At 31.7% G+C, this 115343-nt stretch carries 103 protein-coding genes and 1 tRNA gene (2 of these 104 cut by a window edge); 40 read left to right on the forward strand and 64 right to left on the reverse strand.

From position 1 onward, the window contains the following. The 3 genes from Q0870_RS08955 to Q0870_RS08965 form a co-directional block, all read left to right on the forward strand. On the forward strand, positions 1-373 hold the end of the coding sequence (locus Q0870_RS08955) for a RagB/SusD family nutrient uptake outer membrane protein (RefSeq protein ID WP_298554743.1). 1145 nt of this gene lie to the left of the window's left edge; only the last 373 of its 1518 coding nucleotides appear in the window; its start codon lies beyond the left edge, outside the window; it ends in the stop codon at positions 371-373. A gap of 9 nt (positions 374-382) precedes the next feature. Next, positions 383-1513: an IPT/TIG domain-containing protein gene (locus Q0870_RS08960; RefSeq protein WP_298554745.1), complete on the forward strand. Its 1131-nt coding sequence runs from the start codon at positions 383-385 to the stop codon at positions 1511-1513. Between the two features lie 70 nt (positions 1514-1583). Beyond that, positions 1584-2978, forward strand: coding sequence for an endo-1,4-beta-xylanase (locus Q0870_RS08965; RefSeq protein WP_298554747.1), 1395 nt, complete (start codon positions 1584-1586; stop codon positions 2976-2978). A gap of 580 nt (positions 2979-3558) precedes the next feature. On the opposite strand, the gene Q0870_RS08970 is transcribed toward Q0870_RS08965, so the two are convergent. Further along, positions 3559-5772: a glycoside hydrolase family 3 C-terminal domain-containing protein gene (locus tag Q0870_RS08970; RefSeq protein WP_298554750.1), complete on the reverse strand. Its 2214-nt coding sequence runs from the start codon at positions 5770-5772 to the stop codon at positions 3559-3561. A 251-nt stretch (positions 5773-6023) separates the two neighbouring features. On the opposite strand from Q0870_RS08970, the gene Q0870_RS08975 reads away from it, so the two are divergent. After that, positions 6024-6443, forward strand: a complete 420-nt coding sequence (locus Q0870_RS08975) for a CBS domain-containing protein (protein WP_298554752.1) — start codon at positions 6024-6026, stop codon at positions 6441-6443. Positions 6444-6641: 198 nt separating this feature from the next. Here the strand turns inward: Q0870_RS08975 and rpe are convergent, their stop codons facing one another. From rpe to Q0870_RS08990, 3 genes are all read right to left on the reverse strand, one after another. Continuing rightward, positions 6642-7304, reverse strand: a complete 663-nt coding sequence (gene rpe / locus Q0870_RS08980; RefSeq protein ID WP_298554756.1) for a ribulose-phosphate 3-epimerase — start codon at positions 7302-7304, stop codon at positions 6642-6644. Between the two features lie 45 nt (positions 7305-7349). Continuing rightward, complete coding sequence (locus Q0870_RS08985) at positions 7350-7760, reverse strand: BLUF domain-containing protein (protein ID WP_298554758.1); 411 nt, start codon at positions 7758-7760, stop codon at positions 7350-7352. A gap of 152 nt (positions 7761-7912) precedes the next feature. Further along, the gene (locus Q0870_RS08990; protein ID WP_019387909.1) at positions 7913-8776 is read right to left on the reverse strand and encodes a sigma-70 family RNA polymerase sigma factor; all 864 of its coding nucleotides are present in this window, start codon (positions 8774-8776) and stop codon (positions 7913-7915) included. 385 nt (positions 8777-9161) lie between these two features. On the opposite strand from Q0870_RS08990, the gene Q0870_RS08995 reads away from it, so the two are divergent. After that, on the forward strand, positions 9162-10313 hold the full coding sequence (locus Q0870_RS08995) for a glycosyl hydrolase (RefSeq protein WP_298554761.1): 1152 nt from the start codon (positions 9162-9164) through the stop codon (positions 10311-10313). Positions 10314-10440: 127 nt separating this feature from the next. Here the strand turns inward: Q0870_RS08995 and Q0870_RS09000 are convergent, their stop codons facing one another. The 6 genes from Q0870_RS09000 to Q0870_RS09025 all read right to left on the reverse strand — a co-directional run bounded on the left by Q0870_RS09000 (position 10441) and on the right by Q0870_RS09025 (position 20324). Continuing rightward, positions 10441-11877: a glycosyltransferase gene (locus tag Q0870_RS09000; RefSeq protein WP_298554764.1), complete on the reverse strand. Its 1437-nt coding sequence runs from the start codon at positions 11875-11877 to the stop codon at positions 10441-10443. Between the two features lie 452 nt (positions 11878-12329). After that, positions 12330-14576, reverse strand: coding sequence for a polyribonucleotide nucleotidyltransferase (locus Q0870_RS09005; RefSeq protein ID WP_298554767.1), 2247 nt, complete (start codon positions 14574-14576; stop codon positions 12330-12332). 374 nt (positions 14577-14950) lie between these two features. After that, positions 14951-15220 carry a 30S ribosomal protein S15 gene (rpsO, locus tag Q0870_RS09010; RefSeq protein ID WP_298555223.1) on the reverse strand — a complete coding sequence of 90 codons (270 nt, stop codon included), beginning with the start codon at positions 15218-15220 and terminating at the stop codon, positions 14951-14953. Positions 15221-15348: 128 nt separating this feature from the next. Continuing rightward, positions 15349-16206, reverse strand: a complete 858-nt coding sequence (gene accD, locus Q0870_RS09015; RefSeq protein ID WP_298554771.1) for an acetyl-CoA carboxylase, carboxyltransferase subunit beta — start codon at positions 16204-16206, stop codon at positions 15349-15351. A gap of 319 nt (positions 16207-16525) precedes the next feature. Then, on the reverse strand, positions 16526-17593 hold the full coding sequence (gene fbaA / locus Q0870_RS09020) for a class II fructose-bisphosphate aldolase (RefSeq protein ID WP_298554775.1): 1068 nt from the start codon (positions 17591-17593) through the stop codon (positions 16526-16528). A 205-nt stretch (positions 17594-17798) separates the two neighbouring features. Next, positions 17799-20324 (reverse strand): BamA/TamA family outer membrane protein, encoded by a 2526-nt coding sequence (locus Q0870_RS09025; RefSeq protein ID WP_298554777.1) that lies wholly within the window; start codon positions 20322-20324, stop codon positions 17799-17801. A 173-nt stretch (positions 20325-20497) separates the two neighbouring features. On the opposite strand from Q0870_RS09025, the gene Q0870_RS09030 reads away from it, so the two are divergent. Next, positions 20498-21217, forward strand: a complete 720-nt coding sequence (locus Q0870_RS09030) for an RNA methyltransferase (protein ID WP_298554780.1) — start codon at positions 20498-20500, stop codon at positions 21215-21217. Positions 21218-21281: 64 nt separating this feature from the next. Here the strand turns inward: Q0870_RS09030 and Q0870_RS09035 are convergent, their stop codons facing one another. Continuing rightward, a complete protein-coding gene (locus tag Q0870_RS09035) occupies positions 21282-22013 on the reverse strand; it encodes a porin family protein (RefSeq protein WP_298554783.1) in 732 nt (243 codons plus the stop codon). A gap of 5 nt (positions 22014-22018) precedes the next feature. Continuing rightward, positions 22019-22744: a bifunctional demethylmenaquinone methyltransferase/2-methoxy-6-polyprenyl-1,4-benzoquinol methylase UbiE gene (gene ubiE, locus Q0870_RS09040; protein WP_298554786.1), complete on the reverse strand. Its 726-nt coding sequence runs from the start codon at positions 22742-22744 to the stop codon at positions 22019-22021. A gap of 138 nt (positions 22745-22882) precedes the next feature. On the opposite strand from ubiE, the gene trkA reads away from it, so the two are divergent. The 4 genes from trkA to Q0870_RS09060 all read left to right on the forward strand — a co-directional run bounded on the left by trkA (position 22883) and on the right by Q0870_RS09060 (position 26610). After that, a complete protein-coding gene (trkA, locus tag Q0870_RS09045; protein WP_298554789.1) occupies positions 22883-24232 on the forward strand; it encodes a Trk system potassium transporter TrkA in 1350 nt (449 codons plus the stop codon). Between the two features lie 27 nt (positions 24233-24259). Further along, a complete protein-coding gene (locus tag Q0870_RS09050; protein WP_298554792.1) occupies positions 24260-25753 on the forward strand; it encodes a potassium transporter TrkG in 1494 nt (497 codons plus the stop codon). 197 nt (positions 25754-25950) lie between these two features. After that, positions 25951-26205: a hypothetical protein gene (locus Q0870_RS09055; protein ID WP_298554795.1), complete on the forward strand. Its 255-nt coding sequence runs from the start codon at positions 25951-25953 to the stop codon at positions 26203-26205. Positions 26206-26319: 114 nt separating this feature from the next. After that, positions 26320-26610: a hypothetical protein gene (locus tag Q0870_RS09060; RefSeq protein WP_298554798.1), complete on the forward strand. Its 291-nt coding sequence runs from the start codon at positions 26320-26322 to the stop codon at positions 26608-26610. A gap of 34 nt (positions 26611-26644) precedes the next feature. On the opposite strand, the gene Q0870_RS09065 is transcribed toward Q0870_RS09060, so the two are convergent. Together Q0870_RS09065 and Q0870_RS09070 are read right to left on the reverse strand one after the other, a co-directional pair. Beyond that, positions 26645-27829, reverse strand: a complete 1185-nt coding sequence (locus Q0870_RS09065; protein WP_298554801.1) for a pyridoxal phosphate-dependent aminotransferase — start codon at positions 27827-27829, stop codon at positions 26645-26647. Between the two features lie 31 nt (positions 27830-27860). Further along, positions 27861-28958 carry an acyl-CoA desaturase gene (locus Q0870_RS09070; protein WP_298554804.1) on the reverse strand — a complete coding sequence of 366 codons (1098 nt, stop codon included), beginning with the start codon at positions 28956-28958 and terminating at the stop codon, positions 27861-27863. A 139-nt stretch (positions 28959-29097) separates the two neighbouring features. Here Q0870_RS09070 and rsmG point away from each other — a divergent pair, with 139 nt between their 5' ends. Then, positions 29098-29727: a 16S rRNA (guanine(527)-N(7))-methyltransferase RsmG gene (rsmG, locus tag Q0870_RS09075; protein ID WP_298554807.1), complete on the forward strand. Its 630-nt coding sequence runs from the start codon at positions 29098-29100 to the stop codon at positions 29725-29727. On the opposite strand, the gene Q0870_RS09080 is transcribed toward rsmG, so the two are convergent. Then, on the reverse strand, positions 29728-30687 hold the full coding sequence (locus Q0870_RS09080; RefSeq protein ID WP_298554810.1) for a tetratricopeptide repeat protein: 960 nt from the start codon (positions 30685-30687) through the stop codon (positions 29728-29730). A 312-nt stretch (positions 30688-30999) separates the two neighbouring features. Between Q0870_RS09080 and Q0870_RS09085 the strand changes: the two genes are divergently transcribed. Beyond that, a complete protein-coding gene (locus tag Q0870_RS09085) occupies positions 31000-35715 on the forward strand; it encodes a LamG-like jellyroll fold domain-containing protein (protein ID WP_298554813.1) in 4716 nt (1571 codons plus the stop codon). A gap of 40 nt (positions 35716-35755) precedes the next feature. Here Q0870_RS09085 and Q0870_RS09090 read toward each other — a convergent pair whose 3' ends face one another. From Q0870_RS09090 to pruA, 4 genes are all read right to left on the reverse strand, one after another. After that, positions 35756-37003 carry a sigma-70 family RNA polymerase sigma factor gene (locus Q0870_RS09090; RefSeq protein ID WP_298554816.1) on the reverse strand — a complete coding sequence of 416 codons (1248 nt, stop codon included), beginning with the start codon at positions 37001-37003 and terminating at the stop codon, positions 35756-35758. After that, complete coding sequence (locus Q0870_RS09095) at positions 37003-37350, reverse strand: YciI family protein (RefSeq protein ID WP_298554819.1); 348 nt, start codon at positions 37348-37350, stop codon at positions 37003-37005. The genes Q0870_RS09090 and Q0870_RS09095 overlap by 1 nt, the downstream gene beginning before the upstream one ends. Before the next feature lie 324 nt (positions 37351-37674). Then, the gene (locus tag Q0870_RS09100) at positions 37675-38313 is read right to left on the reverse strand and encodes a hypothetical protein (protein ID WP_298554823.1); all 639 of its coding nucleotides are present in this window, start codon (positions 38311-38313) and stop codon (positions 37675-37677) included. 183 nt (positions 38314-38496) lie between these two features. Further along, positions 38497-40125, reverse strand: a complete 1629-nt coding sequence (gene pruA, locus Q0870_RS09105; RefSeq protein ID WP_298554826.1) for an L-glutamate gamma-semialdehyde dehydrogenase — start codon at positions 40123-40125, stop codon at positions 38497-38499. A 151-nt stretch (positions 40126-40276) separates the two neighbouring features. Between pruA and Q0870_RS09110 the strand changes: the two genes are divergently transcribed. After that, positions 40277-40999, forward strand: a complete 723-nt coding sequence (locus tag Q0870_RS09110) for an NRDE family protein (RefSeq protein WP_298554828.1) — start codon at positions 40277-40279, stop codon at positions 40997-40999. Next, the gene (locus tag Q0870_RS09115) at positions 40992-41990 is read left to right on the forward strand and encodes a DUF6695 family protein (RefSeq protein ID WP_298554831.1); all 999 of its coding nucleotides are present in this window, start codon (positions 40992-40994) and stop codon (positions 41988-41990) included. Before Q0870_RS09110 ends, Q0870_RS09115 begins: the two co-directional genes overlap by 8 nt. A 112-nt stretch (positions 41991-42102) precedes the next feature. Here the strand turns inward: Q0870_RS09115 and apaG are convergent, their stop codons facing one another. Continuing rightward, complete coding sequence (gene apaG / locus Q0870_RS09120) at positions 42103-42489, reverse strand: Co2+/Mg2+ efflux protein ApaG (protein ID WP_298554834.1); 387 nt, start codon at positions 42487-42489, stop codon at positions 42103-42105. A gap of 169 nt (positions 42490-42658) precedes the next feature. Beyond that, complete coding sequence (locus Q0870_RS09125; protein WP_298554836.1) at positions 42659-43909, reverse strand: type IX secretion system plug protein domain-containing protein; 1251 nt, start codon at positions 43907-43909, stop codon at positions 42659-42661. 166 nt (positions 43910-44075) lie between these two features. On the opposite strand from Q0870_RS09125, the gene Q0870_RS09130 reads away from it, so the two are divergent. The 6 genes from Q0870_RS09130 (at position 44076) to nqrF (ending at position 50174) form a co-directional block, all read left to right on the forward strand. Then, the gene (locus tag Q0870_RS09130) at positions 44076-45440 is read left to right on the forward strand and encodes a Na(+)-translocating NADH-quinone reductase subunit A (protein WP_298554838.1); all 1365 of its coding nucleotides are present in this window, start codon (positions 44076-44078) and stop codon (positions 45438-45440) included. Then, positions 45440-46678 carry an NADH:ubiquinone reductase (Na(+)-transporting) subunit B gene (locus Q0870_RS09135; RefSeq protein ID WP_298554840.1) on the forward strand — a complete coding sequence of 413 codons (1239 nt, stop codon included), beginning with the start codon at positions 45440-45442 and terminating at the stop codon, positions 46676-46678. Before Q0870_RS09130 ends, Q0870_RS09135 begins: the two co-directional genes overlap by 1 nt. 2 nt (positions 46679-46680) lie before the next feature. Further along, complete coding sequence (locus Q0870_RS09140) at positions 46681-47427, forward strand: Na(+)-translocating NADH-quinone reductase subunit C (RefSeq protein ID WP_298554841.1); 747 nt, start codon at positions 46681-46683, stop codon at positions 47425-47427. Position 47428: 1 nt separating this feature from the next. After that, positions 47429-48073, forward strand: a complete 645-nt coding sequence (locus Q0870_RS09145) for an NADH:ubiquinone reductase (Na(+)-transporting) subunit D (protein ID WP_298554843.1) — start codon at positions 47429-47431, stop codon at positions 48071-48073. 66 nt (positions 48074-48139) lie between these two features. Beyond that, a complete protein-coding gene (gene nqrE / locus Q0870_RS09150) occupies positions 48140-48862 on the forward strand; it encodes an NADH:ubiquinone reductase (Na(+)-transporting) subunit E (RefSeq protein WP_298554845.1) in 723 nt (240 codons plus the stop codon). 4 nt (positions 48863-48866) lie between these two features. Further along, a complete protein-coding gene (gene nqrF / locus Q0870_RS09155; RefSeq protein WP_298555225.1) occupies positions 48867-50174 on the forward strand; it encodes an NADH:ubiquinone reductase (Na(+)-transporting) subunit F in 1308 nt (435 codons plus the stop codon). 135 nt (positions 50175-50309) lie between these two features. Here nqrF and Q0870_RS09160 read toward each other — a convergent pair whose 3' ends face one another. Next, complete coding sequence (locus Q0870_RS09160) at positions 50310-50759, reverse strand: Na(+)-translocating NADH-quinone reductase subunit F (RefSeq protein ID WP_298554847.1); 450 nt, start codon at positions 50757-50759, stop codon at positions 50310-50312. Positions 50760-50870: 111 nt separating this feature from the next. Here Q0870_RS09160 and Q0870_RS09165 point away from each other — a divergent pair, with 111 nt between their 5' ends. Together Q0870_RS09165 and Q0870_RS09170 are read left to right on the forward strand one after the other, a co-directional pair. After that, positions 50871-51740 (forward strand): DUF4846 domain-containing protein, encoded by an 870-nt coding sequence (locus Q0870_RS09165; RefSeq protein WP_298554849.1) that lies wholly within the window; start codon positions 50871-50873, stop codon positions 51738-51740. 82 nt (positions 51741-51822) lie between these two features. Beyond that, positions 51823-53775: a T9SS type A sorting domain-containing protein gene (locus tag Q0870_RS09170; protein WP_298554851.1), complete on the forward strand. Its 1953-nt coding sequence runs from the start codon at positions 51823-51825 to the stop codon at positions 53773-53775. 60 nt (positions 53776-53835) lie between these two features. Here Q0870_RS09170 and Q0870_RS09175 read toward each other — a convergent pair whose 3' ends face one another. From Q0870_RS09175 to Q0870_RS09205, 7 genes are all read right to left on the reverse strand, one after another. Then, positions 53836-57006 (reverse strand): CHAT domain-containing protein, encoded by a 3171-nt coding sequence (locus tag Q0870_RS09175; protein ID WP_298554854.1) that lies wholly within the window; start codon positions 57004-57006, stop codon positions 53836-53838. 69 nt (positions 57007-57075) lie between these two features. Continuing rightward, positions 57076-57816, reverse strand: a complete 741-nt coding sequence (locus tag Q0870_RS09180; RefSeq protein WP_298554857.1) for a tetratricopeptide repeat protein — start codon at positions 57814-57816, stop codon at positions 57076-57078. Positions 57817-57819: 3 nt separating this feature from the next. Further along, on the reverse strand, positions 57820-58398 hold the full coding sequence (locus Q0870_RS09185) for a sigma-70 family RNA polymerase sigma factor (protein WP_298554859.1): 579 nt from the start codon (positions 58396-58398) through the stop codon (positions 57820-57822). Between the two features lie 196 nt (positions 58399-58594). Beyond that, on the reverse strand, positions 58595-59323 hold the full coding sequence (locus tag Q0870_RS09190) for a hypothetical protein (protein ID WP_298554862.1): 729 nt from the start codon (positions 59321-59323) through the stop codon (positions 58595-58597). Positions 59324-59359: 36 nt separating this feature from the next. Beyond that, positions 59360-60145, reverse strand: coding sequence for a hypothetical protein (locus Q0870_RS09195; protein WP_298554865.1), 786 nt, complete (start codon positions 60143-60145; stop codon positions 59360-59362). A 56-nt stretch (positions 60146-60201) separates the two neighbouring features. Further along, the gene (locus Q0870_RS09200; RefSeq protein ID WP_298554868.1) at positions 60202-61332 is read right to left on the reverse strand and encodes a hypothetical protein; all 1131 of its coding nucleotides are present in this window, start codon (positions 61330-61332) and stop codon (positions 60202-60204) included. Between the two features lie 208 nt (positions 61333-61540). Beyond that, on the reverse strand, positions 61541-62203 hold the full coding sequence (locus Q0870_RS09205) for a porin family protein (protein WP_298554871.1): 663 nt from the start codon (positions 62201-62203) through the stop codon (positions 61541-61543). 152 nt (positions 62204-62355) lie between these two features. On the opposite strand from Q0870_RS09205, the gene Q0870_RS09210 reads away from it, so the two are divergent. Beyond that, a complete protein-coding gene (locus Q0870_RS09210; RefSeq protein ID WP_298554875.1) occupies positions 62356-62733 on the forward strand; it encodes a Na(+)-translocating NADH-quinone reductase subunit F in 378 nt (125 codons plus the stop codon). 16 nt (positions 62734-62749) lie between these two features. Then, positions 62750-63730 carry an FAD:protein FMN transferase gene (locus Q0870_RS09215; protein WP_298554877.1) on the forward strand — a complete coding sequence of 327 codons (981 nt, stop codon included), beginning with the start codon at positions 62750-62752 and terminating at the stop codon, positions 63728-63730. Here Q0870_RS09215 and Q0870_RS09220 read toward each other — a convergent pair whose 3' ends face one another. From Q0870_RS09220 to gpmI, 4 genes are read right to left on the reverse strand one after another with little or no spacing between them, the layout of a single operon-like run. After that, on the reverse strand, positions 63731-64495 hold the full coding sequence (locus Q0870_RS09220) for a class I SAM-dependent methyltransferase (RefSeq protein ID WP_298554880.1): 765 nt from the start codon (positions 64493-64495) through the stop codon (positions 63731-63733). Between the two features lie 2 nt (positions 64496-64497). Then, positions 64498-65316, reverse strand: a complete 819-nt coding sequence (map, locus tag Q0870_RS09225) for a type I methionyl aminopeptidase (protein WP_298554883.1) — start codon at positions 65314-65316, stop codon at positions 64498-64500. Positions 65317-65357: 41 nt separating this feature from the next. After that, a complete protein-coding gene (locus tag Q0870_RS09230; RefSeq protein ID WP_298554886.1) occupies positions 65358-65762 on the reverse strand; it encodes a BT0820 family HAD-type phosphatase in 405 nt (134 codons plus the stop codon). A gap of 52 nt (positions 65763-65814) precedes the next feature. Continuing rightward, positions 65815-67326, reverse strand: coding sequence for a 2,3-bisphosphoglycerate-independent phosphoglycerate mutase (gene gpmI, locus Q0870_RS09235; protein WP_298554889.1), 1512 nt, complete (start codon positions 67324-67326; stop codon positions 65815-65817). 253 nt (positions 67327-67579) lie between these two features. Here gpmI and Q0870_RS09240 point away from each other — a divergent pair, with 253 nt between their 5' ends. After that, a complete protein-coding gene (locus tag Q0870_RS09240; protein ID WP_298554892.1) occupies positions 67580-67987 on the forward strand; it encodes an ankyrin repeat domain-containing protein in 408 nt (135 codons plus the stop codon). Between the two features lie 86 nt (positions 67988-68073). Here the strand turns inward: Q0870_RS09240 and Q0870_RS09245 are convergent, their stop codons facing one another. Together Q0870_RS09245 and Q0870_RS09250 are read right to left on the reverse strand one after the other, a co-directional pair. Further along, positions 68074-68841: a M48 family metalloprotease gene (locus Q0870_RS09245; RefSeq protein WP_298554895.1), complete on the reverse strand. Its 768-nt coding sequence runs from the start codon at positions 68839-68841 to the stop codon at positions 68074-68076. A 96-nt stretch (positions 68842-68937) separates the two neighbouring features. Next, positions 68938-69438 carry a GNAT family N-acetyltransferase gene (locus Q0870_RS09250; protein ID WP_298554897.1) on the reverse strand — a complete coding sequence of 167 codons (501 nt, stop codon included), beginning with the start codon at positions 69436-69438 and terminating at the stop codon, positions 68938-68940. Between the two features lie 14 nt (positions 69439-69452). On the opposite strand from Q0870_RS09250, the gene Q0870_RS09255 reads away from it, so the two are divergent. Both Q0870_RS09255 and Q0870_RS09260 read left to right on the forward strand, forming a co-directional pair. Next, positions 69453-69878, forward strand: coding sequence for a GNAT family N-acetyltransferase (locus Q0870_RS09255; RefSeq protein ID WP_298554900.1), 426 nt, complete (start codon positions 69453-69455; stop codon positions 69876-69878). Between the two features lie 51 nt (positions 69879-69929). After that, positions 69930-70002 (forward strand) — tRNA-Gly (locus Q0870_RS09260). A gap of 177 nt (positions 70003-70179) precedes the next feature. Here the strand turns inward: Q0870_RS09260 and pepE are convergent. Beyond that, positions 70180-70887, reverse strand: a complete 708-nt coding sequence (gene pepE, locus Q0870_RS09265) for a dipeptidase PepE (RefSeq protein ID WP_298554903.1) — start codon at positions 70885-70887, stop codon at positions 70180-70182. Between the two features lie 102 nt (positions 70888-70989). On the opposite strand from pepE, the gene Q0870_RS09270 reads away from it, so the two are divergent. The 6 genes from Q0870_RS09270 to Q0870_RS09295 all read left to right on the forward strand — a co-directional run bounded on the left by Q0870_RS09270 (position 70990) and on the right by Q0870_RS09295 (position 78401). Then, a complete protein-coding gene (locus tag Q0870_RS09270; RefSeq protein WP_298554905.1) occupies positions 70990-71790 on the forward strand; it encodes a carboxypeptidase-like regulatory domain-containing protein in 801 nt (266 codons plus the stop codon). A gap of 91 nt (positions 71791-71881) precedes the next feature. Next, complete coding sequence (locus Q0870_RS09275) at positions 71882-72676, forward strand: hypothetical protein (protein ID WP_298554907.1); 795 nt, start codon at positions 71882-71884, stop codon at positions 72674-72676. Positions 72677-72737: 61 nt separating this feature from the next. Then, on the forward strand, positions 72738-73241 hold the full coding sequence (locus Q0870_RS09280; protein ID WP_298554910.1) for a DUF6702 family protein: 504 nt from the start codon (positions 72738-72740) through the stop codon (positions 73239-73241). Positions 73242-73350: 109 nt separating this feature from the next. Then, complete coding sequence (locus Q0870_RS09285) at positions 73351-75612, forward strand: M1 family metallopeptidase (protein WP_298554913.1); 2262 nt, start codon at positions 73351-73353, stop codon at positions 75610-75612. Between the two features lie 81 nt (positions 75613-75693). After that, complete coding sequence (locus Q0870_RS09290) at positions 75694-75981, forward strand: twin-arginine translocase TatA/TatE family subunit (RefSeq protein WP_298554916.1); 288 nt, start codon at positions 75694-75696, stop codon at positions 75979-75981. A 131-nt stretch (positions 75982-76112) separates the two neighbouring features. Beyond that, positions 76113-78401: a response regulator gene (locus Q0870_RS09295; protein WP_298554919.1), complete on the forward strand. Its 2289-nt coding sequence runs from the start codon at positions 76113-76115 to the stop codon at positions 78399-78401. Positions 78402-78433: 32 nt separating this feature from the next. Here the strand turns inward: Q0870_RS09295 and Q0870_RS09300 are convergent, their stop codons facing one another. After that, the gene (locus Q0870_RS09300) at positions 78434-79078 is read right to left on the reverse strand and encodes an O-methyltransferase (RefSeq protein ID WP_298554922.1); all 645 of its coding nucleotides are present in this window, start codon (positions 79076-79078) and stop codon (positions 78434-78436) included. Between the two features lie 319 nt (positions 79079-79397). Here Q0870_RS09300 and Q0870_RS09305 point away from each other — a divergent pair, with 319 nt between their 5' ends. After that, complete coding sequence (locus tag Q0870_RS09305; RefSeq protein WP_298554926.1) at positions 79398-82247, forward strand: insulinase family protein; 2850 nt, start codon at positions 79398-79400, stop codon at positions 82245-82247. Positions 82248-82324: 77 nt separating this feature from the next. Here the strand turns inward: Q0870_RS09305 and Q0870_RS09310 are convergent, their stop codons facing one another. The 5 genes from Q0870_RS09310 to kynU all read right to left on the reverse strand — a co-directional run bounded on the left by Q0870_RS09310 (position 82325) and on the right by kynU (position 87994). Further along, on the reverse strand, positions 82325-83410 hold the full coding sequence (locus Q0870_RS09310; RefSeq protein ID WP_298554929.1) for an amidohydrolase family protein: 1086 nt from the start codon (positions 83408-83410) through the stop codon (positions 82325-82327). 86 nt (positions 83411-83496) lie between these two features. Next, positions 83497-84030: a 3-hydroxyanthranilate 3,4-dioxygenase gene (locus tag Q0870_RS09315; protein WP_298554932.1), complete on the reverse strand. Its 534-nt coding sequence runs from the start codon at positions 84028-84030 to the stop codon at positions 83497-83499. A gap of 158 nt (positions 84031-84188) precedes the next feature. After that, positions 84189-84971, reverse strand: coding sequence for an SDR family oxidoreductase (locus Q0870_RS09320; protein ID WP_298554935.1), 783 nt, complete (start codon positions 84969-84971; stop codon positions 84189-84191). Between the two features lie 24 nt (positions 84972-84995). After that, a complete protein-coding gene (locus Q0870_RS09325) occupies positions 84996-86396 on the reverse strand; it encodes an NAD(P)/FAD-dependent oxidoreductase (RefSeq protein WP_298554938.1) in 1401 nt (466 codons plus the stop codon). Positions 86397-86686: 290 nt separating this feature from the next. Next, the gene (kynU, locus tag Q0870_RS09330) at positions 86687-87994 is read right to left on the reverse strand and encodes a kynureninase (protein ID WP_298554941.1); all 1308 of its coding nucleotides are present in this window, start codon (positions 87992-87994) and stop codon (positions 86687-86689) included. 117 nt (positions 87995-88111) lie between these two features. On the opposite strand from kynU, the gene Q0870_RS09335 reads away from it, so the two are divergent. Continuing rightward, positions 88112-88531 (forward strand): (4Fe-4S)-binding protein, encoded by a 420-nt coding sequence (locus Q0870_RS09335; protein WP_298554944.1) that lies wholly within the window; start codon positions 88112-88114, stop codon positions 88529-88531. 221 nt (positions 88532-88752) lie between these two features. Here the strand turns inward: Q0870_RS09335 and Q0870_RS09340 are convergent, their stop codons facing one another. Continuing rightward, entirely contained in the window at positions 88753-89394 is a 642-nt protein-coding gene (locus Q0870_RS09340) for a hypothetical protein (protein ID WP_298554947.1), read from the reverse strand. Between the two features lie 33 nt (positions 89395-89427). On the opposite strand from Q0870_RS09340, the gene Q0870_RS09345 reads away from it, so the two are divergent. After that, entirely contained in the window at positions 89428-90228 is an 801-nt protein-coding gene (locus Q0870_RS09345; RefSeq protein WP_298554949.1) for a class I SAM-dependent methyltransferase, read from the forward strand. 92 nt (positions 90229-90320) lie between these two features. Here the strand turns inward: Q0870_RS09345 and Q0870_RS09350 are convergent, their stop codons facing one another. From Q0870_RS09350 to Q0870_RS09390, 9 genes are all read right to left on the reverse strand, one after another. Further along, positions 90321-90623, reverse strand: coding sequence for a hypothetical protein (locus Q0870_RS09350; protein ID WP_298554952.1), 303 nt, complete (start codon positions 90621-90623; stop codon positions 90321-90323). A gap of 175 nt (positions 90624-90798) precedes the next feature. Then, the gene (locus Q0870_RS09355) at positions 90799-90978 is read right to left on the reverse strand and encodes an NAD(P)H-dependent oxidoreductase (protein WP_363317949.1); all 180 of its coding nucleotides are present in this window, start codon (positions 90976-90978) and stop codon (positions 90799-90801) included. 339 nt (positions 90979-91317) lie between these two features. Beyond that, positions 91318-91746 carry a DUF1330 domain-containing protein gene (locus tag Q0870_RS09360; RefSeq protein ID WP_298554955.1) on the reverse strand — a complete coding sequence of 143 codons (429 nt, stop codon included), beginning with the start codon at positions 91744-91746 and terminating at the stop codon, positions 91318-91320. A gap of 236 nt (positions 91747-91982) precedes the next feature. Beyond that, positions 91983-92540, reverse strand: a complete 558-nt coding sequence (locus tag Q0870_RS09365) for a hypothetical protein (protein WP_298554957.1) — start codon at positions 92538-92540, stop codon at positions 91983-91985. Between the two features lie 152 nt (positions 92541-92692). Continuing rightward, the gene (locus tag Q0870_RS09370; RefSeq protein WP_298554960.1) at positions 92693-93919 is read right to left on the reverse strand and encodes an RES family NAD+ phosphorylase; all 1227 of its coding nucleotides are present in this window, start codon (positions 93917-93919) and stop codon (positions 92693-92695) included. Positions 93920-93944: 25 nt separating this feature from the next. Beyond that, positions 93945-95138, reverse strand: coding sequence for a hypothetical protein (locus Q0870_RS09375; protein ID WP_298554963.1), 1194 nt, complete (start codon positions 95136-95138; stop codon positions 93945-93947). A 206-nt stretch (positions 95139-95344) separates the two neighbouring features. Next, complete coding sequence (gene msrA / locus Q0870_RS09380; protein WP_298554966.1) at positions 95345-96007, reverse strand: peptide-methionine (S)-S-oxide reductase MsrA; 663 nt, start codon at positions 96005-96007, stop codon at positions 95345-95347. Positions 96008-96566: 559 nt separating this feature from the next. Beyond that, a complete protein-coding gene (locus tag Q0870_RS09385; protein ID WP_298554969.1) occupies positions 96567-97346 on the reverse strand; it encodes a C4-type zinc ribbon domain-containing protein in 780 nt (259 codons plus the stop codon). 3 nt (positions 97347-97349) lie between these two features. After that, a complete protein-coding gene (locus Q0870_RS09390) occupies positions 97350-98444 on the reverse strand; it encodes a Nif3-like dinuclear metal center hexameric protein (RefSeq protein WP_298554972.1) in 1095 nt (364 codons plus the stop codon). Positions 98445-98490: 46 nt separating this feature from the next. Here Q0870_RS09390 and lpxK point away from each other — a divergent pair, with 46 nt between their 5' ends. Next, positions 98491-99489, forward strand: coding sequence for a tetraacyldisaccharide 4'-kinase (lpxK, locus tag Q0870_RS09395; protein WP_298554975.1), 999 nt, complete (start codon positions 98491-98493; stop codon positions 99487-99489). Here the strand turns inward: lpxK and Q0870_RS09400 are convergent. The 6 genes from Q0870_RS09400 to Q0870_RS09425 form a co-directional block, all read right to left on the reverse strand. Next, on the reverse strand, positions 99479-101716 hold the full coding sequence (locus Q0870_RS09400) for an ATP-binding protein (protein WP_298554978.1): 2238 nt from the start codon (positions 101714-101716) through the stop codon (positions 99479-99481). The genes lpxK and Q0870_RS09400 overlap by 11 nt on opposite strands. A gap of 27 nt (positions 101717-101743) precedes the next feature. Then, complete coding sequence (gene gap, locus Q0870_RS09405) at positions 101744-102760, reverse strand: type I glyceraldehyde-3-phosphate dehydrogenase (protein ID WP_298554981.1); 1017 nt, start codon at positions 102758-102760, stop codon at positions 101744-101746. 2 nt (positions 102761-102762) lie between these two features. Next, on the reverse strand, positions 102763-103641 hold the full coding sequence (gene lipA, locus Q0870_RS09410; RefSeq protein ID WP_298554984.1) for a lipoyl synthase: 879 nt from the start codon (positions 103639-103641) through the stop codon (positions 102763-102765). Positions 103642-103841: 200 nt separating this feature from the next. Further along, positions 103842-104387 (reverse strand): sigma-70 family RNA polymerase sigma factor, encoded by a 546-nt coding sequence (locus Q0870_RS09415; RefSeq protein ID WP_298554988.1) that lies wholly within the window; start codon positions 104385-104387, stop codon positions 103842-103844. After that, a complete protein-coding gene (locus Q0870_RS09420; RefSeq protein WP_298554991.1) occupies positions 104378-105490 on the reverse strand; it encodes a glycosyltransferase in 1113 nt (370 codons plus the stop codon). Before Q0870_RS09420 ends, Q0870_RS09415 begins: the two co-directional genes overlap by 10 nt. A 6-nt stretch (positions 105491-105496) precedes the next feature. Further along, positions 105497-105700 (reverse strand): membrane or secreted protein, encoded by a 204-nt coding sequence (locus Q0870_RS09425; RefSeq protein ID WP_298554993.1) that lies wholly within the window; start codon positions 105698-105700, stop codon positions 105497-105499. A 153-nt stretch (positions 105701-105853) separates the two neighbouring features. On the opposite strand from Q0870_RS09425, the gene aqpZ reads away from it, so the two are divergent. Then, the gene (aqpZ, locus tag Q0870_RS09430; protein ID WP_298554996.1) at positions 105854-106540 is read left to right on the forward strand and encodes an aquaporin Z; all 687 of its coding nucleotides are present in this window, start codon (positions 105854-105856) and stop codon (positions 106538-106540) included. 75 nt (positions 106541-106615) lie between these two features. On the opposite strand, the gene Q0870_RS09435 is transcribed toward aqpZ, so the two are convergent. The 4 genes from Q0870_RS09435 to Q0870_RS09450 all read right to left on the reverse strand — a co-directional run bounded on the left by Q0870_RS09435 (position 106616) and on the right by Q0870_RS09450 (position 110239). Further along, positions 106616-107404, reverse strand: coding sequence for an anti-sigma factor (locus Q0870_RS09435; protein WP_298554998.1), 789 nt, complete (start codon positions 107402-107404; stop codon positions 106616-106618). After that, entirely contained in the window at positions 107401-107946 is a 546-nt protein-coding gene (locus Q0870_RS09440) for an RNA polymerase sigma factor (protein WP_298555003.1), read from the reverse strand. Before Q0870_RS09440 ends, Q0870_RS09435 begins: the two co-directional genes overlap by 4 nt. Positions 107947-108035: 89 nt before the next feature. Then, complete coding sequence (murB, locus tag Q0870_RS09445) at positions 108036-109049, reverse strand: UDP-N-acetylmuramate dehydrogenase (protein WP_298555006.1); 1014 nt, start codon at positions 109047-109049, stop codon at positions 108036-108038. Next, on the reverse strand, positions 109049-110239 hold the full coding sequence (locus Q0870_RS09450) for a pyridoxal phosphate-dependent aminotransferase (protein ID WP_298555008.1): 1191 nt from the start codon (positions 110237-110239) through the stop codon (positions 109049-109051). Before Q0870_RS09450 ends, murB begins: the two co-directional genes overlap by 1 nt. 170 nt (positions 110240-110409) lie before the next feature. Between Q0870_RS09450 and Q0870_RS09455 the strand changes: the two genes are divergently transcribed. Next, positions 110410-111705, forward strand: coding sequence for an aspartyl protease family protein (locus Q0870_RS09455; protein WP_298555010.1), 1296 nt, complete (start codon positions 110410-110412; stop codon positions 111703-111705). Positions 111706-111760: 55 nt separating this feature from the next. Here the strand turns inward: Q0870_RS09455 and Q0870_RS09460 are convergent, their stop codons facing one another. Then, positions 111761-112177 carry a DUF1573 domain-containing protein gene (locus Q0870_RS09460; RefSeq protein ID WP_298555012.1) on the reverse strand — a complete coding sequence of 139 codons (417 nt, stop codon included), beginning with the start codon at positions 112175-112177 and terminating at the stop codon, positions 111761-111763. Between the two features lie 296 nt (positions 112178-112473). Between Q0870_RS09460 and Q0870_RS09465 the strand changes: the two genes are divergently transcribed. Continuing rightward, positions 112474-115107, forward strand: a complete 2634-nt coding sequence (locus Q0870_RS09465) for a valine--tRNA ligase (RefSeq protein ID WP_298555015.1) — start codon at positions 112474-112476, stop codon at positions 115105-115107. Positions 115108-115233: 126 nt separating this feature from the next. Here the strand turns inward: Q0870_RS09465 and Q0870_RS09470 are convergent, their stop codons facing one another. Continuing rightward, a protein-coding gene (locus tag Q0870_RS09470; protein ID WP_298555018.1) for a TlpA disulfide reductase family protein crosses the window boundary here: on the reverse strand, positions 115234-115343 show its end. 1033 nt of this gene lie beyond the right edge of the window; the window shows 110 of its 1143 coding nt (coding positions 1034-1143); its start codon lies beyond the right edge, outside the window — the gene reads right to left on this strand; its stop codon occupies positions 115234-115236.

Below are 115343 nucleotides of genomic sequence, written 5' to 3' on the forward strand. Positions count from 1 at the left end.
GATGGCTGAAGCTAAATTAGGTGCCAATGTGTCTACAACAGATAGCGAAGCGCTATCTGCTTTTAATAGAGTGCGTTCTCGTGCTGGGTTAGGTTCGGTTAATGAAATTACCCAAACTAGTTTGTTTAAAGAAAGACGAATTGAGTTTTTATTAGAAGGACAGTATTATTTTGATTTACAACGAAGAAATAGACCAGATGCTTTGGCTGAAATTGCTGCTCAAGAACGCGGTTTTTATGGAGATAATGCTAGAACTATACTGAATTCTATCAAAGTAAATCCAACAGATGATTACTTTTCATTACCATTGCCATCTAAAGAGATAAGTGTAAATATTAATATAACTGCTGATCCAGTTCCGTTTAATTTTTAAATTATAATTATGAAAAATATATATAAAATAAATTTAGTGGTAATGATGCTAGTTGCTGCATTGTTTTCATGTTCAGAAGAAGAGGTTGGATCTCCAACAATACAGACGTTTTCATCACAAATGGATCCTAACGCCTCTGGTACGCCTGGTACTTTGCTTAAAATTGAAGGCAGTAATTTATCTGGTTTAGAACAAATTGTTCTTGATAATAAGCTTAATATCGCTTTTAATCCTAATCTAAATTCGGATGTTGCAATATTTTTCAACATACCTAATTTTGATTTTGAGAATCCTTATAATTTCGGTATTCAGCCTATAAAATTTGTAACAGCCAATGGCGTTTTAGATTCTCAAATTAATATCATACAGCCTACACCAGTTATAGATGGTTTTAGTGTGCTTAATCCTAAGTTAGGTGATAAAGTAACCATAAAAGGAAGTTGGTTTATTGATGTTGTATCGGTTACATTTGGTGATGAACCATTAGATTATACATTGGTTTCTGATGAAGAAATGTATTTTTCGGTACCTACCGATGCCGAGGAAGGCGCTCATGTTGTTATTACAACTAGTGTGGGTAGTACGGCTATTGTTGAGCCAGGACCAGGTGTGTCAAATACTACATTTGTAGATATCAATTTTGGTTTTGTTAACTATTTATTTGAAGATTTTGATGGTAATGGTTTGTATACTAGTACTTGGGGCTCTTATGGAGATGCAGGTGCGTTATCTGTAACTGCTGCAGGACAAACAGGTAATTGTGCTCAATACGATTATAATGGAGGAACAGCATTTGGTTATAATGGGTGCCAAAATAATGAAGCAGCTGCTTTTTTACCTAGTACTGCTACAGCGGCTTCTAAAGTAACATTTAAGATGATGGTTAATGTTTCGGCTGGTACATCATTTGATGTATATCTTGATACATGGGCATATAACTTTACGATTGCTACTACTGGATGGCAAGAAGTCTCAGCTGTATTAGATCAATTTGGGTCTAATTATAATCCAGGAAATGCTGCTACAGATACTGATAAAGTAGATCCATCAGGGGTATTACAAGTAAAAGTTTCTTTACCTAATAATGGTAACGCTAATAATGTTCAATTTGATGATATTGAATTTAGAGTAGAAGAATAATAGTTATATGAAAAGTATAATAAAAAGGTTACTAGTTAAAAACTAGTAACCTTTTGTAAAAAAAAGAAATATGAAAAAAATAATAGTTGCTTTTTTTATGGCGTTTGCATTACTAAATTGTAGTAATGATGAAACAGATTCTCCTGAGCCTAATAATACTTTAGCTGTTCCGTTTGCTTCAGCAGCAAGCAGTACTACAGATACATCTTTTCAAGCTAACTGGGTTTTAGTTCCAGATGCAGAAAGTTATTTAATAGATGTTTCAATAAATAACAATTTTTCTGAAATGCTCGCAGGATATAATGCGTTATTAGTTGAAGGTAACACGGTTGCTGTTACGGGGCTTTCTCAGGCTGTAACTTATTATTACAGGGTAAGGGCAAAGCGAGGTACAGAAATTTCTAATAATTCAAATGTTATAACGGTTAAAACTACAGGGGTGCAACCTGAAGAGCCTGAAGATCCTACTTTTCTTAAAGTTAAAGTGAACGCATTAGCTAATCCTTTTTTTGTTGGAGTTGCAGTAAAATCAAACCAATTAACAGAAGGGAGTGCTTACGACACGGTACTTAAAAATGAATTTAGTAGTATTACGGCTGAATATGAAATGAAAATGAATCCAATTTCTACAGGAAGTGGAACTTACAATTGGGTTGCTACCGATAGAATAGTTAAATATGGAAATGATAACGGAATAAACGTTCATGGACATGCTTTAGTTTGGCATAATGCAGTGCCTGATTGGTTATCTAGTTTTTCGGGTACAGATGAGGAGTTTGCGTTAGAAGTAAAAAAGTATATAACAGATGTAGTTACACGTTATGCAGGAAAAATTAAGTCTTGGGATGTTGTAAATGAGGCTGTTAATGATGGTGGTAATACTAGAAATACTATTTTTCTTCAAAAAATGGGTGCCAATTACGTAAAAGATTGTTTTCAATGGGCTAGAGATGCTGCAAATGCAGCAGGAGATACAGATTTATTATTATTCTATAATGATTATGGTACGTCAACTAATATACCTAAGCAGAATGAAGTATTCGCGATTGTTGATGATTTGAAAGCAAGTAATCTTATAGATGGTGTTGGTTTTCAAATGCATAATACTTATTTAAGTCCTAGCAAAGCGCAAATAGAGACTGATATTAACAGAGCTGTAGCTAAAGATTTAAAAGTTCATGTTTCTGAGTTAGATATTCAAGTTAATCAAAATAATGATATATCATTTCTTACTGATGAAAGGAGTTTAGCGCAAAAAGCGAAATATAAAGAGATAGTAAGTATTTATAATGCACTTCCTGTCGAGAATAAGTACGCCTTAACAGTGTGGGGGTTTAAAGATAACGAATCTTGGATTCCGTTTAGTACCGATTTAAATCATCCAGGGGACGATTGGCCATTATTATATAATAATAAATTTGAATTAAAAAAGGCTCATACTGGTTTTTTAGAAGGGCTAGATTAATAACACTCGTTAAAAGTTAAAAATTTAAAAATCGTCTAAGAAGTAATTTTAGGCGATTTTTTTTGCTTAATGTTTTGTTTTTAGAAATAATAAACTAGTTATCATGCTAAATAGCCATCCCTAATTGCAATATTCTGTTTTTGCTATTTTCTTGACTACCACATGTATTCTATCAAACAGTTTATTAAATCTCTTTTTAGATAAAGTATACGCAATAAGGGCTTATGTAGCTAATAAATAATTAGTACAGCTATTTTATTGCTTTCATAAAGACAGTAAGGAGAATTCTAATGTGTCCGTAAATGTTCAAGTAGTAAAAAAACAAAAAATGTTTGTCATTCAACATTCAAAGTAAAGCTTTTATCAACTTTTTATTAAGTCTAAAATACTTGTTGTATTTAGTTTTAACTGATAAAATGCTTCTTTATTCAATCTATCAAAGTAAATTAAAACAATTGCTTATATAAAGACATAATCTAGTTAACTTATCTAGATTATTCTTAATGAATTTTAAAAAAAAAACACCTACATCGTTTTAAAACTACAAAGAAACAGATATAGGTGTTGGGGAATCAACTAATTATTTTATAATTATGGGGAGTGTTTTTGTTATGTTATTTGATGCATTACCAACATAGATAATATAGTCGCCTTTTTCAATATCCCAATCAGATTTATCTTCGCTATAATAAGCCAGTGTGCTTACAGGGATATCAATATTAATGGTTTTAGTATTGCCAGACTGAATACTAACTTTGTTAAAACCTTTCAGCTCTTTTAAAGCTCTTTTAACTTTAGATTTTTTCTTGCCAACATATACCTGAACAACTTCAGCACCGTCATAGTTACCATTGTTTTTAATTGTGCAGGAGACTTTTATAGTATCATTTGTGTTAAATTTATTAGTGTTAGTTTTAATATTAGAAATACTAAATTCACTATAAGACAAACCATAACCAAAAGCATATTGTGGCTCTATCTTTTTTGTGTCAAACCATCTGTAACCAACTAAAATATCTTCTTTATAATGTTGATTGGTGCCATCTCCTGGATATGACGTCTCACCATAAAAATGAGCACCGTTATCTTTTAATTTTTTTGCAAATGAAAATGGTAATTTCCCAGAAGGGTTTACATCACCACTAACCACATCTGCAATGGCATGACCTGCCATACTACCTAAATACCATGTTTGAATTAAACCATCTATTTTAGATAACCACGGTGTTTCAACTGCATTACCAGTAACAAGTAGCATACCTAAATTAGGGTTAACTGCTTTTAATTGACCAATAAACTCTTCTTGATTATATGGTAATTCATAAGATTGTCTATCATCGCCTTCACAATCTTGTAGATGACTTTTGTTTAGACCACCAACGTATAGAACAATATCCGCCTTTTTAGCAGTTTCAATGGCCTGTACCCTAAGTGAATCTTGATTTAGTTTTGAAGGAATAATATCATCGTACACAGAAGGTCCAGTATGGTAGCCCATAGCATGAATAATTTTTGCCTTCTTATAGCGTTGTTTCATACCTTCAAGTGGTGAAATTTCAAATTGAGGTTTTAATTCAGACGAACCTCCACCAGCAGTCATAGAGCGTGTAGCATTTTCTCCAATAACAGCAATAGTAAGTCCTTCTTTATCTTCAATAGGGAAGAAATTGTTTTCGTTTTTTAATAAAACAATACCTTCTTGGGCTACACTTCTAGCAACATCATGATGTGCTTTAGTATTTATTCTTCCAAAGCCTCTATTCTGTTTTAAAGTGGTGCGAAACATTAGTCGTAAAATACGTCTTACTTTATCATCAACAACAGATTCTTTAATGTCTCCATTTTTTAGGGCTTTTAAAAACGCTGATGCTAGATAGTAATAGTCATAATGATTTGAAGTTGTAGTACCTAAACCATCAGTTCCTGTTCCCATTTCTAGATCTAAACCGTTTATGGCAGCTTCCATAGTATCATGGGTTGAACTCCAATCGCTAATTACTACACCATCATACCCCCAATCTCCTTTTAAAATAGTTTTAGTGAGTAACTCATGGTGAGTTGTATATTGTCCTCTAAACTTGTTGTAAGCTCCCATAATTGCCCATACATCGGCATCTTGTACTGCAGCTTTAAAGGCAGGTAAATAAATTTCATGTAATGCTCTGTCACTAGCTTCAACATTAATGGTACTTCTCCAATGTTCTTGATTATTTAAGGCAAAATGTTTCACACAGGCAGCTACATTGTTTTTTTGTACACCTTTAATATAAGGTACTACCATTGTAGAAGCCAGATATGGGTCTTCTCCTAAATATTCAAAGTTTCTTCCATTAAGAGGAGTTCGGTAAATATTTACACCAGGCCCTAAAAGGACATCTTTTTCTCTGTAAAGTGCTTCTTCTCCAATACTTTTACCAAATTGAGAAGCTAAGTTTGGGTTAAAACTAGCTGCTAAACAAGTAAGCGCAGGGAAAGCTGTTATAGAATCATTGGTCCATCCAGCATAATCCCAAGAATCCCAACTAATTTCTGCTCTAACGCCATGAGGGCCGTCAGACATCCATATTTCTGGAATTCCAAGTCTTTCAACACCTTTGGTGCTAAATTTAGATTGTGCATGACACATGGCTACTTTTTCTTCAAGAGAAAGTAAAGGCAGGATACTATCAATTTTTTTTTCTATTGAGTTTGCACTAGTGTTACTAGGTAATTCGTTTTGAGAGATTATAGAACTAAATGTAAATAGTGTAAACAGTAGTGCTAAGTTGTAATGGTACTTGAAAGTAATATTCATGAATTTTTTTGATTTTTTTTTAAAATGAAGTTATTAATTGAGTCTTGAATTCTTATTAGGATTAATGTAAAAGTAGTATTTACACAATTATAAAATTAAAACTAATCAAGCATTTTTTGTAAATACAATAAGTTATTCTTTTAATATTTAATTGTTTTTTCTTAAACGATATTAATTAGCCATGACTTTTGTCATACAATTTCACTCTTTGGTTTGGTAACTTTAAAAAACTAAATTAAAACTAGAATGTCATGATAAGAAAAGCACCAATTTCAATGATAATGACTCAGGATGTCATAACATTAAAAAAAACAGATAATTTAGAAACTGCTGAACAATTATTTAAGAAGCATAAAATAAGGCATATTCCTGTTGTTAATATTAATACAATTATAGGTATGCTTAGCTATACCGATTTACTTAGATTAAGCTTTGCAGATGTTACAAATGATAATGATACCTCTGCTGATGTTATGATATATAATACTTTAACTATAGGGCAAGTAATGAAAAGAAGTGTTATTTCTGTCTCTCCATCTAACTCGATAAAAGAGGTCGCTAAAATTTTAGCAACTAAAGAGTTTCATGCGCTTCCAGTAGTTAGTAAGAACACTTTAGTTGGTATAGTAACAACTACAGATTTGATTAATTATTTAATTAAGCAGTTTTAAATTAATTTGTTAATCTATCATGCGTTACAAGTAGTTTTTAAGAAATAGTATAGTTTACTCTAATTGTATAATTTAAACTTAAGTGCAGAATTATTATTTAAGCAATATAAAATCTGGGATATCCCTGAATGTCTACAGGTGTAATAGTGGTTGCGCTAAATTTTACAGATTTATTAAACTGTTTTTTTTAAAATATATCTAAGAATTAGCAATAGCTCTTAAATTTTTAATGGTTTCTTGTTGGTTAGTACTTTTAAAAATATAACTGCCAGCAACCAAAACATCCGCACCAGCATCAACTAATTGTTTGGCATTTTTATTAGTAACGCCACCATCAATTTCAATTTGTGTTGTTGCTCCTTTACGAGTAATTAATTCTTTTAATTGCTTTACCTTATTATAAGTATTCTCAATAAAATTTTGACCTCCAAAGCCAGGGTTAACACTCATTATACATACTAAATCTATGTCATTAATAGTATCTTCCAGAAGGCTAATATTTGTGTGTGGGTTTAGGGCAACACCAGTTTTCATGCCTTCAGTTTTAATAGCTTGTAGTGTGCGATGTAAATGAGTGCAAGCTTCATAGTGCACCGTTAAAACATCACTACCTAAATTAGCAAATGTTTTTATATATCTATCTGGATCTATAATCATTAAATGTACGTCAATGGTCTTGTTTGCATGTTTAGCAATAGCTTTTAAAACAGGCATTCCAAACGAAATATTAGGTACAAAAACCCCATCCATAATGTCAATATGAAACCAATCAGCATCGCTATTATTTACCATTTCTATATCACGTTGAAGATTAGCAAAATCTGCTGCTAAAATTGATGGGGCAATGAGTTTTGAAGACATGATATTAAATTTTTGTTTTACAAAAATAAGAGTTTAATAAATGAGTTACCCCACAGTTCTTATAAAATTTTCCGCCATAATAATGAGTTTGTTTGCAATTTTATGATTAGCATTTTTTAGCCAATTTAAGTAGTCATGTAATTCTATAAATTCATTACTACTTCTTACAACTGTAAAACCAAAATTATAATCTGCAAAAATGCGCGTTTCTGTATTTATATTTATAACCTTTATAATGTTTTTATGCCTTTTGTCTTTTATTATGCGTTCATATGTCTTGTCAACATCTTCTTCATGACCTTCTAAAACCTGAAGATAATTTCCTTTGTGATAAATTAAAATACCCGAAATATTATTTTTTAAATTATTCTTTTTTGCTTGTGCATATAAATCTTTTACATTTTTGGGTGCCTCTTGCTGATTAGAGTCACTCATATAACAAATGGTTTTTAGCATTATTGATTATTAGTGGTTGGTTATAGTTCTCTAAAATAAGCAAAAAAATAAACCCGCGGTAATCAGCCGCGGGTTCTTTCATCAATCAAAAAACGAACAGTTATGTTTTGTAACTGTTGTTACCTTAATTTAGTCGTAATTTTTAATAATTACTAACCTAAATATGTTTTTAATATTTTACTTCTAGACGTATGTTTTAATCTACGTATAGCTTTTTCTTTAATTTGTCTTACACGCTCACGAGTTAAATCAAATGTTTCACCAATTTCTTCAAGTGTCATTGGGTGTTGGTTTCCTAAACCAAAGTACAAACGAATCACATCTGCTTCACGAGGTGTTAATGTTTCCAAAGCACGCTCAATTTCTGTACGTAAAGACTCATGCAATAATTCTTTATCAGGATTTGGCGACTCACCAGAATTCAATACATCATATAAGTTAGAATCTTCACCTTCAACTAAAGGGGCATCCATACTTACGTGGCGTCCAGAATTCTTCATAGATTCCTTAACATCATTAATAGTCATATCCAACTCTTTTGCTATTTCTTCAGCAGAAGGCGGGCGTTCATGACTTTGCTCTAAAAAAGCAAACGTTTTATTAATCTTATTAATAGAACCAATTTTGTTTAATGGTAAACGTACAATACGCGATTGTTCAGCTAAAGCTTGAAGAATCGATTGACGAATCCACCAAACAGCATAGGATATAAATTTAAAACCACGAGTTTCATCAAAACGTTGTGCAGCTTTAATTAACCCTAAATTACCTTCATTAATTAAATCAGGTAAAGTAAGCCCTTGGTTTTGGTATTGCTTAGCTACAGATACAACGAAACGTAAGTTAGCCTTAGTTAACTTCTCTAAAGCTATCTGATCGCCAGCCTTAATACGTTGTGCTAATTCAACTTCCTCATCAGCTGTAATCAAATCAACCTTACCAATTTCCTGTAGATATTTATCTAACGACGCAGTTTCTCTATTAGTAACCTGCTTCGTAATTTTAAGTTGTCTCATCTAATGTTTCCTGAATTTAATTGTGAATAAATAGGTCGTTCAATAGTTATACGAACAAAAGTTACATTTTGTTACAAAAAAGATTAAAATATTTTCAATCCCTTAGTAATTAGACACTAAAAACACAAAAAAGTCACATTCATTATAATTATTTTGGGCATTACCCACAAGGGGTCGGGCTTTCCGCTGCAAGTCCTCGCACCTCCTGCGTCGGGCTGTGGGCTTTCCACTACAATCCCTAATGCGCTCACTCTTACGGCTCACTCAAAATTCAAAAAAAACATTTTAAATTGCTGTTTATTAGTTAGTTGTAGTTTTAGCATTATTTTATATAAACTTAGATGTTAACATGTAAAGCAATAGAAATTTATCCGACAAAGAATCTATGAAAAAATCAATACTTATAATAACATTTGCAGTATGTATTAACATTAGTTGCGAAAAAGAAGAAGATGATTTATTCGATATAAACGCCGTAAGAACGCCACCACTTATTACCGCTCCTAATAATTTTGTAGACCCCAAGTTAAATCAACAAGCAAAAGATTTATATGGTAGATTAATAAATATAACCCAAAAGGGGATAGCTTTTGGCCAACAGCAACCCTTTGGCACAGGAACTGATTTTTCAGTACCAAACCAATTACAACCAGATTTCTTTGATGTTACAGGAGACTTTCCGGCCATAGCTGGTTTCGATTTAGAAGAAATTAGTCTCCAATCAGATTCAAATACTCCTGAATCTTTTCTAGACAAATTCATTAATAGATTTACTAAAGCAGTAATAGAAGCACACGAAAATGGAAGTATTATAACCATAAGTTGGCATCATATTAATCCGCAAGGTTTTGATGCAAACGGAATAGAAAATTTTGACGGAGTAGTAGCTAAGTTTTTAGAAGGCGGTGAATTCCGTCAAGAATATATTAAGCGTCTATCTCGAGCCGCAAGATTATTAAATAATTTAGTAGACGCTCAAGGTAATTCCATACCAGTATTGTTTAGGCCTTGGCATGAAATGAATGGAAGCTTCTTTTTTTGGGGAGATGGTTTTAGAACAACAGACGATTATATCCAACTCTGGAAAGACACTATTAAAATCTTATCTGAAGATTTTAATGTTCATAACCTTATTTACGTTTACGCACCTAACTTAATTTCTAATAGATCAGAATACTTAAGAAACTATCCAGGAGACGAATTTGTAGATATGTTGGGCATTGATGTCTACGATTTTAGAAATAGAAATTTTTTAAATAACGCCATAAGAAATTTACAAATTGTAGAAGATATAGCCACAGAGAAAAACATGCTTTTCTCACTTACGGAAACAGGCTTAAAGAATGTTGTAGATAATAATTGGTGGACACAAAGTTTATATAAAGCGATTAGAAGTAGCAGTATTAGTTATGCTATGATATGGAGAAATGATATGACCATATTTTTTCATGCACCCTTTCTTGGTCATCCATCCGAAGGTGATTTTAATGAATTTTTAGATAAAGAAATTATATTATTAAGTAGTGATATTGAGTAAAAAGACTTTCTGAAAATTTTTGAGTAAGTTGAATATGTATTAACTTATTTCAAGACTAATATTTTTTAAACAAGAAAAAGCCCATCAAATTTGATAGGCTTCTAATAGTTTGAAATTCTAACAATAATTATTTCTTCTCTGTCAAACCACGAGTTAACCAACCCCGTCTATTAGCTGTAGCTATCGCATAAGGTGTAATCCAAAAGAGGCCGAATGTATATAAAATACTGTATGAGTAAGCCCAAAAACCTTCAAATGACTTATAGCTATTAGCAAAAAATAGTACTGAAAATGTTGAAAAAATTAAAATGCTAACTAAAGTGGATCCTAAAAATAACAACGGATGTACTAAAACAAAAAACAGCATAAAAATAACCAATGGATAACTGATTAATATTTTTAAAAACTGACTAATAAATAAGGAGCGAATTCCGAATTTAGATCCAGATCTAAAATTGGTAAAAACAAATTTTGACATTTCAAGATTTTCACGAACATTACTGCGTCCCCATCTAATAAACATTTTGTATAAACCTGGATATTCTTCTGGAACATTAGTATATGCCACTGCGTTTTTTTGAAATAAAACATGTTTTCCTTGCTTTAAAATCATGTTGGTCATGGCGCGGTCTTCTCCAATATCACTTGGTTGACCCATAAAAGTCTGATTAATCCATTGTGGTAAACAGTTGTGAACAGCAGTACTTCTATATGCAGCCAAAGCTCCAGGTGTGCATAATACGGAATTCAAATTACTTTCAGCAGAGCGTACAAATTCAAAACTCAACACGAAACTTACATCTAGCATTTTTGGTAGCATCTCTTTTGTATTGTTTAAAACACGAATGTTTCCAGCTACTGCGCCACAATTTTTATCTTTTACAAAAGGACTCACTAAATGTCTAATAGTGTCGGTATTTACTATAGAATCACTATCAACAGTAATGAAAATGTCACCACTACCAACGTTAAAACCGCGGTATAGTGCATGACGTTTTCCTTTGTTTTCAGGCTGTTTAAAAATTTCTAAACGATTACTTAATTTTTTTTTAGCATCAATAATCCAATCCCAGGTATCATCTAAACTACCATCATCAATTGCAATAATCTCTAATTTATCTTTTGGATAATCACTTTTCTCTAAACTCATTATTGTATCCCAAACCTGTTTACCTTCATTATAAGCAGGTACTATAACTGTGCAGGTTGGTAATTCTTCATCTGATACAGACTTAATAGGTTTGTATTTATAGTAGTTATACGCTATATAAAGAAACATAATTGCTTTATAAACAAGCAAAATTAAGCCAACAATACCGAAAACAGCACCTAAAGTTGAATCCATACGATTTGCATTAAATTCTTCAAAATCATTATGAAAAACCGAGAAAGAATAAATGCCTAGTGCAATCAATAAAAAAGTACCTAGAAGAATAATTTTATTTTGAGGGTTCTCTGTTTTTCCATTATTATGAAAAAGTCTACTTATATAGTTCTCTATTGTATTGATTTTACTTTTTGCATTTGATTTAATTTTAGAAGGATTAATTTGGGGGGTAGACATGAATTTTTTTAGGATTTTATTTATATATGTATTTACGTTGGTAATATCTGTTTAGATTTTTTTAAATATTTATTTAAGAATAAATTTTTGATTCTGTTTCCGTGGATAATGATTTGTAGAAAGTAATAACTTTTACACTTTAAGAATGAAGCAAAAAGAATCCCTGAATAGAATTAATTCTATTCGGGGTTCTTTATTAAAATTTAGATGTTGAAAAAAATCAACAAGAATTCTCAATGTTTAAATAGTATTTTTGAAGTGGTTATTTAAGGGGGAATTTGATTATTTGAAGCATCATCAAAGATAATAATAGCAAGAAGAGTATATAGGCAAAGGAATTGTTGGTGTTTATGATACTGTAGATAATATTCAATTTAGAATCCTAAAGAACTAAAAAAAGCCTGTTTTTCAAATTTTGAAACAGGCTTTTAATATTATAATCTAAAAAAGAATTAATCTTCCTTTTTATCTCCTCTAGGTCTTCTATCGTCTCTACGATTATCTCTACCTCTGTTATCACGTCCACGGTTATCTCTACCTCGATTGTTATCTCTTGGTGGTCTTTCAACATAACCTTCTGGTTTTGGTAAAATAGCCTTACGAGATACTTTTTCCTTACGCGTACGTTTGTCTATACCAAAGTATTTTACATCAAATACATCGCCCATGTTTACAACATCGCTTACATTTTCAGTACGTTCCCAAGCTAATTCACTAACGTGTAATAATACTTCGTTTCCTGGTGCTTCAACATATTCTACAACAGCACCAAAGTCAAGCATCTTAATCACTTTAACTTCGTAAACACTACCCACTTCAGGTTTAAATAATATAGCATCAATTTTTGCCATAACAGCATCAATACCTTTACTGCCAACACCTAAAATTTCAACAATACCCTCTTCAGTAACAGGATCTTCGTTAATAACGATAGTGGTTTCAGTTTCTTTTTGCATTTCCTGAATCACTTTTCCTCCAGGACCAATTAACGCACCAATAAATTCGTTTGGTACACGTCTTGAAACCATAGTAGGAGCGTGGTCTTTAACTTCGTTATTAGGAGTTTCAATAGTTTCGGTAATTTTACCTAAAATATGTAAACGACCATCACGAGCTTGTTTTAAAGCATTTACAAGAATTTCGTATGACAATCCTTTTACTTTAATATCCATTTGGCAAGCTGTAATACCATCAGCAGTACCAGTAACCTTAAAGTCCATATCTCCTAAGTGATCTTCATCACCTAAAATGTCAGAAAGCACAGCGTATTTTCCAGAGTCAGCATCAGAGATTAATCCCATAGCAATACCAGAAACAGGTTTCTTTAATTGTACCCCTGCATCCATCATTGCCATAGTACCAGCACAAACGGTTGCCATAGAAGACGAACCATTAGATTCTAAAATTTCAGAAACTACACGAACAGTATAAGGGCAATCATCAGGAACCATACCTTTTAAAGCACGTTGTGCTAAATTACCGTGTCCAACCTCTCTACGAGACGTTCCACGAATAGGTCTAGCTTCACCCGTGGAAAAAGGAGGGAAGTTATAGTGTAAATAGAAACGCTCCTCACCTTCGTAAGATGGCATATCTATTTGATTAGCTTCTCTACTTGTACCTAAAGTAACCGTAGCCAGTGCTTGAGTTTCCCCACGCGTAAATATAGACGAACCGTGTGTAGAAGGTAAATAATCAACCTCACACCAAATTGGTCTAATCTCATCTGTTTTACGTCCATCTAAACGTAAACCTTCATTTAAAGTTAAATCTCTAACCGCAGCTTTTTCAGCCTTAGAGTAATATTTAGAAATTAACCCACCAAAATCTTCTTGTTCTTCTTCAGAAAAAGAGGCTTTAATTTCTTCTTTAATTTCACCAAATGCAGCGCTACGTTCATGCTTTGCAGAACCAGCTTGTGCTACAGCATATACTTTGTCGTATGCCATGTCGTGGATTTTCTGAGCTAAATCAGCATCTTCTCTTTCTGGCTCATACTCACGTACTTCTTTTTTGCCGAAAGCTTCAGCTAATTTTACTTGAGCAGCACATTGTACTTTAATGGCCTCGTGTGCAAACTTAATGGCTTCAGTCATTTCTTCTTCAGAAATCTCATCCATTTCACCCTCAACCATCATCACAGAATCAGCAGAAGCTCCAATCATCATATCGATGTCAGACTCTAATAATTGTGCTCTAGTTGGGTTTATTACGAATTCACCATTAATACGACCAACTCTAGCTTCAGAGATTGGGCATTCAAATGGAAAATCAGATAATTGAATAGCCGCTGAAGCAGCTAAACCTGCCATAGCATCTGGCATAACATCATCATCATGAGACATTAATTGAATCATCACCTGAGTTTCAGAATGATAATCTTTAGGGAATAACGGACGTAAAACGCGGTCTACTAAACGCATCGTTAAAACCTCTCCGTCACTCGGTCTAGCTTCTCTTTTGAAGAAACCTCCAGGGTAACGCCCTGCAGCAGCAAATTTTTCTCTGTAATCTACTGTTAACGGTAAAAAGTCAACATCTGCTTGTCTGTAATTGGAAACAACTGTACATAATAACATACATTTTCCAGATTGCACAACAACGCTTCCGTGCGCTTGTTTTGCTAATTTTCCGGTTTCAATAGAAATTTCTCTACCGTCTCCTAGGTCAATGACCTCTTTAAAAACTTTTGGAATCATAAATTTTTTCTTGTAATTCAAGCGTAAAATTGCTCAAATCATGTTAAACAATGGTCGTTGTGTTGTGTGTAGTTATTGTGTGTGTGACCAATGAAAAACTATAACTAGCTTCTTCTATGTTTGTCATTGCGAGTCACGCTTTTTTGCGTGATGTGGCAATCTGCTCCTTTTGGAAAGATTACCAAGTCGTTACTCTTCGTAATGACGTCGTAACGTATTTAAATTATTTGGGCGTTACCAATCCCGATAGCTATCGGGAGGTCGGGCTTTCCACTATATCTTTTTTGAATAAAAATCAAAAAAGGATGCCGCTTCAATCCCTAACGCAAAAAATAAAAAACCACGCAAAAAGCGTGGTCTTTTATTTTTTAAATTTATTTTCTTAAATTTAATTCTTTAACTATCGCACGATATCTTAAAATATCTTTCTTAGTTAAGTAATCAAGTAAGCTTCTTCTTTTACCTACTAATTTTACCAAAGAACGCTCTGTGTTATAATCTTTACGATTGTTTTTTAAGTGTTCAGTTAAGTGGTTAATTCTTTCTGTAAATAATGCAATTTGTCCTTCTGCAGAACCAGTATCCTTTGCGTTTTTACCGTGTTTTTTAAAAAGTTTCTCTTTTCCTTTTTGATCTAAATACATGCTAATATTATTGTAAATGATTTTTATGTACACGAAAGTCTGTCTTTCGAGCGGCAAATATAGTGATTTTTAATGATTTGCAAGAGCTATATAGTAAAAAGAAAGAGTTGTGTTGTTAAATCATTTTTTTATGCTCTTAGGGGTTGATTTAATATCAAATCAAGATACTGATTTACCTTGTTTTTTAAGTCTTTACGTAGGGTAATAAAATCTAAGAAACCGTGTTCAAGTAAAAACTCTGAAGTTTGGAAACCTTCTGGTAATTCTTTTCCTGTGGTGTCTCTTACAATGCGAGGTCCAGCAAAACCTATTAAAGCTCCTGGTTCACTTATATTTATATCGCCTAACATAGCAAATGATGCTGTTGTACCACCAGTTGTAGGATCCGTACATAACGAAATATATGGTAGTCCAGCATCTGCTAATTGCGCTAATTTTACTGATGTTTTAGCTAATTGCATTAATGATAATGCAGCCTCCATCATACGTGCACCTCCAGATTTTGATATAACCATTAATGGTAAATTATTCTTTAAAGCATAATCTGCAGCTCTAGCAATTTTTTCACCAACCACACTACCCATAGAGCCACCAATAAAAGAGAAGTCCATACATGCAACAACTAAATTTTTGCCTTTAGATTTTCCAACAGCTGTTCTTACTGCGTCCTTAAGTTTTGTTTTAGATTGAGCCGCTTTTAAGCGTTCTGGATATTTTTTAGTATCCTCAAATTTAAGAGGGTCTTTAGATTCTAAATTGGTGTCTAGTTCTTTAAATTTATTGTCATCAAAAAGGATTTCAAAATACTCTTTACTTCCAATTCTTACATGGTAACCATCCTCAGGGCTTACATAAAAATTTTGCTCTAACTCTTCTGTGTCAACAATTTTACCTGTTGGAGATTTGTACCACAAACCTTTAGGTGTGTCTTTTTTCTCTTCAGTAGTAGTTGTAATTCCTTTTGTTTTTCTTTTAAACCAAGACATAATAAATAACGTTTTTTAGTGCTTTTAAAAATTTTAAAAGCCAAGGGTTAAACCTAAATGTTTATGTATTATTGAAAATTGCGTTAAGGGTTTTCGTCGTTCAATTATCTATCGATAATCTTAACCTTTTTACTAAAGTAAAAAGATATAGCGGAAAGCCTAACCACAAAATTAAACCTTTTTTTAATTTTGTGGTAACACACTACTGATTTTATTAATTTAATAATCGTAAAAATCTGTTTTTTAGGTTTTTAAATTCAAAAAAGGTTCTGCGAATTGCAGAACCTTTTTTGCGTTTTTGTAGTAAAAATACCTTAAATTATAAAGTATTTACATTATTTAAATCTTCAAATGCCTTTTTTAAACGAGCTACAAATGTTTTTTCACCTTCGCGTAACCAAACTCTTGGGTCGTAGTATTTTTTGTTTGGAACATCATCTCCATCTGGGTTTCCAATTTGAGCTTTTAAATACTCAGATTTATTGCCCATATAATCTCTAATACCACTCATAAATGCATATTGTAAATCGGTGTCTATATTCATTTTAATTACACCGTAGCTTATACCTTCTCGAATTTCTTCAACAGTAGAACCTGATCCACCGTGGAATACAAAATCGATATGATTATGCTCTACTCCATATTTTTTTGAAATATGTTCTTGAGAATTTTTTAAGATTTTTGGAGTTAACTTTACGTTTCCTGGTTTGTAAACACCATGAACGTTTCCAAAGGCTGCGGCAATAGTGAATTGAGGACTTACTTTACTTAATTCTTCATAAGCATAAGCTACTTCTTCTGGTTGCGTGTATAATTTAGAATCGTCAACATCAGTGTTATCTACTCCATCTTCTTCACCACCTGTAATACCTAATTCAATTTCTAAAGTCATGCCCATTTTAGACATTCTTTCTAAATATTGCTTACAGATTTCAATGTTTTCTTCGATAGGCTCTTCCGAAAGGTCAATCATATGAGAACTAAATAATGATTTACCAGTTTCTTTAAAGTGAATTTCACTTGCGTCTAATAACCCATCAATCCAAGGCAATAATTTTTTAGCACAATGATCTGTATGTAAAATTACTGGAACTCCATAAGCTTCGGCTAGGGTATGTACATGTTTTGCGCCAGCAATGGCACCTGCAATGGCTGCATTTTGCCCATCGTTGCTTAGACCTTTACCTGCATTAAATTGTGCGCCTCCGTTTGAAAATTGGATAATTACTGGGGCGTTTAAATCTCTTGCAGTTTCTAAAACACCGTTTATAGTATCTGAACCGATAACATTAACTGCTGGTAAAGCATAATTATTAGCTTTTGCATGGTTGAAAATAGCTTGTACTTCCTTACCGGTAGCTACTCCTGGTTTTATATTGTGTCCCATTTTTTAAAATTAAATATGATTTCTTATTAGATAAGTACCAAAAGTAATCAATTTTTAAATAATTTGTGTTTGTTTTTTAGGTTGAAAACATTAAAATAACACTAAAACGTTATAGTGTTTTGGGTGGCACTAGATTATTTCAGTAGTAGGAAAAACGATTGTAAATGAAATCTTAATTAAGATAATTGACTGTTTTTTTTTGTTTTTAAAATGGATAGTTTATACCAATGTTGTAAACAGCATTTGAAAAATTATAGTCGTTAAACCATCTGTTTGCGTCTCTATACGAAGGGTCGTAGGTTTTAAAACCAATATCAAATCTAAATACAACAAAACTTAAATCATAGCGTAAACCAAAACCTGAGCCTACAGCAATATCTTTCAATGAGTCGAGTCCAGAAAATGTAGCTCTGTCATCTTCAACGTTGTCTAAAACATTCCAAATATTTCCAATATCGACGAAAATGGCACCGTTTAAATTACCAAAAAGATTGAAACGTTGTTCTGCACTCAATGCTAGTTTTAAGTTGGCTTCATTGAATTCATTGGTTGATTCAGAACTACCTGGACCTAAACTATATGCAGACCAAGCACGATTATCATTAGGCCCGCCTCCAAAAAAACTTTTCGAAAAAGGAATACTATTTGAATTTCCATAAGGAATGGCAATACCAAAAAACGCTCTGGTTGCGATTACATTTTTTTTACCTATATCCCAGTGTTTAATAAAATCAAATTCTGTTTTAACGTATTGTGAATATGCGACATCAAAAAGTTGGTAACGGTCATTACTGTCTTTTTTAAACCCAAGAAGATTTGAAGCACCGGCTATTAAATTACCAGCTATCTCTAATTTAAAACGAAATATTGAAAAATTATTATCAAATAAATTTTTACGATTATCTTTTGTAAAACTAAAGGCGGAAGAAAGAATAAGGTTATCTTCTGTTAGTCTTGATTTACGTTCATCTATACCATTAATTGTTACTAATTGAGTACTAGAAATATCATCTGGTTTAGGTTTGGTTAATGCATAATCTATAAATGTGTTTGCTTCAACTGGAACATCTAAATCCCTGTCAGCACTTATGTAGCCTATGTCTTGAGCTATTTCATTTAATGAGCTAAATGAGTTCGTATATACTCGAAAATAGTTATCTGTGTTTAAGTTTCTTACATATTGAATATTAAATAAATCTAATCTATTCGTAACTTTTGTGTTTGGGTACCAGTTGTAGCTAAAATTACCATTAAAACTTTGTTTGTCTAAACCAATATTAGTTTGACTCGTAATAGCTAAGCCTATATTAGTAGTTGGTGACATATGTTTTGGGATAATATTCTCTGTGTAAAAAGGAGAAAATATTCTTGGAATCGTTAGATTTAAATCAACACCGTATTCATTGATATCAAAAAATGGGTCACCATCAACTTTGGCGTCATCAGATGCTCCAATAGATGCGATACCAGATATTTCTAAGGTTTCGGCACCTCTAAAAACATTTCTAATTTGCAAACTTGGGTTTAATGAAAATCCAATAGATTGGATATTACTTTTTGATACATCTGCACTAAAATCTAAGTTAAACTTTTTTAGAGGTGTTAATCGAATAGTGCTACTTAATGTATTATCAGGGTTTTCAATATGTTCAATATTTGGGTATTTAAATGTACGAAGTTCGTTAATATATCTATATGTTCTTGTTCTATCAAGATCTCTGAAAAATTTCCCAGGAGTTATAAAAACAGCATCGGTTAAAGCTTTGGGACGAAAACGCATTTCACTATAACTATATAGTTTGTAACCACCATAGGAAATAGAGTCTTGAAATGGTTTGTCTCTATTCTCAAAAGTGTAGTCTGTTATTATTCTAACATCATTTATATGAAATATTTTGAATGGTTCTCTTCTTATTGAGTCTGGAGTTCTTACAGCTCTATCTTGAATTTTAATTGCAACGTTTACATTTTTATTAGTACCTATGGTGTCCATTTCAAAAGTGATATAATCTTTTTTGAAATGAAATATTCCGGAGTTTCTCAATTCACTAGAAATTCTTTCTTGCTCTAGTTCAAAATTACTAGTTTTATATTGCTCCCCTTTTTTAATTATTGTATTTTTTTTAATTTTTTTATATAGAGAATCAACAATGGGAGATTTTACAACTTGAGAAATAGAGTCGATTAAAAATGCTGGGCCAGTTTCAACTTTATAGGTAACTTTAGCACGTTTGTTTTCTTTTTCTTCAATATTAGACTCGGTTTCAACATTAAACCAGCCATTATTAAAGTAGTAATCTTCAAGGCGCTTAGAAGAACGTTTTGTTTTTTCTTCACTTACAATGGTAGGTGCTTCGCCTGTTTTTTTGAGCCAATTATTAAAACCAACAACCGATGCTTTTAATTTATCAATTTGTTTTTTAGAATATCTTTTTTCTAAACGTTTTCTTCGTTTAGGTTTTTTGTCTAACCAAGCTTCAAAAATTGAATCCCTATTTTTCCTTGCTGTATTGTAAAGGTGTAGCCTTAATGGCATACCAAGTATTTTTCTATTAGGACTTTGGTATAATAGGTTGTTTAAAGTTTCAGTATTGTTTTTTTTGTTATTTACTATTATAGAATTTTCAGTAAGTAAATGTTCGGTTTCAGAAACTCTCTTTACGGCATCACAAGAATAAAGATAACCCGAAAGTAATACTAAGATGAATATGTTTGAGAGTTGTTTTTTCAAAAGGGTTTTTGTTAACTTAAAATGTGTAGTGTTAAAAGATTATGTTCATTAAAATATCCTTAATTAGGAATCAAAAATACATTTTTTTACTCTTAAAAAATATTTAAATAGCCAGTCTGTTAGCTTATCTTATTAATAATTCCTTTTCTTTATAAAAAATTAATGATAGTTGCATGCTTTCTAAAAGTCAAATAAAATTAATAACGAGTTTAAAGCAAAAAAAATATAGACATCAACATGGTTTTTTTGTTGTTGAAGGTGTTAAAACAATAAAAGAGCTTTTGCAGTCTAATTTAGAACTTAACAAATTATATACTACAGAATCCTTCAATATTAATGCCAAAGACGAAGTTATTATTTCAGAAATGGATTTAAAACGTATTAGTTTTTTAACCACACCGAACAAGGCGCTGGCTGTTTTTAAAATACCTGAACCAAAACCCATTGATAATTCTGGATTGGTTATAGTACTCGATTCCATAAGAGATCCAGGGAATTTAGGTACAATTATTAGGTTATGTGATTGGTTTGGAGTAAAAGAATTAGTTTGTAGTACAGAAACGGTTGATTGTTATAACCCTAAAGTTATTCAGGCAACTATGGGGTCTATTACTCGAGTTAATATTAGTTATATTGATTTAATTTCATTTTTAAAGACAAGTAAACTACCTGTTTTTGGTGCTTTTATGGAGGGTGAAAATGTTTTTAAAAAGAAATTACCTAAAAAGGGCATTTTAGTAATGGGTAATGAAGCAAATGGTGTTTCAAAAGATGTTGAAGCAGTTATTACTGAAAAAATTTCTATTCCAAGGTTTGGGACTCTGCAAGCTACTGAAAGTTTAAATGTTGCTACTGCAACTGCTATTTTACTGAGTGAATTTAGAAGAGGTTAACCGTTTATCCTATTTGGTTAATAAATCTTTTGCCTTGACATTACGCAACTTACCAAAAATATGTCTACTGAAATGTAAAATTAATAAACACCCCACGAGTTTGCATGCCAGCAATATTACCTGTCCAAGGACTATTTGGGTCTTCATCTCTAATGAGTTCATCATTTATGCCAAAAAGGCCACGGATGGAGGGTGTAAATTTGAAGTTGTATAGATAGAAATCAATACCAAAACCTAATTCATAAAACAAAGAGTTTTTTGTTGTTCTGAATTGTCCATTATTATTATCTTCAGGATTATCCTGATTACTTGAGAGGTTAAGCGCTGTTGAAAAACCACCCACAATAAAAGGCTTGAAATTATTAATACGCTTAGTCGAAAATTTAACCAAAAGCGGTATATGTATGTATGTTGATTTTACTTCCCTAATTATATCTGACTCCTTTACATCAGGAATACCTTGAAACCATTCTTGATTGTAATACAACTCTCTTGTTGTAATTAATAAACCAGGTTCTAAACGTATATCTATAAAATTGTTAATTCTTAAATTACCTATTAACCCAACACTAAAACCCGGGCTTTTCTTTACGTAAATATCCTGTAAATCTGCTTCATAATCAAAGTTGAAATCGTAGCTGTTAATCCCTAAGAAATATCCCCAGCGTAGACGGTTATTATCTGTAGAACCCCGACCTTGATTGGCATCATAGTTTATTTTTTCTTTTTTAAAAAGCTGAGCACTAGAAGTTTCAACGATTAACAAAAATGATATTAATGCAAAAAAGTATTTCATGCGTATTACTTAGATGATTTATAAATTGTTGCCACACCTAATGTTTGTGGAAAATCTTCAACATTTATAAACCCAATATTACGTAAAATATTGTTCAGAGCTTCTCCAAACGGAAAAACAGATGCAGATTCACATAAATATTTGTAAGCGCTTCTGTCTTTAGAAAAAGCTTTACCAATAAGAGGTAAAATGTTTTTTGTGTAGAAATTGTAGCCTTGTTTATATGGTGTTTTAGTTGGCATGGAGGTTTCTAAAATTACAAAAGTACCTCCTGGCTTAAGGACTCTAAAAATTTCTTTAAGTCCGTTTTCAAGAGTTTCAAAGTTTCTAACACCAAAAGCAACCGTTATGGCATCAAATGAATTATCCTTAAAAGGCATATTTTCAGAATCACCTAAAATCATTTCTATCTTAGACTCTAAACCTTTCTTTTTAATTTTTTCCTTTCCAATGTTCAACATGCCACTACTAATATCAAAACCCACAATTTTTGTGGCATTAGTTTCTGCAAGATTAATAGCTAAATCACCCGTTCCTGTGGCAATATCTAAAATGGTGTCAGGATTAGTTTCCTTAACGATTTTAACTACTTTTTTTCGCCATTTAATATCAATTCCAAAAGAAATTACACGGTTTAAGCCATCGTAATCTTCAGAAATGGTATCAAACATTTTTGTTACCTGTTCTTTTTTACCTAAATCACTGTTTTTATATGGCTTTACTTTTGACAAATCTTAAAAATTTTGAGCAAAGATAAACTTTTAAGAAAGCATTACATAGCAGGATTATAATTAATTATATTGAATTGATTTCATGTTGAGATATCTAATTTATAGTATATTTGTACTACTTTTTATGATAATTAAACAATGAAGATAATTATTGCTGGAGCTGGTGAAGTGGGCTTTCATATAGCAAAACTACTTTCTTACGAGTCTCAAGAAATAACCCTAATAGACCCAAACAAAAAAAGTTTAGAGTATGCAAATACCCATCTAGATATTCGAGTTGTTAAGGGGGATGCTACATCAATTGCTATTTTAAAAGACGCACGTATTGATTCCTGCGAATTATTTATAGCAGTAACATCTAGTGAAACTACAAATATAACAGTGTGTGTGTTAGCAAAGCAATTGGGGGCTCAAAAAACTATTGCCAGAATTACTAATACGGAGTTTATTCATTTTAAGGATGAAGTTGGTTTTACAAAATTTGGTATTGATGAATTGATTTCGCCAGAAGCTTTAGCAGCTTCAGAAATTGAGTTGTCGCTAAAACAATCTTCTTTTAATGAGAATTATGAATTTGAAGATGGAGCACTTACTATGGCGGGATTAACACTTCCTAGGGCAGCATCTTTTGTTGGTAAAACGGTTAAAGAAGCCGCCGATATTTTTCCCGAAATACACTTTGTGCCCATAGCTATTCAGCGTTATGGAACCCAATATACTATTATTCCAAGAGGAGATACAAAGTTTAAACGTGGCGATAATGTCGTGTTTATTACATCAGAAGGTGGTGCAGATGAACTTTGTAGACTTACAGGCAAAATTAATAGAGATATTAAAAATGTGATGATTTTAGGTGGTAGTGAAATATCCTATAAAACGGCTAGGGACTTAAGTGATAAAGGATTAAATGTGAAACTATTTGAAGGAAATAGAGAAAGAGCATTTGAAATTGCAGAAGAATTAACAAAGGTGTTGGTAATTAACAGTGATGGGCGAAATGTCGATCTGCTTGATGAGGAAAATATTAGCGAAATGGATGCCTTTATTGCAGTTGGGCCCAATTCTGAAACAAATATAATGTCTTGTTTAGTTGCAAAATCCAAAAGTGTTAAAAAAACCATTGCACTGGTTGAAAACATGGATTATTTTGATTTGTCTCATTCTATTGGTATTGATACTTTAATAAATAAAAAATTATTAGCAGCAAATAATATTTTTAGATACATACGCAGAGGCGAAGTTGTAGCTATGACTAAGCTTAGTAATTTAAATGCTGAGCTGTTAGAGTTTGAGGTAAAAGGAACATCTGCCGTTTGTAATCAAGTAATTAAATCTATAGATTTTCCTAGAACTGCTATTATTGGAGGTGTTATTAGAAACGGTGTTGGAATGATTGCTCTTGGTAGTTTTAAAATTCAAGAAGGCGATAGGGTTGTAGTATGTTGTTTGTTGAAATCCATAAAGCGTGTTGAAAAATTATTTATTTAAAATAACTTCAAAGAAACAGTTTGTCAATTGAAACTCAATTATAAAATTATTTTTCATTTTTTAGGATTGTTACTATTGTTTAATGGTGGCTTTATGCTATTGTCAGCACTTATAAGTTTAATTTATAATGATGGTGTAACATTTCAAATATTTCTTGCAGGCATTATTACATTAGTTGTAGGTGTTATTAGTATGGCTTTTACTAGGCATCATAAAAAAGAAATGAATAAGCGAGAAGGTTATATAGTTGTAACCTTTGGATGGGTAATTATGTCATTAACAGGCACCTTGCCTTATATATTTACAGAAAGTATACCAAGTTTTACAAATGCATTTTTCGAAACTATATCTGGCTTTACTACAACAGGGGCATCAATTCTAAACGATATTGAAGCCGTGCCTAAAGGCGTATTGTTTTGGCGAAGTTTAACACATTGGATTGGTGGTATGGGAATTATAGTATTAGCCATTGCTATTTTGCCATTATTGGGTATTGGTGGCATGCAACTTTTTGCTGCCGAAGCACCAGGGCCAAGTGCAGATAAGTTACATCCCAGAATTACAGATACAGCAAAACGTTTGTGGCTTATTTATTTTGGCTATACTGCTGCAGAAACGCTACTTTTAAGTGTTGCAGGTATGTCTTTTTTCGATGCTATTAACCATTCTATGTGTACGCTTTCAACAGGAGGGTTTTCTACTAAAAATGCAAGTGTTGCTTATTGGAATGGGCAACCTATCATACAATATATTATTATATTGTTTATGTTTTTGGCAGGAACTAACTTCGTACTCAGTTACTTTGCTTTTAAAGGGAAAGTTCAAAAAATAATAAAAGATGAAGAGTTTAGATTGTACTTTTCATTTATTACCATATTTACTATAATAGCATCTGTAATTATTTATTTCCGAGCAGATATAAGCCAATCCTCAATTGTTCATCCTATGATTTGGGGAGAAACCGAAAGTGCTTTTAGGCACGGTATGTTTCAAGTCATATCGGTAATAACAACAACCGGATTTGTTACGGCAGATTATACATTATGGACGCCATTTTTAATGGTTTTCTTTTTTGGTCTTATGTTCTTAGGAGGCTCAGCAGGAAGTACTTCGGGTGGTGTAAAAGTGGTGCGTCATTTAATACTAATTAAAAATAGTTTTTTAGAGTTTAAACGTACGTTACATCCAAATGCTATTGTTCCTGTTAGGTATAACAAAAAAGCCATTAATAGATTTATTGTTTTCAATGTACTAGCATTTTTTATTCTATATATGTTGTCTTTTATTATTGGTTCTCTAGGCTTTTCTATGATGGCAATCGAGTTTAAATCTGCCATTGGTTTAGCTGCATCTACCCTAGGGAATGTGGGGCCTGCTTTAGGCGATTTCGGACCAGTAAATAATTACGCGGCATTGCCTGCAATAGGTAAGTGGTGGGCATCCTTTTTAATGCTCATTGGGCGTTTAGAACTTTTTACGGTACTCATTTTATTCACACCTTTTTTTTGGCGAAATAGATAATTTACATTTATTATTTAATTTTTTTTGGCGTTACCCAAAGGGTCGGGCTATCCGTTGCGAGTCCTCGTTTCTACGGGCTTTCTATTACTATTCCTAACGCAGATGTTATCTGCTAATTTGTTGATTATCATGAGTAAGGGTGTTACATTTTTTTAAGTAACTCGTCTAAATTATATAACCAATTAAAATCATCAATCATGGAATTAGTATTATCATCAAAAAATTTTAAACACTTATCTAATCAAAAAGAAGACTTAATTATTGAGCCTTCAGGGTTTTTAACTTCAGAATATAAAAATGTCGTTAAGTCAAGTTATAAAACAAAAAACTCAACTTCAATTTTTGGGATTAAGCAACGTATAAAAAGCAGAAATTTTATAACAAGTCGTGTAGCAGAAACAACTGTAAAATTATCTTTGTTTCTTACTATAATACTTTTAATTTTTAATTAATAGATTATTACAGTCTGTAACATTTTATTAAAATATGCTACATATAAATAAAGAAGTATCCTTTTTACTTTTTCGCTTAACTTCGAAATCGTTTTACTTTTAAATTTAGAAATTATGGGTGGAGAAGGCTCAATTATGGCTGCTAATAATTCTTTAAAGAATAACAGATGTCTTTTGTCAAAAAGAAGAGAAAAGGGTGCTTTAGGTGGTGGTTATGCCAATATTGAACTTAAAGAATTACCAAAGTCTACACCTGAGAAACTGTTAGAAATTAGGCAAAGACTTAAAAGAGAAAATAAAAATGCTAGAATCAAAAATATAGCATTATTTCTAGTATTAATTTTTGGTACGGTTGCTTTGGTTCTATCATTTAACACAATAAAAAAAGCCACTAAAATTATTTAGTGGCTTTTAAAAATTTAGAATTTTATAAGTTTTATTAACTCACAACCTCCTTAATACGCTTTATAGCTTCAATAATTTGTTCTTGCGAAGCTGCATAAGAAATTCTAATACAATCAGGATTTCCAAAAGCTTCACCAGTTACAGTTGCTACAAGAGCTTCTTCTAATAAATACAAAGAAAAATCAGTAGCGTTATTTATGGTTTTACCACGTAACGTTTTTCCAAAATAATGTGTTACATCTGGGAAAATATAAAAAGCACCATCAGGAGTATTTGCTTTAAACCCTTCAATATCATTTACTAAACCTAATATTAAATCACGGCGTTCTTTAAACTCGTCAATCATATATTGAACACGAGAAGGCGATTCATTCAAAGCAGTAATTACAGCACGCTGAGCAATACAGTTAGCACCACTAGTCATTTGCCCTTGCATTTTATTGCAAGCTCTAGCAATTTTTTCTGGAGCACCAATGTAGCCAATACGCCATCCAGTCATTGCAAATGCTTTTGATACACCATTAACAGTTATGGTGTTGTTGTACATATCGTCAAATTCAGCCATACTTGCATGTCCATCACCGTAGTTTATATGCTCATATATTTCATCAGAAACCACATATATATTTGGATGCTTAACTAAAACGTCAGCTAACCCTCTTAATTCAGCATTACTATAAACAGATCCACTTGGGTTACAAGGAGAACTAAGCCAAATCATTTTTGTTTTTGGCGTAATAGCAGCTTCAAGTTGACTTGGAGTCATCTTAAAATCCGTGTCAATAGAAGTTTTGATTTCTACTGGCACGCCATCATAAAGCTTTACAATATCAGAGTAGCTAACCCAGTAAGGACAAGGTAAAAGAACTTCATCGCCTGCATTAAGCATTACTCCAGCAATGTTTGCTAAAGATTGTTTAGCTCCTGTAGAAACAACAATTTGTGATGGAGTATACGTTAAGTTATTATCACGTTTAAACTTAGTGATGATAGCGTCTTTTAATTCACCATAACCATCAACAGGTGTATAAGAATTGAAATTATCATTAACAGCTTGTATAGCAGCTTCTTTAATAAAATCGGGCGTATTAAAATCAGGCTCTCCTAAACTTAAGCCAATAATATCTTTTCCTTCGCCTCTAAGTTCTCTTGCTTTTGCTGCCATTGCTAAAGTAGCAGACGTAGCCATGTTTAAAATTCTATCAGATAGTAATTGCATTTGTGATTGTATATTTATCGTATGTTAAATGTTAAGCTAAACTAGGAGGTTTCTGACCTAGCATTTTTAGTTGATTGTAGTGTTCTGAAACAGCCTGCCAAAACGTATTATACTCATTGTATGGTAAGCTAAATTCTTGAGCAGTTTCTTTTACTATTTTGGCAATTTTACTGTAATGTACATGGCTAATGTTAGCAAACAAATGGTGTTCTACTTGTCTGTTTAATCCACCAGTATAAAATTCAGCTAACCAGCTTTTTGGAGAAAAATTAGATGTTGTAAATAATTGGTGAATAGCCCAAGTATTTTTCATGTTACCGTTTTCATCTGGTAATGGCATTTCTGTATTAGGCATAACGTGCGCCAATTGGAATACAACACTTAATATAATTCCTGCCGTATAATGCATTACTATAAAACCTATTAAAACTTCCCACCAAGCAAAACCTAACGATAATGGTAAAACCACCCATAAAGAGTAATAAACTATTTTACCTATAATAAGTTTTGTCCATTGCGTTGCTGGATGAGGTAATTTGCCGTAAGCTAATTTTCTTTTTAAGTAGTTATATGTTTGTATAAAATCTGTAGTAATAGCCCAATTTGCAGTTAATAATCCATATAAAAAGAACGCGTAGTATTTTTGATATTTATGAAACCTAAACCATTTTGCATGTTTTGAAAATCTGATAATTCTACCAGCATCAATATCTTCATCATGTCCTTGAATGTTTGTATATGTATGGTGTAAAACATTGTGCTGTACTTTCCAATTATAGTCATTTCCGGCTAAAATATAAATACTACTACCCATTAATTTGTTAACCCATTTTTTACTAGAAAAAGAACCGTGATTAGCATCATGCATTACATTCATACCAACACCAGCCATGCCAACACCAACTATTACCATACCTAGTATTTGTGCCCAACCTGGTAAGTCTATAGTTAAGATTAAAATTGCAGGAACTAGTAATAATGAAAACATTATAATAGCTTTTGTATATAGTTTCCAGTTTCCAGTACGTTTTAAATTATTTTCTTTAAAATAATCGTTAACACGTTTGTTTAGTGTTTTAAAAAACTTTGCAGAGTCTTTTCTTGAAAATGAAAGCGCTTGTTTAGTCATGCTATTAACTTTAATATGATTAATTATAAATTGTTGATCATACCTGTGGCAAAGATAGGTATAAACCAATTGAAGTAATACCATTTTTTTGTAAAAATATGTGCATAAATAGTATACTTTTGTTCAAAATTTAACATATATGGAACTCATTTTAAAGTATTTTCCTAACCTTACGGAAGACCAAATACTGAAATTTAAAAAACTTGAATCTTTATATCAAGATTGGAATTTAAAGATTAATGTAGTCTCTAGAAAGGATATTGATGAGTTATATATGCGCCATGTTCTACATTCCTTAGGTATAGCTAAAGTTATTAATTTTAAAGATGGGGCAAAACTGCTAGATGTTGGTACAGGCGGAGGTTTTCCTGGAATTCCATTGGCTATTTTGTTTCCTGAATGTTCATTTCATTTAGTTGATAGCATTGCAAAAAAACTAAAAGTAGTAGATGAGGTTGTTGCGGGGTTAGGTTTAACAAATGTTAAAACAACACACAGTAGGGTAGAAGAAATTAAAGGGAATTTCGATTTTATTATAAGTAGGGCAGTAGCTGCAATGCCAACATTTGTGCATTGGGTAAAAGGTAAAATAGCAAAGGAACAAAACCACGCACTCAAAAACGGAATTCTATATTTAAAAGGAGGTGATTTGTCAGAAGAATTAAAGGATTACAGAACTACAACAATTTATAATTTAACCGATTTTTTTGAAGAAGATTTTTATGAAACTAAAAAAGTGGTACACCTTCCAATGAAATTTAAAGGATAACTAATCCATTTTAGCCAAACTAATTATTGAATTATTGAAATAAAAGTATTGATTTTGAAACCAAAAGGTGTTACTATACTGTTCAATACTTGATAATTTTTTATTAGGTATGATTATAGAATTCGCTCTATCAAAATATATTTTTGCTTGTACTAATTCATTGTTCTTATTATGTGCCATTGCTAGTCCTAAATAGGCATCAAAATCCATAGCATCAAACTTTATGGCTTCGTTAAAGTCAGAAATGGCATCATTGAATTTACCTAAAAAAAGATTTGAAGCACCCCTGTAAAAATAACCAAAAGCATTGTTTCTGTTGAGTCTTAGGGATTTTGTTAAATCCTTGTTTGCTTCTTGGTAATACTTAATGTCCATTAAAAACGCACCACGATTGTAATAGTTATTGGCATTAGGCGCTATTAAAATAGCTGTAGAGTAATCGGTTAAAGCATTTTTAAATTGTTCAATAGCTTTATAAGCCGAAGCTCTTAAAATATAGGTTTTTGGGTTATTAGGAGCTTGTTTAATAACACTAGTAAAATCTTTAATAGCACTTTCGTATTCTTCTAAGTCAAGTTTTACGCAAGCCAGGCTGTAAAGTGCATCAATAAAATTTTCGTCAAGAATAAATGCTTTAGCATAATCTTCTTTTGCTCCAATAAAATCTTTTATACTGTATCTGGAATTTCCTCTGTTAAAATAGGTGTCAGCATCAGGTTCTTCAATTATTATTTTTGAATAATCAACAATAGCGCCATGGTAATTTCCTAAGTCGTTTTTGGCAATGGCTCTATAGAAATAGGCGTCTAGGTTTTTAGGTTCTTCTGCGATAACTTGATTAAGAAGCTTAATTTTGTCGTTAAGGTCTGTGGTTCTAACCGCCTTTCTTAATGCCTTTTTTGCTTGCCCAAAAGAAAGTAAAGGAATGATAGTTAATAAAGTTATTAATAGTCTTTTCATTAGCAATATATGCATCAAATAATATGCCATTTATAAAAATTAAAGTTAGCACTATTTTTTTGATGTTTTAAGCTAAGAAAACATCTTTTTATTCATCTCTAAATTATTTTGGTTTAGTCTCAAGATTTTTTTTTGTAATATATATCCTCTTTTTATTTATTTAAAATAAGATTATTGTTATAAATAAAATGATTTTAGTGTGTTTTATCGATTTTTTATTGTGTTATGACGATAATTTATGTTATACTTGTGTAGCGATTATTTTAAATTGCTAGTCTCTCAATTAAAATTTAATGCCCAAAAATAGTTTAAATGAGACAGTACATACCACCCACCCTTTTTCAAAAAAACGTTTTTGTATTCTTTATTTTTATAGGATTAAATTATACCTTATTTTCTCAAACGGCCGATTTTAAGGTACAGCATATTCAAGATGAAGTTGGAAATACTGGTGAAACAAATACGAGTTTTACTGCAGTGAATTCATTAAACAGTGTCGTTGAATTGGCTAATAGTAATAGAAAAACTCATGGTGGGCCTCAAACACATAGTGGTAATCGCCCTGGAGATGATATGGCAGGAGCTAGACAGCTTACTGCTGCTGGTACTTTAACTTATTACAGGGAATCGAGTTCGGATAGTAGAGATATGCGTTTTAATACTTCTATATGGGAATATATTGGAGCATCTGGAGGAGATAATGAGTTAATAGTTAGAGGAAGGTATGCCGTTAATTTAAATGGAAGTACTAATAGTGTAGCGCAAGCGATAGCAGGCGTTATAAACGCAAATAAATGTATACCTTTTGTAACAGGAATAATGAATAGTGCCACATCACAAGATGCGGATTCAGCCACAGCTGTAGCTTATTTAGAAGATGCAACGACTTTAAGAGTACAGAAGGGTTCCAATGGAAACAATGTAACAGTATATATTACACTTGTTGAGTTTACAGGAATTAATTGGACGGTTTTACATGGAGATTCTGGAAATTCAAGTGCAGATTCAGGAACAATTACATTGAATGACGGTGCAGACGGGACGGGAACAGCAACAAATGTTTCAGACTGGAGTGAAGCAATAATTTTTAGTCATTTCAGAGCAGATACGGGAGCCAGTGGTGTTAACGATGCTATTTCTGATTTATGGCCAGTTACTGATCCTGGATCAAACAATCAAAGTGTAGATTGGACTTTTCATAGCAATCATGATTCTGCAGGAACCAATAGGCATTTTATACATGTTCTTACCAATACAGGATTGAATGTTGTGCGCTTTCAAAATACTTCAAGAAATGCTGGGGAAACAGCAATAGATATTACATCCGCCGGTTTAAGCGATATACATCAAGCACTTATTGTTGGGTCATCATCTTCAAGTGGAAGAGGTACAGCCTATGGAAGAGGATGGAGAAATTATTATCTAAATTCTACCACAGAGGCTGTGCATTGGGCGCATAGAAATAATAATACTTTATCTCACGAGATTCAAATTATCGATTTAAGTGGTTTACAAACTACATTTACTGGGCCTGAAATAAATGTGAAAGGTAATGGTGTAAATATTCCAGATGGCAATACAGCTATTTCATTAGTGGACGATACTGATTTTGGTCAATTAGTGGTTACAGGAACTGCATCAGAATCTCATACATTTACCATTCACAATCAAGGTACTAGTGATTTAACATTAGATAGTGCTAGTCCTTATGTAGTAATAACTGGGGCCACCGCTGATTTTACATTAACGGCAAATCCATCAACACCAATAACCTCTGGTGGAAGTACAACGTTTACAATTACTTATGACCCGATTACAGCAGGCTCACATACAGCTACAGTTTCAATAGCTAATAATGATACAGATGAAAATCCTTATACGTTTCTCATATTCGGTAGGGGAGAGTATTGTGGTGGTGCTGGTGATTTAACTTTTGATACTAGTGTGACTTATGTGGCTTTCAATACACTTAGTAATGCTGATAATGAAATTCCAAAAGATAATCCTTTTGAAGATTTCACGTCAATGTCCACTAATGTTTATAGAAATGCAACTCACAACTTTACAGTTAGAGTAAATACTGATGGTAATAATACCGTCTATACTAATGTTTGGATGGACTGGAACAACGATGGGGATTTTGATGACCCTGGTGAGGAATATGATATGGGGTCTGCAACTAATGTTTCAGATGGAGCAACCACTAATTCTCCTTTAGCTATTACAATTCCTTCTGATGCAGAGATTGGTTCAACCGGAATGCGAGTTGGAACAAAGATATCAGCATATCCAACTAGTTGCGAATCTGGTTTTAACGGTGAAGTTGAGGACTATTCAATTAATGTGGTTGATTATTTAATTGATTTTGATGGTGTAAATGAGTTTATTGATGTTGGAGATAATCATGATTTAACAAGTTCTTTTTCTTTGGAAGCATGGGTGTTGCAAGAGTTGGCAGTAGCTCAAGGAACAATAATATCAAATGGAAACATTGATGCAACTTTACAAACAGGATACCATTTGTCAATACAAAGTGGCTATCCAAATTTAACTTGGTATGATAACTCAAATAATGAGATTATAAACATAACATCACCGTATTTAATTCCTAATAATGAATGGCATCATATTGCCGCAACTTATGATGGAGTCGATGCAAAATTATATATTGATGGAATAGAAGTGGTATCTGGAGCAACTGTTACAGCTCCATCAAGTACAGTGCAAAGTTTTAAAATTGGTGCTGAAACTGTAAACTATGCTACAACCCCTTTACAAGCGAATTTTTTCGATGGAGCAATACAAGAAGTACGTGTTTGGGATGTGTCATTATCTGAAGATCAAATTAGAGAAATGATGAACCAACATATTGAACAAAACGGTACAAGCATTAAGGGGTCTACAGTACCTTTAGATATTTCAGGAGGTTTGCTATGGAGTAATCTATTGGGATATTATCCTTTGGATTCCAATACTGCATTTGATAGCTCAGACTATAGTGTGGATGGGACGCCTATGAATATAAAATTAATACAATCAGTTTCTGCTCCACTACCTTATGAAACCGATGGAGATAGTGATTGGGATGCTAGTACAACTTGGTTAAATGGTGATGATGTATACATACCAAATTCTATAGGTGTGGATGCAAGTACCACTATTGATTGGAATATTGTGGAATTAACAAATGATGTAAGTTCTGGGGATAGGGACATTACATTAAATAGTTTAGTAACCATAGCAGGAACACTTACCATTGCAAATCCAACCGAATTTTTAGATGAGGCAAATTCAGGTCATAGTTTGACAGTCTCTAATTATTTGGAACTTGATGGAATTATTGATTTGGTTGGTGAGTCACAGTTGGTACAGACCGAAGGAAGTGTCCTTGATGCCAGTAGTGGCGGTTATATTGAAAGAGATCAGCAAGGGACAGCTAATGGTTATAACTATAATTATTGGTCTTCGTCAGTAAGTCATCTTGGTGGAGATGTGGATGTTAGAGGGACTGGTATAGCGGCAACAAATGCCAATTATACTATAAGCGGAGAAATTAATGACGGCTCATTATCGGCATTTTATCAAGACCTGTTGTTTAGTGATGATGTTGATGGAAGCGGTTCTATACCTCCTCCAGGATTCGCTAAAACTATAAGTACGGCCTGGCTGTATAAGTTTTATGGTGAGTCAGACAATTATTATGCTTGGAATAAAATTGATGAATCGACACCTATACTCCCAGGGGAAGGATTTACAATGAAAGGAACTTCAGGTTCCATTCCAATTTCAACAAAACAAAATTATGTATTCACAGGACTACCATTTAATGGAGATATTACATTGGAATTAGATAATACTTCTCTTGAGATAGCTAGGTTAATTGGAAACCCTTATCCATCGGCTATTGATGCCACCGAGTTTATTTTGGATAATATGAGTATTGCAGATGGAGGAAATAATACAACCGGAACAATTTTTAACGGAGCATTATATTTTTGGGACCATTTTGGTGAGCAAAATTCACATGTATTAAAAGACTATGTGGGTGGCTACTCAACACGTAATTTGATAGGTGGTGCTATCGCAATTTCAAATGATTCTAGAATTGATGATAATATGGCAGCAGGAACAAAAATTCCTGGACAATACATTCCAGTGAATCAAGGTTTCTTCGTGTCTACCGCTTTAGATGGTTTTGATAATGATAATGGAATGCCAATAGCAACAGTAGATGGTGGGGATATTGTTTTTAAAAATAGTCAACGTGTTTTTGCAAGAGAAGATGGTTCAGCTTCAATATTTGTAAGACCATCAAATGCAAAAAAAGAAAGTACTACGTCTAATAATGAAGATAATACACCTAAAATTAAATTAAAGTATATCTCTCCAAAAGGTTATCATAGACAAATAGTTTTAGGTGCAAATGAAAATGCATCAGAAAGTTTTGATATTGGCTATGATGCTTTTATGATAGATGTGGGTGAAGAGGACATGTATTGGTATTTTGCTAATAGTAAATTTGTAATTCAAGGTGTTAATAAGTTTGAAGATACTCAAGAATTTCCATTAGGATTGATAGTTAAGGAAGCTGGAATTATAAAAATAAATTTGGATGAACTGGAAAACATAAATAAAAATATGGCAGTTTATATTAGAGATTATGTAACAAACGAAACATATAATATTAAAAATAATTCTTTTGAGTTGTTTTTAGAGCCTGGTAATTATAATGATAGATTTGCATTAGTTTTTAACAGTGCGTCACTCGATGTAGAAGAAAATAACGGGCCAATAGCCGATATTCGGGTGTATTATATTAAGGAATCATCACAATTAAAAATAACAAATAAAAAGAATATTCATTTATCGAGTATAGATTTGTATAATATTTTAGGTCAAAACATAACTTCTATAAAGTTAAATTCAACTAAAGATGAATCTATTAAACTAAATGTTTCAGCTGGCGCTTATATTGTTAAAATCAAAACAGAGAAAGGGAATCTAAGTAAAAAAATAATTACTGAATAGTTGTTTTTAGTTTAGCCAAATTAGGTCTAAGTGTCAGTGATTACCAAGTTTTATTAAGTAAGCCAATCCTTTTTTTTGTTAAATATTGTTTTTCAAGCGTATTTGTAACCGTATCTAAGGCCAAATCAATGTATTTAATGGCTTTGTTTATTTCGTTAATGTTTGCATAATAATCTGATTTGGTGGCATAAAATAAATAGGCACGCTGTTCAAAATCTTTAGGTTTTATATTTCTTAAATGATTTTTTGCAAGGTCGTAATCTTTCTTTTGCATGCACACTACAGCCATGGTTAAAACATGAATTGGGCTGGGTTGTATTATGTTTAAGCATTGATACCAATAGTGAATTTTTTCCCAGTTTGTATCTTCAAATCGAGAAACACGTAAATGTTCGGCAGCAATGGCGGCTTCATAGTGATAGCAAGAAAACTCAGAGTATTCAACAGCTTTATTCATCATGGTGTTTCCTAATTTGATTAATGGAAAATACCACTTGCTTCTATCTTGAGTTTTTAAATCCAGAAGTTCATTTGCAGAATTGGTTTTAGTTTCTAATCGTGATGCATGAAAGCACATTAGGGCACACAACGCATAAACATCAGGTGTTCTGGTAAGCTTGTTTTTTAAGAGCATTTGAGTTAATCTAATGGCTTCGCCACACAGCTCTTTTCTAACTAATTTTTCTTTTTTGTTGGAATGAAAACCTTCATTAAAAATAAGGTATAACACTTCCATAACACTTTCTAAGCGAATTTTAAGTGATTTCCCTTGAGGAATTTTAAATTTAATATCTGAATTCTGAATTGCTTTTCTAGCTCGAAACAAACGTTTTTTTACAGTCTCATCTTTGGTAAGTAACGCCGATGCTATTTCTTTTATGTTAAACCCCGAAACCGTTTTTAAAGCAAACGAAATTCTGTCTCTTGGGTCTAGTTTTGGGTGGCATGCTGTAAAAATCATACGCAGTTGGGCATCCTCAATTTCCGTGTCTAAAAACAAATCGTTTATGGCAATACTATCTGTGCCTTGATTAATGTTTGGTAGGTAATTTTGCTCGGTTTTTAATTTTCTAAAAATATCAATAACTCTATTTTTGGCAGCTTTAATTAACCAAGCTTCTGGATTTTCAGGTTGTTTGTTTCTCCAACTTAAACTTGCTTTTATAAAAGTGTCTTGTACCGCATCTTCTATGATATTAAGATACTTTAACCCGAAAATTCGAGTTAAAACAGAAACCATCTTTCCGCTATGGTGGCGAAAAAGATGGTCTATAAGTTTAGTTTCCATTAGCGGTCAAATACCATGATTTCACGAATTTCTACAGTGCCATCCAAATCGTAGTCTGGATAATCTTCTGCAATTATAACAACGTCATCAAAGTTTTTGGCCTGTACGGTGTAATAACCTCCAACTATTTCCTTTACTTCAGCCGAAGTTAAATCAGTAACCGTTCTGTTTTTGCCAACCACCCTTCTTATCTGTGGTGTTAAAGCTTCTCCTCCTTTTAAAATGCCTTGTTCTTGCATTTTGTTGCCCCAAGCAAACCATTTTTCCATTCTGGTTTGTAATTCTTCAGGGGATAATCCTAAATCAGTGTAATCGGCTCCGGTAAAAATCATCATAAATTCTTTCATAATTATATATTTTAAAGTTTATACCTGTAAGACGTTTGCCAAAATATAAAAGGGGACAGGTTTTTCAAATTTAATTTATTTTTATTTAGGTGTTACTTCAATAATGGGTGCTGCTTCAATCTTTAGCGCGAAAAAAGGAAATGATTAAAAACGCTTTAATTATTCGGGAAGTTCGTTTAACGTTGTTAAGTATGATTTAGTTGCATGGTTAAGTAACTAATTTAGTAAACAAAAACAAACGCGATAAAATTCCGAGGGAATTTTTCAAATAAGTACTTGCCTAAGCAATGAATTATACACATCTTAAGTTTGTAATCACTAAATTTAATCTTTTGGCCTTGATGGTGGACTAAAATAGTTTTCATCAATTAAAAGTATTTTCAAATCCCTTTTGTTTGTAATTCGATAATAAGTTTCTGTAAGTTGATTTAAGATGTTAGGCAGATTATTAAATTCATTTTTATCATCATACTGAATACATATCGTTAGCTTTTCTGAGCTTTCACTTAAGTCTAAATTTTTCCCATTATTTTCAATATCTTTTTTTAAAACATTCTCTAAATTATCTAAAGAAATACCAGATTCATTGTTTTTACTAATCTTATTATTATAGATTCCAATTGCATTTTTAAGTTTGATAAATCTAATAGAATCTTCTTTCAGACAAGTGTTTCTGAAATAAATGGTTTTAATTTTACCGTCTGTTGTTGAAGTTATTTTCGGTATACTATCATTACAGATTATTTTTTCAATTCGATTAATTAGGTCAATCCAGTTTTCGAAATTATTAACGTTTAATTCAACGCCTAGACTATCATTTTGTCTATTCCACTTTCCAAATTCCATTTGAACCAAGGTCGTTTCTTTTTGTGTTGACTCTTTTTCTTTTTTGTCAGTGTTTCGACACCCGATTATTGTTAAAATTAGTATAACAGAAAAAGATACTTTAATTTTATTTACCATTTCGTTTAGCTTGTATGTACCACAATGTTCCACTGATAAAAAATCGTTTCAATGTTTTTTATCAAGTGTTAAACGAAGTTAGCTAATTTTTCTTACAAAGCAAAGTGTGTGTTTCATAAAAAAAGAGACTGTCTAAATTTAGACAGCCTCTTTTATAAATCTATAGTTTCTCGTTTAAGAGATTTATTCTCCCAAAAATGGATATCTATAATCCGTTGGTGTAACAAAAGTTTCTTTAATCATTCTAGGCGATACCCAACGTAATAAGTTTTGAGCACTACCTGCTTTATCGTTTGTTCCTGATGCCCTTGCTCCTCCAAATGGTTGTTGTCCTACAACAGCTCCTGTTGGTTTGTCATTAATATAGAAATTTCCAGCAGCGTTTTGTAAGGCCTCCGTAGCTTGTGTAACGGCATATCTGTCTTTTGATATAATGGCACCTGTTAAAGCATATTCGCTAGTTTCATCAACAAGTTTTAAAGTTTCCGCGTAAGCGTCATCTTCATAAACATAAATAGTAATTACAGGGCCAAAAAGCTCTGTACGCATGGTGGTGTATTTTGGGTCTTTGGCAAGAATTACAGTAGGTTCAATAAAATACCCTTTACTTTTATCGTAATTACCACCGGCAATAATGTTTGCATCAGTATCCGCTTTTGCGCCATCAATAAATTTAGCTAATTTATCAAAAGAACCTTCATGTATAACAGCAGTAATAAAATTACTCATATCTTCAGGAGAACCCATTTTTAGTGACTTAACATCTTTCAAAACAAATTTCTTTACATCACTCCATAAGCTTTTTGGAATATAAGCCCTTGATGCTGCACTACATTTTTGTCCTTGAAATTCGAAAGCGCCACGAACTATTGCTGTAGCCACTTGTTTTGCATTAGCTGATTTGTGAGCAACAATAAAATCTTTTCCGCCAGTTTCTCCAACAATTCTTGGGTAAGTTTTATAATTGTGGATGTTGTTTCCAATTTGCTTCCAAAGTTCTTTAAATATGAACGTAGAACCCGTAAAGTGTAAACCAGAAAAATCTGGACTAGCCATTACTGTATTTGTAATCATCACTGGGTCACCAAACACAACATTAATTACACCAGGAGGCACGCCAGCTTCTTCAAATACATCCATAATTACTTTTGCAGAATATACTTGGCTATCACTAGGTTTCCAAACTACAACATTACCCATTAAAGCCATGCATGCTGGTAAATTTCCAGCAATGGCAGTAAAGTTAAAAGGTGTTACGGCATAAGTAAAACCTTCTAACGGACGGTATTCTATTCTATTCCAAGCATCATTTGTGCTTTCTGGTTGTTCCATGTAAATGTCGGTCATAAACTGAACATTAAAACGTAAAAAATCTATAAACTCACAAGCAGCATCAATTTCTGCTTGGTGGATGGTTTTAGATTGCGCAATCATAGTAGCAGCGTTTATTTTAGCTCTATATGGGCCAGCAATAAGTTCGGCTGCTTTTAAAAAGATACCTGCACGTTGTTCCCATGGTATTTGAGACCATGTTTTTCTAGCTTCTAAAGCGGTAGAAATAGCATCTTCAACATGCGATTGTTCAGCTAAATGATATGTTCCAACAATGTGTTGGTGGTTATGCGGTGGAGACATGGTTCTGGTGTTTCCAGTTTTTACATCCTCACCATTAATATATAAAGGAACATCAGTTTTGCTATTAAACATAGCTCTATAAGTCTTTAAAACTGCATCGCGTTCTGGTGATCCAGGAGCATAAGATTTTACAGGTTCATTAACCGCAACTGGCACATTAAAAAAGCCTTTTCCCATAATATTTGATTTTTTGTTATTGAATTTTCAGTAAATGTGCTACAAATTTACGAATTATTAAATGATAATTTAAATTTTACAGTTCTTAAAAGCGCGTTAAATTTTATTTATTTTTTGTAAGTTGCCAAAGCGTTTTAAGACTACGTTTTGTATGTGTACAGTTACAATAATTCCCGTTGGTAATAATGATTTTGTGTTAACAACAAATAGGGATGAATCACCAGAAAGAGTATCTTTAGTTCCAGATTTTTATACTATTGAGGATACTAAATTGTTGTTTCCAAAGGATAAAATGGGAGGCACTTGGATTGGTGTAAGTGAAAAAAACCGTGTGATATGTGTTTTAAATGGTGGTTTTGTTAAACATGAAAGGCAATCAAGTTATAGGAAAAGTAGAGGTATTGTGGCCAACGATTTTATGGTTTCAAATAATATAGTTGAAACTGTTGAAGGTTATAACCTTGATAATATTGAACCGTTTACCATTGTAATTGCAGATTGGAATAATGGATTGAAATTCTACGAACTTGTTTGGGATGGTAAATACAAGCATTTTATTAAATTACCTTTTGATTCGCGAATTTGGTCATCTTCAACACTATATTTTGAAGGAATGCAAAGAGAGCGTCAGCAATGGTTTGAAAATTTTGAAGCTTTAAATGGTTTGAATGCTGAATCGCTTTTGAATTTTCATAAAAAAAAGGATGTTGAAAATATGGAATATGGCATTATCATGAATCGTGGTTTTGTAAAAACAACAAGTATTACACAAGTTAAAAAGCAAGGAAGTGATATAAGTATGCGCTATGAGAATATTGAGAAAGAAACAATTACTACTAAAACCTTCAACCTTCCAGAGGTAGTTAATGGATAATACAGGTATTATTTTAACATTGGCATATCCAGATACTATTGTTATGGTTTCTGAAGAATGGTTTTCTCCTTTTTTAAGGTTTTTAGGCGTTGGAAAAAAGGATTATTTACGTGCTGGTCATGCTGCTTTGGTTTTGATTGATAAAGAAACTGGTGTTTTAGAATACCATGATTTTGGACGTTATATAACTTCTGAGCCTAACGGACGCGTAAGAGGTCGTGATACTGATAATGAATTACATTTTCCGATTAAAGCTGAAATTGAAAATGATACAATTTCTAATTTAGATACTATTCTTGAGTTTCTCGGCACACATCCAAAACTTACGCATGGTGATGGGAAATTGGTGGCTTCGGTTTGTAAAACTGTTAATTACCAAAAAGCGCGAACACATATTACTAAAATGCAAAATAAACATTTTATAAGGTATGCAGCGTTTATTAAAGATGCTTGTAATTGTGCACGTTTTGTAACAGATACTTTAATTGCTTGCGTAACAGATTCTAAGATAAAAAAGAACCTTGAAAATTCTAAATGGTTTACGCCAAGTACAGTTGGTAACGTGTTGCTTGCTGATACTGAAAACCATTCTTATACCATTTCAGAAACTGGTTTGATATCTAAATTTGAAGGTTCTCAAAAGAGTGAAAACTTGCGTTGTTTTTTAGATAGACTGAAAGACCATGAAGTTAATTTGGTCGGAACTCAAAAACCTAAACCTGTTGATGGTTTACATGAAAGAGCACAATGGCTTTCTGGTATTGCCGCTGGGGCTTGGTTTGAGTTACATAAAACAGATCATGATGTAGAATATCATTTTAAGCGTATATCTCCTTACGGGAATATTGATGTACATGATACTTTTATTGTTGAAGATGATTCTTTTGATTACGATTTAGAATTTGAATTTATCCATTATTCTAATTGTAAGTTCTTTCATGTGAAACAGAATGAGAAAGTTTTTAGGTTTGAACGAAAGTTTGAATTTTAAACGTGTTACTTATGCGTTAGAGATAGAAGAGGAAAGTCCACAGCGAGGTACCAGCGAGGAGGACTTGTAACGAAAAGCCCGACCCTTGTGTGGTAACGCCCAAATAAAAAACCTAGTTTATTGCAAAAGGTGCGCTCAGCTTAAATGTTGGGATAGTAACTTGAAATTTTTTGGTAGTTGTAAAGTTTACCATATTGTAATGCCCTTGCATAGCGCCAAACGGTGAGGTTAATAAACAACCTGATGTGTAGGTGTGAGATTCACCTGGTTTAAGTACAGGTTTTTTACCTATAACGCCTTCGCCAGAAACAGTTTCGATGTTGTTTAAGGCATCTAGAATTTCCCAATGGCGTGCATTGAGTTGCACAGAATCTTTGCTTTGGTTTTCGATAGTTACGGTATATCCAAAGGCGTACTGTATTTTATAGTTTTTATAAAACGAACCCTCGAAAGTAGTTTCGACCGAGATTTTTATGCCTTTTGTAACCTGTTGAACCATTGATGTGCAAAGTATTAACGTGTGCTAAAATAATAAATATTAAGTGGTTAACGTAAATTTTAACGTGTTTGATGGAAAAATTAGATGAAATGCATTTTTAACCCGCAATAATTGCTAAATATCTATTTAAGCGATTGTTAATACTAGCTTATTGAGTATTTAATGCTACTTAATTTGAAATATTGATGGATGAAATTTCGTTAAAACCAATAATTCTGTCATAACGCGCACCCAAATCTCTGTAATAAACTAAAACTTTATAATTGTTTTCTGTTTGCCAAAAGTTACCGCTTATGGCGCCTTCGTTAAGGATTTCGTTTTTGTTAACTTTAACATATTTATAATTATAAAACCCTTGTTTTAGTTTTATACTGGTTTCATAAATTCCATACTGCGGATTGAAGACCATTTTGTTATAATCTTCTAGCGCATAATTATTGTAATTCCCATAAACATAAATGTTTTCTCCGTTAATTAACTCTGGAAGTTTTAAGGAAAAGTGAACTTGTACATAATCTGCTTCAATAGAAACGTCATCCCTGTCAATGGCCACAATTTTAAATTGTCCATTAATATCAGGATTGTAGGTATAGGGTAAATTATTTCTTGCAATATCAGTATATAAAAACGATTGATAAATATCTTCTAAAGCTATTGATTGTACGCGGTTTGTTGCTGCTCTTACATCTTTAGTTTCAAAAAACAGATATTCGTTTCCTGCAGGAAACGAGGTTTCTTTAATGTATCTATAAATTAGTTTATTGCCAATGGTGTATTGTGGCTTTAGGTTTGATATGGAAGTGTTTAAGTTCCTGTTTTGAATGATTAATGTTTTTACTGTTTGCTGTGGGTTGTTTATTTGTCTATTAGTAGCAATTTCGATATCTACAGTTTGAGTGGTTTCTATGTTGCTTACATCTCGTGATCTTTTAATGGCAATACCAGGAGTAACTATATTTTCAAAAATCATGAATTTTCTTGAAAAAACTAGGTCGCCATAGGAGTCATAAATTGAAATAATATAATTGCCAGATACTTTTAAGCGTTTTGTTTGTTGATTAGGTATAGATAGCTTGTAATGCGAATACATTTGAAACGTATTAAACGAGTTTGTGTAGTCTTGAATTCTAAAATTATCAACACCTAACATAAACTCTGGTTTTACGAGAACAGATTTCTTCCAATTATAATCGTAATGTTCAATTTTATAATAAAAATCGGGTTCTTCTGAAACAAGAGCATCAAATTCTAGGTAAAACGCTTCACCTAATTCGATTATTGGTAATTCTCCTAAATTACTATTATTACTTTTAAAAGTGATTGACTTTATATAATCAGGAGGATTTACCTCTGCTACTTGAGCATAAACAAACCCAGTTGCAATAAAACAAAACCATTTTAAGAAAAATCTGAAAGACATTAGCATGTGTTTTTTGTAAATATAATCAAATTTAATGCCTAAAAAATATAATGAAAATTTAAGCAAACGTTTGCGTATAAAATTAAACTTAATTTATTATGAAAACTGTATATTTAATTTGTATTTTTGCACCGATTTTTAGACAACTAATTTCAATAAAATAAATATGTCAAACGACATTCGTATTAAAAAAGGTCTGGACATTAAACTTATTGGTGAAGCTGAAAAAACCGTTGAACAAGCGGTTATCAGTAACTACTGCACCGTAAGACCAGAAGATTTTCATGGTGTTATACCAAAACTTGTTGCAAAAGAAGGAACCTCAGTTAAAGCTGGAGGGACTTTGTTTTTCGATAAATCTCAAGAATTGATAAAATTTTTATCACCAGTTTCTGGGAAAATAGTTGAGGTAGTTAGAGGGCCTAAAAGACGCATTGATGCCATTAAAATAGAGGCTGATAAAGCACAAACATTTGAAGACTTTGGAAAGTTTGATATTGATGCTTCAAAACCAGATGCTATTAAAGCACATTTGTTAGCTTCTGGATGTTGGCCATTTGTAAAACAGCGTCCGTATGATGTGATTGCAAACCCTGAGAAATCACCAAAAGCAATATTTGTTTCAGGATATGCTAGCGCACCATTGGCAGCCGATTTAGATTTTACCTTACAAGGAAAAGAAGTGGAATTGCAAGCTGCAGTTTCAGCTTTAGGTAAATTAACTGAAGGTAGCGTGCATGTATCTGTTGGTAACAATGGAAATTCACCACTTGCAGGTTTAAAAGGTATTACTTTGCATAAAGTTTCTGGACCACATCCATCAGGAAATGTAGGGACACTAATTAATAAAATTGACCCAGTTAATAAAGGCGAAGTTGTTTGGACAGTTAGTCCACAAGACTTAGTTATTATTGGCGAGTTGCTTTTAACTGGAAAATTTAATGCAGAGCGTATTGTAGCTTTAGCTGGTTCTTCTGTTGAAAAACCAAGATATTTTAAAACAATTGCTGGTAGTGAAATTGCTACTTTAATTTATGATAAAGGTGTTTCTAAAGATGCTAGAAGTAGTGATTATCGCATTATTTCAGGTAATGTTTTGTCAGGAAAAGAAATACAACCAAGTGGAAGTTTAGATTATTATAGTAATGTAATTACTGTAATTCCAGAAGGTGATGATTATGAGTTATTTGGTTGGAATAAACCAGTTTTTAATAAAATATCGACATCTAGAGCCATGACGTTTTCTTGGTTGAATCCTAAGAAAAAGTACGACTTAAATACCAATACAAATGGTGAGCATAGAGCATTTGTTACTACAGGAACCTACGAAGAGGTTTTTCCATTGGATATTTTTCCAATGCAGATTTTAAAGGCTTGTATGTATCAAGATTTAGATGAGATGGAAGCTTTGGGTATGTATGAGGTTGCTCCAGAAGATTTCGCATTAACAGAATTTGTATGTGTGTCTAAGCAACCACATCAAAAAATAATACGAGAAGGTTTAGACTTAATGTTAAAAGAGATAGGGTAATGAGTTTAAAAAATAAATTACACGTTTTAAAAAGAAAGTATAGAAGTAAAAAAATGGCACCTGCATTTAATGCAATCCATACCTTTTTATACTTGCCAGATGAGACCACACATAATGGAACTCACATTAAAGCAGCCGACGATTTAAAACGTACCATGAATACAGTAATTATGGCTATGGTGCCATGTTTATTATTTGGTATGTTTAATGCGGGTTACCAACATCATTTAGCTTTAGGTGAAATTCAAGCAGTAGCTGGAAGCTTTTTTAGTGCTGAGTTTTGGACGCTTGATAATTTCATGGTTGGTTTCTGGAAAATTATTCCATTGGTAATTGTATCCTATGGTGTAGGTCTAGGAATAGAATTTATATTCGCCATTATTAATAAACATGAAGTTGAAGAAGGGTATTTAGTAACAGGAATGTTAGTACCACTTATTGTACCTGTAGATATCCCATTATGGATGCTTGCAGTTGCTGTTATCTTTGGTGTTGTTATTGGTAAAGAAGTTTTTGGAGGTACTGGAATGAACATTCTTAATCCAGCATTAACTATTAGAGCCTTTTTATTCTTTGCTTATCCAACATGGATGAGTGGTGATAAGGTTTGGGTTCATGGAGCTGATCCTAGAGTTCAAGATTTAGCAGCAGGAGCTCAACCTGATGCTATTTCTGGTGAAACTATATTGGGTAGTTTAGCTCAGAATAATTCCAGTATGATTGATACTACTACAGATATTTGGAATGCATTTTTAGGGTTTATTCCAGGTTCAATTGGTGAAACATCAACACTATTAATTCTATTAGGAGGATTGTTCTTAATCTTTTCTAAAATTGGAAGTTGGAGAATTATGTTATCCTCAGTAATGGGGGCTATTGTAATGGGGCTTATTTTTAATTTTGTTGCAGATTCGGGAATGATTTCTGAAAGCAGTAAATTTTATGGATTAATGAATACAACATTCTGGCATCACTTACTTATTGGTGGTTTTGCTTTTGGTACTGTATTTATGGCTACTGATCCAGTAACGGCATCACAAACAAATAAAGGAAAATGGATATACGGTTTCTTAGTTGGTTTTATATCAATTATGATTCGTGTATTTAACCCAGCATATCCAGAAGGTGTTATGTTAGCTATTCTATTAATGAATGTATTTGCACCAACTATTGACCATTATGTGGTTCAAGGAAACGTGAAAAAAAGGATGAAACGTTTAAAAGTTAAAACAGCATAATTATGGCAGTTAATACAGATAAAAATTCATATACAATACTATTTGCTGTAGCAATGGTATTAATAGTAGGCTCATTGTTAGCGTTTACAGCATCATCATTAAAACCTGCAATTACTGAAAATAAACGTATGGAAAAGCAGCAGAATATTCTGTATGCTATGGGGGTAAATGAAAATGAAGGAACAAGTAGAGAATTTATCTCTACAGATAAAGTTGCTGAAGCGTTTTCAAAATATATAAAAAAACAATTAGTTATTGATACAAATGGTGGTTCAGAAGAAGATACTGAAGCTTATTTAATTGATGTTAAAAAGGAACAAGCAAAAGCTAAAAATGGAGAAACAAGACGTTTGCCGTTATTTGTTGGAGAGAAAGATGGTAAAACATTTTATATTGCTCCAATTAGAGGTAAAGGGCTTTGGGATGCTGTTTGGGCTTATATAGCTTTAGATAAAGATATGGTTGTTCAAGGCGCATTTTTTGATCATGCTGGTGAAACCCCTGGTTTAGGAGCAAATATTAACCAGCGTTTCTTTATGGATGATTTTACAGGAGAACGATTACTTTCAGATAACGGTACTTTTAAAGGTATTGCTGTTGCAAAAGGGAACAATGATCCTAAAAACTTAATTAAAGATGATCATGAAGTAGATGCCTTAGCTGGAGCAACAATAACTGGTGATGGTATTTCGGCAATGATTAAAGCTGATTTAAAACTGTATTTACCTTACTTTAAAAATTTAAAATAATATGGGACTACTTTCAAAAAAAGACGCAAAGTTAATAACAGACCCGTTAGCAGATAATAACCCAATTACTATTCAAGTATTAGGCATTTGTTCTGCATTAGCAATCACTGCTGAACTTAAAGCTTCTCTAGTAATGGGTATAGCTGTAATGTTTGTATTAGGAATTGGTAATGTGGTAATTTCTTTAATGAGAAATATTATTCCTTCAAAAATTAGAATCATTGTGCAACTTATTGTGGTTGCTGCTTTGGTAATTATTGTAGATCAAGTATTAAAAGCTTATCAATACGAATTAAGTAAAACTTTGGCTGTATTTGTAGGATTAATTATTACAAACTGTATCATTATGGGACGTTTTGAAGCTTTCGCTTTAGCAAATGGACCTTGGAAATCTTTTCTTGATGGTATAGGTAATGCTTTAGGATACGCAGTTATTCTTTTAATCGTTGGTTTTTTTAGAGAACTTTTAGGTTCAGGAACTTTATTTGGTATTCCAGTACTAGGAGATGCAATCGAAAAAACTGGAGTATACTCTATAGGTTACGAAAATAACGGATTCATGTTGATGCCGCCAATGGCGTTAATAGTTGTAGGTTTAATTATCTGGGTACAGCGCAGTAGAAATAAAGCATTAATCGAGGATTAATTAGTAAACAGTATGAAGTCTTAAGTAAATATTCGCTTATTTAAGATGAAACAAAAAAAGTAAAAAATGGAGCACATAGAATTATTTTTTAAGTCAATTTTTATTGATAATATGGTGTTTTCGGTATTCTTAGGTATGTGTTCATACTTAGCAGTATCTAAAAAAGTTGCTACAGCAGTAGGTCTTGGTGCAGCTGTAATATTTGTATTGGCAATTACAGTGCCTTTAAACTGGTTATTGGATCAATATTTATTGCAACCTGGAGCTTTAAAATGGTTAGGAGAAGAATATGTAGATTACGATTTGAGTTTTCTTTCTTTTATAATGTTTATAGCAACCATAGCAACTATGGTGCAATTGGTAGAAATTGTAGTTGAGAAATTCTCACCATCACTTTATAACTCTTTAGGTATATTTTTACCACTTATTGCAGTAAACTGTGCCATTTTAGGAGGGTCATTATTTATGCAATCTCGTGAAATTGAAACTTTAGGTTTAGCATTTAATTATGGTGTGTCTTCTGGTATTGGATGGTTTTTAGCCATTTTAGCCATTGCAGCCATTCGTGAAAAAATTAGATATAGTAATGTGCCAGCACCTTTAAGAGGTTTAGGAATTACATTTATAATTACAGGACTTATGGGAATTGGTTTTCTAAGTTTTGGAGGGATGTTAACTGGTGGTGATGAAGAAGAAGAACAACCAGCCACAGAAACAGCCATAGACGTTGAGAAATTAGAAACTGAAAAAGCTAAGGAATTAGCTGATAACACTAAAATAGTTAAGTAGTATGATGATTTTAGCAGCAGGAACAACAGGAACAGTTATAGCAACAGTTGTAGCGTTTTTAATAATCACGCTAGTACTTGTTAGTTTATTACTTTTTGTAAAACAAAAACTATCGCCATCTGGTCCAGTAAAAATCACTATTAATGGTGAAAGAGAAATAGAAGTTGCATCTGGAGGTAGTTTATTATCTACTTTAGGAGCTCAAAAAATATTTTTGCCATCAGCTTGTGGTGGTGGTGGAACATGTATTCAATGTGAATGCCATGTACTATCTGGTGGAGGTGAAGCTTTGCCTACTGAAACACCTCACTTTTCTAGAAAAGAATTGGCACATGGTGCACGTTTATCATGTCAGGTAAAAGTAAAACAAGACATGGATATTACCATTCCGGAAGAAGTATTTGGTATTAAAAAATGGGAAGCTACGGTTGTACGTAACTATAATGTAGCCTCATTTATTAAGGAGTTTGTTGTTGAAATTCCTGAAGATATGGGTTACAAAGCAGGTGGATATATTCAAATTGAAATTCCGCCATGCGAGGTGAAGTATTCAGATATGGATATTACAGCGCATCCTGAAGAACATGATACACCAGATAAATTTCAAACAGAATGGGACAAATTTGGTTTATGGCCTTTAGTAATGAAAAATACAGAAACTATTGAGAGAGCATATTCTATGGCTTCTTATCCTGCTGAAGGACGCGAAATTATGTTAAACGTTCGTGTGGCATGTCCACCATGGGATAGGGCTAAAAATGGATGGATGGATGTTAATCCAGGTATTGCTTCATCTTATATTTTTAATCAAAAACCAGGTGATAAAGTAACTATTTCAGGACCTTATGGTGAATTTTTTATCAACGAGTCTGATAGTGAAATGCTTTACGTTGGTGGTGGTGCAGGAATGGCACCAATGCGTTCACACTTATACCATTTATTTAGAACTTTAAAAACTGGACGTAAAGTTACGTATTGGTACGGTGGACGTTCTAAACGTGAGTTATTCTATTTAGAACATTTTGAAAAATTAGAAAAAGATTTTCCAAACTTTAAGTTCTACTTAGCATTATCCGAACCTATGGAAGAAGACAATTGGAAAGTAAAAGAAGATATTGATGCACCTGGTGATGGATTTGTTGGATTTATTCACAATTGTGTGATTGACAACTATTTAAGCAAGCATGAGTCGCCAGAAGATATTGAATTATATTTCTGTGGGCCGCCATTAATGAACAAAGCTGTTCAGAAAATGGGTGAAGATTTTGGTATCCCAGATGAACACATCAGATTTGATGACTTTGGAGGCTAGGCGGATTGCTAAGCGAATATTATTCATTTAGGTCATTGCGAGCAAAGCGTGGCAATCTTTTAAATCAAATCAAAATTATATTAAAAACCAACTCTTATCGAGTTGGTTTTTTTATGACTTTATTTCTAAAATGTTTTAAACTAATTCAAACTTAGCTTTTTTATTTTTAACCTCAAATAGCTTCGTGTAATCCATCACGTTTGCAACACCATCCAATTCACATAAAAGCTTGATTACTTCGGACAAACCATTAAATAAAATATCCTTATCCGTTGGATTTTTTGGTTTAAAATTTTTATGATGAAGCGGTAATTGAAAACCACAACCTTGTAAAAAGGAGGCTTCAATTTTAAGTAAATCCAATGGGGAATAGCCATTAAATTTTCTGCCTAAGTTTTGATGGATTATACCTACATAGTTGAGTTTTAAATTACCATGAAAATCTGATAGATGTTTCCAGCTATCGGTATTATCTAAAATGTTTCCTACGGCACATTGCTTACAACACTCTGGATTTAAGGTGTTGTTATGAAAAGCGATATATAGTTTTTTTATAGCAGATTCTATACGAGAAGTAGTCTTCATGAGTTAGATTTTTACTTAAAATTACTGAAAACCTGAATTTCATCAGTGAATAAATTCTTAAATTTTTCATAATAAAGTAAGAAGTTAGTCTAATTAAGCGTTAGTTTTTATATGAAAAATGCGTTTAGAATTCTAGTTTTATTAGTGTTGCTATTGGTTTTATTTATTCAATTTAAACCTACTGAAAATTCTATTAAGACTATCGCTACTAGAATTAGTACACCCAGTTTAATTAATAAAGATAGCCTTACAATAAAATCAAGAATTAATCTTCCCAAAGGTTATAAAAGGGTAGTGTATCCAAGTCAATCATTTCAAGAATATTTAAGAAATTATAAGCTAAAACCGTTTGGAACAAAAATAATTAATTATGATAATACCAATTATTTTTGGCAAGGTGGACACATTGGAATACTTGAAATCCCTGTGCCAAAGAATGGGTTACAACAATGTGCTGATGCTTTAATTAGAATTAGAAGTGAATACTTGTGGGATAAAAATAGAAAAGATGAAATAGGATTCAATTTTACAAGCGGGCATTATTGCTCATGGAAACAATATGCTGAAGGTTACAGGCCAAAAATAAAGGGTAACAAAGTGTCGTTTCATAAAACCGCTTCAAGTAATCCTTCAAAAGAAAACTTCTATAAATATCTGAATTTAATTTATATGTATTCAGGAACTTTGTCGCTTTATTATGAACTTCCAAAAATTAATTCGGCTAAAGACTTGAAAATTGGCGATATGCTCATTAAGGGTGGTTCGCCTGGGCATATTGTAATGGTTTGTGATGAAGCTATAAATGGTAAAGGGGAGAAATTATTTCTATTGTTTCAGGGTAATACACCTGCGCAGAGTGTACATTTAGTTAAAAACCTTGAAGACTCGAATATATCGCCATGGTATCAACTCAAAAAAGATGCAGTTATACCTGTTTCTAACTATACTTTTGGGAGTGCTAAGTTTGTAAGGTTTAAATAAGCCTATTTCTTGTTAATTAAAATGCTCACATTTTTAATTTGTTTTGATGTTATATTATATATAACAATTAAAGCTATTAATTATGAAAAGAATTATACTTTTTACAATGTGTTTTGCATTCGCATTTACAAACTTAAATGCGCAAGATTATAATCAGGTGATTTTTACAGGAGAAGGAGGTAGTGATGCTTGGGAAGATCCTGAAAATTGGCGTAGAGGAGGAGACCCCACACTTCCTGGGGTGCCAGAATCAGGTGATGATATTTTAATTGATGGATATTCTGTGTATTTTAATGGTCTTGGCTCAATTCCTCTTAGTCAAGAATATGGAACTTTAGAGTTACGGTTTGGCGCTCACTTATTCACGCAAGGAGATTTTAATCTTACAGGAGATTTTATTGTAGATGCGTCAAGTACTTTTGAGGTTATTGTTCAAGATATTGATTTATTTAAAAAAGTAACATGTTCATATTTTTCTTTTGTTGGAAAATTGAATTTAATTTTTTTAGGATATGCACCGCAAATAGGAGATAGTTTCCAGGTTATTGAAGGTGAACATCAATTTTGTCCCTCAACATCACCTTATGAAAATTTTAATACAGATTTTGAAACCATATTAACAGCTCAATGTGGTGCAGATGGTTATGGTTTAAGTGTAGAGGTTCTAGGGATTAATTATACAACTTCTACTTCATGGGATGGAGAGGGAAATGATAGTGATTGGGATAATCCTGCCAACTGGGATCCTAATGGTGTTCCAACAGCAAATTCAAGAGTTATAATTAATAAACCAGGTGCTGGTGGCTATGTAAGAACAAAAGGGGCTGGTGTAACGGTTGTTAAAAATATTATATTGGGAGCTAATAATACTTTAGAAATAAATGGTGATTTACTTGTTGATAAGTTTGTTTCTGTTAATAAAGGCGCTACTTTTTTATGGCAAGGGGGTAAAATTTATAGTAATGACTCTAATAATCAATCTGGAATAACAGCTTATGGAAATATAATTCTAGATGGACCTGGGACTAAAGAATTAGATACTAATTTTTATATGATATCCTATTTTGAAGATATAAATCACAACCAAGGAGATTTAAACATCAATGATGGTTATGTAAGGATGTTTAACTATAATAGTTATAATATTAATGGAGATGATATTAGTATAGGTTATACAAGTGGTGATAGACATGAATTAACTATTAGTGTTGTAAGTCAACTTAAGAAAACAGCAGGGACTGGTAGCTCTTCAATTAATTTAACAACATTTATAAATTATGGAGATATTATTAGTGAATCTGGCACATTGGTTATAAATGGCGATTTGCAAACAGGAGAATTTGAAGAATATATTGATGGACAACTCGTAGAGTATATAGGAAGCTACGGAGGTAGCGGAAATGTTCAATTCCCAGAGGGCTTTGTTCTAGATGGAGAAATTGCTCCGGGAAGTTCTCCCGGTATTTTAACGGTTGTTGGAGATTTAACAACATCATCTGAAGCAACTTTTGAGATTGAAATTGATGGTACTATTGCTGGCACACAATATGACCAAGTTTTAGTTACAGAAAATGCAATACTAGAAGGAGAAGTTATTGTTACATTAGGTTACTTGCCAGCAAACGATGCGAGCTTTGAAATTTTAACATCTACTGCAATTTCTATTTGTAACCTTCCAGAAACAGTTTCTGCAAGTTTTAGTGGTACACCCTATACATTTACCGTGGAGTGTTTTAATAATTCGGTTTATTTAAATGGACCAGGTGCTACACTTTCTAATTCAGAAAATATATTAGATGAATTAACAATATATCCTAATCCAGCTATTAATGTTTTAAATATAAAATCTAGTTTGATTAGTAAAGGTAATTGGCAACTAATTAATCAATTAGGACAAGTTGTAAAAGCTTCAATATTTGAAGCTGATGAAATTAATATTTTTGTTAATGACCTTGAAACAGGTTTATATTTCTTTAAGATTGAAGATGAAAATTTAGATGCTACAGTAACTAAACGGATAGTAATATCTAACTAAATTTAATTGTATTTTATCAAGATGAATTCTAAGAAAGAGTTGCTAGAAATAGTAACTCTTTTACTTTTTACGAGTTTTAATAATATAAATTGTGGCAAGTATAAGTAATAAGGCACTTAGTAAATACCAAATAATGTTTGAAGTTGTATTTAAACTTATGGGGTTAGTGTCTCCTATTAATACCAATCCAGCCCAGTATTGTGGATGAACAACTCTTCCTTCACTTTTATCAATATAATCTAGTTTTGCTTGCTGTAGCGCTTTGTCTTTGGGTAGTCCTTTTTTTATATTATCATAAAACAATTGTATGATTTTAGAACTAGACTGTTCGTCAATTTTCCATAGACTTGTTAAAATACTCTCACTACCAGCGTAGTTAAAAGCATGTGCTAGAGATATCATCCCTTCTCCCGTTTGATACGTAGGTTTTCCTGTTTCACAAGCAGTTAAAATGGCAAGGTTAGAGTTTAAATTTTCATTGTAAATTTCATAAGTGTATAGCGAGTTGTCTTCATCTTCAATATTCTTAGCAAATATTAAACGAGATAATTCGGGAGATACGTTATTAGATTCAGCATGAGTACCAATATGAATAATTTTATGTTCGTTAGCTTCATTTTTGAAAATTTGTTTTGAAGCATTTTCATTTATAAAATAATCTCCATTAAACAGTCTAGAATAGGCTTTGGCTAAATCTACACTAAATGGCTGGGGTAATAGCGTAAGGTATGTTTCATCAATGGATAGAGAGTCTTGTATAGCAACGCTATAATTTTGTTTCATTTTGTCATTAAACTCTGGCGCAAAAGCAATGAAGTCTTTTTGGAAGTTTATTGGATTTTTTTGAGCATCTAATAAAAGCAAACTGTAATTGTATGAAATAGTATAGTTTGAGAGCAAGCTATTTGTGCCTAACTCTTTAAACGATTTTACTTTTGCAGGTGTTAAGCTTTCAAAGCTTAAATTAAATAATATACCGTCAGGAATAATAATTACATGGTCTGTGGTTATTTCCTTTTCAAAGGGCTGCCATAGTTGATGGTATAGCATATGTAATTTGCTACTCGTCGATTCAAGGTCAGATGGATTTTCTGATAGTTGAGAAATAAGGTTTTCAATGTTTCTGCTATCTAGTTTGAATATTTTTTTTTCTTGATTATTAATAACTGCGGCATATAATTCATTTTCAATGAATATGTAGCGCAAAACAGTGCTATGCTTTGGAATGTTTTCGTGAAGATTATTTAAAGGTTCTTCAATAGTTGCATAGCGCATCTTATAATATTTTGGATAGAAGGTTTTTAAAGAATCTAGAAAAGTTGTCCATTTATTATTGTTTTCAATAAGGGATTGGACGGGATTATTCTCCTGTTCTTCAAAATTAGAATTTTGCAGCTTTCTAAGCATGTTTTCTCTTTCTATTACTCCACTTGGAATATCTGTAAAAGAAATTGATTTTTTAAGGTTTAGGCGTGCTCGTATTCTATTATATAAAGCAGATTCATGAAGACTTATTGTTTTGTTTAAATACCTTGGATTATTTGTTAGTTGATATAATTCAAGGTTTATTTTTTTTGCAAAATTAAAGGCTTCATAATTGTTATCTATCAACCTATTTACATCTATTACACTTGTTATTAATGCTCTTCTTTCTTCCAAAGTATGTATAGCTTTTTTAACATCTATTAGAATGTTCTTCAAGAACAAGCTGTCTTTAGTTTTTGATAATTGGTATCTTGATTTTGCGTTAAGAATTAATACTTCCGCTTTATATCCTTCAAAATGTGATTTGTCATAACTGTTTTTAACGGTGTCGTTGTACTTTTCATATAAAGCGATACTTTTTTTGCTCCATTCTAAACTCTCCTTATAATTATCTGTGAGCATTGATGTTTTAGCTAGCGCTACTAGCACAATATTTATTAAATTACTTTGTTCACTTTTATTTTTTAGGAAGTAATTATAGGTGTTTTTTAAAATTGAAATGGCCTGTTTTTTTTCATTCATTGTAGCTAATACCAAAGATAAATTCGTAATAACAAATAAACGATCTCTACTGTATTCATTTGGATGAGCTTTTTGATGAAAATGATTACTTAATTCTAAATATTTTTTTGCATCTTCATAGTTTTTTAACTCTTTGTTAATAAGTCCTTTATTATAATACATGTTGGCTTTTGTAACAAAATTATCCCCTGGTATTTTATTAACTATAATTTCTGCTTCATTTAATAATGATAATGAATATTTAAATTCTTTTAGTGGGATTATCACTTCGGCAAGTACTGTAATTGCAGAGAAGTTTTCTAAGCTATTAGGTAATAAATTTTCTTTAGCATGTTTATAGGCTATACCACTTATTTTTTTTGATTTTTCAAAATCACCTAAATCAAAATAAAGACTTGATAAATTTCGATATGCTAAAGATAGATTTCGTTGTACACGAAAGGTTAATGGATGATTATGAGTGCTATTTAAAAACTCTTTATATAATTTTATGCTTTCTTGAATGAGTAGCATGGCTTCAGCGTATTTACTCTGACTCTGTTTTAGTAAAACGATATTAGATTTTATGGATGCTGGAAAATATAATCTATTTTCTGGGTTGTCATCCATTTCAATAGTACTTTTTAAGCTCGTTTGGTAATAATGATAAGCACTATCAGGTTTTGAAGTAAAGTACATTAAAGCACCAAGGTAATTGTAAACTCTTGCAGATATCTTGAATTTTTGAGACGGATTTTTTTTAATAATTTTTAACGCATCCCGTGTATGTTGTTCAAAGAGGTTTATATTTCCAGTTCTTAAAGCATATTCGCTTAAACGGTAGTCTGAATTTAATATGGGTTCATTATCATTCTGTTTTAAAGCTATTACTTTAGATTGTTTTGCATAATCATAAGCTTTTTGTGGATTTCCTTGCTCATTAAATAATTTGGATAAATCTATTTTTATTTGATGTCTTGACTTTAATGTTAAAGCGTTCTTTTCTAATTTTTTTGCTAAATCTAAACTTTGTTTTATTGTTTTATCTTTATTAATTATTGATAGCTCAATCTTTCCAAGGATATACACGTAATGAGATAAAGTGTCATAATTTTTATTTGCTAGATAATATTCAATTTGTTTATTAAGCTCTGTTTTAGCCTTGTCCAGAGAATCGGTATTTACTAGTTTTTGGACGTATGCAATATCTGAGATAGAATTATTTTGTGCCTGAAATTCAAACATAAAAAAAAACATAAACACTAAAAATATGTTTTTATAAAACGAATGCAATTTAATCATACGATTAAAAATTTACGGTTTCAGTTTTGCTATAATTGCTTTGGCAGTGTCAGTTTCACTTAAGTCAAGGTGCTTTTTAGCAAGCTCAACGTTACCTTCTTTTAAATAGGCTAATCCTAAATAAAGATAGGCCTCATCTAAAAAAATAAAACCATCTTCTGCTTCTATTGATCGCTCTAAAAAAGGAATGGCGTCATTTATATTTTTATTAGCCAAATGGGCTACCCCTAAAAAATAATTTAGAGTGTCATTTTCAGGTTTTTTTTCCTGTAAAACCTTCCATTTATCAATTGCTATATTATAGTCGCCATGTTTATAGTTTACCATGGCGTCATAAAATGCAAAATTATTAGTGCTACCCATGGTTGTAGGTAAACCTGGATCTGGTTTAAAATAGTTGGTATATAGTTTTTCGTTTTTTGGAGAGCTGAAAAACCAAATTCCCCCAATGGCTAAAACAAGAGCAGCAGCTACTGCAATTTTGCTAAAATTTAAAAACCTTACTTTACCACGAATTGGTTTTTTTATGATGGTTTGTGGAATAGCTTCATGAAACTCATCAAGTTGTTCTTTTAAAGTTTGTGCTTCAATGCCTTTTAGCATCGTTTCAACATCTTTAACTTTAGTTTTGAACTCCTTGTCAAGTTCAAGAAGTTGATTAAAATCTTTCAATTCTTGAATTGTCATAGAACCATTTATGTAACGTTCTATAATTTCTAGTAATTCTTGTGATATTTCGCTATTATCTTTCAATGTCTAATTATTGTGTACTAATACCATGGCACGTAATTTTTCCATACAACGGTATTTTTTATTTCGAGCTGTGTTTTCTTCAATTTTTAGTTCTGATGCAATCTCCTTCAATGATTTTTTTTCAAAATAGAAAATGCTTAAAAGTTGTTTACATGGTTGCCCCAAATTTTTAAAAGTTTCCATGGCTAATTTTAGTTTGTTACTTTTTAAGTCAGTATCTTCATCATTATTAGTCTCATCCTTTATAAAGGTTAATGTTTCATAATCTAAAGACTTAGAGTTTCTAAAAGATTTGGACCTCAAAACATCCATCCACTTGTTTTTTGCTATTTGATATAGATAGCCTTGTAAAGCAGTGTCATTTTTAGGAATAAACTTATCATTTTTTATTTGTGTCCAAACCGAAATAAAAGCTTCTTGGTAAATATCCTTAGCATGTTCAATTGAACCACTATTTTTAAGAATTAAGAACTCCACTTTTTTATAGTTTGTTGTGTAAAAGTGTTTTAAAATATCTGATTCATTTGATTTTATTGCACAAACGAGTTCAGATTGACTTAATAAATTTATTGACTTCCCCATGAATTAATAGCTAAAGGAAAGATACAATTATTTCATTTTATAGCAAACACTTACACTACCAAAGGGCTAATATTTCGGTTATCTACTTTTATCAAATATTTTAAATTGTTTTGGTAGAACATTGATTATGTTTTTACCTTGTTTTATAAATTCGTTAATTCTTTTAGAATATACTACCAGACATAAAATGATTTATTTATCCTTGGCCTACAATTATAGTTAATCTTGCTGTAGATACTATAGATTTATAATAACTTTGAGCATCAGCAAAAGCTGACATTGGCCCACTACCTGTGGATGTATTAGCATGATAAAGCCCTGGTGAGAACTCAGTTAAGTGACTAGCACCAGATCCTACATTATTACCTTGTCTTATAGAGTCTCCTAGTTTCCAGAAATATGTTCTTCCTACATTAGAAGGAATAACATCTGGTGTGTAATCTAAAATTTCGAGATGATAGCTTATAGCATTGTCTACCGCGGGTACTTCAAAATAGGCTACTATACCATAGTCTCCAGATCCTTCCCAATGCCTATATTCAATATTTAATGTTTTAACAATAACCTCTGGTTCTGTTGTAAAGAAAAATGGAGCTTGAGATGTACCTCCATTATTATCTCTAGCTTCTATATAACCTTCATAATTAGTTTCTGGTTCTAGCTTAGAGAACGTATATGTTAAACCTGTATTACCAGATGCTATTTCTTGTTCTTCTAAAATAATGGCATATGTAATAGTATCTTCATCTGGATCAATAGATTCTGTCCATTCTATTGTAGCACCATTTACGGTTGTTTCAATCGTATTTGCAGAAAATATACCAGGATTGGAATTGTTTGGATCATTTTCGGTTGTTGAACAACTTGTAATTAGGAAAGTGAAAAAAGCGATTAAATGAAATGTTATTTTTTGTGATGTGTTCATTTTTAGTGTTTTAAAATTATTGATTTTCATAGTTTTTTATTGAATATTTGGGTTGTCAGGTTCACGGTCATAAATATCTGGAGTGCCATCATTATCTCTGTCGGAAAGTGATCCTCCACCGACTAATAATTGATTGCTAAGTGGTAAGAAGATATCTAAAACTAGTCTATCAAATTCATTTGTTGGTCCTGCTGAAACAGATGAAGTCACAGAAAAATTACCAAAAGGAAGCTCTTTTACATTTATCCAAACTATGGCAGTAAACCTTCCGAATCTTAAAAATCGAGACGCATAAATAAAATTAATACCACTGAAACTTTGTGGTACATTAATAGAGCACACCACATCATCAATGCCATTAAAATCATAAGTATTTAACATGTTATCGATAACTACTTTCATGATATCATTAACACCGAAATTTGGAGGATATGTAGAACTAGGAACATAATCCCAGGTAACAGCACCATCATTTCTGTCGATATCAATACCCAATGGAAATGGTGCGTTTGCTATTAAAGGCCTAGATTCCTCACCCTTATAACCTTGCGGTAATGTTATTACGAATAGAGGTGAAGAATGTGGGAACGGTAATAATTGTGGGTTTTGTAATATAGGTACTTGAGTTAATGGTATAACGCCAGTTTGAGCATATTTATAGTAAGCTCCAGTTGGACCTGTAAGTGTGTTATTTCCATTTCCATTTACGCATGTTGTTTGAAAATTTGCAAGACCATTTTGGTTATTATTGATATCATTTGTACTGCATGATAGTATGGCTAGCAGAGTAAGTATAGAACTATATAATTTTATAAGTTTCATAATATATTGTTTATGGTTTTATTAAAACATCGTAATCAAATTAAAATGTCATCATTTTAATTTTCAATTTCATATTCAGTCCATTCTTGATTGTTCATTGAATTATCAATATTTGGGTTGTATAGCGCATTATCTGTTCCTATATATTCATTGTTATTATTGCCGTAATAATGATTGTTGTGTCCTTCTACTTGATAAGTTTGACCCGTATTTGGGTTGGAAACTGTGTTTCTTTCCCAAATACCGCTATTTATTGTTTTTGAATGTCCAGCATCATTAATATTATTTCTACGTTTCCAGCTTTCATGACTATCATCTAACATAGAACTATATGTGTTTCCTGTGTTTCTTATTGCTTGTCCTTGCAATCTAATTGCAGCCATACGTTGTTGATGCCCCGCATTACTTTGTTTCGATAAATTTGAATAATGATTATTATTAGCTTTAACCCATTCGGCATTTATTTGAAAGTTTACTAAAGCGTTTATAAAATCTTTTTTAGCTTGCTTATAAATGTTCTTAGGAGCGCCCATGGAGTTTAAGGTGTAGCCCCAGTCCATACCGCCAATGGTAGTGTATTGATTTGTGAAATAACGAATAATACCAATTGATATGCTTCCATCTTTATCTTCCCACTCCGTAGCTATACACTGATATTGTTTGTTTTCAGGGCTAGCTTTAAACAAATAGCTATCAAAGCGTTTGTCAAATTTGGCGAGTTGAGATATTGGAAATTGATTTACCAAACGCAACCCTTGAGATTCTGCATAAGGCTTTAAATCTTCTTGAATAACTCTATTAATATTTTTAGGGGGTTTAACATTGCTTCCACTCTGTTTAGCATATTGGTTGCGTTGCGGATTATTTGAATAAAAATGAGATATAAAACGCTCTCCATATACCTTTACTCCGTTTTTAGATTCAAATAAAATACCTTCTTTAGTATTGTTGCTTTTATTCCATGCTTTAGGAATAGGCATAACACCTACGGGCATGCCAAACTGTTTGCTCATTACCTTATAGCCTTTTAGCTTACTGGTGTTTGTTGGTTTTTTTGTGGTTTGATTGTCGCTATTGTAAGTCCTAGAATTAATATTAAATTCTGCAAAATCGTTGTTTTCTTTTTGTTGTCCGCAGGAAAAAAATAAAACTGTTATCAAGGCAAAGAAGTAAATAGATGTTTTCATAAGGGTAGTGTATAGATTATTAATCATTTATACTATCTCATCGAACGTATTTAAAAATGTCATCATTTAAATTGAAAAAAGACAATCAATATAAGCCCAAATGTGCTTTACTTGTTAAGTAAAAGCCATGTTTGTTAAACTAAAAAACCACCGTATTTAGCGGTGGTTTTTAATTTACAAATGAAGCTGTGATTTGCTTTCATCAAATTTAAAAGAAAAAATATCCTACTGAAAGCATAAATAGGCTGTTTTTTACATTTTCACTACTGTCTGAAGAAATATTTGATAAACCAAAATTATAACGTGCAGATATATTTATACCATTTTCCAATTTGTATCCTGCTCCTATACCAAATGAAATATCGGTACTATTAAAAAAATTAGATATATCTTGCTCTATAGCGTTATTGGAAACAGCTGATGAATTAGCATTTGATGATTTGGCATTTGTTGCTCTTTCTGAAGAGCCTGTAGTGGGTGTATTAGTGTTGCCTCCAGTATTTATATTATCTACTTGAATAGTTGCAGATAATAAGTAGCCAATTTGAGGCCCAGCTTCTATACTTAATTCTTCGTTTACATAATACTTCCCAATTATTGGAAGGTTTAAATAATTTAGAGTACCAGTTCCATTAGCTACTTTATAACCTTGTGAAGAAAATAAAAGTTCTGGTTGTAAGTAGAATTCAGTTGATAAAGGGATTTCTGCCATACCCCCAAAATGAAGAGCTGTCCTGCTTCCTGTACTTTTAATATCTCCAGATGCTGAGGCGAAGTTAATTCCACCTTTTGCTCCAAATTTTATGTCTTGTGAATTTACAGTTAATACAAGACTTAGAATTACAATTGTTGTTACATAAATTTTTTTCATTGGTTTGATTTTTAAATTAGTATTTATTTTTAATTGAATTATGTTATTACGTTTCATTGATTTTTAGTTGAGTTATGTTTAGGTTATTTCTTTTTCATACAAATAGTTTGAAAATGTCATCAAGAAAATATCATTTATAGTATTTTTGTAAAATGAGTAAGCCATTAACAGAGCAAGAATTGCATAATCTAGCCATGAATCATGTTGGTAAGGATTTAGAACAGAGGGGGTTTGAGTTTATAGCTGTAAATAGCAAATTGAAAAAACACCCACAATTTGTTTGTATTGATAAAAACAAACAATATTTTTTTGTTATTGTTCGTGCTGTAATACTTCCTGAAAACCCAAATAATTATGATGTGGTTTGGATGGAGTCTTTTAAAAGTCACGCTCGAGAGAAAGATGCAAAAGTCCTGTATGCTGGTGTTGGTATTGGAAGTACTGAAGGCGAAAAGGAACCTATTTACTTAAATCAAGATTATTTATTAGAGTATAATGGTATTCAGGTTTTAGAAACTAATTTAAATTGAAAAGAAATATTAAAAAATGAATAAATTTTTATTGGGGTTATTACTTCTTGCAATTAGTTTTTCATGCAAACAAAATACTAAAAACACAAAACTTGCTGGCGCTGTTTTTGGAACAAGTTATTCTATTATTTATAACTCTAATGTTAATTATCAAATTCAATTTGATAGTTTGTTTTATGCAATTAATAAGTCAATGTCTACTTATCAAGTTAATTCAGATATTTCAAAACTTAATAGAAATGAATCCTTTGAAATTGATGAACATTTTGTGAAAGTTTATGATGCTTCAAAAGAAATTTTTGGACTAACAGAAGGTGCTTTCGATCCTACAATTGGCAACGTAGTTAATGCATGGAAATTTGGAGCAGAAAACATTATTGAAGATATAGATAGTTTAAAAATTGATAGCTTAATGCAATATGTAGGATATGATAAAACATATCGACTTGAAAATACTATAAGAAAAGCAAATCCAAATGTGTATTTAGAATTTAACGCTATCGCTAAAGGGTATGCTGTAGATGTTATTAGTGAGTTTTTGGAAAGTCAAAGAATAAATAATTATTTAGTTGAAATAGGTGGAGAAATAAGGGCTAAGGGTCTTAATTTAGAAAATCAAAAAAACTGGAAAGTTGGTTTAGAAGAACCAAATTTTGAGGGAGAACAATCTATTTTAAAGGCCATTAGTTTACATGATGAAGCTATGGCAACTTCTGGCACATACAGAAAATTTAAAATTGATAAAAATGGTAAGCGTTATGCGCATATAATTGATACAGATACTGGCTATCCAAGTAAAACAAATTTGCTAAGTATAACGGTAATTACTGAAGATTGTATGACGGCTGATGCTTATGCTACTGCTTTTAAATCTATGGGTATTGAAAAAGTTAAAACCTTTTTGAAGACCCACCCCGAACTTAAGGTGTTTTTAATTTTTGAGAATGACAAACAAGAATTTGAAACACTTGCCTTAAATGGGTTCTCGGTAGACTAGTTATTTAAAAACTACAGGAATAATTTCGCCTTTAGCCAAACAAAAATTTTCTATCACTTCCTCGGAAAGAGAACTTGTATAGTCAACTTCTTCAACTTTAAAACCAATACCTCGAAGCTTATCAAAATAATCACGCCCATATACACGAACATGGTCATATTGACCAAATATTTTAGCACGCTCTTTTTTATCTGTAATGCTATTATCCTCAAAAGTAACTTCTCTTTTTAAATCTTGAGGAATTTGAAAAACACCCATACCACCAACTTTCAAAATACGATATAATTCTTGCATTGCTTTGGTGTCCTCTGGAATATGCTCTAAAACATGGTTGCATAAAATAACATCAAACTCATTGTCTTTAAAAGGAAGGTTACAAATATCTGCTTTTACATCTGCTAAAGGTGAATTTAAATCTGTTGTAACATAATTTAAATTACTCATGTTTTTGAAGCGTTTATAAAACGCTTGTTCAGGAGCAAAATGAAGCACTTTTAATTTTTCTGAAAAGAACTTCGTTTCGTTTTGAAGATATAGCCAAAGTAATCTATGGCGCTCTAAACTTAATGTTGATGGAGATAACACGTTATTGCGTTGGTTGCCATAACCATAAGGTAAAAAGGTTCTAAAACTTTTGCCATCAATAGGATCTGTGAATTTGCCTCCTTTTAAAAAAAATGCTAAAACTGGGCGAATTACATAGCTTAACCTTATAAGTAAAGGTCTAGGAACTATATTGAGAATAGTCTTAAAAAGGCGTTTCATGCTTAAAGCACTAAAGCTTTTTGTCTGAATTCTTCTTCTTCATTAGAAGTAATTCCTAAAGCTTCATAAATATATGCAAACGTTGAAAGCAATTCAGGTTTGCCATCAATTAAAGCAACATCATGCTCAAAGTGTGCGGAGGGTTTATTGTCTTGAGTAGTTATTGTCCAACCGTCTCTATGTTGCTTAATCCTATGTGTTCCTAAATTAATCATAGGCTCAATGGCTACTACCATGCCTTCAATAAATTTTTTGCCTCTACCACGTTTTCCGTAGTTTGGCATTTCTGGGTCTTCATGCATTTTGCTGCCTAAACCATGACCAACTAATTCGCGTACCACACCATATCCATGATCTTCACAATATTTTTGAATGGCATAACCAACATCGCCAACACGATTATTGGCTTTAAATTCTCTTATACCTACATATAGAGATTCTTTGGTTACTTGTAATAATTTTTCTGTTTCGGGGTCAATATCTCCTACTGCAAATGTATAGGCATGATCACCATAAAAACCATTTTTTAAAGCACCGCAATCTATTGAAATAATATCGCCTTCAACTAAAGGATTTCCATTTGGAATGCCATGTACTACCTGTGAATTAGGGCTCATACAAAGCGTATTTGGAAAATCATATAATCCTAAAAATCCAGGGATTGCGCCATGGTCTCTAACACATGTTTCAGCTATTTTATCTAATTCAAGCGTTGTTACTCCAGGTTTTATTGCCTTAGCTAATTCGCCTAAAGTCTTAGATACGATTAATGCACTTTCTCGCATTAATTCAATTTCCTCTTTTGTTTTAACAATAATCATAAATATAATAATAGGAGTACAAAGATACTTAAAAAGACAATTTATTTAAATAATCTAAAAAAGCCTTTCCTTTTTTCGGGAATAGGGGGTGTTGAATTTGTTAGCATTTGATAAACTTCTCCCCAGCCTGGAAAACCACCTATGTTTCTATCATCAATAAATAAATCTGCGTTTATTTTTCTACTAATGTCATCTGTGTATTCTTCTTCGGTAAAACTTTTGTTTACTGCATAAAAACGGATACCATTATCCTCACAAAATTTAACAGCTTCATCAAGTTTGTCACCACATCTGTAAGTCCATAAAATGAGACGATGACCATCTTCCTGAAGCTTTTTTAAAGTTTCAAAAGCAAATAGAATAGGTTTTCCTATTTTTGGATATGCATCTTCAACAACAGTACCGTCAAAATCAACAGCAATAATAAGAGTATCGTTAAAATTCATTTCGTTTAGGGGCATTAATTACCCTGTAAAGTTAATTATTTCTATTTTATCGTTAAACTAATGCGTGTTGAGTCATTGCTAGAGGTTGTTCAACATTCATGAGTTTTAATATTGTCGGTGCCATATCTCCTAAAACACCATCTTTAATTTCTTTTAACTCATTATCAATTAAAATAACGGGAACAGGGTTTGTTGTATGTGCCGTATTTGGAGAGCCATCAGGGTTTATCATGGTTTCACAGTTTCCATGATCTGCTATTAAAAGTGTGGTGTATCCATTGTTTAAACCAGTAGTTACAACATCTTTAACACAGGCATCAACTGCTTCGCAGGCTTTAATTGCTGCTTCCATAACACCAGTATGTCCAACCATATCACCATTTGCAAAGTTTAAGCAAACAAAGTCAACATCGCCTTTTTCAAGTTCGGGTACAAGAGCATCCTTTAATTCGTAAGCACTCATTTCTGGTTTTAAATCGTAAGTTGCTACTTTCGGTGAGTTTTTAAGAATGCGAGATTCTCCTTCAAAAGGTTTTTCTTGCCCTCCAGAAAAGAAAAATGTAACATGTGGGTACTTTTCTGTTTCAGCAATTCTAATTTGCTTTTTACCGTGTTTAGCTAATACTTCTCCTAGTGTTTCAGTAATATTGTCTTTATTGAAAATAACCTTTATTCCATTAAATGCATCGCTGTAATTTGTTATGGTTACATAGTACAAGTCGATTTTTTTAGTATTGTACTCAGGGAAATCTTTTTGATTTAACATTTCGGTTAATTCACGACCTCTGTCCGTTCTGAAATTAAAAAAGATAACAACATCATCCTTTTCAACTTTGGCAACAGGTTCATTATTATTTGTAATAATTAACGGTTTGATAAACTCATCAGTAATATCGTTATCATAATTGACTTGAATTTTTTCAGTTGGATTTGTTGTTTTAGTACCAACTCCATTTACTATAGCATCATAAGCTAGTTGTACACGTTCCCAACGATTATCTCTATCCATTGCATAATAGCGTCCTGTAATGGTAGCTATTTTTGTTCGTGTACCTTTAATATGGTTTTCCAAATCTTCAACATAGCTTTTTCCTGATTTAGGATCTACATCTCTACCATCGGTAAAAGCATGTACAAAAGAGTTTACTCCAGCTTTATTTGCTGCATCAATAAAACCTTTTAAGTGGTTAGTGTGAGCATGAACACCTCCATTACTTAGTAGCCCTAAAAAGTGAACATTTTTATTATTGTCTGAAGCATATTTTAAAGCATCAACTAATACCTTTTCATCCTTTAAAGTGTCTTTTTCTATGGCTAAATTAATTTTAGCTAAATCTTGATATACAATTCTACCAGCACCTAAATTCATGTGTCCTACTTCACTATTTCCCATTTGGCCTTCTGGCAGACCAACGTGCAAACCATCTGTGCGAAGTGTTGCATAAGGGTATTTTTTATATAAAGAATCTATGAATGGTGTGTTGGCATGATCGATAGCAGAAACTTTTGGGTCTGGAGAATTTCCCCAACCGTCAAGAATCATTAAAATAACTTTTTTGTTCATTTTTTTTGTTAAAATTTTAAAACTAAACAAAGATATGAAACTTAGTTATAAATGAAGCAATAAACCCTTTGAAATGCCTTATTTATTAAGGATTTAGCATAATTATCAATAGTGGCTATTTTAGTTAACAATGTGTGAAATAAACGTTAAAAATGTGTTATATCTTAATTTTTGTGTAACAGATAGAATTTATTATCGTCTCTTTAGTATATCAAAAAACATAAATCAATAAATCAAATTAAAATCTTTCATCATGAAAAAAACAATCATTATTTCCGCAATCGCATTATGCTTTTCAATTGTATCTGTTAATGCAACTCCTGAAAATTCAACTATTAATTATGAAGTAGGAGCTTTTTTTAAAGTGAATTCTTTTTGTGTTTCTATTGCAAAAGGCGATTTAGAAACAGTTCAAAAATTAATTAGTAGAGGTGCAGATGTTAACGAAGTATCCAATGGAATGACTCCTGTTATGTATGCTGCAAAATTTAATAGAACGGATATTTTAGAACTTCTAATTACTCATGGGGCTAATTTAAAAGTAAAGTCTAATAATAAAATGACAGCTTTAAAATATGCAAAAATACATGGCGCAAAGGATGCTGAAGCTATTTTAATTAAAGCTATTGCTGATGCAAAACAAGCTAAAAAAAGAAAATAATTATAGAAATTAATAATTATTTGAGTTAGTCACTCTAAAAAAAGCCTCGTTTAACGAGGCTTTTTTGTGTTATATTGAAATTGATACTATTGATTTTTGTATTTAATTATGGCTTCTTCAATTTTTTCAATCCTATTATCAGGGTCTGGGTGAGTGCTTTTAAATTCTGGAACCCGATTTGGTCCAGCTGCACTTTTTAAAATTTCCATAACACCTATCATCTCTTTCGGATTATAACCTGCTTTAATCATAAATTTAACGCCAAGATCATCACTTTCCAATTCATCATCTCTTCCATTAGTTAATAATGTATTTTGACCAATTCCACTTACTAATCCGCCCATATCTGCTCCAACAGATCCGGCTGTGGCTAAACCTTGCCAGTATTCACTTTCAGCAATACGCTCTGCGCTATGCCTTCCTAAAACGTGTCCTATTTCATGCCCTAATACACCAGCTAATTGATCTTCATTCTCTAATTTAGAGAAAAGAGCATGTGTTATAAATATTTGCCCCCCAGGTAATGCAAAGGCATTAATAGCATTGGGGTCGGCTAATAAGTGAAATTCGTATTTATAAGGTGTCTGTCTAGCAATACTATTATTTACTAATTTATTTCCAACATTATCTACTAATGCTTGATATTGGTTGTTTGGGTGCAAACCGCCGTGCTGTTGTGCCATTTGAGGTGCGCTCTGTAAGCCAATAGCAATTTCTTTATCTGGTGTCATTGATATAGTTTGCATTCTTCCTGTATATGGATTCTCTTCTCTTTGGCTACATCTTTTGAATACAAAAAATAAAGCTATGGCTACTCCAATTAATAAACGGACTTTTAGATTTCTTCCTCTCATTTTAAAAAAATTTTGAAACTAAAATTACAAAATTTTAGTTTATAATAATTTTGACACTTATTTTTAAGTTAAGTCACTCTTTTTGAATATAGTGGTTTATAGCGTTTTCAACATGGTGTAGTGAATACCTATATTTTTTATGTTGAATGCGTTACCTGTAACTTGATAATTGTTTTTTTTGTAAAAATTAATAGCTACTTCTCTGGCGTTACACCAAAGGGTTTTTACCTTTTTTTCTTTGAGTAAATTTTCTCCTTGTTTTAAAATGACGTTTCCTAGACCTTTACCTTGAAAGGGTTTTAGAATTGCCATTCCTCTTAATTGATATTGATTTGCTTCTGAAATATTAGGATTTGAATTTTTAAAAAAGGAGCATATACCAACTAATTTATACTCAATAAAAAGACCTAAATGTATGGTGGTTTCTAAATTATCGCCATCAAAAATACAAGTTTCAATGGGCTTTCCTGTTCTTAAAACAGAATGTCTTACAGTATAAGTTTTTGTTGAGGTTATGGTTTTTATTTGATATTCTGAAGTGTTGATACTTTTTGTTTTTTCAAACTTAAAAATATTTTGAAGAATTATTATCTTCACTTAAAATTTATTTTATGCCGTTTGAATTTAAAATTATTGAAAAAGAGCATATTAATGCTGTGGTTCCACTTGTGCAAAAATTGAATGATTTTAAAGTCTCAGAAGACGTTTTAAAACAACGTTTCTCAGAAATGATTACTCAAAATTATGAGTGTGCAGTAATTTATGATGGTGATAAGCTTATTGGTGTTTGTGGATTATGGTATTGTACAAGGCATTATTCTGGTAAGAGTGTAGAGCCAGATCATGTTATAATAGATGATGTTTACAGAGGATTGGGATTAGGTAAGCAATTTTTTGAATGGATTTATGCGTATGTTTCAGAAAAGGAGTTTGAGGCTATGGAGTTAAATACGTATGTGAGTAATTATCAATCACATAAATTTTATTTTAATGAGGGCTTTAAAATTTTAGGCTATCATTTTTTGAAAAAGCTTTGATTTTTTCTTGCAGAAGAAGAAAGTGTTTATATATTTGCATCGGAATTAAAGGCGGGAGTAGCTCAGTTGGTAGAGCGTCAGCCTTCCAAGCTGAATGTCGCCAGTTCGAACCTGGTCTCCCGCTCAAAAAGCTTCATAGAAATATGAGGCTTTTTTTATGCAGATTTGTTTTAGTTTGGATCATGCTGTGGCATTGATTGCTACACCCTGCATGAAGGATAGTAGTGGAAAGCCCACAGCGGAGGCACGGAGCGAGGACTTGTAGCGGATAGCCTGACCCTTTAGGGGCATGCCCAAACTATTATTTTAATTGATTTAATTCTATGCCAGTTTCAACCTCATATGGTGTTTTGTTGTATTCGAAAATTCTGGCTGTTAATGCTCCTTTTAAAATTATAGAATTGTTATTAACATGCAGCCAACTACCTTCTCTTAGTCCTATTACTGGCTGGGTATTGAAGTAATGAAATTCTTTTATTCTGGTTTCTCGAGTTTCACCTTTATGATTGCTATTTGGGTTTGGGTCTAAATAATGTGGGTTTATATTGAATGGGACTAAACCTAGAGCATTGAAATTTGGAGGATATACTATGGGCATATCGTTAGTGGTTTTAATGGTTAAACCGCAAATATTGCTACCAGCGCTTGTGCCTAAATACGGTGTGCCATTTTGTATGGTTTGTTTTAGGGCATTAATTAAGTTGTTTTTGTGTAATTGATTTGCTAAAACAAAAGTGTTGCCGCCACCTGTAAAAATGGCTTCTGCATTTTTAATGGCTTTGGTTGGGTTTTCAAATTCGTGAATGCCTTTTACTTGTTTATCAATTTTTTTGAATGCTTTTCTTGCTATTTCTGTGTAATCTTTATGCGAAATACCACTTGGTCTTGCATAGGGAATAAAAAGTATGGTGTTGGCGTTTTTGAAAAACGTTTTTAAATGGTCTAAAATATATCCTAAATATCCGCTACCATGAACTGTTGAGGTGCTGGCTATGATTATGTTACGCATGAATTATAATTTTATATAAAATTAATTGATTATTTGTATTAAAAAAATGATAGCTTTTCTTTTTAAGAAACGAATTAAAGTAGTAATTTGAAAATAAAAATTATGAAACGATTTTTATTGATTTTTGCTTTAGTGTCTTCTTTATCATCTATATCTCAAACAATTACTCGAATTGAGGTTTCGGGGAAAATTATTGTTGAAGGCAGTGATATTTCTGGTATTACCATATTTAATGCATCTTCAAATACTGGAACGATTACTGACGAGAATGGAGAGTTTAAAATAAAAGTAACGTTAGATGACACTATTGAAGTAAGTGCATTGCAATATCAAAATATTAGTTTTAAAGTTAATGAGGCTATTATTAAATCTAAAAAAATGAAGCTTTTTTTAATTGAAGAAATTAATAGATTAGATGAGGTTATTGTTTTTACAAAAGGCTTGTCGGGTAATTTGGATACTGATTTAGCGGATACCAAACCTTTTGAGCCGCAATTAGATGCCTTGTATTTTGGGGTTAAAAATAGTAAGGAATATGATTTTGAAACGGACTATAAAACGGATGTAGAAAATGTTACTGTTGACAGGCAGCATTTACCAATGGTTAATGGTTTAAATATTGTAAATGTTGTAGACCAGTTATTATTGCCTTTATTTAGATCTGAGGTTAAGGATAAAAAGAAAGCTGGCGTACCAGATGTACCAATAGAGTCTATTAAATATTACTTTGGATCTGAGTTTTTAGTTGATAATTTTAATATTCCAGAACATCGTGTTGAAGAGTTTATTCAATTTGTTGAAAGTGGTGATTTTGATTTTTCTTTGCTTAATTATGGCAAGGAAATGGAATTTCTAGAAATTTTAAATGCTAAAAGTGTGGCTTTTTTAAATGCTAAAAACTAAACTGGCTTAAAAGCATTTAACAAAACATTAAAAATCATTTACATTTTTTTTAAGATTTGAAATACGTTCTTTACGCTCTAATTTAACCAATTTGAGTAGAGTATTACTATTTCTTTTTTTAATTTTATTATCACTTCCTGTTCTTGGTCAGTCTATTAAAGTATTAGGAAGGGTAGAAGGTGAAAGAAATATTGAAAATATTCATGTTATGAATAAAACCGCTCAAGTTTTTACTATAACTGATAATAAAGGGCATTTTCATATCACTGCTAAATTAAATGATACTTTAACGTTCTCATCTATACAGCATAAATTAAAGGAAGTTATTGTTTCATCTCAGATTATTGACAATAAAGCCGTTTTTGTAAAATTAGACGAACATATTAATGAGTTAGATGAAGTTATTGTCGGTAAAGTTTTAACTGGCGATTTAATTTTAGATATTAATAATACAGAAGGCGATGCGCCTATTAACTTCTATGATGTTGGTATTCCTGGTTATACAGGTAAACAAGCTACGCAAAGTGAGAGACGTTTATATGAAGCAGGAGAGTTTAAACCTATAATGTTATTAGGTCTTTTAGGAGGAGGTATTCCGATAAACCCAATATTAAATGGTATTAGTGGTAGAACAAAAATGCTTAAGACCAGAGTTAAAACTGAAGAAAAGGAGGCGTTAATGCGAAGTATAAAAGCAAGACTTGCAAAAGATTTTTTTGCTTCAAACCCAATAGAAGAATCATTGAAAATGGATTTTTTTTATTTCTGCGCAGACGATAAAAATTTTATAAAGTATTGTAAAAATAAAGGAGATTTTGATACCTTAATTTTTTTAAGAAAAAAATATAAGCAGTATTTAGAAAACATGAGTTCTAATAAAAAATAATAAACTTTGGAATGCTTTTTGAAAAACAAAAAAGTATTTTAGTTATCTTTAAATCATAAATATGAATTTTTTTAAATTACTGATATTCATAACTATAATTCCTTTTTTTGCATTTACATCTATGCACAAATATTATATAAGTGTTACTCAAGTTAACTATGTTGAGGAAAAGGAGTCGGTTCAAATAATTTCTAGAATTTTTATTGATGATTTTGAAAATGCTTTAAAATCAAATTATGATGAAAGCATTATACTAGCTGAAAAAAATGAGCCTGAAATAGTTGATACTTATATGGATACATATCTGCAAGATAAAATCAAATTACAAATAAATAATAAAGACGTTTTGTTCAATTTTATAGGTAAAGAATATGAAGGCGATATTGTAAGATGTTACTTAGAGGTTGTTGACGTAAAACATATAGAAACTTTCTCCATTACAAATAGTGTTTTATTCGATTTGCAAACAGATCAACAAAATATTGTGAAAACGAAAATAAACGCTAAGAATAAAAGTGTTATTTTAAATTATGACAATCCTAATGCTTTGTTAAAATTTAATTAAAATAAAGTAAATTGAATATGTAATTTAGTATTTTCGTGCACATTTTATGATAATCTTCTAACGAAAATTGGTAAAAACACTTTATTTTCTAATTAAACAAAAAACAACTATGAAAAAGCACGCGTATCTTTTCTTATCGTTTGTATTTATTTTTTCTGGCGTTTTTGCTCAAAAGCAAGCTAATGAAAAACCACAAGGACATACAGATCAAAACAAGTTTAGACAAATGAAAGATGTTTTGGCAACACCAAACGAAACACGAACAGCTTCGGGGGCTCCAGGTCATGCATATACACAACAACAGGTTGATTATGTAATGAATATTCGTTTGGATGAAGATAAAAACCAAATTTTTGGAGATGAAAAAATAACATACCATAATAACTCTAAAGATAATTTAGAATATTTATGGATACAGTTAGATCAAAATATGCGTGCTAAAGATTCTAAAACCCCTGAAGCTAATGCAGAAAGGTTTAATGCTCCTTTTAATGGACCAAAGTCTTTTGTCAAAGCAAATATGAAAGAACGTTTTGATGGTGGTTTCAATATAGATTATGTTAAGAATGAAGATGGGGCGGATTTATCACACTCTATAAACAGAACTATGATGCGCATTAATTTGCCTAAGCCATTAGCTTCTGGTGATGTATTTAAATTTAGTATTAAATGGCACTATAATATAAACGATATTAATGTAGATGGCGGTCGTTCTGGTTTAGAAACTTTTCCAGATGGGAATAATAATTATACTATTGCCCAGTTTTACCCAAGGTTATGTGTTTATGATAATGTTGAAGGTTGGCAAAATATGCAGTTTTGGGGACGTAGCGAATTTGCTTTAGAATTTGGAGATTTTGATGTTAAGATAACCGTTCCTGCCGATCATATTTTAGAAGCTACAGGAGAGTTGCAAAACTCTAAAGAAGTTTTGTCAAAAGAACATCAAAAACGTTTAAAAATTGCTGAAACATCATTCAAAAATCCTGTTTTTATAGTGACACAAGAAGAAGCTGAAGCTGCCGAAAAACAAAGAAGTACTAAACAAAAAACCTGGCATTTTAAAGCTAATAGAGTTAGAGATTATGCATTTGCCTCTTCAAGAAAATATATTTGGGATGCTATGGCAGTTAATATTAATGGTCGTTCTGTAATGGCTATATCTCTTTATCCAAAAGAAGGAAATCCTTTGTGGGAAGAACATTCTACAAGAGTTGTTGCAAATACTTTGGAGGAATATTCTAAACTTACTTTTGATTATCCTTATAGTAAGGCAATATCAGTTCATTCAGAAAGACAAGGTATGGAATATCCAATGATATGTTTTAATTATGGTCGTCCTAAACCCGATGGAACTTATTCAGAACGCGTAAAAAGAGGAATGATTGGAGTAATAACACATGAGGTTGGTCATAACTTTTTTCCAATGATTGTAAATAGTGATGAGCGCCAATGGACTTGGATGGACGAGGGTTTAAACTCATTTGTTGAAACTTTAGCAGAGCTAGATTATGATCCTAATTTTATAACAGGAAACCTTCCAAAAGACATTGTACCTTACATGGGTGGCGATCAAATTAATATTTCTCCTATCATGTCTCATGGGGATTATGTGTACCAATTTGGACCTAATGCTTATACAAAACCTGCAGCAGGATTATATATGTTAAGACAAACTATAATGGGGCCAGAATTGTTTGATTATGCATTTAGAACTTACTCACAACGATGGATGTTTAAACATCCAACACCTGCAGATTTCTTTAGAACTATGGAAGATGCTTCAGCTATGGATTTAGACTGGTTTTGGAGAGGTTGGTTTTATACAACTGATTATACAGACATTGGAGTTAAAAGTGTTAAGCAATACTATTTAACGGATCAACCTACAGAAACAGCAAAAGAAACGGCGAGAAAGTATAATATGGATTTGGCTGAGTTTAAAGATAGATTAGTTTATTACGCTGAAGTTAAAGACGGTAAAATGCCTAACAATGTAAAGAGTATTTCAGATTTTAATTTTTTAAATGATTATTTGGTAAGCCTTCCAGAGGCTGAAAAAGCAAAATTAAAAGAAGCACCTAAATATTTTTACGAAGTAACTTTTGAAAAACCAGGAGGGTTAGTAATGCCAATTATTATTGATATTGCATATGAAGATGGAACTATTGAAAGAAAAACATTTCCAGCTGAAATATGGAGGTACAATGACAAGGAGGTAAGTAAGGTGTTTAGAACAAATAAAGCTATAGCAGGTATTATTGTTGATCCAGATTTGGAAACGGCAGATGTTGATACCTCTAATAATTCTTGGCCTAAAAAGGTTGAAGAAAATAAGTTTGACAAATTCAAAGAAAAGGTAAAAGGTTAATAACTTATTATTTTTTGAAAAGCCGATTTTTTAAAATCGGCTTTTTTTTATTCTAACAAAACATCTCACTATATTTGTACTGTGATACAGCAAACAACATTTTTATTTATTAGTGGAGGAGAAATAGCATTTATTCTATTTATAGCAATCATGGTATTCGGTGCCGATAAATTGCCAGAGATTGCTCGTGGGCTAGGTAAAGGCATGCGCACACTTAAAGACGCTACCAATGATATTAAGCACGAAATAACAAAAACTGCCGAAAAAAACGGACTTGATACTAGCATTACTAAAGATGTAAAAAAAGAGCTTGATAAAGTAAAAGATGATATAGAAGATTTTACAGGTTCTGTAAAACGTAAATTTTAACCTTTTATCTGTTCGTCGATATGTAGTTCATCTATTTATCATTTTTATCTTACATTTTATCGATTTTGTAGAAAACGATGTATTCTTTAAAATATATTTGGAGTCCCTCCCAAATCTATAATTATTGAAATATGAAAGCAATCCTACTTGTAAGTTTTCTGTCTTTTACCACCTTAATCTTCGGTAAGAATGATAGAGATATCATTAAGGAAATTGATGATATTAACTCTTCTGCCTCTGTTTTTTATAAAAATGAAGAAATAGTAAAGTCTTTTAAAAAGTTTATTATTGCCAAGGCCTTGTCTGATTCTATTCAAGATACTTATGGTAGTGCTTATGCCAATTATAATTTAGGTAATATTTATAATTTGATGGAAAATTATGAATCAGCAAAAGAATCGTACTTTTTATCATTAAAAGATTCAGAAAGAATTGACGATACCTATTTAATTGCTAGTGCATCTAGAAATCTAGCCGCGATATTTAAGGAAGAGAGAAACTTTAGTAAGGCGCATGAATATTTGATGAATGCATTAAAGACTGTTTCAAAACATAACCTACATAAGTCATCTGAAATTACCACTTTAAAAACAGTTGAGTTTGAGACAAGACTTAACCTTTGTGAATTATATATAACCACTGGGAATTTTCAAGAGGCTATTGTTAATCTTTTAAAAGTAGGAGATTATATAAAATATAATTCTGTAACACCTTCAGAAGAAAGTTACTATAATTATATATATGGTAGTTATTACACACATAAAAAACTATATAATAATGCTAATTCCAAATTTAAAAAAGCTGTAAATTTAATTGAGACGGATGAAGATGGTATAGATTATATGTTATTAAGTAAAGTGCATAAACAATTATCTTTATCATTGGCAAAATCTGGAAATAGTGATGAAGCATTTTTAAATTTGTTAAAGCATAATAGTTTTAAGGATAAATTTTTAAATGAGGAAAAAGTTAGACAAAACTCAATATCAAAAACTAAATTTCTTATTGAAGATTATAAGAATAATGCTGAAAAAGCTAACACAGAGCGGCTTTTACAGTTAGAAATAGCAAATAAAATACAAAGAGTAAATATTATTGTTATTGTGGCGTCGCTACTTTTATTTATTTCATTGGTTTTAATTTGTTTTGGATATATTACTAAAAGAAAACTAAGTTCCAAGTTAAAATTAAGAAATGAACAATTGGAAATAGCAAAGAATGAAGCATTAAAATCATCAGAATTAAAAAGTAAATTTATATCCAATGTATCTCATGAATTAAGAACGCCTTTGTATGGTGTAGTAGGTTTAACTTCTATAATGTTAGAAAGCAATGATTTAACAAGTAGAGATGTTAAATACTTAAAATCGCTAAAATACTCAGGAGACTATTTATTGAATTTAATTAATGATATTTTACATGTAGGTAAAATTGAATCAAATAATGTGGAATTAAATAACTCTTCAGTAAATATTCAAGCACTCATTCAGAATGTAACGGATTCATTTGATTATGGTTTAGAAGAATCAGGTAATAAAATACATATCATAATTGATGATTGTTTACCAGAATATGTCATGTGTGATAAATTGAGGTTAACTCAAGTTTTATTTAACTTAATAGGTAACAGCATAAAGTTTACTAAAAACGGTAATATTTATGTTAAAGCAATCTTGCAAGGCACTAATGATAATCTTGCCGAAATACGTTTTGAAATAAATGATGATGGCCCTGGTATTCCAAAAGAGAAACAGGCTACTATATTTGATAATTTTACTCAGTTAGCTGAAAATTCTAATACAAATTATCAAGGAGCTGGATTGGGGCTTTCAATAACGAATAAAATTGTTGGCTTATTTGATAGTAAAATAGAATTAGATAGCGAAGTAGATAAAGGAGCTACCTTTGGGTTTGTTGTAAGGTTTGAAATTGACTTTAAGGCTATTGAGCATATAAAAAGTAAAAAAGTTAATAAGATTTTTTCTACTACAGATTCTGAAAATATTAAAATATTAATTGCAGAGGATAATAAGATAAATCAAATTGTTACTAGTAATCTATTAAAAAAACATAATTTTAAATTTGATATTGTAGAGAACGGCCTTGAAGCAGTAGAGGCTTTTAAAAATGACAATTATGATTTAATACTAATGGATATTAATATGCCAAAAATGAATGGTAACCAAGCGACTATTGAAATAAGAAAAATTGATAGGCATTTACCTATAATAGCTCTTACAGCCTCTAACCAAGATGAGCTAAATGAAAATATATTAGATATAGGGTTTGATGATATAATAACTAAACCGTTTGATAATGAGTTGTTTTTTAATACAATTAACAATTTGCTAAAGCAAAGTAAGTTTAATAATATTGATGATGTTAAAGATGATGAAAATGCTTTGTATTTGGCATCTTAATCAATAAGCATTAGTTATATTTAGAATTGAAATTATAGTTTTCTGCTAATAGTCAATCCATCCCTAATAGGTAAGACAACAGTTTCAACGCGCTTATCACTTTTTAAAAGGGCATTATAATCAATAAGTGCAGGAGTAGAAGTATCATCCTTCTTAAATGTATTATCTAAAACTTTACCACTCCACAACACATTATCAGATAAAATAATACCTCCAAGATTTAACTTATCAATAATCACATTGAAGTAATTAGAGTAGTTTTCCTTATCAGCATCAATAAAAACCAAATCAAAAGTAGTATCAAGATTTGGGATAATATCCAAAGCATTTCCTAAATGCTGATGAATTTGTCTTCCATATCCAGATTTATCAAAATATTTTCGTTGAAAATCAACAAGTTCTTCATTAATATCAATCGTGTGTATTACGCCATCAGTCTGCATACCTTCAGCTAAACACAATGCAGAATAACCTGTGTAAGTCCCGATTTCTAATATGCTTTTAGGATTCACAAGCTTAGAAATCATACTTAAAAGTCTGCCTTGATAATGCCCACTTAACATCCTAGGTTGTAAAATTTTCTGGTATGTTTCTCTGTTAAGTTGTTGTAATAATTCGGGTTCATTCTCAGAATGAGCAACCACATAATCATCTAAATCTTCAGGTATAAAATGCATAACGTATTATCAATATTTTCAAAAGTATTGCTTTTTTGAATATCATTTTAAATGTGAGTGCAATTTATAACGGTTATTTAATGTTGTCCAGAATTTTTTATTAAAAACACTAATTATGTTGATGAGGTTCAAAAATACTTTAATAGCCAAATATATTATTAAACTTAACAATACGAAACAAAAAAATAAAAGTAGGAAGAAGCTATATAAAAAAATAAAAACTGGATAAATGTGTAACTTTTATTACAATAAATACACTAACTTGTAAGCTCTAAACGATAGAGTACTTACCTTATCAGAAACAACAATTACGTAAAGCATGAAACAATTATTAGCCTTATTCCTTTTATTTGCAACTACATTAGCATTTTCTCAACAAAACACACAAAATAATACGTTTGAATACGATTTAGAAAGCAAAATCCCAAAGGATACTTCTGCTATAAGAGGTCAATTACAAAACGGGCTTAAATATTACATTAAAGAAAATAACAGACCAAAAGATGTTGTAAACATCCGTTTGGCTGTAAAAGTTGGTCATCTCCAAGAAGATGATTCTCAACAAGGGTTAGCACATTTGTTAGAGCATATGGGGTTTAATGGTACTAAAAATTTTAAAAAAGACAAACTTGTTAAATATTTAGAAAGTATAGGGATGACTTTTGGCGCAGATTTAAACGCGCATACTAGTTTTGAAGAAACGGTTTATAAATTGACAATACCAAGCAAAGATTTAAAAAAAGTTGATAAAGCATTTCAAATTATTGAAGATTGGGCGCATAATATGTTATTGGAAGACAAGGCTATTAATGACGAACGACCTGTGGTTTTAGAAGAATTTAGAGCACGACTTGGAAGCGGTAATCGTGTTGGTAAAGAAAGGGCAGAGTTTATTTATAAAGGCATGCCTCAATTAAAATACTTTTCTGATGTAAAATTAGAGAATATTAAAAATTTTAAAACTGATGATATGCGTCGGTTTTATAAAGATTGGTATCGCCCAAACTTAATGGGAGTTATTGTAGCAGGTGATATTGAGTCTTCTTACGCAGAACAAAAAATAAAAAGGCATTTTTCGAAATTAACAAATCCTGAAAACGAAAAGTCATTATTTGTATATGATAGTGTACCATACCATAAAGAAACACGTGTTAAAGTTATTACCGATCCAGAAAAAACAATAACGTCTTTAGGGTTAGATTTTATAAATATTAGTCCAGTAAAACATAAACAAATATTAGCGAAACATCAAAAAGAGCGCATTATTCGAAGTATGATGATTTCTATGATTAATAGAAGATTGGTAGAAGTGTCTAATAGTGATACTCCTCCTTTTATTGGGGCAGGTGTTCGTTTAGGAGGTACTTTAAGTAAGTACCACCGTAAATTTTCTATAGGTGCGTCTTCTAGTGAGGCAGGCGTAAAAAACACATTAAAACATATGATTTTAGAACTTGAAAGAGTGAAGCGTTTTGGCTTTACAGAAAGTGAACTGAACCAGATGAAAAAAGACATGCTTGCCAGTAATGAAACGTTTTTTGAAGGTAAGGATGATTGGTATTCTAAAACATATTTAAGTCTTTTAGAACAAGAGTTTAAAAACGATTGGATACTATATTCTAAAGACTGGAAGTATAGTTTTTACAAAACTGTTATCCCTCAAATTAGTTTGAATGATGTAAAAGCTATGTTTAATACTTATTATCATAAAGATAACCGGGTATTAATACTAACTGCACCAGAAAAGGAAGAATTGGTGTTACCAACACAAAAGGAGTTATTACAAACGATTAAAGAAGTTGAGGTTGATAGCACAATTACAAAGTATATTCCAAAAGAATTAGGCAAGCAATTAATAAAAAATCTAGCACCTAAAGGTAGCATAGTTTCAGAAGAAACAGAATTATACGGTATTAAAAAATTAACACTAAGTAATGGAGCTAAAATTTACTACAAAAAAACAGATTTTGATAAAGAGAAAGTAACATTTAAAGCTTTTAGTTATGGGGGTAATTCATTAATGTCTGATGAAGATGTAAAGCGTGTAGGGCAATTAATGTCTATTGTAACATTTGCAGGAATTGGTGGGTTTAAAAGGCACGAATTATCTAAATTTTTGGCTGGGAAAAAGGTGAAAGTATCAACATCTGTGTCTACTTATAATGAAAGTTTAAAAGGGTCAGCAAGAGCTAAAGATTTAGAAACAATGTTTAAATTAATTTATTTGAATTTTACTAGCCTTAATGAAGATGAAAAAATATATTTATCCTATGCTGATAAAATAAAAGAAGTTACAAAAAACAGAAAATTGAAGCCTAGTGTTATTTTTTCAAACGAGATATCAAAAGTAACTCAGGCGGGAAACCCAAGATACATAAACATGAATGAAAGTGCTAACGTTGTTCGTCTTTTAGATTCAGTTCCTTATAGTTCTTTATATAAAGCATATACGGAGCGTTTTGAAAATGCAGGAGATTTTAATTTCTTCTTTGTTGGCGATTTTGACGAAGATTTATTGAAAGCATACGCCGAAACATACATTGCATCATTACCAAGTACTGATGAAAGAGAAGAGTATAAACTGTCTTCTTATAAAAATATACTTTCAGGTGAGCGTGTTGAGGTTAGAAAAGGTTTGGAAGAAAAGGCTACATTATTAATTAAGTTTGAAACAGAAGCAAAACATGTGAAAAAGGAAAGTGATGCCTTAAAAATGTTTGGTCAAATATTTAAAAACAGATTACGAAATAAAATTAGAGAAGAAAAAGGAGGGGTGTATTCTGTAAGGGCAAGTATTAAGCATGCTAGAAGACCATACTCTAAATACCTGGCATCTATTAAGTTTACTTGTTCACCAGATAATATTAAGGTGTTAGAAGAAGAAAGCTTAAAAGTGTTAAACGAATTTTTAAATGAAGGACCAACAAAAAAAGAAGTAGCTAGTGTTAAAGAGAATTGGGTTTTAAATAGAAAAAAAGATTTGGAAACTAATAAATTCTGGCTTGGTCATATGTATAATAAAATATATTGGAATCAGCCTTTTAAAGATTTAAGTGATTACGAAGAGAAGCTGTCAGAAATAACTCCTAAGTATATACAGAAAATAGCAAAAAAATATGTAGGGACACCAAGTTTAATTGCTAAACTATTACCAGAATCTAAGGAATAGTCAGAGAATAAAATTATACCTAAAGCTATAATTCATAAAGCCCTATTTTAACTATTAAAATAGGACTTTATGTTTTTTTAACTTAAAACCCTACTAATAAACTTTTGTTTAGCCAAATCATCATCACCACACAGCCACTGAATAACATTGTCTTCCCATATCGCATCATATTCGGTTTCGTTTATGATATTGCGTTCAATAGCCAAATCAAGTAACTTTCCTGGGTAAGATGATTGTGGTTCGCTCTCCATTTCACCCAAAGGGTAAGGGTCATCAAGCCCCATAATAACCTGTTTAGAGCCATGATTTCTAATTAACAATTCTAGTCCACCAGTATCATGAACCAAAGTGTCAAAAAAGATATTTCTATGGCCTACAGCTTTTCTGGGGTGGTGTTTGCCTTCAAATAAATCTGGTCTGCCATCAAAACCTTGAATACGTCTTCCTAAATTAATTTGTGCTAACTGCCCGCCATGTGCAAAGCAGGTACGCATGTTTGGAAATTTGTCTTGATACCCATTCAACGTTAAAAAATGATAAGCATCACCGCATTGGGCTAACATCCAAATTAAATGAAAACGCCATGAGGTGTTTTCTAATTTTATAAACTTCTCCCCATCATAAGGGTGTATTTCAACTGCCAAATTATACTTGTCCGCCAATTCAAAAATAGGCTCATTCTCCTCGTCAAAAATACAACGCCAAGTTCCTATGGTATCCATATAATGCGTTGGTAGGCATAATAATTGCATGCCATGGTTTTCAACACAACGCTCAATTTCCCAACAAGCACTTCTTATAAAAGCAGGATGCACAACAAAGCCACATGTAAATTTACTAGGGTTGTCATGCTGTACTTTAGCATTAAAATCGTTTTGAAAACGCAGTGCTTTTTTCATTTCTTCAACACGTAAACCATTTCCATAAAGCTGAGATAAATTTAAAACCACCGCATGGTCTAATTTGTTACGCTCCATCCACTCCAGCTTTTCATCCAAGAAAAAACTAGAATCAGTAACAGGACGTTTCCATCCTTTTTGAAGCATGAATTTCCGGTCTTTATCCACCCAAAAAATACCTTTTTCTCGCATAAATTCTGGTATTTCTTCTGGGTATGGAAGCAAATGTGAATGACCGTTAATTCTAAGTTTACGTTTTTCCATATGACGTCTTTGCGAGGCTTTTACCGTGGCAATCTTTTTATTAAATAAGTGATTTCTTCGTCGTAATCACGAATTCTATTTATGTTTTAGTCTATTTTAACTTTCTTCGGTGCTTGCATAACTTCTCCACAGTTAGGGCAAGAGCGCTTGTTTTTGTCACCATAGTACTTATCAAAAATCTTAGGCATATCTGTTTCAATATTATCTAGTGTAAAATCTTCTTCATACAATTTAGTTGTGCAATTTTCGCAAAACCAAAGTAATGCGTCTTGCATACCTTTTTCTCTAGGGTATTCGATTACTAAGCCTACGGTATTTGCACCGCGTTGTGGAGAATGTGGTACTTTTGGAGGAAGTAAAAATATGTCACCTTCTTTTATATGAATATCTTTCGGAGTCCCTTTATCAATAACCTTCAAAACAATATCACCCTCAACCTGATAGAAAAATTCAGGTGTCTCATTGTAATGATAATCCTTTCTGCTATTAGGTCCACCAACAACCATCACAATAAAATCACCATCTTTCCAAACCACTTTATTACCAACAGGAGGCTTTAAAAGATGTCTATTTTCTTCAATCCAAGCTTTAAAATTTATCGGAGGAAATAATTTACTCATTGTTTTATGTTTTGGGCGTTACCCCAAAAAGGGGTCAGGCTATCCGCTATATCTTTTTTGCAGAAAAAGCAAAAAAGGATGCCGCTTCTATCCTTAACGCAAATTCCTTACTAATATACAAACACCTTAAATTCTATTAAAGTTATCGTAGTTAAAAATTATAACGATTTGGTGCGTCCGCCATCAACAGGAATATTAATACCATTTATATAACTGGCGGCTTCACTAGCTAAAAATGTAATAGCGTTGGCAGTTTCTTCAGGTTTAGCAAAGCGTTTTGCAGGCGTGTAATTTTTCATGATTTCAGTCATTTCTTCAATGGAACGCTCTTCAATATTTGCTTTAATCTTAATAATTTCAGTTAAGCGTTCGGTATCTGTAAAACCAGGTAAAACATTATTTACTGTAATGCCAAACTCTGCAACTTCTATAGATAATGTTTTGCTCCAATTACCAACAGCACCTCGAGTTGTATTGCTAACGCCTAATCCAGGAATAGGTTCTTTTACAGAGGTCGAAATCACATTAATAATTCTGCCAAAACCCTGTTGTTTCATAAAGGGGATAGTAGCTTGAGCTAAAAGGTGGTTGCATTTTAAATGCATGGTAAACGCATTTTCAAAAGCTTCTAAACTAGCGGTTAAAATATTTCCACTTCTAGGGCCACTAGTGTTATTTACCACAATATGAAAACCATGTTCCTTCTCAATAAACTTTATAATCTGTTCTTGCAATTCTCTAGGGTTAGAAAAATCAGCAACAATATAGTTGTGGTTTCTGTGTTCGGGTAACTCTGTGAGTACTGCTTTTAGTTTTTCTCTGTTTCTAGCAACTAGGGTTACATTAACACCTTCTTGCGCTAGTGCTATAGCTGTGGCTTTTCCAATGCCTTGTGTGCTGCCGCAAACTAAGGCGTTTTTGTTATTTAAGTTTAGATTCATTTTAGTAAAGGTGAGCTTAAAGGGTTATTGTAATCCAGCAATTCTATCATCTTCTAAAATAGCTTCGGTTTCTTTTTTTACTTTTTCTAATGTAAGTTTTAAGTCGTCATCTAAGTTTAAAACACCATCAGTCAATAGATTTAAAATGGCTTTATCTTGAGCGCGTCCTCTTAACATCGCTTCTCTATAACCTATATCTTCATTAAAAGTTACTAATGAATATTTAGATGAATATGCATTAGGAAATTCCTTTTCTAAAGCCATTTCTAATTTACGCTTTTCTTGGAAAACAACCTGATTTACATGACCTTTCATTTCATAAAAGTTGTCAATAGCTAAATCTGCAATGGCATCAGTATCCTTTTTACGGGTGTTTTCATAAGCTTTAAAAGTAGCTTCCCAATCATCTAAATTTTTATCTAAAATGCTATCAAACTCAACAACATCTTCAAAAGAAGCATTCATCCCTTGTCCGTAAAATGGCACAATAGCATGTGCCGCATCTCCCATTAAAAGGGTATTGCCTTTGTAATGCCAAGGCGAACATTTTATAGTACCTAAAGGCGCAGTTGGGTTTTCAAAAAAGTCATCTAACAAATTTGGCATTACAGCTAAAGCATCTGGGAATTCGTTTTGGAAAAATTCTAGTACAATTTTTTCATTTGTTAAATTATTAAAATTGTATTCGCCTTCATCGTAACTTAAAAATAGTGTTACCGTAAAGCTTCCATCTAAATTTGGTAAAGCAATAAGCATATAATTTCCACGAGGCCAAATATGAAGCGCATTTTTATGGATTTTATAATCGCCGTTTTCTTTAGGAAGAATACTCAATTCTTTATAACCGTGTGTTAAATAGGCTTGTGAAAAACTGAATAAAAATTTCTTTCCTAAATAATAACTTTTTCGCATTGCAGAACCTGCACCATCTGTTGCGATAATAATATCAGCATCTTCAATAAACTCATCTTTACTATTATAATCTTTAAAAAGTGCAGTGGTTTTTTCAAAATCAACAGATTTGCATTTTTTATTAAAATGAATATTAACGTTTTTATGTTTTTCAGCTTCGTCTAAAAGTAAAGCGTTAAGTTCCCCACGGGAAATAGAATTTATATATTCATAGTCACGTCCACTATAATTTGATTGAAACGTGTTTCCTTGCTTATCATGAATCATACGTCCGTTCATAGGAATACAAAGCGCTTTCACTTTGTCTTCTAAACCCACGAGTTTCATGGCTTTATTGCCTCGGTCAGAAAATGCTAAGTTTATAGACCGACCAGCAGAAATATCAACTTGTCGTAAATCTGGACGCATTTCATAAACAGAAACTTTGTGGCCTCTTTGTCCTAGTCTTAGGGCTAGTAGAGAGCCGCAGAGTCCTGCACCTATAATTAGTATGTTTTGTTGTTTTTCTTTCATATTGTCATTCCTGCAAAGGCAGGAATCTTATGATTTTAGTTATTAACCTATTTTTTATTTGTTCATTTTGTCTTGATACAAAACGAACCAAAAAATCAAATTGAAATGAGGAATTTTTCTTCCCGATAAAAATCGGAAGAAAACCAAAAATAAAGTCTAAATTTTTTCCAAGGCTTCAAAATTTTTAACGATTTGATTTTTATATTCTGCATTTCAATGTTCAATTTTTTAAATTGATTTGGGACTAGACTTCTTATTAAAGCCAATGTAACCCATATTTATATACTTTTTCATTTTTTACGTTTTGAATCCGTCTCGATTCCCTCTCTTTGGGAGAGGGCTAGGGAGAGGCTTTTTACCACTTTGTAAACATCTTCAAAAGAATTATAAAGTGGTACAGGAGCACATCGAATTACATCAGGCTCTCTCCAATCACTGATAATGTTGGCTTCGGTTAATTTATTATGTAATGCTTTATCTGCGTTTTTAACTTGAATGGATAATTGGCACCCACGTTCATCAGGGTTATTTGGTGTGATAATTTTAATAGTGTTTTCTCCTAATGTTTTAAGTAAAAACTCAAAATAACCTGTTAGTTTTTTTGATTTTGTAATGAGTTTATCAAATCCCACTTTATTAAACATATCTAAAGACGCCTTTATAGCTGCCATTGATAAAATAGGCGGGTTACTTAATTGCCAACCTTCAGCTCCTGGAAGTTGGTCAAATTCATCACGCATATTAAAGCGTGTTTGCTTATTATGACTCCACCAACCTGTAAAACGGTTTAAATCTTTTCTGTATGCATGTCTTTCGTGAACAAAACAACCTGCTAAACTTCCTGGACCGGAATTTAAATATTTATACGTACACCAAACAGCAAAATCTGCTCCTGAATCGTGCAAATTTAATGCTACGTTTCCGGCGCCATGAGCACAGTCAAAACCAACATTACATCCGTATTTATGCCCAAGTTTTGTAATGCGTTTTAAATCGAAAAACTGACCTGTATAATAATTAACACCACCAATCATGATAAGTGCAATCTCATCGCCTTGTGCTTCAAGAATAGTCTCTAAATCTTCGTAATTCAATAATTCTTCGCCTTTTCTGGGTTTCCAAAGTATCAATCCTTCTTTATCATCTAAACCATGATGACGTAATTGCGATTCAACCGCATATTTATCCGAAGGAAATGCATCACTTTCAATGAGTATTTTATAACGTGTTTTTGTGGGTTTGTAAAACGACACCATCATAAAGTGCAAGTTGGCTGTTAGCGTGTTCATGACAATCACTTCAATAGGTTTTGCACCTACTATTTTTGCCATACTATCAGTTAAAAACTCATGATATGGTAGCCATGGGTTTTTAGCTTCTAAATGACCTTCAACTCCTAAATTTGCCCAATCTTCAAGCTCTTGGTTTACATAAGCCTGAGTTTGTTTAGGTTGTAATCCTAACGAGTTTCCAGTCATGTAAATCCAAGGATTTCCTTGTTTGTCTTTTGGAATGTGAAATTGACTTCGGTATGCTTTTAGTTCGTCATTTTGGTCTTGTTCTAATGCGTAATCAAGACCTAATTTATAGTCGGACAATGGCTCTTGTTTTTCGGTTTCTAACAAAAATAAGGAATATAAAGTTAGTAATGAACCCTAAAAAGCGATGATTAAAATGCATTGAAATTTTCGTATATTTAGTAAAAACTTAAAGCTATGGCTAAGATAAAAGAGTATTCAAACGGAGAAACTACGGTAGTTTGGGAAGCAGAAAAATGTATTCATTCTGCAATTTGCGCTAAAGGATTACCTAAAGTATTTCGTCCTAGATTGCGCCCATGGATTAAAATGGATGAGGCAAAAACGGAAGCTATCATAAATCAAGTAAAGCAATGTCCTTCTGGTGCATTACGCTTTTATATGAATGATGAGGAAGATAAAACCACAGAAACTTTAGAAACCAAGGTTGAAGTTTTAGAAAATGGCCCGCTTTTAGTTTATGGTACTTTGAATGTTGTTGCAAAAGATGGTTCTTCTGAAACTAAGAACAAAACAACCGCTTTTTGCAGGTGTGGCGAATCAAAGAATAAACCTTATTGTGATGGTGCTCATGTAAAAGCAGAATTTAAAGGTTAATTTCCCGATTTTCATCAGGATTAGTTCAGCTAATAATTTTTAGTGCTTAGTTAAAGTTAATTCTAAAATAATGCTTCACTAAAATGGAAAAGCGCTTAAACCAATGGTTCAAGCGCTTTAATATATAGGCGCATAATGCGGAAAAAACAATCTATATTTTATATACGAATTTAGTCGGAGCTTAGACGTTTTCATTACACATAAAGTAAAAAAAAATCAATTTATTTTACAGATACATCTGTTATCGTTAAATTCCAATTCCCTTCAGACTTTTTGTGGTCTTGTGCAATTTTGATACCATTAAAATTTTTATAGTTTTCAAAAGTGTTTTTTAGTCCCGCTTTAGGCTTGTTCCCTTTTCTAAAAGCCCATTCTTTAATAATGTAATTCTCGTCAAAATAAATATCATAAGCATCTCCGGGTGTATAACCACCTTCACTTGAGTAGGTAAGTATGATTTTATTAAGCGTCATTTTGCTAATTGGTGCTTTTTCTTTTTGAGGCTCAGAAATTGTTGCACTATAATCCCAAATTAATTGAAACGGAATAAATGCCCAGAATTTATCGTTAATAAAAGCTCTATCTGCTTTCAAGGATAAGCTGTCAATAGATGTTCTATTATAATTAATGGTGTCTTTTTCGGTAATTAAAGTCACATCTTGAGTTTTTGGCTTCCATATCCAACTTCTTTTATCAAAAAAAGTAAAGGACACTTCAGATACGTTTCTCCAGTTTTCAAAACCGTGAGCATTAGCTATTTTTTCGGCTATTGAAATCTCTTTTTTGGGTTGAATTGTTTCCGCTTTCTCTTTACAAGAATAGCAAATACTCAGTATACTGATAATGACTAGTAATTTTTTCATAATTTAGATTTTTCACAAAGATATTATTTGAAAATGACTAATAACGCTGATTATTTTGAAACTAATAAAGCTACCTGGAACAATAAGGTAAAAGTACATGCTAAAAGCGATATGTATAATTTGGAAGCTTTTAAAAACGGAAAATCGTCTTTAATGCCTTATGAGTTAAAAGCTTTAGGCGATGTTTCAGGGAAATCGTTATTGCATTTGCAATGTCATTTTGGTCAAGATACATTGAGTTGGAGTAGGATGGGAGCAAAGTGTACAGGTGTTGATTTAAGTGATGAAGGTATAAAACTCGCTAAAAAATTAAATGATGAATTAAAGCTTAACGCTGAGTTTATGTGTTGCAATGTTTTGGATACTTCTGAGTATGTGAAAGATAAATTTGATATTGTTTTTACAAGCTATGGTGTGATTTGTTGGTTGCCAGATTTGAAACCTTGGGGTAAAATGATTGCAGAACGTTTAAAAAAAGGCGGTACGTTTTTTATGGCTGAATTCCATCCGATTGTTTGGATGTTTGATTATTTAGATGACAAACCCGTTATGAAATATGGTTACATGCAAAACGAGGTTGTTTTTGAAGAATATGAAGGCACTTATGCTAATCAAAATTCAAAAATGGTTAGTAAGGAGTATAGTTGGAATCATGGATTAAGTGAAGTAATAAATGCTTTAACTGAAGCAGGATTGCAGATAGAATATTTAAAAGAGTTTGATGAAAGCCCTTATGATGTATTGCCTAATTTGGTTAAAACAGATTCTGGAATGTTTGTTTCTGAAAAAAAAATGTATCCTTTGATTTTTACTTTGAAGGCTGTTAAGGTTTAGGATTAATTTTTGAGTAAGTATTTACTCTTTTTTATGTATAATTGACACTATCCTAAAATCTGTGTAAGTTTCAAAACACAGGGATAAATTATTTATAGTTTAACACCTTGTATCAAGATAGAAGCTTTAATTGATTGCTCTTTTAAATGCAAAAAATTTTTTCGTTCTTCATCTTTTTTAAAATTATCAAAATCTTGTTGAGTATCAAACTCTACCAAATGAATTTCATAAGGTTTTTCAATGTTTCTTTCAATTATAGAACTTTCGTCTGGTCGAATTCTTAATATTAAGCGACCATTATATTTTAATATTGTAGGAATCGCTATATCTTCAAATAGATTAAAAACATCTTCTTTTCCATCTGTAATATATATTAGTTGAGTTATATAAATCATAATTTATATTGTTTTAGTGTGTTAAAATTTAAAAAAACTTTTTTTAAGTTAGCTTCGGTTTCTTTATACAATATTTTAGCATCTTTAGTGATTTTCTCCTTTGATTTCTTGAATCAAAAGAGTTGTCTCGTTTGTAAATTTAGTTTGGATGGTTTTCATAATCAATTTCAGCTCTTTATGGGCCTTTTCTGCACTTGCTGAAGCGGTTATAAGTCTCAGTTGGTTTGTTGGAGAATGCATTTGTCGATACACACCATTCAATCGTGTTTTTTAAACCACTCGGTATACTAAAAACATATTCAGGTGTACAAATTACAATTCCGTCTGCATTTTCAATTTTATTCCGAAAGTCAATAACTACTTTGGTATGTTGTTATCTGTCAATTCAGTTCTAAAATGAGGTAATTCGTTTAAATTATCTATAATCTCTAAATCGAAGTCAAGTTTTCCCGTTTCAGCTATTTACTTCAGTATTGATAAGTTTGCGGAGTTGTTACTAGCACTTTCACAAATTTCAATTACATTTTTCTTTATTATCATTCGTCGAATTTGATTTTTTGCGTTTTGAAGTAACGGTTTGTATATGAAAAGTAGCGTGTTTAAGTGTAAGTATTTTTCATATAAAAATCAGACGTAGTAAACTTGCAACAACCCTTGGTTAAGCACAAAATCGAGTAATTATTCTTATAGACTGTTAGGTGTAGTTTCTTATTTCAGTCGAAGGTAATAATCGTGAATCCTTTACTCCAGCAGTTCTATGTCCAGCATTTTTTAAATAATTCTCGTTTTGTGCAAATTCCATAAATTTCATGACAGATTTGTGTTCAATTACCAAAACTGCATCCCATTTTTCAGATTCAGGTCCGATTAAAAAATCGTTGCTTTTTCCGTAATAGATTATTTGGCTACCTGCTTTTTTTAATTCAGGCAAAGTTTTTTTTATATAAAGTTTGTACGCTTGTTCTCCGCTAATTGCTTCATCAGGTTTTATTTGTTCCAAATTTTTATAGTCAGCTTTTTCTCGGAACTTCAGTAAGTTCAGCATCACTATTTTTCCTTTGTCGTGAAAGTCCTGATAGAATTTCTTTCCAGATTCAGGGTTTGCATCTATATATTTCTGCATATTATTTTTGTTTTGCTTAAATTACACTTAATGTATTTATGTATGTTTCAGCACTAAATTTAGCAAATAATTAATGAATTGAAAATTCGTGGGGATTTATCCAAAGCAGGATAAAAGCAAGCAATCTTTTATATACATCTTAAGTTTGTTTTTTATTAAATTTAATCAATAATCAGAAAGAACAAAAGAGAGTAATAAGGTTAGTATATACTGTGAAGCTTTATGTTGGCAATTATTTATGTTTTCTTTAGATTTTCGAAACTAGACTTAATATTTTTATAATAATCACCAGACAGTTTATTCCATGTGTAGAATGAAAGTATACAAAAGAAAAAACTGATGACTAATAATGAAAGTGGGATAAGGGTGTTTTCGTAATCAGCAGTTATTAAATAGATAACTAACGACATTGTAATCATAAAAAAGTTTATAATCCAAGATCTTGTTAGTCGAAGCCTACTACGGTTATAATCAATTTTTGATTTTAAATGATTTGAGTTCTGAATTATATACACAACTTTAAATTGAACATTACTCCGTACTTCATCATCTGAAAATACTTTATAAATATTTTTTCTTTCTTTTTTCTTGAATAATTGAAAACCAATTCTGTCAACTATAATTCCAATAATGTAAGCGAGACCAGTAATTGGAAGCAAAAATATATTTGAGATTTCGAGTTCTAAGAATAGCTTAAAGTCTAAACCATTTATACCAAAAAACAGTAATACTATCCAAACTAAGCTACCGAAGCCTGTGATTAATAATTCAATAAATACTTGTGTCGTGGTCATGATTTTTGCTGAATGGATTCCATCGTGTTTGTATGTGGAAAGTTGCGTGTTTCAGCAACTAATTTAGCAAATAAATCACAGATAGAAAGTCCGCGAGGACTTTCGTAAGTAAGCTAGAACTAGCAATGAATTATACACGTTGTTAGGCATAGTTATTTTACTGTTTTATATCCTCTTGTCCAACTAATAGGAATTTGTATTAGATTAATACAACTATTTCCTGTTTTAGTCTTAATTTCATTTCCATGTTCAAATTGTAAAACCAAAGAATAAGAAAATGTTTCCTTTTCAAAATCTAATGAGGAATCATCTTGTGATTTTGAAGTTAGTTCAGGTATTTTTTTTTGAATTTCTTTTCTGTTTATATTTTTTTCAATTAATTCTTTAATTGTGAATTCTGTGTCATTTACTTTTAGTTTAGATGCCTTTTTGCCTTTAATAATTTGATTGTTATATGTTTTTATATTTAAGTTGTCATAAATTATTGTAAAATTACTAAAGTGAGGAATTTGCCAGTTTATTGAAGAATTATGGTCAAGAATTCCTTTTTTATGAATTAAGACACTCACGTCTCCTTTCTCGTTCTTCGAATTGTTTTCTTTAAGACTTAATTCGAATATATCTTGAATTTTCATTTCTTCACTATCAACAATTGATGGGTGAATTGCCCAATTAATGCTATTAAGACTGTTTTCAACTGATGGATAAAGTAATATTGGAATATTTATCCCTTTTGATTTTGCATCATATAGTATCTCATGACAGTAGGCGGAAGTAATATGATAGTTTGAAATTCCCTTTGTGGTGAACAAATCGCCCATTTTTTCAATTGCATAAATATATCCTTCTCTAAATTCGTTAGGTATATTTTTAACCATATTTTGTAATCCTAAATAAGGGCGTTTGATTACGGAATTTAAAACGTGTTCACTATTTTTGGTTGAGGAATTAATAATTAAAGAATGAACGTTTGTATCGGATTTGAATTTTAATTTCCATCTTGACATATAAAATTTGTCATTTATTTTAATGCTGTCTTTCATTTCCGAAAAGGCAGTAAAAGGGTCTATTGAGCCATAAAAAACAGGAAATCCTTTTCTGTGTGCTCGACCAATCTCTTTAGGATTTGGATTATATGAGTAAGAATTTGGATTGTTAAAATCAAAATTTTTCCAAGGTTTCGTTATTCTAAATATTGTGAATTCATCTGATTTTGAATCATAAGTTAATGTTGATAAAACTCGGTTGTGTAAAATCTTATGAAATTCTTTAAGAAGAACTTTGTAATCCATTGACGGTTTTAACTCTTTCTGTATCTGGTCAAATTGTTTGTCTATAGTTTCCTTCGAGAAAACAGTGAAGTTAAAATTATTCTTCATTCATTATTTGTAATCTATTCTTGATTTACTTTTCATATAATTCGGAAATATTTTTCATTAAATCTTTACTAGCTATTTCTATCAGTTCCTCTTTAGATGTAAAAGGTTTATAAATAACTTTATTTCCAATCGATTGTTTAAATGATTTGAGTCTATCCCATTCTGATTTTAACTTCTCATAATTTTCAGCCTCAAAAGAAGGTGCTGGCGGTTTAGAATAAAAATATACCATTCCTAGTGGTGAATCAGGACTTTTATTATCTAAAGCGAACAATATTTCTTCTGCAGTTCCAGATGGAAATCGTTCTTTTCCAGTTTCTTGATTTACAGTAGGTGAACCTAATTTATGTTTAAATACTGCTAAAACAATATCCATATTTTTAATAATTCGTTCATTTATAACATCTTGGGGATATCCGTTTTGTGATGCTAAATCTTCCCAACCGTGAACTTTTAATCTGTAACTACAAAGTTCTTCGTGTTTATCTGTCCTAAATTTACGTTCTAATTTATCAACTAATAATTCCCTTTCTTCAATTAAATCTCCTGGTGAGGCAATAACCACGTTGATTTCTTTTTCAATAATTGCCTTTCTTTTTTTATTAACTCGCTTTGAGTCTTTTTCTATTCTTTCAAGAATACTCTTATTCCATTTTGAAGATGTAGATAATAAATCCAATAATGATTTTAAATCTTCTAATAGTTTCTCGTCATCTTCAGATAAAACTTCTTGTTCTAAACTCTCTAGACAATTTTTGCAGAATGAAGCTTGCCTCATTCCGTCATCTACTCCTCGTTTATCTCCTAAAAAATCGTAAACGCAACCAATATTTTCATAATGTCGATTGTCAGCATTTTCGATAAGTCTTGCTAGATAAGTTGTAGTAAAAAATAATATTCCATTTTCAATTGGAAGGTTTGTCAAATAGTCCCAATCAAAGAGAGAGAAAGGAACGAAGTTTTCGTGTCCTTCATAGAAGAAGTTATTTATATATTGAACATCTGTAAATATGAAGTTTATATATGAATTCACTTCATCTTCAGAGAAAGATTCATATATTTTTTCGTGAGTTCTTGGATAGACTATGTGTTCTTCTTCCCAAGTGAATTCATTCTTATAAACTTTAAAGTCTATTGATTTTGAATGTTTATTAAATAACAATTCAAGTTTGTCATAATCTACTTCTAAACTTTCATCTATAATAATGTTTATTCTCATTTTGGTCTAATTATGCCTAACTTGTTATATAGTAACTTCTATTACCGATATCCTGTAAATAAGTTAGGATATGGTAACTTTTTAGTTACTCTTATCTTGTAAAGATAATTGTTTTTTTTTGTAAGAAAAAACAGGATGATTTAAAAGGGTTATTATGACAATAAGAAGTTTGAGATTTTGAAACAAGTTTAAAATTACGACAGGTGTTAATGTGCTTCTTTTTTCAAAAACTCTTTTGGAAACTGAGACTTAAATCGATTCAATCTTGGTATGGATACATTTTGAATGTACGGATGATTTGGATGTAGTTTTTCGTAATCTTGATGATAATCTTCAGCTATCCAGAATTTTTGAAAGGGATAGGCTTCAGCGGCAATTTTAACGCTTAACCTTTTTGCTAAAGCGTTTTTCTTTTTTAAAACAATTTGTTTTTGGGCTTCATTTTGATAAAAAATGATGGAACGATATTGTGAGCCTCTGTCGTTACCTTGTCCGTTTACTTGGGTTACGTTTTGCGATGCGAAATACACATCAACTAAGGTTTCAAAACTTACTATTTTTGGGTTGTAAATAATCTCTACGGCCTCTGCATGTCCTGTTTTGCCTGTGTTGCTTGAACCGTATGTTGGGTTTTTTGTGTGACCACCTGAATAGCCTGAAATGGATTCTTCTACACCTTTTACGCTTTCGTAAATAGCTTCTACACACCAAAAGCATCCGCTTGCAAAGTAGGCTCTGGCTTTTCCATTTTTAATTGGAACTTCAATTGGGGCTGCATTTATTACTGCTTTTTGTTGCTTTTTTGATTGTGCTGAGTTTTGGCAACTTAATAATAGGGTTAGTGCTAATATTGGGATGATGTTTTTCATGAGTTATTTTTTCTTTTTTTAATAGACGTTTAAAAATACAAAACCTTAAATGGTTTTATGTGAAAGTTTTTTTAAATGTTGTGGGCTTTGTTATTCTTAACTTGTTTTAAAATTTGGCTTAGCAAGCTGTTTAATAAAAGGCTTTTCAATATTTATTACTAGGTAGTGTGAATTATTTTTTCAGGGTTTATAAAACTTAATTTTTTAGGTGTGTTAATTACCTGAGGATTGATTTACTGTTTTTTGAGGACTGATACGCGATTTAGGTCTAACCTAGTTAGGGATATAGTTCACCTCTGTTTTCTTTTGAATAAATTTATAATTTTATATCGAATACAAACTAAAGGTTAGGGATTGAAGTGGCATCCTTTTGCTTTTACTATAAATAAGATATTGTTTTTGAGATAGACATAATTATGCTGTGGATTGTAGACTTAGTTGGAATGATAAAAAACAAAAGATATAACGGAAAGTCCGACCCTTGTGGTAAGGCCCAAACTATTTTGCATAAAAAAACCTCCAGATTTCTGAAGGCTTTAGTTGTATGATTGAAAATGGATTATAGTTTAGCAAACATTTTTTCCATTTTTACTTTTTGTTCATCGGCTAAAGCTGCATCTACTAAAATGCGCCCACTGTGCTCGTCGGTAATTACTTTTTTGCGAGAAGCAATTTCTACTTGTACTTGCGGAGGAATAGTGAAGAAAGAGCCACCAGCTGCACCTCTTTCAATTGGCACAACGGCTAAACCGTTTTTTACGTTGGTTCTGATTCTTGTGTATGCCTTAACCAAACGCTCTTCGATTTGCTTTTTGTAATCTTCAGATTTATCTAATAAAGCTTGTTCTTCTTTTTCAGTTTCAGCTAAAATTGCGTCTAATTCACTTTTTTTATGCTTTAAGTGATTTTCACGTTCTTTTAAACGTTCTTTTGTTTCAGCAATTACTTCTTTTTTCTGCTCAATTTGAACTTTGAATTCTTTAATGTGCTTTTCAGCCAATTCGATTTCTAATTCTTGAAACTCAACTTCTTTTGTAAGTGAATTGAACTCTCTGTTATTTCTAACATTTTTTTGTTGCTCAGCATACTTCTTAATTAAAGCTTTTGATTCTTCAATTGAGTTTTTCTTTCCAGTAATATCGTTATCTACTACTTCTAAATTAGCAACAAGTTTTTCTAATCTTATGTTTAATCCAGCAACTTCATCTTCTAAATCACGAACTTCTAATGGAAGTTCTCCACGAACATTTCTAATTTCATCAATACGAGAATCGATGAGTTGTAAATCGTATAAAGCTCTTAAACGCTCTTCAACAGTAACTTCTTTCTTTTTAGCCATACTTTAAAAATACTTAACAGGATTGGTATTTATCTTTGATAAAATGATTGCAAAATTAGTAATTTTTTTTGTAAGATATGCTACTAAAAGATTTTTTGTGAATTGTTCACTTTCATAATGTCCAATATCTGCTAAAAGGATGTTGTTTTCGGCTGTAAAAAAGTCGTGATATTTTAAATCGGCAGTTATAAAAGCATCAGCACCATTGCTTTTAGCGGCCTGAATGGCAAAACTCCCTGATCCTCCTAAAACAGCAACTTTTTTTATTTTTTTATTTAATAATGATGAATGCCTGATGCATTCTGTATTCATTTTTGTTTTTAAATGGTCTAAAAAATTGGTTTCATCCATAGATTCTTCGAATTCGCCTATCATTCCCATTCCAATATTTTGGTTTTTGTTTTCTAGAGTAGTCACTTCGTAGGCTACTTCTTCATAAGTATGTGTTTTAAAAAGTGTTTGCAGAACTTGCGACTCCAAATGTTTAGCGTAGGTTATGGTGATTTTTGTTTCTTTTTCGGTATGTGTTTCTCCTTTTTTACCTTTTGTAGGATTGGAGTTTTCATTGCCTTTAAAAGTACCATAACCTTCAACATTAAAGCTACAATTTGAATAATTACCTATGCCTCCTGCACCAACATTAAATAAAGCTGTTCGTAATGTTTCGGCTTCGTTTTTTGGTACATTGGTGGTTAGCTTTTTTATGGTTTCGCTTTGCGGAATTAAAATACGTTTATTGGTTAATTCTAATTGATTACAAATCATATCATTTACACCTTGTAATGCATTATCAAGTGCAGTGTGTATGCTAAAAATGGCAATGTCATGTTTTATGGCTTTCATAACTACACGTTCTACATAGTTTTTGCCTGTTAGTTTTTTTAGACCTTTAAAAATGATAGGGTGGAAGCTTACTATGAGGTTACAACTTTCTTGAATAGCTTCATCTACAACAGCTTCGAGTGTGTCTAGGGTTACTAGTATGCCTGTGACTTTTTGGGTTTTGTTGCCAACTAATAAGCCTACATTATCAAAACCTTCAGCATAAGCAAGAGGTGCAAGTTCTTCTAAATGATTTATAACGTCTTGTACAATCATATTATTTGTGTTTAAATTCAAAGATAAAATAATTACTTTCGCTTAAATGAACTTAATTAGAAAAATATTATTCCCAATAGTTCCGATTTATTATTTGATAACTTGTTTTAGAAACAAGCTATACGATTCTGGTATTAAAAAATCCACTTCATATAATTTACCTGTGGTTTGCGTTGGTAATTTAAGTGTTGGTGGTACAGGAAAAACCCCATTGATTGAATATTTAATTAAGGTTTTAAAAGAAGATTATAAAGTTGCTACATTAAGCAGAGGTTATAAACGAAAAACCGAAGGTTATCAATTGGCTGATAATAATGCTAGTGCAGAATCTATTGGAGATGAGCCTTTTCAGTTTTACTCTAAATTTAAAGATGACATTCTGGTAGCTGTAGATTCTGATAGACGTAACGGTATTCAAAATTTACAAAAAGAAAATCCGGACGTTGTACTTTTAGATGATGCCTACCAACATAGAAAAGTACAAGCAGGTTTCAATATTTTATTAACTACCTACTCTAACCCGTATTTTAAAGATATTGTTTTGCCAACGGGTAATTTAAGAGAACCAAGACATGGCGCTAATCGTGCCCACGTTATTATGGTTACTAAATGCCCTAAGACTTTAAGTAAAATCGAAAAAGCGGAAATTATTAAACATATAAAACCTGAAAAGCACCAGCATGTTTTTTTTAGTTCTATAGCGTATTCTGAAACATTGTTTTCTGCTGAAAAAACGAATAAAATAAATAATTTGAAATCTTTTGTTTTGGTAACAGGGATTGCAAATGCAAAGCCATTGGTGAATTTTTTGAAAGACAAAAACTTAAATTTCGAGCACTTAAATTTTAAAGACCACCATAATTTTACTAAAGCGGATATAAACAATTTAGAAAGAAAAGACTTAATTGTTACTACTGAAAAAGATTTTATGAGATTGAAGCAATATGATTCCCTAAGAGACAAACTTTATTATTTACCTATTACAGTAAAAATCGATAACGAATCTAAGTTCAATCAACTTGTTAAAAATTTTGTTAAGCGCTAGTTGATTTGTTTTTTTTACTAGCTAATGCGTTATAAAGTTTTTTCTCAAATTCTTCTTGCTTAAATGGCTTAGGAATAATATCTGTAAACCCTGCTTCATCAAATTCATGCATCTTATCTTCAATTGTTACTGCTGTTAACGCAAAAATGGTGAGCTCTTTATCAAATGCTCTAACACGTTTAGTAGCTTCCATGCCGCTTATTCCTGGCATATGAATATCCATTAAAATAATGTTGTAATCATTGGCTTTTATTTTTTCAACAGCTTCTTCACCATTGTCAACAATATCACATTTAAGTTCCATTTTAGTTAAAATCTTTTTGGTAATCATTTGATTGATTTTATTGTCTTCAACAACAAGAATTTTAACTTTTGATAAATCTATATCACTTTCATTACCATCAAAATAGGCAACTTTATTTTCTTCAATTTCTTCAATATTTGTATGTTCTACTGGTATTTCAAAATAAAATGTTGTTCCTTCATCTAATTCACTTTTCACGTAAATTTTTCCTTTTAAGATGTCTATTAGCCCTTTTACGATAGAAAGGCCTAAACCTGTACCACCGTATTTACGGTTAATCTGAATAGAGCCTTGAGAGAAACTTTCAAACATGTGGTCTTGTTTCTCTTGGCTAATACCAATACCATTATCTTCTACTTCAAAACGAAGTGTATAAATTTTACCTTCCTGTTCAATTTTATAAACACGGATCCAAATATCACCATCTTTAGTAAATTTAATGGAGTTGCCAATTAAATTAATAAGGATTTGAGAAATTTTCAGTTGGTCGGCAATAAAGTTTTCGGGTAAATCTTTATCGTATTCAAAGTGAATTTTAATGTTATTATCTAGTGCTGAATTATTAAGCGCTAAGACTATATTATTTATTTTCTTTTTTAAACTAAAAGATTCTGGTTCAATATCAACTTTGTTGGCTTCAATTTTATTTATTTGAAGAATATCATTGATAAACGTTAAAAGGTAATCTCCAGAAAATTTAAGCGATTTTAAATGCTGTACTTGTTCGGGTCTTGGGTTTTCATCCAATAACATGTTACTTAATCCTGTAACGGCGTATAATGGTGTTCGTAACTCATGGGTTACGGTAGATAAGAAATTTGCTTTGGTTTTTGATGCTAGTTCGGCTTTTTCTTTGGCAATAATAAGCTCTCCATTTTTTTTATGAAGCATATTATTAGTTTTTAACCTAATGTTGTTGTTTTTGTAAAGTGATAAGGTTAAAAGTGATAAAATAGTAATTAAAGCAACACTTAAAATAGAGATTAATGTCCCTAGATTTTTATCGTCTTCAGCTTTTTCTAATTTTTGAACGACCTCTTTGTTTTTTTCAATTTCTTCATTTAAACGGAATTGGGTTTCTTCATTTCTTGAAGATTTAATTCGAGTTAGTGATCTAATAGAATCTGAAAGGCTTAAGTGAGCATATAAATAGTTTCTAGACTGTTTGAAATTTTCTAGATTATTATGTAGGTTACTTACAATTAAAAGACCTTCGTTAGTAATATTAGTTAACTTATTGCTTTTTGATATTTTAAGACCATCTAAAGCAACTTCTAAAGCTTTTTCATCGTTACTTAGTTTATTGTATACTTTGGCGTGGTTAATTAGTGCTTCACTTTGTATTTTAAAGTAATCGTACTTTTTAGCCATGGCTAAAGATTGCTCTATAATATCTCTTGCTTTTTTATAATTTTTTAACTCAAAATAAGTTTTCCCTTCACGAAGTAATGTTTTAGCTAATTCTTCATTTAAATCTTCTTCTTCAAATTTAGATTTTGCTGCAGTATATGAGTCTAACGCTGAATAATAATCTTTTTTAGCTAAATAAACATCACCAAAAGTTTTGTAAGAATTACCAAGATTGGCATTGTCGTTTATTATACGTTGAATTTCAATAGCCTTATTTAGAGATTTTATGGCTTTATCCTCTTCTTCTATAATAAGCTCTAATCTACCTTTTATGGCATATATAATCCCAAGACTTTTTTTGTTTCCTGCGTTTTCAGCTAAACTTAGAGCTTCATTCAAGTTTTTTTTTGCCTTATAATAGTTATAGTTTTCTAACTCTGCCTGAGACTGTGTAATACGGTAATTAATATTATTTTGAATTAATTCAGGATCTTCATCAATAGCTTTTTGTGCAATTGCTGAGATGCTAAGTAGTATAAAAACAATATATATGTAGTTTTTTATTTGGGGCATTTTGATTAGTATTGCGGACAAATATAACTATTTTATCGATAAAATACACTTTTTTACCGATAAATTACATATTAAATCGATTATTCTCTGAGAATACCCCGTTTCATTATCATACCAACTAATTATTTTTACCATATTTCCAATAACAGATGTCATTTGCGAATCGAAAATACATGAATGTGGGTTTCCAACTATATCTATAGAAACTATAGGGGCTTCAGTATATTCTAAAATACCTTTATATGTTTCTTTAGATGCGGTTTTAAAGGCATGGTTAATATTTTCTATCGAAACTGTTTTTTTTACATTAAATGTAATGTCTGTTAAAGAGCCATTTATAACAGGAACTCTTATGCCACAACCTCCAATTACATCAGAAAGTTCTGGAAATATTTTAGTTAATGCTTTAGCTGCACCTGTTGTTGTGGGAACTATAGATTGACTTGCTGCTCTTGCACGTCGTAAATCGCGATGTGGTTGGTCGTGTAAACTTTGGTCGGTAGTGTATGAGTGAATCGTAGTAATATAAGCTTGATTAATACCACATAGTCTATTGATGATATCAATCATTGGTGCGGCGTTATTTGTAGTACATGAAGCGTTCGAAATTATAGTTTCACTACCATCAATACTATCGTCATTTACTCCTAATACTATGGTTTTAATATCATCCTCTAATGGAGGGACACTCAAAACAACTTGCTTTGCTCCGTTGTTTATATGTTGTTGTAGGTCTGCTACTGTTTTAAATTTCCCAGATGATTCTATAACGAAATCAACATTATAGGGTGACCAATTAATATCTTTTGGGTGTTTTTTATTTAATAATGGAATACTTCTATTATTAACAATAATATGGCTTTCGTTATTTGTAATATCAGCATTAAAAACGCCATGCACACTATCGTACTTAAGCAAATGACTTAAGGTTTTTGCGTCGGCTAGGTCATTAATAGCAACAACCTGAATATTTTTATGGTTTTGTAGTAATTTAAAAACACGTCTTCCAATTCTACCAAAACCATTGATAGCAACATTAATCATCTTTAATTTATGTGTTTCTGTGCTTTATATGACGACCTTACTAAGGCACTACTTTCTACATGGCGAAATCCTAATTCCAAGCCAATCTCCTCGTATTCTTTAAACTGGTTGGGATTTATAAATTGTTTAACAGGTAAATGTTTTTTACTTGGTTGAAGGTATTGGCCAATAGTTACCACATCAACATCATTGGCTTTTAAATCATGAAGCGTTTCAATAACCTCTTCTCTGGTTTCTCCCAAACCTAGCATAATTCCAGATTTTGTGCGTCGTTGCCCTTGTTGTTTTAAGTACTTTAAAACACCCATGCTACGGTCGTACTGCGCTTGTATTCGAACCTCGCGGGTTAAACGGCGTACAGTTTCAATGTTGTGAGACACTACTTCTGGGGCCACTTTAATAATTCTATCTATATGTTTTTCAACACCTTGAAAATCTGGAATTAAGGTTTCAAGAGTTGTTTCTGGGTTCATTCTCCTTACAGCTTTAACTGTTTCGGCCCACATAATGCTTCCCATATCTTTTAAATCGTCTCTATCAACACTTGTTAAAACGGCATGCTTAATTTGCATGATTTTTATTGAGCGTGCTACTTTTTCAGGTTCATCCCAATCCACAGTTTCTGGCCGTCCTGTTTTAACACCGCAAAACCCGCAAGAACGTGTGCAAATATTACCAAGTATCATAAAAGTTGCAGTACCCTCACCCCAACATTCACCCATATTTGGGCAACTACCAGATGTACAAATAGTGTTCAACTTGTATTTATCGACCAAACCTCTTAGTTCTGTGTATTTTTTTCCAGTTGGAAGTTTAACACGAAGCCATTTTGGTTTTGCTTGACGTTCTGGTAAAATATTCGAAGTAGTTTCGGTATTCATATTTCTAAAATATAGATTGCAAAGATACGAAGTATTCTTTTAAACTTAGTTTTAGAAAGCTACACGGAAATGTAAAAAAAGTAAAGTTTTTTGGGCGTTACCACAAGGGTCGGGCTTTACGTTACAAGTCCTCGCTCGTACCTCGCTGTGGGCTTTCCTCTTCAATCCCTAACGCTGGGTAGTACGTTATTCAGAGTGTTTTATTTTTCTCTAATAATTTCAGCCAATAGTTTTTTTGCTCTAAGAAGTTTTACCTTAATATTACTCATAGGTTCCTTGAGTTCTTTTGAAATCTCCTTATAACTTAACTCTTGAAAATAACGCAAGTTGATTACCTCTTGATAGTGGGGCTTTAGTTTCTTAATGTCGCGAAGCAATTTAGCTAAATGTTGTTCTGTTATCAACTTATCTTCAGCAGAAGGCGATTCATCTAAAACTTTAAATGCACCTCTGTCATCTTTTGAAATAACTTGAGTGATTGAATTTTTTTCTTTTCGCAATAAGTCAATATGAATATGCTTCGAAATGGTTATTAGCCAAGTTTTGAATGTGTATTTTTCATCAAAAGTATTAATCTTATCAAAAGCTTTAGAAAATGTTTGAATAGTGATGTCTTCAGCATCATTTTCATTTTCAGTACGTTTTAGCTGAAAACCATAAACATTATCCCAAAATCTATCTAATAAATAATTAAATGCTTTTTGGTCGTTGTTTTTTGCCCTCGAAATGGCTTCCTCTATTTCCAATGGTTAGGTTTTGAGATAAGATTATTTATAAAGATAGTTAATTGTGTTATAATTAGAAAAATTTCAAGAAAAGGAAGAAAAATTAATAAATCTAATTCATTTAGTTTTTTTGATGAAGCTCCTAATATTATAAACTGTAATATAATTCGGAAAATGAATAAACAGAGTGCAATTTTCCAGTTAAATAAAGTTAGCAATAATATTAATGCAAATAACCAAAACAATAAATTTGAAGCATATAAGAGTGCTAGTAGTGCTTTGTGTTTCGTTTTGTAATGTTTTGCTGTTGAAACATGACGTCTTTTTTGTTTAAACCAATCTTTAAAGGTAGTTTTTGGTAGGGATTCAGTAAAACTTCCTTTTGAAAAACAAATAGCTGTATTTTCTTTAGTGGCTATTTGGTTAATAAATAAATCATCGTCACCAGAGCGTATTTTTATATGGTTAATAAAACCATTAGCATCAAAAAATTCCTTTTTAGTGTAAGCTAGGTTTCGCCCAACACCCATATATGGTAATCCAAATTTGGTAAATGAAAAATAGTTTACCGCAGTTATAAGGGTTTCAAAACGAATCAATTTGTTTAGCAATGATTTTTTAATTTTTGAATAGGAGCCGTAGCCTAAAATAATAGATTTTTTATTGCTGAAATGACTACTCATCTCTTTTAGCCAATACTTTGATGCGGGTTTACAATCGGCATCAGTAAATAAAAGAAAATCATTTTTTGCAGCTTTTATACCAAGAGTTAGCGCGTATTTTTTATTTCCCCAAAAGGCTTCAATGCCTTTTACATCAACAACCTTTATATTATCATGTAATTTCGAAAAATGATGAATAACATCCAGAGTACTATCATTTGATGAGTCATTGATAAGAACAATTTCAAAGTCAGGATAATCTTGGTCAATAATTGAAGAAAGAAATGCTTTTAAGTTTTTAGCTTCATTTTTAGCACAAATAATAACAGAAACGGCTATGTTTTTTGGAGTAACTTTTTTTGGTTTTAAGAACGCAAATCTACCAAAGATAAAAACATAAAAAATAGCTTGAATAATTACTACAGTTATAAATCCGTAGAATACAAAATCAAGAAACCCCATAGAGAACTATGAATGTTGAGGTTCGTTACAATCTGCATATTGATCTGGTGTTTTTCCACAAAAACCACAAGATTCACCTTCTTTATTTAACATAGGGTTTTGACTAGCGCAAGTTCCTGCAAACTTACCATCTTTTTTTGCCCAAATTTTAATGGCAATTCCTGCTATTCCTAGTCCTAAAAGTATAATGGTTATTAAAAGAAGTTTCATTGAGAATTGTAATTATTTATGCAAAGATAAGATTTTAGTTCATAGTTTTTTATAGAAATGCTAAGGAAACTTATGTGACTATATTAGTGTTTTGTGTCTAAATTTTAATTACTTGTACATTTCGAATACTAACTAATTTAAAATTATTTAATCATGAAAAAATTATTTGCAGAGTTTTTTGGAACATTTTGGCTTGTTTTTGGAGGTTGTGGTAGTGCTGTTTTTGCAGCAGGTTATCCAGATTTGGGTATCGGATTTGTAGGTGTGGCTTTAGCCTTTGGTCTTACCGTTTTGACAATGGCTTATGCTGTTGGGCATATTTCTGGTGGTCATTTTAATCCCGCTGTTTCTTTAGGTTTGTGGGCTGGGGGAAAATTTGAAGCTAAAGATTTATTGGGTTACATTATTGCTCAATTAATAGGTGCTATAGCTGCAGCTGGAGCTTTATACTTAATACTAACAAACAAATCAGATTTTGTTTCTATTGGAGGTTTTGCTGCAAATGGCTATGGTGATTTATCACCAGATGGATATTCTATGACAGCGGCTTTAATTGCAGAGTTTTTATTAACTATGTTTTTCTTGTTAATTATTTTAGGTAGTACTAATGTAAGAGCTCCTAAAGGGTTTGCGCCTATTGCTATTGGTTTAGGATTGACTTTAATACACTTAATAAGTATTCCAATAACAAATACATCTGTTAACCCGGCGCGTTCTACTAGTCAAGCCTTATTTGCTGGAGGTGATTTTACTGGACAACTTTGGTTGTTTTGGGTGGCTCCTATTGCGGGTGCTATAGTTGCTGGATTTATTCACAAAGCTTTATTTGATAAAGAATAGTTATTGGATTTATCAAACTTAAAAAGCCTCAATTTACTTAGTAAAATGAGGCTTTTTGTTGTATTGCTATTAATCTTATTGTAAGCTAATTTGTGCTACAGAATTTTGTGTTGATGCAATAGTATTACCACCCTTAGGCTCAATAGTAATACTTAATGCAAGTGCATCCTCCATATAAGGTATGTTTCTAAGCTTTCTATCGGCTTTATCTAAAATACCTAAGTTTACCATTTTTCCTTGTAACTCTGCCCATATTTGGTAGCATTGTTCTTCTGGTAATTCTGGTAGTGAAACCACATCAATCATAGATGTTTTTTCTTTAGGATTAATATATGCTACCGTTTTTAAATCTTTAGCACGCTCATTCCCTTTAATAATGTACTTTTCAGTTTCAGGATTATTAAGCTTTAAAAGTTGTCGCATAACTTTATCAAGCATGGCATTGTTTTTTGCAATGTCACTTCTCAAATCTTCAATTTCTTCATCAACTACAACAGTATCGCTTTGTAATTTTTGATTTTGATTGTAAAAATATGTGGAAGTACCGGCAAAAATTAATGCAGCAATACTTGCGGCAATACTAAATTTATACCATTTTTTATACTTATTAACTTTAGTTAATTTAATAACAGGTGCATCATCAAGTTCATCCAAAATAGTATTTAAGATGCTTGTTGGTGCTTCAACTGCATTTGCTTTTGCAACCACTTCAAGATTGTGCTGTGCAGTATTGTATGCATTTTCTATTTCTGGATATCTTGTTATGTAAGACTCCACCATTTCTGTTTCTGCAGAAGTAGTTTCACCTAATAGATATTTGTCTAATAGGCCAGAATTTAAAAAAGTAGTTATTTTCTCATTCATGACTGTATTTGTTGAGGGGCGTAAATTTTTTTTAATTCACGTAACCCAATTTTTAATCTCGATTTTATAGTTCCTAGCGGGATATTTAATTCATCACTAGCTTCTTGTTGTGTCATGCCCTCAAAAAAGAGCGCATTTATCACTATTTGATATTTATCATCTAAGCTGGTTAGATGTTTCTTTATGTCTAAAACATCCTGGTTTAGCTCGTTGGATGTTACTTTATATACGGACGAAGTTTCCATTTGGACTTCATTATTGTTTTTATTTTTTTGTGATCGTATTTTATCAATAGCAGTATTGTATGCAATTCTGTATAACCAAGTAAACAATTTGGCCTTACTTGAATCATATTTTTTAGCATAGCGCCAAATTTTTATAAAACTTTCTTGAAGCACATCATGAGCAGTGTCATTATCAGTAATTACCTTTTTAATGACTCCTAATAAAGCATCAGCATAGTTTTCATATAGTAGACTAATAGCTTTTTTATCGCTATTCTGTAATAAATTAACTATTTGTTTTTCTATAGGTGAAATCAAGATGGGTTAGTTTTAAAGAATACTTTTTGTTGGTACTGTTTTATCAAAGTTAGAAATTTCTTTTAGAAAACGTTTAAATAGGCTCGTTATTATAAGATATTTACTTCAGCTTCAATAAATATACCAAAAATTCGTTTAACCGTTTTTTGAATTAACTTAGAAAGATTGAGTATTTCTGTGCCTTTGGCATTACCATAGTTAACGAGAACTAAAGCCTGGTTTTTATGTACACCATAATCATCAAATCGCTTACCTTTAAACCCGGATTTTTCAATAAGCCAACCAGCAGGAATTTTAACTTCATCTTCTGAAATAGGATAACTAGGTATATCTTCAAAATTCTCTTTAAGCGTATTGAAATGTGTTTTTGAAATAATAGGGTTTTTAAAAAAACTCCCACTATTTCCAATCTCTTTTGGGTTTGGTAATTTACTTTCTCTGATACTTATTATTGCTTTTGAAATATCTTGAATTTTTGGATTACTAACTCCCATCAATTCTAATTGAGATGTAATTGCTCCATATTTAATATTTAAATTATGTTTGTTTTTGGTTAATTTAAAATTGACACTTGTAATTATAAACTTGCCTTTTGCCTTTTGTTTGAAAATTGAATTTCTATAACCAAATTTACAATCCGATTTAGTGAAACATTGTAGCTTTTTTGTTTCCAAAGAAATGGCTTCACACATTTCAAATGAATCTTTTAACTCAACACCATAAGCACCTATGTTTTGAATAGGAGCGGTGCCAACATTACCTGGTATTAATGATAAATTTTCAAGACCTCCAAAATCATTTTTAATGCACCAAAGCACAAATTCATGCCAGTTTTCACCAGCATTAGCTTTAACAATAACGGAGTTTTCATCTTCAGAAATTATAGCTATACCTTTTAGGTTTAAGTGAATAACAAGTCCTTCAAAATCTTTTGTAAGCAACATATTACTACCACCACCTAGTATTAGCTTATTTGTGTATGCTTTTAAAGATATAATATGCTTTAAATCATTAATGTTACTTACCGAAACAAAATGTTTTGCATTAACATCAATACCAAATGTATTGTACGGTTTTAAAGATATGTTGTTTTGAATCTGCACTAGCCTTTATAAACTTTTAAAGCTTCTTTTAAAATGTGTACAGCTTTAACTAAGCTTTCTTCATTAAGTACGTAAGCAATTCTAATTTGGTTTAAACCTATATTAGGAGTAGAGTAAAATCCGCCAGCTGGAGCTACCATAATTGTCTCATTATCAACATGGAAATCCTCCAAAAGCCACTGCGCAAAATGATCAGAATTTTTTAGTGGTAATTCAGCAATACAATAAAAAGCACCCTTTGGTTTTACTACTTTTACACCATCAATTTTTTGTAATTCAGAAATTAAAGTATTCCTACGATTAACATATTCTTCAATAACATCATCAAAATAACTCTGTGGTGTATCTAAAGCGGCTTCGCTAGCTATTTGAGCAAGGGTTGGAGGGCTTAATCTAGCTTGTGCAAATTTTAACGCTGTTTGAATGATATTTTTGTTTTTTGAAACCAGACAACCAACTCTAGCACCACACATACTGTAACGCTTTGATACAGAATCAACAATGATTGCATGTTCTTCTATCCCTTTTTCCTCCATAATCGAGTAATGGGTATTACCATCGTATACAAATTCTCTATAAACTTCATCGGCAATTAAAAACAGGTCATGCTTTTTTACAATCACAGCAAGTTTTTGTATTTCTTCTTTTGAATAAAGGTAACCTGTTGGGTTTCCAGGGTTACAAATTAGAATAGCCTTAGTTTTTGGTGTAATTAATTTTTCAAATTCCTCAATTGGTGGTAAAGCAAAATTATCTTCAATTCTTGAATTCACTGGAACTACTTTTACGCCAGATGAAATTAGAAACCCGTTATAATTGGCATAAAAAGGTTCAGGTATAATAATTTCATCATCAACATCCATTACAGTGCCAAAGGTAAAAAGAAGCGCTTCACTTCCTCCAGTGGTTACAATAATATCATCGTGGTGAACTGAAATGTTATTTTTTAAATAATATTTGGCTATCTTTTTTCTATACTCTTCAGAGCCTTCAGATTTTGAGTAAGATAAAATTTCTATGTCATTTTGCTTAATAGCTTGTAAAGCAATTTCAGGAGTTTTTATATCTGGTTGCCCAATATTTAAATAATAGATACTTTTCCCATTTTTAGTAGCCTGTTCAGCATAAGGGACAAGCTTTCTAATCGGAGAAGCTGGCATTTCACTTCCTTTTTTAGATATTTTTGGCATTGTTTAAGGGTTTAAAATGCTAAGTTGAGGAAATTATCTTAAAGTTTTTTTAAAAAACAGTAGTAAATAACTATGCTATACTAAAGATTTGTAAATTGATTATATAATTAATGGTTTTCTTACCTATGGAAAAAAGGCTTATTCTAATATTTTTTTTTAGTTGCTTGGGATTGTTAAGTTTTTCACAGGATAAATTTATAATTCAAAATAAGAAACAATCAGATAAAGTAAAATTCAAATTAATCAATAACTTAATTATTTTTCCTGTTGAAGTTAATGGTGTTACACTTTCTTTTTTGTTAGATACGGGTGTAAGTAAGCCTATGATTTTTAATTTTTTAAATGTTTCTGATACCCTAAAAATAAAGAATACAGAAACCATTTTTTTAAGTGGCCTAGGGGAAGGAGAATCGGTTGAAGCTTTAAAATCTAGAAATAATGTTTTTAAAATAGGAGATGCTTTAAAGCTAAATCAAGACTTATACGTTGTTTATAATAATAAATTGAATTTTGCATCCAAAATTGGGAGCCCAGTTCATGGTATTATGGGGTTTGATTTGTTTAGGGATTTTATAGTAGAGATAAACTATTCGACAGGTTATTTGAAATTTACCGCTCCAGAGAAATTTCAATATAAATCATGTAAAAAGTGCGAACGTTTTAATTTAGAGTTCTATAATCGTAAACCTTATATAAATGCTCAGGTTAGGATAGAAGAAAAGCAAATTCCTGTTAAATTATTGATTGATTCTGGTGGTAGCGATGCGCTTTGGTTATTTGAAAATGATTCCTTGGGCATAAGGTCTAATGACGCTTTTTTTGTTGATTTTCTTGGCCATGGACTTAATGGAAGTGTATATGGAAAACGCTCAAAAGTGAATTCGTTTTCACTAAAAAGCTTTGTACTTAACAATGCCAATGTTGCATTTCCAGATTCTACTTCTATATCATTGGCAAAACAGATTAAAAATCGTAATGGTAGTTTGTCTGGTAATATTTTAAAACGATTTGATGTTATTTTTGATTATCAGAAAGCATTAATAACTTTAAAAAAGAATAGGTATTTTAATGAAAAATTTAGTCATAATAAAAGCGGTATTGAATTAGAGCATGATGGTGTAAGGCTTGTTAAGGAAGTTGATAATAAGTCTTTAAAAGATAGTAATGTTTTTGGAAATGACGATGCCCAGAATAACAATACTAGAATCGTCTTAAGTACACAATATAAATTATCATTAAAGCCTGCTTATGTTATTGTAGAATTGCGTGAAGATTCCCCAGCAAAAAACGCAGGTTTACTTATTGGAGATGTTGTTGTTAGCATCAATAATAAGCGGGTGTATGAATACTCTCTACAACAAGTTATGCAAATGTTTTATGATGATGCAGGCAAAAAAATTAAATTAAAAGTAGATAGAGATAGTAAGTATTTAACTTTTCAATTTCAATTGCAAAAACTATTTTAAAAAAAAAGAGCTTGAATATCTTTTCAAGCTCTTTTAATTTAGTTTAAGTGTTTTTTTATTGTTCCATTACACTTTTTTCTTTTTTGTCAAGTAAACTTACTTTACTCGGGTCTATAACTAAACCTTTAATTTTTAAAGCAACCGTAGGTGTTTTTGCATTAGACATTACAGTAATTGTTTTTCTAATAGGATTTACTCTATTGGTATCATATTTTACTATAATCTCTCCAGTTTCACCAGGCATGATAGGGTCTTTTGGTTTCGAAGGAACCGTACACCCACATGATGATTTTACGTTTGATATAATAAGTGGCTCATCACCAGTATTAGTAAATTCAAAAGTTCTTACACCATCAGCACCTTTTTCAATAGTACCATAATCAATGGTTTCTGCTTTAAATTCAATTTTTGCTTGCGCGTTAACACCAAAACTGATTAATCCAATAAATAAAATAGTAATTAATTGTTTCATGACTTTATTTTTTTGTTCTTATTTTTTTTGTTTTTTAACCCTTTATTTAATAGGGTATGTTGCTTTTTTTTGGTTTAAAACCTAGTCAAACATAGTCACTTTTTCCACAATCTGCAAAAATAATAGACGTAATGCAGACATATTAACATATTCAACTCGGTTAAAAGTACGTATGGTTTTCTTTATGTTTCTTTAAAAATCCTTGTTTCTATATGTTTTATAAACCTTTATAGCTTTTGTAGAAAAAAGAAATATAAGTACTTTTGCTCATCAATATTCAAAAACTATTCCAAAGTATGCAAATTCCATCAAAATATGATGCTAGTCAGGTAGAAAGTAAGTGGTACGACTACTGGATGACAAACAATTATTTTCATTCAACACCAGACGAAAGAGAGCCGTATACTATAGTTATTCCGCCACCAAACGTTACTGGCGTGTTGCACATGGGGCATATGCTTAATAATACCATCCAAGATGTTTTAATACGTCGTGCGCGCTTATTAGGTAAAAATGCATGTTGGGTGCCTGGTACGGATCATGCATCAATTGCTACAGAAGCTAAAGTAGTTGCTAAATTAAAAGAACAAGGCATTGATAAAAATGATTTATCTCGAGATGAGTTTTTAAAGCACGCCTGGGATTGGACAGAAGAATATGGTGGTGTTATTCTTGAACAACTTAAAAAATTAGGATGTTCTTGTGATTGGGACAGAACTAAATTCACTATGGATGATGACATGAGTGAAGCTGTAATCAAGGTTTTTGTTGATTTATATGAAAAAGGTTTGATTTACCGTGGTTATAGAATGGTAAACTGGGACCCAGAGGCTAAAACAACCCTTTCTGATGAAGAAGTAATTCATGAAGAACGCCAAGGAAACTTATATTATTTAGAATATAAAATTGAAGGAAGTGATGATAAGCTAACTATAGCTACCACGCGTCCTGAGACTATTTTTGGGGATACAGCAATTTGTATTAACCCTAATGATGAGCGTTTTTCGCACTTGCGTGGAAAGAAAGCTGTTGTGCCAATCTGTAATCGGGTAATTCCTATTATTGAAGATGATTACGTAGACGTTGAGTTTGGTACAGGGTGTTTGAAAGTAACGCCTGCACACGATGAAAATGATAAGAATCTTGGTGATAAACACAAACTAGATGTTATTGATATTTTTAATGAAGACGCTAGTTTAAACAGCTTCGGATTGCATTATGAAGGTAAAGACCGCTTTGTAGTTAGAAAAGAAATTGCTAAAGAATTAGAAGAAAACGGTGTTTTAGTTAAAACCGAAACGCATATTAATAAAGTAGGAACATCAGAAAGAACTAAAGCCGTTATTGAACCTAGATTAAGTGATCAGTGGTTTCTTAAAATGGAAGATTTGGTAAAACCTGCCATTAAATCTGTACTTGAAGATGATGATATTAAGTTATTCCCAAAAAAGTTTGAGAATACCTATCGCCATTGGATGGAAAATATACGTGATTGGAATATATCACGCCAACTCATGTGGGGGCAACAAATTCCAGCTTATTTCTATGGCGACGGAAAAGAAGATTTTGTAGTAGCTGAAACCATTGAACAAGCAGTACTAAAGGCAAGAGTGGCGGCTAATAACCAAGAGTTAACAGCTAACAGCCTGCGTCAGGATACTGACGCGCTAGATACATGGTTTTCATCATGGTTATGGCCAATGAGTGTGTTTGACGGTATTCGAAACCCTGAAAACGAAGAGATTAAATACTACTATCCAACAAATGATTTGGTAACAGGTCCGGATATTCTTTTCTTTTGGGTAGCACGTATGATTATTGCAGGTTTTGAATATAAAGATGAAAAACCTTTTGAGAATGTTTACTTAACAGGATTGGTTCGCGATAAGCAACGTCGAAAAATGAGTAAATCTTTAGGAAACTCTCCTGATGCCTTAAAGCTTATTGAGGAATACGGTGCAGATGGTGTTCGTGTTGGTTTATTATTAAGTTCTGCAGCGGGAAACGATTTAATGTTTGATGAAGCCCTTTGCCAGCAAGGAAAAGGCTTTGGGAATAAAATTTGGAATGCCTTTCGATTAATTCAAGGGTGGGATATTGATAAAACTATTCCGCAACCAGAAACTGCAAAAGTGGGCTTAGAGTGGTATGAAGCTAAGTTTCAAAAAGCATTAGTTGAAATTGAAGATCATTTTAGTAAGTACAGACTATCTGATGCTTTAATGGCAATTTACAAATTAATCATGGACGATTTTTCATCTTGGTTATTAGAAATCATTAAGCCTGCATATCAAAAACCAATTGACGCTATAACATACAAAGCGGTAATTGAAGCTTTTGAGAATAATTTAAAAGTATTACATCCTTTTATGCCATTTTTATCAGAAGAAATTTGGCAATACATTTCTGAAAGAACTCCAGAAGAAGCATTAATTGTTGCTAAATGGCCAGAAACAAAAGCTGTAAATGATACTTTAATTGAGGGGTTTGAGTTTGCTTCGGAAGTGATTTCTGGAATTAGAAACATTAGGAAACAAAAGAATATTGCGTTTAAAGATGCCATTGGTTTTTCAGTAATAAACAATGAAAAAACAAATACTACTTTTAATGGGGTTATAGCTAAATTAGGAAACCTAGAAAATATAGAAGCTACATCTGAAGCTATTGATGGCGCTTTGACATTTAGGGTAAAATCGAACGAGTATTTTATACCCATGGTTGGCGCTATTGATGTTGAAGCTGAAATTAAAAAACTTACTGAAGAGTTAAATTATACTGAAGGCTTTTTAAAATCGGTACAAAAGAAGCTGTCTAACGAACGTTTTATTGCAGGAGCACCAGAACAAGTGGTTGCAAGCGAAAAGAAAAAAGAAGCAGATGCTTTAGCCAAAATTGAAACTTTAAAAGCTAGTTTGTTTAGTTTGAAGTGATTTTTTGAGAAGATTTGTTAGCGGTTACGTATATGAGCAATTGTGTGTGGTTTAGCATTAAACTTTGCAAGTACACACCAGACTGAAAATCCGATAGAATTTTCAGAAGTAGACGAGAACAAGCAATTATTTATAGCTATTGTTTTGTGCTATTATTTTTTTCTCTATTTTACTAATAAGATTTCCTTTGCTATAACCTGTCCATTTGTCAATAATTGTTCCTTCTGGATTTATTA

The organism is uncultured Algibacter sp. (assembly GCF_947487575.1).
Taxonomy (GTDB): Bacteria; Bacteroidota; Bacteroidia; order Flavobacteriales; family Flavobacteriaceae; genus Algibacter_B.

Excerpts from the sequence above, each read along its gene's own strand:
- Q0870_RS09220 (WP_298554880.1), bottom strand. The coding sequence starts at position 64,495 with ATGAAACGCCTTTTTAAGACTATTCTCAATATAGTTCCTAGACCTTTA.
- Q0870_RS09060 (WP_298554798.1), top strand. The coding sequence starts at position 26,320 with ATGGGTGGAGAAGGCTCAATTATGGCTGCTAATAATTCTTTAAAGAAT.
- Q0870_RS09030 (WP_298554780.1), top strand. The coding sequence starts at position 20,498 with ATGCTTTCTAAAAGTCAAATAAAATTAATAACGAGTTTAAAGCAAAAA.
- Q0870_RS09080 (WP_298554810.1), bottom strand. The coding sequence starts at position 30,687 with ATGAAAAGACTATTAATAACTTTATTAACTATCATTCCTTTACTTTCT.
- gap (WP_298554981.1), bottom strand. The coding sequence starts at position 102,760 with ATGATTAATGTTGCTATCAATGGTTTTGGTAGAATTGGAAGACGTGTT.
- Q0870_RS09465 (WP_298555015.1), top strand. The coding sequence starts at position 112,474 with ATGCAAATTCCATCAAAATATGATGCTAGTCAGGTAGAAAGTAAGTGG.
- Q0870_RS09190 (WP_298554862.1), bottom strand. The coding sequence starts at position 59,323 with ATGAACACATCACAAAAAATAACATTTCATTTAATCGCTTTTTTCACT.
- fbaA (WP_298554775.1), bottom strand. The coding sequence starts at position 17,593 with ATGGGACACAATATAAAACCAGGAGTAGCTACCGGTAAGGAAGTACAA.
- nqrE (WP_298554845.1), top strand. The coding sequence starts at position 48,140 with ATGGAGCACATAGAATTATTTTTTAAGTCAATTTTTATTGATAATATG.
- Q0870_RS09115 (WP_298554831.1), top strand. The coding sequence starts at position 40,992 with ATGGATAATACAGGTATTATTTTAACATTGGCATATCCAGATACTATT.
- Q0870_RS09145 (WP_298554843.1), top strand. The coding sequence starts at position 47,429 with ATGGGACTACTTTCAAAAAAAGACGCAAAGTTAATAACAGACCCGTTA.
- Q0870_RS09335 (WP_298554944.1), top strand. The coding sequence starts at position 88,112 with ATGGCTAAGATAAAAGAGTATTCAAACGGAGAAACTACGGTAGTTTGG.
- Q0870_RS09165 (WP_298554849.1), top strand. The coding sequence starts at position 50,871 with ATGAAAAATGCGTTTAGAATTCTAGTTTTATTAGTGTTGCTATTGGTT.
- Q0870_RS08990 (WP_019387909.1), bottom strand. The coding sequence starts at position 8,776 with ATGAGACAACTTAAAATTACGAAGCAGGTTACTAATAGAGAAACTGCG.
- Q0870_RS09425 (WP_298554993.1), bottom strand. The coding sequence starts at position 105,700 with ATGAAACTTCTTTTAATAACCATTATACTTTTAGGACTAGGAATAGCA.
- Q0870_RS09450 (WP_298555008.1), bottom strand. The coding sequence starts at position 110,239 with ATGCCAAAAATATCTAAAAAAGGAAGTGAAATGCCAGCTTCTCCGATT.
- Q0870_RS09420 (WP_298554991.1), bottom strand. The coding sequence starts at position 105,490 with ATGGGGTTTCTTGATTTTGTATTCTACGGATTTATAACTGTAGTAATT.
- rpsO (WP_298555223.1), bottom strand. The coding sequence starts at position 15,220 with ATGTATTTAGATCAAAAAGGAAAAGAGAAACTTTTTAAAAAACACGGT.
- Q0870_RS09055 (WP_298554795.1), top strand. The coding sequence starts at position 25,951 with ATGGAATTAGTATTATCATCAAAAAATTTTAAACACTTATCTAATCAA.
- Q0870_RS09085 (WP_298554813.1), top strand. The coding sequence starts at position 31,000 with ATGAGACAGTACATACCACCCACCCTTTTTCAAAAAAACGTTTTTGTA.
- Q0870_RS08965 (WP_298554747.1), top strand. The coding sequence starts at position 1,584 with ATGAAAAAAATAATAGTTGCTTTTTTTATGGCGTTTGCATTACTAAAT.
- Q0870_RS09205 (WP_298554871.1), bottom strand. The coding sequence starts at position 62,203 with ATGAAAAAAATTTATGTAACAACAATTGTAATTCTAAGTCTTGTATTA.
- Q0870_RS09320 (WP_298554935.1), bottom strand. The coding sequence starts at position 84,971 with ATGAATCTAAACTTAAATAACAAAAACGCCTTAGTTTGCGGCAGCACA.
- Q0870_RS09435 (WP_298554998.1), bottom strand. The coding sequence starts at position 107,404 with ATGAATGAGAAAATAACTACTTTTTTAAATTCTGGCCTATTAGACAAA.
- aqpZ (WP_298554996.1), top strand. The coding sequence starts at position 105,854 with ATGAAAAAATTATTTGCAGAGTTTTTTGGAACATTTTGGCTTGTTTTT.
- Q0870_RS09365 (WP_298554957.1), bottom strand. The coding sequence starts at position 92,540 with ATGACCACGACACAAGTATTTATTGAATTATTAATCACAGGCTTCGGT.
- Q0870_RS09270 (WP_298554905.1), top strand. The coding sequence starts at position 70,990 with ATGAAACGATTTTTATTGATTTTTGCTTTAGTGTCTTCTTTATCATCT.
- Q0870_RS09195 (WP_298554865.1), bottom strand. The coding sequence starts at position 60,145 with ATGAAACTTATAAAATTATATAGTTCTATACTTACTCTGCTAGCCATA.
- Q0870_RS09160 (WP_298554847.1), bottom strand. The coding sequence starts at position 50,759 with ATGAAGACTACTTCTCGTATAGAATCTGCTATAAAAAAACTATATATC.
- apaG (WP_298554834.1), bottom strand. The coding sequence starts at position 42,489 with ATGGTTCAACAGGTTACAAAAGGCATAAAAATCTCGGTCGAAACTACT.
- Q0870_RS09065 (WP_298554801.1), bottom strand. The coding sequence starts at position 27,829 with ATGCAATTACTATCTGATAGAATTTTAAACATGGCTACGTCTGCTACT.
- Q0870_RS09385 (WP_298554969.1), bottom strand. The coding sequence starts at position 97,346 with ATGGCTAAAAAGAAAGAAGTTACTGTTGAAGAGCGTTTAAGAGCTTTA.
- pruA (WP_298554826.1), bottom strand. The coding sequence starts at position 40,125 with ATGGGAAAAGGCTTTTTTAATGTGCCAGTTGCGGTTAATGAACCTGTA.
- Q0870_RS09280 (WP_298554910.1), top strand. The coding sequence starts at position 72,738 with ATGAATTTTTTTAAATTACTGATATTCATAACTATAATTCCTTTTTTT.
- Q0870_RS09350 (WP_298554952.1), bottom strand. The coding sequence starts at position 90,623 with ATGATTTATATAACTCAACTAATATATATTACAGATGGAAAAGAAGAT.
- Q0870_RS09185 (WP_298554859.1), bottom strand. The coding sequence starts at position 58,398 with ATGGGGAAGTCAATAAATTTATTAAGTCAATCTGAACTCGTTTGTGCA.
- Q0870_RS09360 (WP_298554955.1), bottom strand. The coding sequence starts at position 91,746 with ATGCAGAAATATATAGATGCAAACCCTGAATCTGGAAAGAAATTCTAT.
- Q0870_RS08985 (WP_298554758.1), bottom strand. The coding sequence starts at position 7,760 with ATGCTAAAAACCATTTGTTATATGAGTGACTCTAATCAGCAAGAGGCA.
- Q0870_RS09325 (WP_298554938.1), bottom strand. The coding sequence starts at position 86,396 with ATGAAAGAAAAACAACAAAACATACTAATTATAGGTGCAGGACTCTGC.
- Q0870_RS09210 (WP_298554875.1), top strand. The coding sequence starts at position 62,356 with ATGAGTAAGCCATTAACAGAGCAAGAATTGCATAATCTAGCCATGAAT.
- Q0870_RS09285 (WP_298554913.1), top strand. The coding sequence starts at position 73,351 with ATGAAAAAGCACGCGTATCTTTTCTTATCGTTTGTATTTATTTTTTCT.
- rpe (WP_298554756.1), bottom strand. The coding sequence starts at position 7,304 with ATGTCTTCAAAACTCATTGCCCCATCAATTTTAGCAGCAGATTTTGCT.
- Q0870_RS09345 (WP_298554949.1), top strand. The coding sequence starts at position 89,428 with ATGACTAATAACGCTGATTATTTTGAAACTAATAAAGCTACCTGGAAC.
- Q0870_RS09295 (WP_298554919.1), top strand. The coding sequence starts at position 76,113 with ATGAAAGCAATCCTACTTGTAAGTTTTCTGTCTTTTACCACCTTAATC.
- Q0870_RS09370 (WP_298554960.1), bottom strand. The coding sequence starts at position 93,919 with ATGAAGAATAATTTTAACTTCACTGTTTTCTCGAAGGAAACTATAGAC.
- Q0870_RS08995 (WP_298554761.1), top strand. The coding sequence starts at position 9,162 with ATGAAAAAATCAATACTTATAATAACATTTGCAGTATGTATTAACATT.
- Q0870_RS09175 (WP_298554854.1), bottom strand. The coding sequence starts at position 57,006 with ATGTTTGAATTTCAGGCACAAAATAATTCTATCTCAGATATTGCATAC.
- Q0870_RS09375 (WP_298554963.1), bottom strand. The coding sequence starts at position 95,138 with ATGAGAATAAACATTATTATAGATGAAAGTTTAGAAGTAGATTATGAC.
- accD (WP_298554771.1), bottom strand. The coding sequence starts at position 16,206 with ATGTCTTGGTTTAAAAGAAAAACAAAAGGAATTACAACTACTACTGAA.
- Q0870_RS09135 (WP_298554840.1), top strand. The coding sequence starts at position 45,440 with ATGAGTTTAAAAAATAAATTACACGTTTTAAAAAGAAAGTATAGAAGT.
- Q0870_RS08970 (WP_298554750.1), bottom strand. The coding sequence starts at position 5,772 with ATGAATATTACTTTCAAGTACCATTACAACTTAGCACTACTGTTTACA.
- Q0870_RS09005 (WP_298554767.1), bottom strand. The coding sequence starts at position 14,576 with ATGATTCCAAAAGTTTTTAAAGAGGTCATTGACCTAGGAGACGGTAGA.
- Q0870_RS09100 (WP_298554823.1), bottom strand. The coding sequence starts at position 38,313 with ATGGTAAATAAAATTAAAGTATCTTTTTCTGTTATACTAATTTTAACA.
- Q0870_RS09130 (WP_298554838.1), top strand. The coding sequence starts at position 44,076 with ATGTCAAACGACATTCGTATTAAAAAAGGTCTGGACATTAAACTTATT.
- rsmG (WP_298554807.1), top strand. The coding sequence starts at position 29,098 with ATGGAACTCATTTTAAAGTATTTTCCTAACCTTACGGAAGACCAAATA.
- Q0870_RS09240 (WP_298554892.1), top strand. The coding sequence starts at position 67,580 with ATGAAAAAAACAATCATTATTTCCGCAATCGCATTATGCTTTTCAATT.
- lipA (WP_298554984.1), bottom strand. The coding sequence starts at position 103,641 with ATGAATACCGAAACTACTTCGAATATTTTACCAGAACGTCAAGCAAAA.
- Q0870_RS09035 (WP_298554783.1), bottom strand. The coding sequence starts at position 22,013 with ATGAAATACTTTTTTGCATTAATATCATTTTTGTTAATCGTTGAAACT.
- Q0870_RS09000 (WP_298554764.1), bottom strand. The coding sequence starts at position 11,877 with ATGTCTACCCCCCAAATTAATCCTTCTAAAATTAAATCAAATGCAAAA.
- Q0870_RS09110 (WP_298554828.1), top strand. The coding sequence starts at position 40,277 with ATGTGTACAGTTACAATAATTCCCGTTGGTAATAATGATTTTGTGTTA.
- Q0870_RS09245 (WP_298554895.1), bottom strand. The coding sequence starts at position 68,841 with ATGAGAGGAAGAAATCTAAAAGTCCGTTTATTAATTGGAGTAGCCATA.
- nqrF (WP_298555225.1), top strand. The coding sequence starts at position 48,867 with ATGATTTTAGCAGCAGGAACAACAGGAACAGTTATAGCAACAGTTGTA.
- Q0870_RS09170 (WP_298554851.1), top strand. The coding sequence starts at position 51,823 with ATGAAAAGAATTATACTTTTTACAATGTGTTTTGCATTCGCATTTACA.
- Q0870_RS09460 (WP_298555012.1), bottom strand. The coding sequence starts at position 112,177 with ATGAAACAATTAATTACTATTTTATTTATTGGATTAATCAGTTTTGGT.
- trkA (WP_298554789.1), top strand. The coding sequence starts at position 22,883 with ATGAAGATAATTATTGCTGGAGCTGGTGAAGTGGGCTTTCATATAGCA.
- Q0870_RS09305 (WP_298554926.1), top strand. The coding sequence starts at position 79,398 with ATGAAACAATTATTAGCCTTATTCCTTTTATTTGCAACTACATTAGCA.
- Q0870_RS09315 (WP_298554932.1), bottom strand. The coding sequence starts at position 84,030 with ATGAGTAAATTATTTCCTCCGATAAATTTTAAAGCTTGGATTGAAGAA.
- Q0870_RS09125 (WP_298554836.1), bottom strand. The coding sequence starts at position 43,909 with ATGTCTTTCAGATTTTTCTTAAAATGGTTTTGTTTTATTGCAACTGGG.
- Q0870_RS09070 (WP_298554804.1), bottom strand. The coding sequence starts at position 28,958 with ATGACTAAACAAGCGCTTTCATTTTCAAGAAAAGACTCTGCAAAGTTT.
- Q0870_RS09340 (WP_298554947.1), bottom strand. The coding sequence starts at position 89,394 with ATGAAAAAATTACTAGTCATTATCAGTATACTGAGTATTTGCTATTCT.
- lpxK (WP_298554975.1), top strand. The coding sequence starts at position 98,491 with ATGAACTTAATTAGAAAAATATTATTCCCAATAGTTCCGATTTATTAT.
- Q0870_RS09095 (WP_298554819.1), bottom strand. The coding sequence starts at position 37,350 with ATGAAAGAATTTATGATGATTTTTACCGGAGCCGATTACACTGATTTA.
- msrA (WP_298554966.1), bottom strand. The coding sequence starts at position 96,007 with ATGAAAAACATCATCCCAATATTAGCACTAACCCTATTATTAAGTTGC.
- Q0870_RS09090 (WP_298554816.1), bottom strand. The coding sequence starts at position 37,003 with ATGGAAACTAAACTTATAGACCATCTTTTTCGCCACCATAGCGGAAAG.
- pepE (WP_298554903.1), bottom strand. The coding sequence starts at position 70,887 with ATGCGTAACATAATCATAGCCAGCACCTCAACAGTTCATGGTAGCGGA.
- Q0870_RS09215 (WP_298554877.1), top strand. The coding sequence starts at position 62,750 with ATGAATAAATTTTTATTGGGGTTATTACTTCTTGCAATTAGTTTTTCA.
- Q0870_RS09400 (WP_298554978.1), bottom strand. The coding sequence starts at position 101,716 with ATGCCCCAAATAAAAAACTACATATATATTGTTTTTATACTACTTAGC.
- Q0870_RS08960 (WP_298554745.1), top strand. The coding sequence starts at position 383 with ATGAAAAATATATATAAAATAAATTTAGTGGTAATGATGCTAGTTGCT.
- Q0870_RS09300 (WP_298554922.1), bottom strand. The coding sequence starts at position 79,078 with ATGCATTTTATACCTGAAGATTTAGATGATTATGTGGTTGCTCATTCT.
- Q0870_RS09255 (WP_298554900.1), top strand. The coding sequence starts at position 69,453 with ATGCCGTTTGAATTTAAAATTATTGAAAAAGAGCATATTAATGCTGTG.
- Q0870_RS09140 (WP_298554841.1), top strand. The coding sequence starts at position 46,681 with ATGGCAGTTAATACAGATAAAAATTCATATACAATACTATTTGCTGTA.
- Q0870_RS09230 (WP_298554886.1), bottom strand. The coding sequence starts at position 65,762 with ATGAATTTTAACGATACTCTTATTATTGCTGTTGATTTTGACGGTACT.
- map (WP_298554883.1), bottom strand. The coding sequence starts at position 65,316 with ATGATTATTGTTAAAACAAAAGAGGAAATTGAATTAATGCGAGAAAGT.
- gpmI (WP_298554889.1), bottom strand. The coding sequence starts at position 67,326 with ATGAACAAAAAAGTTATTTTAATGATTCTTGACGGTTGGGGAAATTCT.
- Q0870_RS09310 (WP_298554929.1), bottom strand. The coding sequence starts at position 83,410 with ATGGAAAAACGTAAACTTAGAATTAACGGTCATTCACATTTGCTTCCA.
- Q0870_RS09390 (WP_298554972.1), bottom strand. The coding sequence starts at position 98,444 with ATGATTGTACAAGACGTTATAAATCATTTAGAAGAACTTGCACCTCTT.
- Q0870_RS08975 (WP_298554752.1), top strand. The coding sequence starts at position 6,024 with ATGATAAGAAAAGCACCAATTTCAATGATAATGACTCAGGATGTCATA.
- Q0870_RS09200 (WP_298554868.1), bottom strand. The coding sequence starts at position 61,332 with ATGAAAACATCTATTTACTTCTTTGCCTTGATAACAGTTTTATTTTTT.